The sequence below is a fragment of the Collimonas sp. GW821-FHT07E08 genome (genome assembly GCF_059418905.1).
The window spans coordinates 1-114,257 of record NZ_JBWKQR010000014.1; the positions used below are offsets into that span (position 1 = coordinate 1).

A 114,257-nucleotide genomic window follows, 5' to 3' on the forward strand; every position below is an offset into this window, starting at 1 on the left:
GGCGACAGCAGTTTCCAATGGGCTGGCGGCTTGAGCGTGCTGCAGGCCTACGCGGCGTGGCAGCATGCGTTCAGCGATGGCAGCCTGGATTTCGGGGCGGCGTATGTGGGAGCGCCGGCGGCGCGTTTCACGGTACAGGGGATCGGTCTGGCGCGCAGTACGGGCTGGGCCGGTCTGGGCTTGAGTACGGCGGTCGATAGCCGCTGGGGCTGGTACTTGAACTACGATGCGCAGCTGGGCAACGGCGGCTTGCGCAACAGTGTGCTGGCGCTGGGGCTGCGCTTCAGGCTTGATTGATCCGGGTATTCCTGAGCTGCGGTTGTCATTGGCGGATATCTTGAAGGGCTCTTTATCCGCCGCCGACAACAGCCTGGCGTCAAATCCGCATTGCCTTACATTTCGTTGCCGGCCGGCGCATCGGCGTGCGCAGGTGCAGGCGTTTCTGCTTCCACTGCAGGGCTGGTTTTCATGATGCGCTTCTTGCCCATCAGGCCCAGGTCCGCACCGGTGATGCCGTATTCCTGCATCTTGGTTTTGATTTCGGTAATGACGTCAGCAATTTCGGCCTGACGCAGTTCTTCCGCCTGTTTCCTCAATTGTTCGATTTGTGCTTGCAGCTCTTTGTATGTCGTCATTTCTGTTGCTTTCTTTCGGCGTTTGGGACGCGCAAGTATACCGTAACCACGCAATGCGATGGAATGATACAGCTTGTTGCAAAGATTACCGATTTGTAGTTACCCTCTACATTGCACAACCTATATTGAATACAGGAAGGCAGTTTGTGCCGTCGTGCTGGCGGCATGGGAAGTGAAGGTGTTGCGATGAAAAAGCTGACGGTTTTATGGTTTGCGGCAGCCGCGCTGATGCTAGGCGCGGCCAGCGGTTCGTTGCTTGCGCAAAACAATGGATTCCACGGACAGGGCGGTTTTCACGGCAATGGCAACGGCATGAACCATGGCGGCGGACACCAGGCTCGCCACGGTTTTCACCGGTTCCACGATTTCCATGGACGGGGCCGGATCATCATAGGCGGTCCTTTCTTCTGGCCGCCGGTTTATCGCGATCCGTTCTTTTATCCAGATGCGGCGCCGCTGATGTATGTGCAGCCTGATGCCAACTACAGTTACTACTGCAACGATCCCGTCGGATATTATCCTGATGTGCAGGCTTGCCCGACTGGCTGGTTGCGGGTCGCTCCCGACGATGCGCCATATTGATCCGATCGCAAGCCGCGTAAAAAATGCCGCTCCCTCGAGCGGCATTTTTCATGTGCGTCCGCATGGTAGCCATGCCGCGGCAAATTTTCATCTGGCATCTTGCTGCGGAATGGCAGGGCGCGTACCATGAAGCAAAAAATCATTCGACTTTCTATCCCGGAGAAATGCATGTCTATTCATATGATTGAAGCGGTTCGTTTTAATGTCGCCGGCGACCGGGTCGAAGAAGTGCGCTGGGGACGGGCCAAGCCCAAGGATGACGGTTCGATCGGATGGGAGCACAAGACCTCGGAGCAGGATGTCAGCCTGGTGGTCGACGCCCTGCATTTCGGCGACGAGGTGGCGACGGCGTTTTCAATCGACGGAAAAATCGTGCGCGGTCCCAACATTGCGCTGGTGATCTACGAGCACGGGATTGAAGGCATCGGCATCGCCGGCCAGGATGCGCCCGGCCGCACGCTGGCCGATTTGCCGCGGTTCTGACAAGGCGCGCTGCAAATCCGCCTGGTCAGGTTAAAAATTGCTGGAGGATGTCGGGCCGCGCGCCGCATCGGTGCGGATCGGGGCACTGTTGGCATCGCTGCCATGGGTTTCGCGCCATTCCTGGCGATGCCGCTCGATCTCGGCCCATTGCTCGACGCGCCGCTTTTCCCATTCATTGCGTTCGCGCCAGACCGGCGCCACGATCATGGCGGCCGGCGGCTGGAACAGCTGCGCCGGATGCAGTTCCGCGCCATATAAGGCCGGCGGCGCGTAAAAGGGCGCGGTCCCGCCAATCCCGATACCGGCATCGGCGATGGCCCGATTCGGCATTCCCGCAGCCAGGCCCGCCAGCACCAGCACGAATAATATTTTTCCCATATCGCCCCCCTGATTCGCCGCTTCAAACCCAATAGCGCAATCCCTTCAGGACTTCATTCTAGGAAACAAATCGCCGCGAAGCCAATGGAGATTCGCTGCATATCGGGCTTTTTCTGACATCTTTCGCGGAGCGCTGCACGAAGTAGTTGCTGGTGGTAATGTTTGTGTCTTGATGGCACTGCAGTTACCGGCATAAATTAGTAACGGACAAGATTTTTCCATATGAAAAATCATGAAAAATTTTGCGCCAATGAATTTCTAACGGAGGTACCGAATGCAATCCCAGGCCGAAAAAGCCCGCATATTCCAGCAGCTTCACGCACGCGACGGTGCTTTCATCATTCCCAATCCATGGGATATCGGCAGCGCCAGGCTGCTGGCCCTGTTTGGATTTGAAGCCTTGGCGAGCACCAGCGCGGGATTTGCCTTTTCGCGCGGGCAGCTGGATGGCGGCATAGGACGCCAGCAGATGATGGCGCATTTGACCGAGCTGGCCGCCGCTACCGACCTGCCGCTCAGCGCTGACCTGGAAAATGGTTTCGGCGAGGCGCCGGCGACGGTCGCCGAGACCATCAGGCTGGCTGCGGCCACCGGCATCGTCGGCGGCTCTATCGAAGACGCCAGCGGCAATCGCGACGATCCGATTTACGCCCTGGAACTGGCCGCAGACCGCGTGCGTGCAGCGGCCGAAGCGGCGCGCGGCCTCGATTTTCCATTTACGCTGACTGCGCGGGCTGAAAATTACCTGGCCGGCCGGGCCGACCTGAAAGACACGATCAAGCGGCTCCAGGCTTACCAGGCCGCCGGCGCCGACGTGCTGTATGCGCCGGGCCTGAAAAGCCGGGAAGATATCGCGGCGGTGGTGAGTTCGCTGGACAAGCCGGTGAACGTGGTGATGGGGCTGCAGGGCGTGCAGCTCAGCTTGCAGGAACTGGGCGCTATCGGCGTCAAGCGGGTCAGCGTCGGCGGTTCCCTGGCGCGCGCCGCATTGGGAGCGTTCATACGCGCAGCGGAAGAGATGCGCGAGCATGGCACGTTTACCTACGGCGAAGAGGCGGTGACTACGCGGCGCATCAGTGAAATGCTGCAGGCAGCCGGCAAACTTTGAGCAGCGGAAGCTGGTAATAAGTTATATGCTGGTTAGTGTAAGATCCTTGCTTTTCCGTGCTGAAGAATTGCCGCTCACCATGAAAGTCTACAATCTAGCTTGTGACCAGAATCATCGTTTTGAGGGCTGGTTTGCCTCGGAGGAGGATTTTGTTTCGCAATCCGCGGCGCAGCAGATCGTCTGCCCGGTATGCGATAGCTTCAAGGTCGGCAAGCTGCCGTCAGCCCCGCATCTGAATTTGTCCGCGGCCAGGTCCAATGCGTCCCGGCCTGGCGCGGCCCGTCAGGACCCTGCCGGCGCAGGAGACCAACGCCTGGGTTCGCCGGCAATGGCGCAATTCCAGCAGCGGCTGCAGGATATGGCGCGCCACGTCATTGAAAATACAGAGGATGTCGGTGAAGGTTTTACCGAAGAGGCGCGCCGGATCCATTACAAGGAAGTCGCCGAGCATGGCATCCGGGGCGTGGCCTCGCCGCAGCAGTGCCAGGAGCTGGCGGAAGAAGGCATCGAGGTTTTTCAGCTGCCGCTGCCAATCCCGCACAAGCAGACGCTGCAGTAAGGCGCTTGCGGCGCCGGCAGCTTAGCCGCTGCGGTCGCGCAGGATCCGCGTGACGCCGCGGATGCGGCGCACATTGCGCATCAGCCGGGCCAGGTGCACCCGGTCTTCGACCTGGATGGTGAAGATCAGCTGGGTCATCAGCTGGTCCTTGTCGTCATCCATGTTGACGTAGATGATGTTGGCGTCGGAATCGCCGATTTCGGCGGCAACCCGGGCCAGGATGCCTTTGTCGTTATGCACCAGCACCTTGATGCGGCAGTCGAAACGGCGGTTCAGGTCTTCGCCCCACAGCACTTCGATCCAGCGGTCCGGATCCTTGTTGCGCTGGCGCTTGGCGATATTGCAGTCTTCGGCATGCACCACCAGGCCCTGGTCGCGCTTGAGCTGGCCGGTGATGTGGTCGCCCGGAATCGGCTGGCAGCATGGCGACAGCTGCACCGATACGCCTTCGCTGCCGTAGATCACTACCGGATCCATCTTGGCCGGAGCGGCGACGCCTTCCATGTCGAGCAACGGCGTCACCAAGGGTTCGTTTTCCAGCAAGCCCATGATATGGCGCGCCACCAGGGTCGCCATGCGTTTGCCGACGCCGATGTCGGCATAGATTTCATCGAGCGACTTGGCGCTGGATTCATTCAGCAGGCGGTCGACCACGATAGGCGCCAGCACCGGATTCAGGTTGAGCATCGCCAGCGCTTGCGACAATAGCCGCTGGCCGAGCTCTACCGACTCGCTCAGGTTGATGGTGCGCAAGTGATGGCGGATCGCTGAACGCGCCTTGCCGGTGCGCACAAAGCTGAGCCAGTTCGGACTCGGGCGCGAACTGGGCGAGGTAATGATTTCGACGATATCGCCGTTATGCAGTTCGGTGCGCAGCGGCGCCGGTTCGTGGTTGATCTTGGCGGCGATGGTCTGGTCGCCGACATCGGTATGGATGGTGTAGGCGAAATCGAGGGCAGTGGCGCCGCGCGGCAGGGCGATGATTTTCGATTTCGGCGTGAACACGTAAACCGAATCGGGGAACAGGTCGACCTTGACGTGTTCCAGGAACTCGGCCGAATCGCCGGTCTGTTTCTGGATATCGAGCAGCGACTGCAGCCAGGCATGAGTGCGCTGCTGCAAATCGCTCAGGTTGCCTTCTTCATCCTTGTACAGCCAGTGCGCGGCGACGCCCGACTCGGCCACGCGATGCATGTCCTGGGTGCGGATCTGGAATTCCACCGGGGTGCCGTAAGGGCCGATCAGGGTGGTGTGCAGCGACTGGTAGCCGTTCAGCTTGGGAATCGCGATGTAATCCTTGAACTTGCCCGGCATCGGCTTGTATAGCGCATGCAGGGTGCCCAGCGCCAGGTAGCAGTTGGCGAAGGTGTCGACCACGATGCGGAAGCCGTAGACATCCAGCACCTGGGAAAACGACAGGTGCTTGTTGTGCATCTTGCGGTAGATGCCGAACAGGCTTTTTTCGCGGCCGTCTATCTGGGCGTTGATGCCGGTCGCCGCCAGCGTGGTGCTGACCGATTCCAGGATCTTGCTGACCACTTCGCGGCGGTTGCCGCGGGCTGCCTTGACTGCCTTGGCCAAGGTGCGGTGGCGCAGCGGATACAGGTGGGAGAACGCCAGTTCCTGCAGTTCGCGGTAAATATTGTTGAGGCCCAGCCGATGCGCGATCGGGATGTAGACCTCCATGGTCTCGCGCGCGATGCGGCGTTTCTTTTCCGGGATCATCACGCCCAGCGTGCGCATGTTGTGCAGGCGGTCGGCCAGCTTGACCAGGATCACCCGCACGTCGCGCGCCATCGCCAGCAGCATCTTGCGGAAGTTCTCGGCCTGGGCTTCGATCTGGCTCTGGAACTCGATCTTGTCCAGTTTCGACAGGCCATCGACCAAAGTCGCGACCGGCGCGCCGAAACGTTCGATCAGCTCGTCCTTCTTGACGTCCTGGTCTTCCATGACGTCGTGCAGCAGGGCCGCCATGATGGCTTGCGCGTCGAGCTTCCAGTCGGCGCAGATTTCAGCGACGGCGATCGGATGCGAGATATAGGGTTCGCCGGATTTGCGCATCTGCCCCAGATGCATTTCATCCGAAAAGCGATACGCTTCCTTGACCTTCTTCAGCTCGGCTGGAGTCAGGTATTCGGCAAGCTTGGTGGTCAGGTGCGTGATCGAGGCAACGCCGGGTTGAAGCGCGGGCTGGTGATCTGGCAAGGGAGGAGTATTCGCGGGTTTTCTGGCTGAGCGGGGGGATGCCGCCCGTTTTTTAGTGGTTGCGGCTGACGACAGGCTTGAATCTGGAGATGTCAGGTTCATACTGGATAGTTATCAGCCGCATGATGTTAATGGTTAACCAGGTACCTTTTTTAGCATTTCAATACCAATCTTGCCTGCGGCGATTTCGCGCAGTGCTATTACGGTTGGCTTGTCTTTTGCGTCAATCTTGGCAGTGTGGCCTTGCAACAGCTGGCGCGCGCGGTAAGTCGCGGACAGCGTCAACTGAAAACGGTTAGGGATCTGTTTCAAACAATCTTCGATGGTGATGCGGGCCATATATTCTCCGGAAAACGGTGTAGCTTGGTGTTGGCTTGATGCTGGTTGATTTAATGCTAACTTAAGTTGGCGTGTATGCCTAATTGGGCAAACAAAGACGCGTTGCGCACTGCCTGCTGCGAAAAGCGGCAGCGAGTGGCTTTGACTATCGCTGTTAATTCCGACAAAGCAGATGCAAACTCTTGATTAATAATAACATATTCAAACTCGGGGGCGTGCGCGATTTCGCCGCCGGCGGCGAGAATGCGACGCGTAATGACCTGCGGCTCGTCCTGTCCGCGCTTTTTCAGGCGGTCTTCCAGGGCTGCGATCGACGGCGGCAGGATAAAAATGCCGACCGCGTGCGGGAACTGCTTCTTCACCTGCTGCGCGCCTTGCCAGTCGATTTCCAGCAAAACGTCGGTGCCCGACTGCATTTGCTCGGCAATCGCCAGGCGCGAAGTGCCGTAATAATTGGTGTGGACTTCAGCCCATTCCAGGAACTCACCCTGCTTGTGGCGCGCCCGGAAATCTTCGACCGTAGTGAAATGGTATTCGCGGCCGTCCTGCTCGCCCGGGCGCGGCGGGCGCGTGGTGTAGGAGATCGACAGCTTGATGGCTTGTTCTTGCGCCAGCAGGGCGTTGACCAGCGTCGATTTGCCGGCGCCGGAAGGTGCAACCACCATGAACAGGCTGCCAGACATAGGGTGCTCGTCGGGCATGGCCGAACCGGCCAGCAGTTCATTTGGTGAAGCAGGTATAAGTGGTGGTGTCATGACAATAGGATAATGTGCAAGCTGACAAGCATATTTAACATACTTGTATATAAGAGTGACATTGTATCAGCGCGACAATAAGGCTGCAGCCCCGATTTGTATCATTCCTGCATAGCGCCAACGGCAGGTATATTGGCGCTGTGATAACGATGGCGCCGGCCATGGTGTACATTTATGGGTTTTCAAAAAGCGCCGGGCCCCGGCCGTCGCGTTTTGACGATGTACAGATGACAAGGAAGAGCGCCATGGCGATCAAATTGCAGCAAAGCGAGCAGAAGGACCTGGTCGGATCGATCCAGCGCTATTTCAAGGAAAACATGGAAGAGCCCATCGGCGACCTGCAAGCCGGCATGCTGCTCGATTTTTGCCTGCGCGTGATTGGCCCCAGCATCTATAACCAGGCGATTGCCGATGCGCAGGCGCACATGGAGGCGAAAGTCTCCGACCTGGCGATCGAGTGCTACGAAGAGAGCGGCGACTACTGGAAGAAAAAATAAGCCCGGCAACCACTTGCGTCGCCCATGCAAAGCTGACAGCAGCACGGCAGCGAACGTTATAATGCAAACAGCAGCTTGTAACCAGATTCTGATCCTGACCCGCAATTTTAAATAACGCCATCCACGATATGCATTATGTTTCGACCCGCGGCCACGCAGCCGCGCAAAATTTCTCCGAAATCCTGTTAGGCGGCCTGGCCCCGGATGGCGGTCTGTACCTGCCTGAAAAATATCCGCAAGTCACCGGCGCCGAACTGGATCAGTGGCGCAGCCTGTCATACGCTGACCTGGCGTTCGAGGTGTTGAAGAAATTCGCGACCGACGTGCCGCAAGCCGACCTGAAGGCCCTGGCGCACAAGACCTACAGCGCCGAGGTGTACCGCAATGCACGGGCGGGCGAAGACGCCGGCCAGATCACGCCTTTGCGCGTGCTGGAAGAAAAGGACGGCGGCAAGCTGCTGCTGCAAGCACTGTCGAACGGTCCGACGCTGGCCTTCAAGGACATGGCGATGCAGCTGCTGGGCAACCTGTTTGAATATACGCTGGCGAAGAACGACGCCAAGCTGAACATTTTCGGCGCTACTTCCGGCGATACCGGCAGCGCGGCGGAATATGCGATGCGCGGCAAAAAAGGCATACGCGTCTTCATGCTGTCGCCGCACAAGAAGATGAGCGCATTCCAGACCGCGCAGATGTTCAGCCTGCAGGATCCGAACATTTTCAATATCGCGGTCGAAGGCGTATTCGACGATTGCCAGGACATGGTCAAGGCGGTATCCAACGACCACGCCTTCAAAGCCAGCCAGAAAATCGGCACTGTCAATTCGATCAACTGGGCGCGCGTGGTGGCGCAAGTGGTGTATTACTTCCGCGGCTACCTGAGCGCCACGACCAGCAATGACCAGAAAGTATCGTTCACCGTTCCTTCGGGCAATTTCGGCAATATCTGCGCCGGCCATATCGCGCGCATGATGGGCTTGCCGATCGACAAGCTGGTGGCCGCCACCAACGAGAACGACGTGCTCGACGAATTCTTCCGCACCGGCGCCTACCGGGTGCGCAAGCCGGCCGAGACATATCACACCAGCAGCCCCAGCATGGACATCAGCAAGGCGTCCAATTTCGAGCGTTTCATCCACGATCTGCTGGATGGCGACAGCGAGCGCGTGCGCGCCTTGTTCCACAAGGTGGAAACCGCCGGCGGGTTCAGCCTGGCGGGCGGCCCCGGCAGCGATGGCGATGAATTTGCCAAGATCGGCGGTTTCGGCTTCCAGTCCGGCAAGTCGACCCACCAGGACCGGCTGGCCACCATCCGCGATATCGAACAGCGCTACGGCATCACCATCGACACCCACACCGCCGATGGCGTCAAGGTGGCGCGCGAATACCTGGTTCCTGGGGTGCCGATGATCGTGCTGGAAACCGCGTTGCCGGCCAAGTTCAACGAAACCATCCGCGAAGCGCTTGGGCGCGACGCAGAGCGGCCGGCCGGTTTTGAAAACATAGAAGCGCTGCCGCAGCGCTTCGAAGTAATGGCGGCCGACGTGGCGCAGGTGAAGACTTTCATCGCCAGCCACACCGGCTTGTAAGCTTGCCGCGAACAGACATGCAAAAACCCCCGATGTTTTCCGTTGCCGAAGCCCTCGATGTATTGCTGGCGGCGCCGCGGCCGCTGGTCGACGGCGCCGCCACCGAACTGGTCCCGACGCTGTCCGCGAATGGCCGGATACTGGCGGATGCCCAGGTTTCCCGGCTCAACGTGCCGCCGGCGGACAATACGCAAATGGATGGCTATGCGGTACGCGCCGCGGATTGCGCCAGCGGCGCTGCCGGAGGGGCGCGGCTGCCTGTCTCGCAGCGGATTCCCGCCGGCCATGTCGGCGCGCCGCTGCAAGCCGGCACCGCTGCCCGCATCTTTACCGGCGCCATGATTCCAGAAGGCGCCGATGCCGTGGTCATGCAGGAAATGTGCGAGGTTGACGGCGACGCCGTCGTCATCAAGCATGCGCCGGCCGTCGGCGAGTGGGTGCGCCGCGCCGGCGAAGATATCCGCAGCGGCAGCGTGATCCTGTCGGCCGGCACGCGGTTGCGGCCGCAGCATCTCGGCCTGGCGGCTTCGGTCGGGCTGGAAGCATTGCCGGTGCTGCGCAAATTGCGGGTGGCGATGTTTTTCACCGGCGACGAACTGGCCATGCCAGGCCAGCCGCTGAAACCGGGCGCCATCTACAACTCGAACCGCTTCGTATTGCGCGGCCTGCTGGAAAACCTGGGTTGCGAAATCAGCGATTACGGCATCGTCCCCGACAACCGCGAAGCGACCCGCGAGGCGCTGCGCCTTGCGGCGCAAGAGCATGATTTGATCCTGACCTCGGGCGGCGTGTCGGTCGGGGAAGAGGACCACGTCAAGCCGGCGGTGGAAGCGGAAGGGCGTCTGAACATGTGGCAGATCGCCATGAAGCCTGGCAAGCCGCTGGCATTCGGCGAAGTCCGCCGCGCCGCAGGCGGCACGGCTTTCTTTATCGGCTTGCCCGGCAATCCGGTATCCAGTTTTGTCACATTCCTGATCTTCGTGCGGCCATTCATCCTGCGCCAGCAAGGCGTGGCGGCAAGCGGGCTGGCGCCGCAAGCGGTGACCATGCGCGCCGACTTCGACTGGCCCAAGGCCGACCGCCGGCAGGAATTCCTGCGCGCAAAAATCAACGCCGACGGCGGCCTCGACCTGTTCCCGCAGCAAGGTTCGGGCGTGCTGACGTCGACCGTGTGGGGCGACGGCCTGGTCGACAATCCAGCCGGGAATACCATCGCCAAGGGCGATTTGCTGCGCTTTTTGCCGTTTTCCGCTTTTCTGTAAGCGGTCCTTGCAATTGACTGAAAATGAGAATGTAATGAAAATCCAGCTGCGCTTTTTTGCCAGTATCCGCGAGGCGCTCAACTTGTCTCAGGAAACGCTGGAGCTGCCGGCTACGATCGCTACCGTCGGCGAACTGCGCGCTTTCCTGCGCACCCGCGGCGCGCTCTGGGCCGAAGTGCTGGCGGAGGGGCGTTCCTTGCGCATGGCGTTCAACCAGGAGCTGGCGAACGCGGATACCGCCCTGGCCGAAGGCGGCGAAGTGGCATTTTTTCCGCCGGTCACCGGCGGCTGATCCTGGTTTGCTGTTGTCCGTGAGGTCTTGATTATGCCCATCCGTGTTCAGGCTGAGGATTTTGATTTCGCCGCCGAGCTTGCGCAACTGCGGTTGTCCAATCCCAAGATTGGCGCCGTCGTCAGCTTTCTCGGCACCGTGCGCGATCTGAACGACGGCAGCGCCGTCGCCCAGATGGAGCTCGAGCATTACCCAGGCATGACCGAGAAAGCCCTGACGGCCATCGTCGACCAGGCCAAGCAACGCTGGGATATCTTCGACGCCCTGGTGATACACCGCATCGGTCCCTTGCTGCCGCTGGACCAGATCGTACTGGTGGCGGTGAGCTCGGCGCACCGCGGCGATGCCTTCGCGGCCTGCGAATACATCATCGACTACCTGAAAACCGAAGCGCCGTTCTGGAAAAAAGAACACACGGAGCAGGGCGCGCGCTGGGTCGACGCCCGCAGCGCCGACGACGAGGCGCTGGCCAAATGGGAACAGGACGCGCTGCCGTTGCCTATGCGCGAAAGCAAGAAGTGAGCTGGCTGGCGGTTGGCGTCGGCGCTGTCCTCGGCGCCTGGCTGCGCTGGGGCGCAAGCATCTTGCTGGGGGCCTACCGGGACCAATTGCCGCTGGGAACTTTGCTGGTGAACCTGGCGGGCGGCTACATGGCCGGCCTGGCGGTTGCCTTCTTCGAAGCGCATCCCGTGCTGCCGATCGAATGGCGTTTGCTGGTGATTACCGGATTCCTCGGCGGGCTGACGACCTTTTCCACTTTTTCCGCAGAATCGATGGTGCTTCTGCAGCATGGCCAATATGCCTGGTTCCTCGGACATACCGTGTTGCACCTTTGTGGTTCGATTATCTTGTGTATCGCCGGTTTTGCGACTTATCGGGTCCTGTTTTTCTGATTTAAGATGCCTCTTAAAGACAGGATATTAAAAAGAAAATATTCTGCATAAAACGGCTCGGGACTGGAAAGGCTGGCATATGGAGGCTACATCTATGGCTGCTTACCTGCAGGAAGCAATTGTGAAAAGGAAAAAACCGCAAAGGCAGTCATTTGACGGCGGCGATGGCGGTGGCTATGATGAAAATATGGAAACCAGGGTTCTGAAACTTGAAGAATGTGTCAATGACGCGCGCGACCGGCTGGCGCGGATAGAAACGCGCCTGGACCAGACGGCTACCAGCGCCGACATGCACAGGGAGATGACGGACCAGACCTGGCGGCTGGTGACGTTTGTCTGCGGCTTCGGTTCTGCCCTGGTGGCCGTGACCTACTTCATGGCCACGCACATCAGGTAGTCCGGCCTACGGATGTCGCGCCAGCTCTTCCTTGCGAAGAGCTTTTTTATGCCTGGCCAATGCCTAACTTGAAATCAGCAGGTTTGTCCCAATTTTCTACCCATTAGATATTTTGGAGGAACCATGCGTTTCGATAAATTAACCACAAAACTGCAGGAAGCGATTGCAGACGCCCAAAGCCAGGCGGTCGGCAATGATAATCAATACATCGATCCGGTCCATGCGCTGATCGCGCTGCTGAACCAGGACGACGGCAGCGCCACCTCGCTGCTGCAACGGGCCGGCGTCAACGTCGCGGCCCTGGGTAACGGTCTGAAAGCTGCCTTGGAACGCCTGCCCAAGGTAAGCGGCGCCGGCGGCGAAGTGCAGATAGGGCGCGAGCTGCTGGCATTGCTCAACCTGGCGGACAAGGAAGCGCAAAAACGCGGCGACCAGTTCATCGCCAGCGAGATGCTGTTGCTGGCCCTGCTCGACGACAAGTCGGACGCCGGCCGGCTGGCGCGCGAAAACGGCCTCACGCGCAAAGCGCTGGAAGCAGCGATTACTGCGGTGCGCGGCGGCGCCAACGTGGCTTCCCAGGATGGCGAAGGCCAGCGCGAAGCCCTGAAGAAATACACCCTGGACCTGACCGAACGGGCGCGCCTCGGCAAGCTCGATCCGGTGATCGGCCGCGACGATGAAATCCGGCGCGCGATCCAGGTGCTGCAACGGCGCAGCAAGAACAACCCGGTGCTGATCGGCGAACCGGGCGTCGGCAAGACCGCGATCGTCGAAGGCCTGGCGCAACGGATCGTCAACGGCGAAGTGCCTGACAGCCTGAAATCGAAGCGGGTGCTGTCGCTCGACATGGCAGCCTTGCTGGCCGGCGCGAAATTCCGCGGCGAATTCGAGGAGCGCCTGAAAGCGGTGCTGAAGGAAATCGCCCAGGACGAAGGACAAACCATCGTTTTCATCGACGAATTGCACACCATGGTCGGCGCCGGCAAGGCGGAGGGCGCAATGGATGCCGGCAACATGCTGAAACCGGCCCTGGCGCGCGGCGAGCTGCACTGCGTCGGCGCTACCACGCTGGACGAGTACCGCAAATACATCGAGAAAGATGCGGCGCTGGAACGGCGTTTCCAGAAAATCCTGGTCGACGAGCCTAGCGTCGAAGCCACGATTGCAATCCTGCGCGGCCTGCAGGAAAAATACGAAGTCCACCATGGCGTGGAAATTACCGACCCGGCGATCGTCGCGGCGGCGGAGTTGTCGCATCGCTACATCACCGACCGTTTCCTGCCGGACAAGGCGATCGACCTGATCGACGAGGCTGCGGCCAAGATCAAGATTGAAATCGACTCCAAGCCGGAGGTGATGGACAAGCTCGACCGGCGTTTGATCCAGCTCAAGATCGAACGTGAAGCGGTGCGCCGCGAGAAGGATGAAGCTTCGCAAAAACGCTTCGCCCTGATCGAGGAAGAAATCGAGAAACTGTCGCGCGAATACGCCGACCTGGAAGAAATCTGGAAATCGGAGAAAGCCAGCGCCCAGGGCAGCAAGCACCTGAAGGAAGAGATCGAAAAGCTGCGCCTGCAAATCGACGAAGCGACGCGCAACAGCGACTGGCAAAAGGTTTCCGAACTGAAGTACGGCAAGCTCAATGAACTGGAAAAAGCGCTGGAAACCCAATCCAGGCAAGATGCGCTGGCGGCCGCGCACCCCGATCCGAACGGCAAGCCGCAGCTGGTGCGGACCCAGGTCGGCGCCGACGAAATCGCCGAGATCGTCTCGCGCGCTACCGGCATCCCGGTGTCCAAGATGCTGCAGGGCGAGCGCGACAAGCTGGTCAAGATGGAAGACGAATTGCACAAGCGCGTGGTGGGCCAGGACGAGGCGATCGTTGCGGTGTCGGATGCCATCCGCCGTTCGCGCGCCGGGCTGAGCGATCCTGACCGGCCATACGGCTCGTTCATGTTCCTCGGACCGACCGGCGTCGGCAAGACCGAACTGTGCAAGGCCCTGGCCGGTTTCCTGTTCGACAGCACCGATGCCTTGATCCGCATCGACATGAGCGAGTTCATGGAGAAACATTCGGTCGCACGCCTGATCGGCGCGCCGCCCGGTTACGTCGGTTACGAGGAGGGCGGCTACCTGACCGAGCTGGTGCGCCGCAAGCCGTACAGCGTGATCCTGCTGGATGAAATCGAGAAAGCCCACCCGGACGTGTTCAACGTGCTGCTGCAGGTGCTGGACGACGGCCGCATGACCGATGGCCAGGGCCGCACCGTGGATTTCAAGAATACGGTGATCGTGATGACCTCGAACCTGGGTTCGCATCGGATCCAGGCAATGGAGGGCAGCGATCCGGCGGTGGTGAAGATGGAAGTGATGGCTGAAGTCAGGAGCCATTTCCGGCCGGAGTTCATCAACCGTATCGATGAAATCGTGGTGTTCCATGCCCTCGACGAGAAGAACATCGGCGCCATCGCCAAGATCCAGCTGAAGATCCTCGAACAGCGCCTGGCGAAAATGGACATGGGGCTGGTGATTTCAGAAGCCGGGCTGCAAAAGATCGCCGAGGCAGGTTTCGATCCGGTTTATGGCGCACGGCCGTTGAAGCGGGCGATCCAGCAGCAGATCGAGAATCCCCTGTCAAAGTTGATTCTCGAAGGCAAGTTTGGGCCGAAGGACATTATCCACATAAATGTTAACAATGGTGAGATAGTGTTCAAAGTGACAATCTAAGCTCAGATTTTACAGGCGCAAACAGGTAGAATCGCGGCAGGCTTGAACGTGTTGCTTTATGAATTAAAGGTCACATGGCGATGCCGTGTGGCCTTTTTTTAGGTCTATGCTCTTAGTTCGTAGTGCTTGTTTGTAGTTGAGTGTTGTGAATTGTGCATTCGATTGTAGACAACGACGGGAGCAGGCATTTTTGCGGTATGTAAAGTGGCAGGGACATTTTCCCGAAGCCAGGCGCAATTATCGTAATTTCGAGGCAAATTTGAAGCGAACGTCACTGCAGCGCTTATTCATTTTGCCGTTTGCAGCGCTGTTGTTGTGCCTGGCCGTTTCAGTCGGCTGGCTGCTCTACCAAACTGGCCAGGACGCCACCGATGCGTTGTCGCAGAAGGTCCTGGCGGACATGATGGGGGGCATCGACAGCGCAATCAACAGGCAATTATTCGACGCCGGCGCGGCGTTGCGGGTAGTCGCGCCTGATCAGGTTGCCGGCGCCGCCAACAAGAGCCCGACCCCGATCCCGTTCCCGGCCAGCGTCGGCCGGCTGGAAGAGCGCATGTGGATTGCCAGCGGCCTGTTTCCGACAGTCGGCAGCCTGATCAGCTTTACCGGCGTCGACGGCCATTTTGTCGGCATCCGCCGCATCGCCGCCAACGAATTCCGCGTCAGGCTGAGAGGCGCGGGCGAAGGTCCCACCCACTTGTATCGCAGCCGCGGACCAGCAACCGAAAAGATCTTGCTGGAGGCGGAAGAGTATGAACCGCGCGAGCAAAGCTGGTATCTGGACGCCGTCAGCCAGAGAAAAGACATATGGTCGCCAGTGTTCATCGACGCCGTCAGCAGCGAACCGGCGCTGATGCTGGCGCGGCCGGTGTACGACGCCGGGCAGGACGTGCTTGGCGTGGTGGCCAGGGAGCTGTCGCTGCGGCCGTTGCGAGATTACCTGCAGGCGCTGCCGATGGACAAGAACGGAGTCGCTTTCGTGGCGGAGCCGAACGGCGACCTGGTCATCTCTTCCAACAGCGAAGGCGCATTTGCCCCGCGCAACGGCGCCCAGAACCAGCACATCAGGAATAACCTCAAAAATGTCAGCGCGCCTTTCATGCGCCAGAGCTGGCAACTGGTGCAAACCTATTTGCAGCGGCATCGGGAAATGGCGCCGGTTACCGATCCGGTAGCGGCTTCGGCAGCCAGTCCGCCCAAGCCAGGCAAGCTGATCGTCGGCGCATTCCCCAGCAAATACGGACAGATCGAAGTGGCGGCGCAAATCCACCGCGACGCTGCCGGGCTGGAGTGGGTGGCGGTAGTCGCCTTGCCGCGCTCCGATTTCTGGGGAGCGGTCAATTCCAGCGTCTACAAGAGCCTGTACCTGGGCCTGCTGGTGATCTTGCTGGCCTTGCTGTTCGGTTACGCGATCTTGCGCTGGGTCTTGCGCGACATCCGCAAGCTGACGCTGGCCGTGCGCAGCATAGGCAGCGGCCGGCCGTTCGCCAAGCTGAATATCGACCGCCAGGACGAGATCGGCGAACTGGCGCAAAGCTTCCAGGAGATGGAGCGCAACCTGCGCACCGACCGCCTCACCAGCCTGCTCAATCGCGATTCTCTGATCGCACAGATCGAATTCCGCCGGCGCACCGATGTCGAGCCGCACCTGTTCCGCTTTGCCGTGCTGTTCGTCGACCTTGACAAGTTCAAGCAGGTCAATGACCACTACGGCCATGACGAAGGCGACCGGGTCCTGATCGAAGTCGGCCTGCGCCTGCAGAACACCTTGCGCAAGGAAGACGAGGTCGCGCGTTTCGGCGGCGATGAATTCATCGTTTACCTGCCGGGCGTGGCCGACGAAGAATCGGCGCTGGCGATCGCAGAAAAGATCTACGCTGTATTGAACAAGCCGATCCTGATGGCCAACGGCGAACACTGCCAGATCGGCGCGTCCATCGGCGGCGCCCTGTATCCGGCCGACGGCCTCGACCTGGAAACCTTGTTGAAGGTGGCTGACAAGCGGATGTATAGTGTCAAGAAATTCGGCGGCCTGACGTTTTCGTCGGACGACTGATCTTTTTCTGACAGCCACGCGACGGAGATGCAATGACTTTTTCTACCTGCGATTTATGCGACGCCAACGAAGACAAGCTCGGCACCGCCGCCCTGGCGGTCTTGCCGCCGGTGTTCATTTCCTTTGGCTTGCGCCAGGCTTTCTCGGGTCCGGCGCGCACCCTGAAGGTCCATGAAGACAATGTGCTGGTGCGCAGCACGCTGGAAACCGCCGGCGACGGCCAGGTGCTGGTGATCGACGGCGGCGGCAGCCTGCGCTGCGCGCTGGTCGGCGGCAATCTTGGCGTGCTGGCGCAAAAGAACGGCTGGGCCGGCATCATCGTCAACGGCTGCGTGCGCGATTCGGCGGAATTGAATGCCTGCGATATCGGCGTGCGCGCGCTGGCGCTCCATCCGCAACGCAGCGTACGCAAGGGAGTAGGGGAGCGCGACGTCAGCGTCGCCATCGCCGGCGTCACGGTGGCTCCCGGCGCATGGATCTATGCAGACGCCGATGGCGTACTGGTCGCCAGCCAAAAACTCCAATGAGCCTGGCCGCTGGAATGCCTGGCAGCTAATTTCCGGCAATCGCTTCCAATAGCGGACGGCCTGCGCTACCGTCGGTTTTCCAATACCTTTTCATCCTGAACAGACCCATGCCCGGCCGTTAACCGGGCCGGGCGGGCTGTTCGCGCCCATTGTTCCCACTTTCGATCCGATTCCTTCCAGCCAGGCAAAGCCATGAAAGTCATAAGGGTAATCGCAAATGATATTGAGAATGATTCGTGTTTATGATACTTTAGAGCCATCTTATCAGAGCGGAGTGAATTCATGGCGCAAATGCTTGGAGGGGCGAAGTCTTCGGCAGCGGCATCGTTATCGATCTTCAGTTCCAGCGTGTCCTCTCCCGCCGGCCCATTGCTCGACATACTGATCGCGAACCGTCCGCTATACGTCAACGTGGCACGCGGTTTCGTCGGCTGCACCAGCCGTGCGGAAGACGTGGTCCACGATGTTTTCCTCAAGCTGGTCGATCTTCCCGGCCAGGACGCCATACGCCAGCCGATTGCCTATGTGATGCGGATGGTGCGCAATGCCTCGATCGACGCTTGCCGGCGCCAGAATCTCGAAAACATCTACCACGCCGATGAAGACAGCGGCCTCAACATGCCGTCGCAGGAGCCGTCGCCGGAAGCGGCGCTGGTTGTGCGCGACACGCTGCGCCACGTGTATGACGCGCTGGCCCGGCTGCCGGCGCGCAGCCGCGCGGCGTTCGAGATGGTGCGCATGCGCGAAGAAACGCTGCAGAGCACCGCGCGGGCGCTCAATGTTTCGCAGACGCTGGTGCATTTCATGGTGCGGGATGTCGAGAAACACTGCAGCGCCTGCCTGGAGGCATGCGATCGCGGCGCTGCACAGCCGATGTTCCATGCCAGCGCCGCCCGCGATGGTAAAAAAACGCGGGCGCCAATCGTCTTCATAAAGTAGAGGCGGCATTTGGGTGCGCCGAGCGCCATCCGCCACCGTTTCCTGAACGCATTTTGAACGAGGCTTGAACATGACACAGACATTGAATTCCCCCGGCGCTGCCGCCGCAGAGACAGGCGAGGTTATCTATACGGTTGTCATCAACGACGAAGAGCAGTACTCGATCTGGCCGACCTTCCGCGCCGTGCCGGCCGGCTGGCGCGAAGTCGGCGTGAGCGGCCCCAAGGCCGAATGCCTCGCGCATATCGAGTCAGCCTGGACCGACATGCGCCCGGCCAGTTTGCGCCGCCATATGGATGGCGCCGCCTCGAAGGCGCACCTATCGTAATTCAGGTAATCCGGCGCGCCTGGGCGCTGTCCCGGGAACGCTGTTCCTGCAAGAGGATTTCGCATGACTACACTTTCCATGCCGCAGCCCGCGCTCGATGACCTGCGTATCGCGCCGGGCCTGCCTACCGTTGTGGCGCCGAAAGACGGCGCCGATATTTCGCTGGAACAGGCGATGCCGCTATTGCGTACGATTGCCGACGATACCCTGGAACAGGCCGGCGGCTTGCTGTTTACCGGCTTCCGGGTGCCGTCGATCGAGTCGTTCCAGGGTTTTGCCGGTTCGTTCGGCCACCCGCTGATCGGCTACGAATTCGCGTCGACGCCGCGCAGCCAGGTCGAAGGCGCGGTGTATACGTCGACCGAATATCCGCCGCACCGCTCGATTCCGCTGCACAACGAGCAGTCGTATACGCGCGAATGGCCGCTGCGCATCTGGTTCCACTGCGTGCTTGCCGCGGCATCGGGCGGCGCGACGCCGATTGCCGACAGCCGTGCCATCTACCGCGCGCTCGATCCGGCGCTGGTTGCCCGTTTCGCCAGGCGCGAGCTGCTTTACGTGCGCAATTTCGGCCAAGGACTTGACCTGCCGTGGCAGCAGACCTTCGGCTCGGACGATCCGCGCGTGGTCGAGCGCATTTGCGCCGCGCGCGGCATCGATTGCGCATGGCGCGACGGCGACGACGGCGAACTGCTGCTGCGCACCCGCGAACGCTGCCAGGCGGTCGCCAGCCATCCGCGCACCGGCGACATGGTCTGGTTCAACCAGCTCAACCTGTTTCACCTGTCTGCGCTGGATGAGGAAATGCAGGAAGCGCTGGTCGATGCCGTCGGCCTGGAAAACGTGCCGCGCAACGTTTATTACGGCGATGGCGAGCCGATTGAAGCCGAGGCGCTGGCAGAAATCCGCGGCGTGCTGGACCAGCAGCGGATTGTCTTCCCATGGTTGTCCGGCGATGTGCTGATGCTCGATAACATGCTGACCGCCCATGCGCGCGATCCGTTCCAGGGGCCGCGCAAGGTGGTGGTGGCGATGGCGCAAAGTTATAGCGAGCCTAAGGCCGGCGAGCAGAAGGCAGCGTCCTGGTGAAAACGGTTGGAGCGGCGCTGGTGGCGCGCGGATTGACGGTTGGCTATCGCGAACAGGTGGTGCTCGACGGCCTCGACCTGGCGGTCAAGGCCGGCAAGGTAACCGCCTTGTGCGGGCCGAACGGCTGCGGCAAGAGCACGCTGCTGCGCACCCTGGCAGGGCTGCTGCCGATCCGTTCAGGGGAAGTGGAAGTGAACGGCGCACCGCTGGCATCGTACCGCCGGCGCGAGCTCGCCCGGGCGCTGACCATGCTGGCGCAATTCAACCAGATTCCCGCCGGACTGACAGTGCGCGAGCTGGTGGCCTATGGCCGCTATGCCTACGGCGGCTGGCTGCGCGGCTTGACGCGTGCCGACCACGCCGCCATCGGCCAGGCGCTGGCGGCCAGCGGGCTTGCCAGCTACGCGGAGCGCGATGTTGCCGCGCTGTCGGGCGGCGAACGGCAGCGCGCGTGGATTGCCATGGCGCTGGCCCAGCAGGCGCCCATTGTCTTGCTTGACGAACCGACCACCTATCTCGACATACACCATCAGCTGGAAATCCTGCACGAACTGCGCCGCCTCAACCAGGAGCACGGGCTGACCATCGTCTGGGTGCTGCACGACTTGAACCAGGCCGCCGCATTCAGCGATGAAATCGTGCTGATGCGCGCCGGGAAGATCATTGCGCATGGTTCGCCCGACGCCATGCTGGCGCCGCATTATCTGCACGAAACATTCGATGTGGCCATGCTGAAGATCGCCCATCCGCTGACAGGCGCGCCGATGTGCGTGCCGGCTTATGGCGATTCGTCCCCGCCGGCATCGCTGCGCGAAGGCGGCGCCGGCAAGGATCTGGCGGCATGACCGCGTTGGCAGCAGGCAAACCGGCGCCGGCACTGGCCAGCCGCCACGCGCCGATGAAAAGCAGGGCGGGGCTGATCGGCGCGGCGCTCTTGCTGCTGATCGCCGCCGCCGCCGCCGCGCGCCTGGCCCCGGGCGTGCAGCTGTGGCTGGCGGCGTCCGCGCAAGGCGGCGACGCTGCCACGCTCAGCCGCATCCTGCTGTTCGACCTGAGTGCGCCGCGGGTAGCGGCGGCGCTTGTCGCCGGCGGCTGTCTGGGCGTGGCCGGAGCATTGTTCCAGGCGCTCACGCGCAATCCGCTTGCTTCACCCGACCTGCTCGGCATCACCAGCGGCGCCCAGCTAGGCTTGCTGGCGGCGATGATCGTCCCTGCGCTTGCCGGCGCGGCTTCGGTGCCGCTGCTGTTCGGCTGCGGCCTGGCCGCCGCGGCCTGCGTGCTGGCGGCCGCCGGCTGGCGCGCCACGCCGCTGCGGCTGGTGCTGGCAGGCAGTGTCTGCATGCTGCTGTTTTCGGCAATTGCGACCCTGGTGCTGGCGTTTTTCGAGCAAAGCATCGCCGGCGCCGCATTGTGGGCTAGCGGCAGCCTCTATCAACCCGGCGCCGCCGGCCTCCAGCTTGCCATGGCCTGGCTGGTGCTGCCGCTGGTTGCCTTGCCGTTCGTGATCCGTCCGCTCAATCCGTTCGTGCTGGGCGATGACGCTGCTGCCGCCGCCGGCGTCCGGATCGATGCGACGCGGATCGCGGCGATGGTGGTGGCAGTGGGTTTTGCCAGCGTTGCGGTGAGCATTGCCGGGCCGTTGTCGTATGTCGGCCTGATCGCGCCCAACCTGCTGCGCCAGGTGCGCGGCGCAAAAGCATCGAAGCTGGGCGCCCTGGCGCCTTTGTCGGCACTGGTGGGCGGTGCGCTGGTGCTGGTCACCGACAGCGCCGTGCTGGCGCTGGACCTTGACGCCACGCTATCGACAGGGGTGGCGATCGCGCTGGTCGGCACGCCGCTGATGCTGGCCATGATCCGTAGCGGAATCGCCTGGCCGGGCGCAGCCGGAGCGAGTCAGGAGCGGCCGCTGTCCGGCGCTGGAACCCGCGCCGTGCGCGCGCTGACGGCGCTGCCGTGGCCCTTGGTCGCGGCGGGACTGCTGCTGGCAGGCTGCGCGCTGCTGTTTGCCGGCGCCTCGCTGGGTGCGAAGTCGATCAGCCCGGCCGGCTGGATCGCCGCACTGGATGGGCGTGACGAAGTAACCCGGATGCTGCTCGACCTGCGCCTGCCGCGCCTGCTATGCGCACTGCTGGCCGGAGCGCTGCTGGCGGCGAGCGGGGTGCTGATGCAGAGCATCGTGCGCAATCCGCTGGCCGGTCCGGAAGTGCTGGGCGTCACCCAGGGCGCTGGACTGGCTACCTTCATTGCACTGATCATGTGGCCGTTCGCGACCCATTCGACACTTGCCGCCGCCGCGCTCGCGGGCGGCGCCGCCACGCTGTTGCTGACGCTGCTGCTCAACCGCCGTCATCGTTATGCGCCGATGGCGGTGGCGCTGACCGGGCTGGTCCTCGGCACCCTGTGGACCACGCTGTCGCAGTGGCTGATTACGCAGCAAAGCGTGCAGCCGGCGCGTTTCGTCGTCTGGCTGGTGGGCGGCACCTATGGCCGCAGCTGGGGCGAGGTGGCGACGCTGCTGCCCTGGTGCCTGCTGGCGTTGCCGGTGCTGGCGCTGCTGGCCAAGCCGCTTGACCTGTTGTCGCTGGGCGACGACCAGGCGGCGGCCCTTGGCTTGCCGATTGCCGTATTGCGGCCGCTGGTGCTGACCGTGGCGACGCTTGCCGCGTGCGCCGCGGTAGCCGCTGTAGGGCCGGTCAGCTTCATTGGGCTGATGGCGCCGCACCTGGCGGTAATGCTGGGTGCGCGCACGCATCGCACCCGGCTCTGGCTGGCCGCCGCCTGCGGCGCGCTGCTGCTGGTCCTGGCAGATGTCGCAGCCCGTACGCTGCTTGCCCCGCGGGAGATTCCGGCCGGCGTGCTGACCGCAATGATCGGTGCGCCATACCTGCTCATCCTGCTGATTGCCCAGGCCCGGCGCGAGAAACGAGGCGGCCGCTGATGGACATCTTGCAGCGGGCTCCCGCAGCGGGCTTGCCGGCGCATTGCCTGGCCGGGCTTGCGCCTGAATCGATGGCCTCCTATCTTGGACAGGTCTGGCTTGGAACGCCGGATCGAAGCCAAGCGGCTCCTGACAATGACGATGATGGCGCCGAATCCGTTTGCATACCGCTGGCGCAGCTTGGCGCCTATCGCGCGGAGCTGCTGGATGCGATGGTGGTGCACTATGGCGGCGATGCCGAAATCCACGCGCGGGCCCTGCTGTCGCAGTGGAGCAAATATTATTTCTGGCTCGCGGCGCCGGCCGGCATCGCCGCGCTGCTGCTGCGCCGCCCGCTGGACATGTCGCCGGCCCGCACACAGCTGGTGCTGCGCGCAGGCATGCCGGCGGCGCTGTATTTTTCCGCCGACGCATTGCAGCCGCCCGAGAACGACTGCACGCGCTGCCATGCGCCGCTGATCCAGCATCTGCAGGCGGTGATTGAAACACTGGCAGGCATGGCGTGCATCGCGCCGCGCGTGTTGTGGGGCAATGTCGGCAACCTGCTAGATTACTTGGCGGAGCAGTGCACGGCGCTGCCTGGTGCGGCAGAGGAGGTTGCCTGCCTGTTCCAGCCGATGCTGGTCACCGGCGAACCCAATCCGTTGCGTTCGTCGGTGCGCCAGGTCCAGCCGCGGTCGGCCTTGCTGCCGAATCCGTTTCGCGCGCGCCGCGTCTGCTGCATGCGCAATCAAATCCCGGGAGAGACAAATCTGTGTGCAAGCTGTCCATTGCTGTTGACGATGCGCGACGAAGCGCTTGCATTGCAGGAAGCCATCCGTTGAAGAGCCGTGCGCGGCGGCTTTGCGCGATAGCGGCGGCCTGTGCGGCGTTTTGCGGATCCCATGCCGATGCCGCAAGCGCTGGCGGTGCAACGCCGGCTTGCGAGCCGCTTGCCGGCAATCTCGTGGTGTCGCAGTTCCAGCCGGGCATTCCACAGCGGCCGCGGCGCATTGTGGTGCTCGAATACATGTTCGCGGAAGACCTGGCGGCGCTGGGCGTGACGCCGGTCGGCATGGCTGACGCCGCTAATTATGCGGGATGGTTTGACTATGACAAAGAGCGGCTGGCTGCCGTGCCGGACGTCGGTACGCGCCAGGAGCCCGGTTTTGAGGCGATCGCGGCCTTGAAGCCTGACCTGATTCTCGGCGTCGGGCTGCGCCACGCATCGATTTTCGCGGCGCTCAACCGCATCGCTCCCACCGTGTTGTTCCAATACAGCCCTGACCTTGAAAAGAACGGCACGTCGCTGACCCAGCTCGATTGGGCGCGCAAGATCTTCCGCACCATCGCTTGCCTTGCCGGGCGCGAAGATGAAGCCGGCGCTGTCGAAGCCAGACTCGATGCCGGCCTCGCGCGTGACGCGCAGCGCATCGCGCAGGCTGGCCGCAGCGGAGAGCAGGTCGCCTGGCTGCAGGAACTGGGATTGCCTGACCGTTACTGGGCTTTCACCGGCAACAGCATGGCGGGAGGCGTGGCGCGTGCGCTTGGCGTTGAACTGGGATACGCCGCACCGACCCGTGAGGGCACTACTTACGTCACCTCTGAAGATTTGCTCAAGAAGCCGGGCATGGCGGTATTGTTCGTCAGCTCGACCGGCCCTGAGGTAGCGCTCAAGCAGAAACTCGATTCGCCGATCTGGCCCTTTGTGCCGGCACGGCGCGCAGGGCGGGTGGCGCTGGTCGAACGTAACCTGTGGGTGTTTGGCGGGCCGATGTCGGCGCTGCGCCTTGCAGATGCCATGACCGAACAATTGTTGTCGCTGCCGCCGCCGAAGCGTTGACGGCGATACTCCTGTTTCACTGCCCATGATGGATTGAATCCCGTCCCCGCGTCTTGCGGGAACGGGCGTCGTTCAGCCTTCGGTGCCGTTGGCCGCCATCGCCGGCAGCGCGGCTGGCGCGCCATAGGTTTCGCTGATGATGCTGCCGTTGTCCAGTTTCAATACACGATCGGCGAGCGGGAAATAGCGATCGTCGTGGGTAATCACCAGCACGGTCTTGCCGCGTGCGCACAGTTCCGGCAGCAATTGTTCATAGAAAACCGCTTTGAATGCCGGATCCTGGTCCGCTGCCCATTCGTCGAACAGGTAGAACGGCCGGTCCTCCAGGTAGGCCACCACCAGCGCCAGCCGTTTGCGCTGCCCGGTGGACAGCGCGCGGGTCGAGAAGGCGCCGTTGACTACCTGTACCTTGTGATCCAGCGCGAGCTTGGAGACCAGTGCGTTTGCCCGTGCGTCAGCCTGCGCGCGCGAGGGATCGTTCGGATCGATGATGCCAAGCAGGGCGTCGAACAGGTGGAAATCGTTGAAGACCGCGGTGAAGCGTTCCCGGTAGGCCGCGCGCTCCGCCGAGCCGATCGTTTTGCCATCGACTTCGATCACGCCGTCTTCAGGTTCGTACAGTCCGGTCAGTACCTTCGCCAAGGTGGTCTTGCCGCTGCCGTTGCCACCAACCAGGAACACCAGTTCGCCCGGCTTGAAGGTCAGGTTGATCGGGCCGACGCTGAACATCCGTTCGTCGCGCTCATGGAAATAGGAGTGGGTGACATCGCGCAGCACCAGGGTCTTGAACGGTTCATGCGACGCGCTTTCGCTGAGCTGCGGCACGGTGCGCAGGTTGCCGAATTCTTCCATTACCTTCTCGATGCGGTCCAGCGAGACGCGCGCCGCGTTCAGCGTCGGCACGTTGTTGAGCAGGCCGTCGAGGGGCAGCAGCATGAACAGGAAGACGACGATATAGCCGGAGGCGGCGGCTGCGTCGGCGCGCACGCCGAGCGTCGGCCAGAATGCGGCTGCGCCGAGGAACACGTAGAACAGGAACACGATCCAGCCGACGCCGACGGCGTACGAGCTGAACGCGCGCCGGCGGTGGTCGCGCACTTCGCCGATGGCTGCGCCGAGCTGGCCGTCGAGGAACTGGCGTGCGCGCGCCTGGTGCAGCTTCAGTTCTTTGGCGCCGGTAAACAGCGCGCCGAGATAGCCGAACAGCTTGTCTTGCGAACGGCCGGCCGCTTCCAGCGAGGCGATGGCGCGCTTGTCGCCGGTGTGGTAGCCGATCGAGCCGACCACGATCGCGGTCAGCGCCAGCAGGCATACCGGCCATGACAGCCAGGCCAGGTAACCGAGGCAGCCGAAGACGATGGAGCCATGCATGACGATGTTAGGCAGGGCAAAGAACAGCATCGAGACATTGGTGGCGTCGTCGGTCAGCACCGATTGCACGGGGGCGGCGCCGATCCGTTCGACATCGCGCAGCTCGGCTGCGGCGACGCGCTTGGCAACGTGTTCGCGCAGCTGCGCCATGGTGTCTTGCGACAGCCGTGCGAACAGCACGCCGGTAATGACCCTGGTAACCAGCGCTATCACTGCGCATAGCCCGAAGCGCAAGGCGAGCGAGCCGTCGGCCGCGCCTGATTCGGACAATGCGCGGTTCAGGGTCGCAACCAGCAGCACGCTGGCAATGCCGTTCAGCACACAGGCAGTGAGCGCAATCGCCAGGGCGCCGCGCGAGCGTTTGAGCAGGGCGATGATCAGGCGCATGGCTGGCTTGGCCTGCGCGCTGGATTCGGTAGGGGGCGGGGAAGCGTAAGGCTGGGTGGCAGCGGTCATCGGCGGTCAGTCGGTTGGGGGTTGAAAAAAATGAATGAAAAGAGGTTCTTACCCCTGATGACGAACGACCGCGGCAAATATTTAGGGCGTTGATGCGCGAGATGAGAAAAACATATTTCCAGGCGAATTAAGTAAAAATTCCGGCGCGTGGTTCGTCAATCTAGCAAAGAGGCCGTACTTGCGGCCAGACCTAGAGGATTTTATGTATCCATGTATGCCTATGACGAGCTTTCCGATTGCATTGCACCACCAGATCCGCGCACAAGCGCGCCTTGACCCCGATGCGCCCGCGCTGGCGTCGTTTTCGCCGCATGCCGTGCGCTTGTCGCGCGGCGAGCTGGATTACCGCGCCTCACGCCTTGCCGCCCGGCTCCGTGCGGCGGGTGTCGCTACCGAGGTGCGGGTCGGCGTGTGCGTCGAACGTTCCTGCGACCTGTTTGTCGCCTTGCTTGCCGTATTGAAGGCCGGCGGCGTGTTCGTCGCGCTCGATCCGCGCCATCCGGCCGCTCGCCTGGACTGGATCGTGCAGGATGCCGGGCTGGCCCATGGCATCGTCGACGATGCCGCCGATGCCGTCATGCGCGCGCGTTTTGCGCAATGTTTCGTTGTCGATAAGCCGATTGCGGACGGCGAGCCTTCGCCTGTCGACGAGGATGTGCTGGTTGATCCGCGGGCGGCGGCGTACATGATTTACACATCAGGGTCCACCGGCACGCCGAAAGCGGTAGTGGTCGAACACGGACCGCTTGCGGTGCATTGCGATGCGCTGAATGCATCGCTGCCGATCGGGCCGTCAGACCGCCTGCTGCATTTCGCCTCGGTGAACTTCGATGTGTCGATCGAAGCCTGGCTGGCGCCGCTGTCAATCGGCGCCAGCGTCGTGATCAGCGATCCGCCGCCGTTTCCGCCAGAGGCCGCGCGCGCCATGATGGAGCGCGAAGGAGTCACCAACACTACCTTGCCGCCCGCCTACCTGCGCGAATTCGCTGCCGCTTCAAGGCGTTTTGGGGCGCCCTCGGCGCTGCGGGTGCTGCTGTTCGGCGGCGAGGCGATGTCGCAAGATACTTTTGATGAAATCAGGCAGGCATTTCCCGAGATCCGGCTGGTCAACGGCTACGGCCCGACCGAGGCGATCATTTCGCCGATGCTGTGGCCGGTCGATCCCGCCGGCGTGCCGGCCCTGGAGCCGGGCAACGGCTACGCATCGCTGCCGATAGGCTGGCCGATCGGATCGCCGCTTGCACGCACTGCGCGGATCGCCGGCCGGCAGCCAGGCGCGGCCGGCGAACTGCTGCTGGGAGGCGTATGCCTGGCGCGCGGCTATCACGGCCGTCCCGCGCTTACCGCCGAACGCTTCTTGCCTGATCCGGCCGGCCAGCCCGGCGGGCGCATCTACCGCACCGGAGACCTGGCGCGCGAACGCGCCGATGGCGCATTCGACTACCTGGGGCGCATCGACGACCAGGTGCAAGTCCGCGGCGTGCGGGTGGAGCCGGGCGAAATTGCCGCCTGCCTGCTGACCCATCCGGCCGTCAGCGACGCCGCCGTGCTTGCCGAAACCACCGGCGGCCGCACTCAGCTGATTGCTTGCGTGGTTCTGGGCGAGGCGTTGGGCGATGAAACATTGAAAGCGCATCTCGCTGCGCATCTGCCGCCGGCATGGCAGCCGCACCGCTTCGTCCGTCTGGAGCGCCTGCCCTATACGCTCAACGGCAAGCTGGACCGGGCCTCGCTGCGCGACACTGTGGCTGCGCTGCCGCATGCGCCCGGAGCCGATTACCTTGCTCCGGCGACAGCTGTCGAAAGCGGTCTCGCCGAACTCTGGCAACGGCTGCTGAACGATGCTTCGCCTATCGGCCGTTCAGACCGTTTCTTTACGCGCGGCGGCGATTCGCTTGCTGCCATGCAGCTGCAGGCAGCGATCCGAGCCGAATGGCGGGTGAACCCGCGGCTTGACGCGCTATTCGACAATCCCTCGCTTGAAGAACTGGCGCTGTTGATCGAGCGCAGCGAAATTGAAACACAGGTGCGCGCTATTCCAGTGCAAATGTCTCGGGATCGAAACGGCGCGCCCTTTGTTGACCGTCCGGCATCGTTCGCCCAGCAACGTTTCTGGGTGCTGGCGCAGACCCGCGATGCCGGCTCCGCCTATCACATCGCCGTGCAGTGGGAGGTAACCGGCGCCTTGAAGGCCGATCTGCTGCAGCGTGCGCTTGACCACTTGCTGGAACGGCATGAAGCCTGGCGCACCACGCTGGTGGAAAATGACGATGGCATCGTAATGCAGCGCATCCATGCAGTCTTGCCGGTGCAGATAGCAGAAATCGATTTACGCCCATACAGCGCCACGGAACGTGCGGCGAAGGCGGCCGAATTGGCGGAACGCCATGTGGCTGAGGCATTCGACCTGTCGCACGGGCCGCTGGTGCGCGCCACCTTGCTTACGCTGGCCGGCGATTCGCAACGCCTGCTGCTGACCAGCCACCACTCGGTCAGCGACGGCTGGAGCTCGCGTTGTGCGTTCAATGAATTGACGGCGGCCTATGCAGCGTTCGCCAGCGGCCAGGCTGCCGGACTGCCGGTTTTGCCGATCCAGTATGCCGATTACGCCCAATGGCAGCGTGACCTGCTGGCCGCAGGCGAGGGCGAGCGCCAGCTTGGCTATTGGCGCGACGCGCTGCGCGACGCCCCCGCGCCGCTGGCGTTGCCGCTCGACCGTCCACGCCGCGCCGACCGCGACTATCGCGGCGGCCGGGTGGCGCTGCGGCTCTCCGACGAGACTTCCGATGCAGTGCGCGAACTTGCCCGGCGCACTCGCGCTTCGCCGTTTACGGTGCTGCTGGCTGCCTTCGACGCCTGGCTGTACCGCTTGACCGGGGCCAGCGATATCGTTGTCGCCATACCCATCGCGCACCGGCAGCATGCGGAAACCGCGCCGTTGGTCGGTTTGTTCCTGAATACCCTGGCGCTGCGTGCGCGGGTTGCACCGCTGCAGTCGTTTGCTGCCTTGCTGGATGCGGTGCGCGTGACCGCCCTGGATGCGTTTGCATGCCAGGATGTGCCATTCGACCAGGTGCTTGACGCCGTGAAGCCGCCGGTGCGGCGCGGCGACGAGTGGCTGAGAGTCAAGTTTGCCCAGCAGTTCGATCTCGAACTGGCCGCCGACCTGCCGGGTGCGGCCGCGCGCATGTCGCCAGGGCCGGATCTTGCCGCACGTTTCGATTTTGCGCTGGATTTCACCGACGATCCGCGCGGCATCGAACTGGTTGCAGCCTATGCGCTGGACGGCATCGACGCCGGCACGGCGCAAGCCTGGCTCGACAGCTTTGCCGTGCTGGTCGCGGATGCGGTATGCGATCCGACGCGTGCAGTCGCCGAACTGGTTTGCGCCGATAACGCCGACTATCTTGCCGCACGGCGCGGCCGCTCGCTGCCGCGGGAATTCGACAGCGTATTGGCGCTGTTTGCACGGCATGCCAGCGAAACGCCGCATCGGATTGCGCTGGCGGACGCCGACACGCAACTCACTTTCGCCGAACTGGACGATGCTTCGGACCGGATCGCGCTGGCGCTGCAACAGCAAGGAGCAGGCGCCGAGCAACCGGTTGCGGTCTGCATCGAGCGCTCGGTGCACTTCGTCGTGGCGCTGGTCGCCGTGCTGAAGTCGGGCGCGTATGCCGTGCTGCTCGATCCTGCCCAGCCCCAGGAACGGCTGGCGGCAGCGGTCGACGCCTGCCAGGCGCGATGGATCCTGGTTGCCAGCCAGGCAGGCTCTGTGCAGCACATCGGCGCTGCCCAGACACTTGGCCTGGACGCGCTTGCGCAAACGCCGTTGCTCGCCAATCGCGCAGCGCGCCGGCTGCCGCCTGCGCCGGAACAGGCGGCTTACCTGATCTACACCTCCGGTTCGACCGGCACACCCAAGGGCGTCGTGGTTTCCCACCGGGCGCTGGCCGATTATGTGCAAGGGATGCTGGATGAACTGGCGTTCAGCGCCGATGCATCGATGGCGATGGTGTCGACGGTGGCGGCGGACCTCGGCCATACGACACTGTTCGGTGCCTTGTGCTCGGGCCGTACGCTGCACCTTCTGCCGCGGGAATGTGCCTTCGACCCGGACCGGTTCGCGCATGAAATGCGCACGCGCAAGGTCGGCGTGCTGAAAATCGTGCCAAGCCATCTGCACGCGCTGCTCGACGCCCAACAGCCGGCCGACGTGCTGCCTGCGCATGCCCTCGTGACGGGCGGCGAAACCTTGCCGTGGGCGCTGGTGGAACGGATCGCGACACTCAAGCCCGGCTGCCGCGTGATCAATCATTACGGCCCGACCGAGGCTACGGTAGGTGCGCTGAGTTGCGATACATCGGCGCCGGCGCAAGCCGGACTGCGCGCTGCAGCGATGCCGGCGCAGGGCGTGCCGCTAGGCCGTCCTTTGCCGAATGCCTATGCCTGCGTGCTCGATGCGAACGGCGCCAGCGTGCCGCCAGGCGCGATCGGTGAACTGTATCTCGGCGGACCGGGCGTCGCCCGTGGTTACCTGGACCGGGCGGCGGCTACCGCCGAACGTTTTGTCCCGCATCCATTTGCCCCAGGTGAGCGCATCTACCGCACCGGCGACCGCGTGCGGCTGCGCGCCGACCGGCGCCTGGATTTCCTCGGCCGCCAGGATGACCAGGTCAAAATCCGCGGCTACCGGGTCGAACCCGGCGAAGTCAGCGCCTTGCTGCGCACCCTGGAAGGAGTGGCGCAAGCCGAAACACTGGCAGTCGAGCACGAAGGGCGCATGCGGCTGGCGTCGTTTGCAACGCCGCGCGCTGGAACCAGGTTGAACGAAACGTCATTGCGCGAAATGCTGTCCCTGCGCTTGCCAGATTACATGGTGCCCGCCGTGCTGCTCGCACTTGACGTATTGCCTGTCACAGCCAACGGCAAGGTTGACCGTCAAGCGTTGCGGGTGCTGGCCGCCGCGCCGGCGCCGTCCGTGGCGGCCAGCGATGCGCCGCGCGGCGAGATCGAAGAAACGCTGGCGGCAGTCTGGAAAGATGTACTGAAAGCCGAGCGGGTAGGTCGCGAAGACAATTTCTTTGAACTGGGCGGGGATTCGATCCTGGTGCTGCAGGTGATCGCCAGGTCGCGCAAACGCGGCGTGCGCTTTACGCCGAAACAGCTGTTCGACGGTCCGACAATTGCGCAGCTTGGCCAGGCGGCAACGGCCATCGAGGTTGCAACAACAGCTCCGCAAGCGAAGCCCGGCGCGCCCAAGCGTGAGGGCAGCCTGGTGCTGACGCCTGCGCAACTGCGGTTTTTTGCACTCGATATTCCACGGCGCGGCCATTGGAACCAGTCAATCAGGCTGGACCCGCAAGAGCCGTTAGATCTCGATGCATTTGCCCGCGCGTTCGAAGCGTTACTCAAACATCACGACATCTTCAAGCAGCGTTTTACACGGAACGGTGCGCAAGGTGAGTGGCAGATCAGGCAGGCGCCGCAGGCATTTGATGCCTTGCCGCTGGCCGCCGGCGCCGCGCGGGATGAAAGCGATGCACTGGCGCAGTTCGACGCCCTCCAGTGCACGCTGGACCTGGCGCACGGCCCGATCGCTTGCGCCTTTGCAGCGGCCTTGCCGGACGGCAGTACGCAACTCTATTTCGCGATCCATCACGCCATCGTCGACGGCGTATCGTGGCGCGTATTGCTTGACGACCTGGATGCCGCCTACCGTGCAGCGCGCGAACGGCGCAGCGCGCGTCTCTCGGCCGCGGGCGCCAGCGCTCAGGAATGGGCTGCCAGGCTGGCGCTTGCCGCCGCCGATGCTTTGTTCCTGGACGAAGTGCCGTACTGGGCGTCGCTTGCCGCACCTCACCAGGACCTGGCGCTTGACCACCCGCAGGCAGTAGCCGACAACGCTAGCGCAGGTGTCGTGATGCAAGTGCTGGACGCCGAACTGACACGGGTTGCGCTGACTGACGCCAACGCCGCCTACCGTACGCAAATGATCGAAGTGCTGATCGCGGCGCTGGCGCAGGCGCTCTGCACCCACACCGGGCAAACCTCCTGCCGGCTGGAGCTGGAAGGACACGGCCGCGAAGCGTTGTTCGACGACATCGACGCCAGCCGCACCGTCGGTTGGCTGACCAGCCATTACCCGGTGGCGCTGGCGGTCGAAAACACGCCTGCCGCAACGCTCAGCGCGGTCAAGGATACGCTGCGGGCCGTGCCGCACAAAGGACTCGGCTTCGGCGTCCTGAGCCATTACGGCGACGCTGCCGCACGCGCTAAACTGGCGTCTGTACCGCGTCCGCGCGTGACGTTCAACTATCTCGGCCAGTTCGATGCGCCGCGCGATGCTGCGCTGGTGCCGCGTTTCGGCGGCGCAGGCTGCGAACGCGATCCGGCCGGCCCGCTCGGTAATGCGCTGGCGATCCACGCCTATATCGATGCCGACGGCCCGCGCACATTGAAGGTACATTGGGTCTATGGCAAGACCCAGTTTGAACGCGCCACGATCGAAGCCCTGGCGCAGCGTTTCGAGGCAGCGCTGGCCGGACTGACTGCCGCCTGCGCCGCGCGCCTGGCGCAACGCGGCGGCAGCGCCACTCCCGGCGACTATCCGCTGGCGCGCACGGCAGGCCTGACACAGGATGTGCTGGAGCGGCTGCCGTTCGATTTGCGCACGGTCGAGGACATGTATCCCTTGTCGCCGATGCAACAGGGCATCTTGTTCCATTCCCTGTTCGCACCTGAACAGTCGACCTACGTGAACCAGCTGGTTGCCACATTGACGGCGCCGGACGTGGCGCGTTTGCGCACAGCTTTCGAAGCGTCAGTTGCACGCCACGACATCTTGCGCACCGGCTTCACTCCCAGCGAAGCGGTGCCGATGCAGATTGTGCATCGCCAGGCACAGATGCCGGTTCAAATCCTCGATTGGCGCGAGCGCGGCGAAAACGCCCGGCCGGGGTTCGACGACTGGCTCGCGCAGGACCGGGCTAGCAGCTTCGACCTGGCCGCGCCGCCCTTGATGCGGGTTGCGCTGATCCGCATGACGGACGACGAATGGCGGCTGGTCTGGACGCGCCACCATCTGCTGCTGGACGGCTGGAGCACGGCGCGCTTCTTTGCCGACGTGCTGCGCGATTACATCGAACCGCCGCGTCCTCAGCTGTTTGCCGCGTCTGGCAAGACCCGTTACCGCGACTTCATTGCCTGGCTTGGCGCGCGTGATATCGAGCTGGAGCGCAGGTTCTGGCAACAGCGCCTGGCCCGCCTTGACGAGCCGACGCGGGTTGCCGAGCGAGAAGCGGAAGCCGGACGTACAGCCGAACATCGCACCTGGCGCGCAACATTCGCTGCCGATGCGACGGCGCGCATGGCTGAAACCGCGCGCAACCTGAAAGTAACGCTGAATACGCTGGTGCAGGGCGCATGGGCGCTTGCGTTGCAGCGCATGACCAACCAGCCGGCGGTGGCGTTCGGCGCGACGGTGGCGGGCCGGCCCGATGCACTGCCTGACGCCGACACCGTGCTTGGCTTGTTCATCAACACCTTGCCAGTCATCACCGTGCCTGCGCCGCAACGCTCGGCGGCGGCATGGCTGCACGAACTGCAGGGCGATAACGCTGCCGCGGCAGAGCATGCGCATACGCCGCTGTACGAAATCCAGCAATGGGCCGGACAGGGTGGGGCATTGTTCGATACGCTGGTCGTATTCGAAAACTATCCGGTCGATGAAGCATGGCAGGGGCGCGACGAACGAGCCCTCAAGATGCATGGCCTGCGCAACATCGAAGCGACCGATTTTGCCTTGACGCTGGTCATCGAGGCAGGAACGACGCTGACTATCGATTACGGCTACGATGCCGCGCGCATCGGTGAAGCGCGCGTGGTTTCCCTGCATCGCGCGTTTGCAGCGGCCGTCAACGCCATTGTCGCCAATCCGCAGGCAGCGCTCGGTTCGATTGCAGTCACGACCGATGACGACCTGGTGGCGCTGGCGCGCCATAACGCCACGGCGCAGGCCTGGCCCGATGCGCAGCAAATCGCGCTGCACCGCCAGTTTGAACGTGCCGCCGTTGCAACGCCGGAAGCGGTCGCGCTCGAGTTCGTCGATGCGCAAGGCCGCCGGCAGCAGATGTGCTACGGCGAACTCGATCAGCACGCCGGCCGTGTCGCCGCATCGCTGCTGGATGCCGGCGTCCTTCCAGATAGCGCCGTTGCCCTCTGCCTGGAGCGTTCTTTCGACATGGTAGTGGCGCTGATCGGGGTATTGAAGGCCGGTGCGGCTTACCTGCCGATAGATCCGGATTATCCGCCTGAACGCATCGCCTATCTGCTCAGCGATGCGCAACCGGCAGTGGTGATCACGCAAGATCATCTGCGAGAGCGCGTCACGGCCGCTGTTTTGCATGCCGAGGTGCGCATCCTTACTGTCGATGAACTGATGCAAACTTCCACAGCCTTGCATCAGCCTGCGGATCTTAGCCTTGACCAGCTGGCCTACCTGATCTACACCTCCGGTTCGACCGGCAAACCGAAAGGAGCCGGCAACACCCACCGCGCGTTGGCGAACCGGATTGCGTGGATGCAATCGGCATATCAACTGCGGCCTGACGACGTCGTTTTGCACAAGACACCGTTTGGCTTCGATGTATCGGTCTGGGAATTCGTCTGGCCGCTGGCGGTCGGCGCCAAGCTGGCGATCGCGGCGCCTGGCGATCACCGCGATCCGGCACGGCTGGTGGCGGCGATAGAAGCGCACCGGGTGACGACACTGCATTTCGTGCCGTCGATGCTGGCGGTTTTCCTTGGCTATCTCGACGATTTCAACGCAGCCGCACGCTGCCAGAGCATCGAGCGCATAGTCGCCAGCGGCGAGGCGCTGGCGCCGGAACTGGTGGCGCGCGTCGCGCAGCTGTTGCCGCACACCCGGCTCTACAACCTCTATGGCCCGACCGAGGCCGCCATCGATGTCTCGCACTGGACCTGTGACGCGGACGACAGCCGGACCGCTTCGGTGCCGATCGGCCATCCTATCGCCAACCTTCAGCTGCATGTGCTGGACATGGCTTTGCATCCGGTGCCGGCAGGCGCCGCAGGCGAACTGTACCTGGGCGGCGCCGGTCTGGCGCGCGGCTATCTTGGCCGCTCCGGACTCACGGCTGAACGCTTCGTGCCGGATCCGTTCGCGGCTGGAGCGCGCCTGTACCGCACGGGTGACCTGGCGCGCCGCCGGGCTGACGGTGCGCTTGACTATCTTGGCCGCATCGATACTCAGGTAAAACTGCGCGGCCAGCGCATCGAACTCGGCGAAATCGAAGCCTTGCTGCGGACCGCTGCGGGTGTGCACGACGCCGTGGTGATCGTATGCAACGAGCAGCTGATCGGATACCTCGCGCGCGGCGCCGGCAGCACGCTCGACCAGGGTGCGCTGTTCGACTTGCTGCATGCGCAGCTGCCTGCATACATGGTGCCGGCCCAATTGATTGCGCTGGATGTGCTGCCTGTCACACCGAACGGAAAATGCGACCGCAACGCGCTGCCTGCGCCGGTGCGCCAGGACAAGCCGGCAGCCGCCTTGCGGACCGGTACCGAGCGCGAACTGGCCGCTATCTGGCAACGGGTGCTGCACCTCGACGCCATCGACCGCGATGATGACTTCTTCATGCTCGGCGGCCATTCGCTGCTAGCGACGCAGGCCAATGCCCAGGCCAACCTGCATTGGACGCTGGTGCTGCCGCTGCGGACATTGTTCGATGAACGCACGCTGGCGCGCTGCGCGGCTGCGATCGATCTGGCGCTGGCCGAGCGGGAGGCCAGGCTGGGGCCGGATACCGCCAGCGCGATCGATGCGCTGCTGGGCGAACTGGAAATGGAAACCGACTGATGACTATTGTGAAACCTGACCTGCTTTCCCTTGCCGCCCGTTTTGCCCAGTTGCCGGATGCGCAGCGCAAGCTGTTTCTGCAAAAGCTGGCTGCGGCAGGCATCGATTTCCGGCTGCTGCCGATTCCGCCGCGCACCGAGCGCACGGCAAGCGTGCCGGCCTCGTTTGCGCAGATGCGCCTGTGGCTGCATGCGCGGATGATCGACGAACCAGCGGCCTATCATATTACCGAGCGGCTGCAGCTTGACGGTGCGCTCGATGCCCATGCCTTGCGGCTGTCATGCGATGCATTGATCGCGCGCCATGAAGCCTTGCGCACCACTTTCAGCGAAAGCGCAGACGGTGTGCAACAGACAGTGCATGCGCCGGCGCGCTGCCCGTGGCACAGCATCGACCTGAGCAATGTCGCCGCGTCCGAGCGTATTGCGCGTGCAGAGGAAATTGCGCGCAAGGATGAGGCCGAGCCGTTCGATCTAACGCATGGGCCGCTGATGCGCGCCTGCCTGATACGCCTGGACGGGAACACGCATTGGCTGGCGATTACGCTGCATCACATCGTATCGGACGGCTGGTCGGTCGACGTCATGCTGGCCGAACTGGGGTCGTTTTACCGTTCATATGCGATGAAAGAGACGGTTTCGCTGGCGCCGCTGCCGATCCAGTACGCCGACTACGCCTTATGGCAGCGCCGCTGGCTTGACGCTGGCGAACGCGAATCCCAGCTGGCGTTCTGGCGCGGGCAACTGAATGACAGCGTACTGATACTGCCAGGCGCCGTACCTCGTCCGGCGCAACGCAGCGCGCGCGGGGCGCGCCACCTGTTCCGGATCGATGCCCGGCTGGCGCAGCAAGTGCGCGCCCTGGCCAATGCACAGCGGGCGACGCCGTTCGCGGTGCTGCTGGCGGCGCTGAATGCATTGCTGGCCCGCGCCTCCGGCGAATCGCAGATCCAGGTCGGGGTGCCTGCCGCCAACCGCGAGCGCGGTGAAACCGCCGGACTGATTGGTTTTTTTGTCAATACGCTGGCGCTTGCCACGCGGATTGGCGTCACGCAGCCGTTCGCGGCGCTGGTGGAGCAGGTCCAGCGTGGCTTGATCGACGCGCAATCGCATCAGGATGTGCCGTTTGAGCAGGTGGTCGAAGCACTGGGCGTGGTGCGCAGCGCCAGCCATAACCCGCTGTTCCAGGTAATGGCCGCCTACGGCGCACGCAGGCATTTGCCATCGCTTGCCGACGTATCCATCATCATGCTGCCCTCCGGCTCGCCATTCGCCAAATTCGACCTGACGCTGGGTTTCGAGGAAAGCGACGACGGCGGCATTGACGCCGGCTTCACTTATGCGCTCGACCTGTTCGATGCCGATGCCATCGAGCGGCTGGCGGAACGTTTTGTCACATTGCTGGCGAGCGCGGTTGCCGCGCCTGCAACGATGGTCTGCGATTTGCAATGGCTGCCGCCAGCCGAGCGCGCCCAGCTGGACGCCTGGAATTGCCAGCAAGCGGATCAGCCGGCCGCCTTCAAGGCGGTGCATGAACATATCGCCGAGCATGCACGCGCCCGGCCGGACGCGCGCGGCGTCGCCGACATGGATCGTTCGCTGACGCGCGGCGAAGTCGACGGGCGCGCGGTGCGGCTGGCGCAGCGTCTGGTTGCCGCCGGCGTCAGTGCCGAGATGCGGGTTGGCGTTGCACTTAGCCGCTCGGTGGACTTGCTGGTTGGCCTGATTGCGGTGCTGAAGTCGGGCGGCGCTTTTGTGCCGCTTGATCCAGCCCATCCCCGGGAACGGCTGGCGCAGATCCTTGACGATGCGCAGATTACGCATGTCATTACCGAAGATCAAAGCCTGGCGGCGCTGCCGGTGTCGGATTCCCTGCGCATCTGGCGGATTGACGGCGACGACAGCGGCACGGATGTCGCAGGAATTGCGCCGGCAGCGCTGCCGGTCGTCGCGCCGACGCAGGCCGCTTATGTGATCTATACCTCTGGCTCGACCGGAAAGCCGAAAGGCGTGGTAGTCGACCATGGTTCTTTCGCCCGTCATTGCGCGGCAATCGCCGAGCGCTACGGCGCTGGCGAAGACGATGTGTTCCTGCTATTCCAGTCAGTCAATTTCGACGGTGCGCACGAAGGCTGGTTTTCCCAATACATGTCGGGCGCAGCCGTGGCGGTGACCGCCGATACGCTCTGGCCGCCGGCGCTGACCTGCAAGATGATGGTGCGCGAGGGCGTCACCATGACCTATGTGCCGCCCGGCTGCGCCACGCAGCTGGCCGAATGGGCGCTGGCGCACGGCGCTCCGCCTGCCTTGCGGTCGCTGACGGTAGGCGGCGAAGCGACATCGCGCGAAGCGTTTGCGCTGATGCGCCGGGCATTCCCGAAAGTACGCATCGTCAATGGCTACGGTCCGACCGAAACCGTCATCACGCCGATGCTGTGGATGTTCCAGCCGCACGATGATGCCGCCAGCCTGGCGGACAGCGCTTACCTGCCGATCGGCACCCTGGTCGGCGCGCGCACCGCGCATGTGCTGGATGCGCGGCTGAATCCCTTGCCGGTGGGCGTGATCGGCGAACTGTTCCTGGGCGGAGAAGGCGTAGGCGTGGCGCGCGGTTACCTGGACCGGCCCGCGCTCACCGCCGAGCGTTTTGTGCCGGATCCGTTCGGAGCGCCTGGTGCGCGGCTCTACAGCACGGGCGACCTGGTCAAGCGGCGCGCTGACGGCGTATTCGATTTCATCGGCCGCGTCGATCACCAGGTGAAGCTGCGCGGCCTGCGCATCGAACTGGGTGAAATCGAAGCGCAGCTGGCGGCGCATGAGGATGTGCGCGAAGCGGTGGCAATCGTGCACGGCAAGGGCGCCCAGGCGGCGCTGGTCGCGTATGTCGAATTGAGCGACGAGGCGCGCCGGCGCCCATTGCAGGCCGATGCGGCTGAACTGGACGCCCATCTGCGCCATACGCTGCCCGATTACATGGTGCCGGCGCATATCATCGCGCTGGATGCCTTGCCGCGCAATGCCAACAGCAAGGTCGACCGCGCTGCGTTGCCGGAACCAAAGCGGGTAGAGCGCGTGTACGAATCGCCTACGGCCGGCGTCGAAACGGCATTGGCGCAGATATGGCGCGAGGTGCTGGGCGCCGAACGGGTCGGCCGCGCCGATCATTTCTTCGAGCTGGGCGGCCACTCGCTGGCGGCGGTGCGGGTGGCGACCCGGGTGGCCGAACGGCTAGCGTACGATGTGCCGGTGCGCGCGCTGTTTGAAGCGCCGGGCCTGGCGCAATATGCGCAGCGCGTGCTGGCTTCGGCCCGCACGGAACCGATGTTTGAAGCTGAATCCGATGTGGCGGAAGCAGCTGGCATCCCCGATGCCAATGGCGTGCTGCCGTTGTCAGCTGCGCAGCTTGGCCTGTGGTTCTTGTGGCGTACCCAGCCGGAGAATGCCGCTTACAACATTCCGGTTGCATTGCGCCTGCGCGGTCCGCTCGATGCCGAAGCTTTGCGCGAGGCTTTCTCCTTGGCGGCTGCGCGCCATCCCGCTCTGCGCACCAGATTGGTCGAGCGGGCAGGCAGCCTGCCGGGCCAGTACATCGACCAGCACTGGCAGGCCGCGTTGCCGGTAATCGATCTGAGCGGTGAAGTCTCGGCGATGGCAAGCGCCGTCGCGCTGACCGACGAAGACGCGCTCACGCCATTCAATCTGCTTGGCGCCGGACCGTTGTGGCGGGCAAGGCTGCTGCGCCTGGCCGATGACGACCATGTGCTGTCGCTGGCAGTCCATCACATCGTGTCGGATGGACAGTCGATCGAGCTGTGGTTCGACGATATCCGCACCACCTATGTGGCGCTGGTTTCCGGTTCCGCGCCGGTGCGTGCCACCCCAGCGCCATTGCCGGCGACGCCGGTGCTGCCGGCGACGGCGCCGCGGGCACGCCTGGCGTTCTGGCGCAGCGTCCTGGGCGATGTGCCGGCCAGCGTCTTGCCGCCGCCTTCATCGGGGCGGCCCAGCGAGCCGCGCTGGGCGGCAAGCCGGATTGCCTTCGCGCTGGATGACGCCCTGGTCCAGCGTGCGCGCGCAATGGCGCTGGAAACCCATGCCACCTTGCCCATGCTGCTGCATGCGGCGCTGAATGTGGCGTTCTACCGTGCAACCGGCGCGGCGGACCAGCCGGTCGGCGTGCTGGCGTCGACGCGCGAATTGTCGGGCGACGCCGCCAGCCTCGCGCTTGGACTGTTCATCAATGCGGTAGTGGTGCGCACCCGCCTTGCCGGCAAGGATTCTCCCGCCACGGTCCTGGCTGCGGTGCGCGACAGCGCGCTTGCCGCTTATGTCCATGCCGATACGCCATTCTCCGATGTGGTCGCCGCATTGCGCTTGCCGCGCCCGGCGATCGGCAATCCCTTGTTCCAGGTGATGTTCAACTACATGCGTCCGGCCAGCGCCGCCGGGCACGATTGGGCCGGCCTTGCGCTCAGCGAATTCAACGATGTCAGGCACCGCGTGGTGTTCGAATTGGAGCTGGATATCGTCGAACATTCGGATGGCCGCGTGACCGGAGCGTTCTCGTATGCCAACGAACTGGTTGATGGCCGATTTGTCGAGGCGCTGGCGACGGATTACCTGGAGGTCGTACGCCAGTTCGTCGATGCGCCGCATGCGGCGCTTGGCACGGTCCAGCCTCGCTTCACCGATGTCACGCCGCAGGATCTGGCGACGGTAAATACAGCTGAAATTGACGAGTTGCAGGCAGAAGCGAGCCATTTTTCAGAGGCGCTGCAAGGAGTCTGGGACGGCTTGTTCGATGGCGACGCGCCATCGCGTGACGCCAATCTGTTCGAAGCCGGCGCCACTTCCTTCGATATCGTGCGCTTCGTCGACGCGGCGCGGGCCGCCGGTTACATGCTGGCGATCGTCGAAGTGTTCGCTGCACCGTATTTCTCGGTTCTGGGCAGGCGCCTGGCCGCGCAGTCTCCGATTGCGATGGCGGTGCGCGATGCCGGCTGAAGCCGGATTTGCCGCCTGTACCGCGATCGTCCAGGAATTTTTTTCAATCGTCACGCCTGGCGTGACGGGTAAAACTGATAAGGAACATAGACATGCAACGAGATAGCGTTTTTGACCTGATTGGCGTCGGCTTCGGGCCGTCCAACCTTGCGCTTGCCGTGCGCCTTGCCGAAGAGGCGGGAGCATCGCACCTGAACCATTGTTTTGTCGAGCGGCAGCCCGAATTCGGCTGGCACCGCGGCATGCTGCTGGACGATTGCCGGATGCAGATTTCCTTCCTCAAGGACCTGGTCACCTTGCGCGATCCGAAAAGCCGCTTCACGTTCATCAACTACCTGTTCGAGCGCGGCCGCCTGCCGGATTTCGTCAACCTGAAGAGTTTTTATCCGACCCGGGTCGAATTCCATGATTACCTGAACTGGGTTGCCCAGGCTTTCGACGAGCGCGTGCATTACGGCGAAACCGTGGTCGGGATCGAGCCGGTGGCCGCGGCAGGCAACAGCGGCCAGGTCGATGCATTGCGGGTTTTCTCGCGCGACGAAGCCGACCGCGAATGGCAGCGCGTGACGCATGCACTGTCGGTCGGGATCGGCGGCTCGGCGCGGATTCCGGAAATGTTTACCGCGCTCGGCCCGCACAACGTGATTCATACCTCGAATTACCTGACCTCCATCGACCGTGTGGTCGGCGTCCCGCAAAGCGGACCGCAGAACTGCCCTCGTAAGCGGATCGCGGTGGTCGGCGCAGGGCAGAGCGCGGCTGAAGTGTTTGTCGACCTGACGCGCCGTTACCCCGGCGTCGACGTCAGCATGGTGATACGTTCCAGCGCGCTGAAGCCGGCCGACGACAGTCCGTTCGTCAACGAAATTTTCAGCCCGGCATACACCGACATTGTCTATGCGCAGGCCAAGGATGTGCGGCGCTCGCTGATCGATCGTTTCCGCGACACCAACTATGCGGTGGTCGACCGTTCTCTCATCGAGCAGATCTACGAAATGCTGTACCTGCAGAATGTCGCCGCCGAGCCCCGTCATCGCTTGCTGGCGAATACGGCGATCGAAGCAGCGGTGCGCAGCAGCAACGGCCAGGTCGAGCTGACCTTGCGCGACCGCCTGAGCGGCCATGCCTGCGCCGAGCGGTTCGATGCGCTGGTGCTGGCAACCGGCTATGGCCGCGCCAACCACCTTGGATTGCTGGACGGGCTGGCGCCGTATCTGGGCGACGCCCTGGCGCAGGGCAACGTCAGGCGCGACTACCAGCTCGCCACGCCGGCGCACTTCAAGCCGCGCATCTACCTGCAAGGCTGCTGCGAAGACAGCCATGGCTTGTCCGACACGCTGCTGTCGGTGCTGGCGCTGCGCTCGGATGAAATCACCGCCTCGCTGGTGCAGGGGGAAAAGCAGGAGCGGACGTTCAGTCCGGTAGTGGATCAACAGAAAAACGGAGTGGGCGGCGGCCGCATAGCTTCCGCCCTTTGATGAAGAAAGCGGGTTTTCAATACAAACCGCATTGCAATCGGGAGTAGTAGAAGATGGAATGGATAACAGGTACGCGTCGGCGTGCAATCGTCGTTGCCGTGAGTGTGCTGTTCGAGGCAACCGCAGCTGGTCATGCACACGCGCAGCAGGCGGCGCAGCCGGCAAGCGACGCACAAAAAAACGGCAAGGCGGCAGACAGCACGCTGCCGGTCATCAACGTCAGCGCCGGTGCGGACGATGACGGCACCGTAGGGCTGGTGGCGCGGCGCAGCGCCAGCGGTACAAAAACGGATACGCCGCTCAACGAGATTCCGCAGACGATCAACGTCGTCACCGCGGCGCAGATCGAGCAGACCGGCGCGGCCAGCATCAACGATGCGCTGCGCTATATTCCGGGCTTTTCGTCGTACGGGTCGGAAGTGCGTTCCGACTGGTATTCGGTATTGCGCGGCTTTACGCCCAGCGTGTTCGTCAACGGCCTGCAAGTGCCAAGTACGCTGAACCTGGCGAGCTGGCGCGTCGATCCTTACATGATCGACAGCATCAGCGTGCTGCGCGGCCCGACTTCGGTGCTGTACGGCCAGGGCGATCCCGGCGCTATCGTCGATGTCCAGAGCAAGCTGGCCAATGGCGAGCGGATCCGCGAACTGCAGGTGCAGCTGGGCGACTACGCCAGGAAACAGGTTTCTGTCGATATCGGCGACAAGATAGACAAGGACGGCACGCTGTCGTACCGTTTCGTCGGCACCGGCCGCGACGGCAATTCGCTGACCGGCCCGCATGCCGAGCAGCGGGTCGCTTTCGCACCGTCGATCAGGTGGCAGCCGGACGCCAGCACCTCGCTTACCGCGTCCTTGACCTATCTGCAGGACTGGGGCGACGCCTCCAACAACTTCCTGCCGGCGCAAGGCACCATCCTGCCCAATCCGAACGGCAAGATTTCCGAAAACCTGTACACCGGCGATCCGACTTTCTCGCACTACCGCAAGAAACAGTGGTCGGCCGGCTATCAGTTCGAGCACAAGTTCGATCCGGTCTGGACCTTCCGCCAGAATACGCGCCTGATGCACCTGTCGCTCGACCAGGGCCAGGTATTCGGCGGCGGCCTGGATCCGGCCGATCCATCCCAGCAAACGCTGTTGCGCTATGCCGGCCTGTACCAGCTCAACTACAGCCGTTTCGACATCGACAACCAGGCGCAAGCCAAATTCAACAGCGGCCCGTTTGAACATACGGTATTGGTCGGTGCAGAATATAACCGCCAGAGCACGACCGACAGCGAATGGATGACGACCGGGACCAGCCTGAACATGTACAACCCGGTATACGTTCCGATCACCAACGATATGCTGACCGGCCCCGATTCTTTCCCGCGCACTTATACCAAGACCACGCTGAACATGTTCGGCCTGTATGCGCAGGACCAGGTCAAATGGCGGCGCTGGGCGCTGACGTTCGGCGGACGGCAGGACTGGAGCAACACCAGGCAGAACGATATCGCCGGCGGCACCAGCTTCCAGCAGGACGACCATGCATTCTCCGGCCGGGTCGGGCTGGTTTACCTGGGCGATTACGGTTTGTCGCCGTACGTCAGCTATTCGACCTCGTTCAATCCGATCATCGGCGTCAAGCTGGCCAACGGCGGCCTGGCCGCCCCGAGCAAGAGCCGGCAGATCGAGGCAGGCTTGCGCTGGCAGCCGGCCGGCAAGAACCTGATGCTCAACGGCGCGCTGTACCAGATCTACCAGACCAACGTGCAGACGCCGGATCCTGCCGATCCGACCGGAAGCTTGTCGGTGCAGAGCGGCGAAGTGCGGTCGCGTGGCGTCGAGTTCAGCGCGGTTGGCAATCTGTCGCGTGAGTTTTCTATCATTTCCGCTTATGTCTACCAGGATGTAAAAGTCACCAAGGCCAACGATTCGTCGCTGGGCAAGTGGCCGGTGGATATCCCGCGGCCGCGCCAGATGGCGTCGCTGTGGGGTGACTGGACCTGGCGTACGGGCGCGCTGGCCGGCTTCGGCGCGGGTGCCGGCATCCGCTACCAGAGCGGCAGTGCCGGAGCTTCCGATAATTCGCTGTATGTGCCGAGCTACACGGTGTTTGACGCCGGCATCCACTACGACTTGCCCAACTGGCGCCTGGCGCTGAATGCGACCAACCTGTTCAATCGCACCTATGTCAGCGGCTGCCAATCGGCGAACACTTGCTTCTACGGTAACCAGCGCACGCTGGTCGCCAGCGCCAGGTACAACTGGTAAGGCGCAGCTTTAAGCAACGCGTGGAATAGGGCCGACCCCCGGGCCGTGAGGTGCGGGGCATGGCGCCGATCATCAATTTGTCCGAATGGATAAGACATTTATGCCAAAGAAAAAACTCGTTTATATCTGGTCCCTGAGAAATGCCGCCGCCGACAAGGCCGGGCAGGACGTCGCGTACAAGGATGGTGCGCGCTACATGAAGTCGGTGCTTGAATACCTGGTCGAGGCGCTCAACCAGACTGAGCTGGGGAATATGTATTCTCTCGAAAAAGTCATCTACGACGACGATGCGGATTCGGCCGTCGATCGCGAGAAACTGAAAGAGTACGGGTTCTCTTACGAACCGGGCAAGCGCTGGTTTTACCCGCCAGGGCTGAGCGTGCAGGGGCGGCCTCTGAACGATTTGCTGCTGGCGATTCCGTCGGCGTACCGGCGGCTTGGGATGAATGCGCCGGAGCGGCCGGCAGGCAAAAGCGCGTTCGAAAAGAAGCTGCTCGACACGCTGGTCGAGCTGCAGGCCGATATCGTCGTATTGGACGGTTTGCTGATTATCCTGGACGAACTGGTGCGGCCGGGCAGCCGCTTCGAGCGCAAGATCGTCAATATCCATCCCGGCGTTACGCGCGCGGATTCGCCGTACGAGCGGCGCGGCGCCTATGCAACGCTGGATGCATTGCATGGTGCGCGCGGCAGGAAGGTGGTCGACTGGCAAACCATGGAAACGGTGCAGGTGAAGCCGCTGTACATGACCGGCGCCTCTTTCCATTACGTGGATAACGGCATCGATTCGGGTGAAGTGATCCACGACGTGCTGAAAACCGAAATCGACAAGGAAGACACGATCCTGGAGCTGCGCTGGAACAATTTCAACCGCAGCCTGTTTCCTGCGCTGCATGAAGGTCTCGTCAAGATCTACCGCTGACAAAAATAACGGCCATGCACGACAAGTCGCATGGCCGCTATAGAGAGTTACCGTCGCGGGTTACTGCGCGGTCAGCTCTTTTTCGCCTGGTCGCGGATCGGCAGGTTGCGGATGCGTTTGCCGGTGGCCGCGAAAATGGCGTTGCACAAGGCCGGGGCGATGGGCGGTGTACCTGGTTCGCCGACGCCGCCCAGCGGCATATCGTACTTGTGCGGCACCATGTGGACCCGCAGGTCGCGCGGAGCGCTGAAGGCGCGCAGCACTTCGTACTCATGGAAGTTGCCTTGCTCCGCGCTGCCGTTCTTGAAGGTGATTTCCCCGGTCAGCGCCAGGCTCAGGCCCATGATGCAGGCGCCCTCGACTTGCGAGCGGATCCGGTCCGGCGTGATCTGCGGGCCGCAATCGATCGCCATGTCGACGCGCGGAATGCTGATCGTGCCGTCGTCGGCGACCACCACCTCGATCACCGCCGCCACATAAGACATGAAGCTGTACGCAACGGCCAGGCCCAGGCCATGGCCCTTGGGCACCTTGCGGCCCCAGCCTGCTTCCTTGGTCGCCAGTTCCACCACCGCCCGCATGCGGCCGGTATCGAGCGGATACAAGACCGGCGATTCACCGTAGTTGGTGGTGTCGGACATCTCTTGCGGATTGACCTGGCGCGCCGGGCCGATCAGCTCCAGCAGGAATTCCCGATGGTCGCGCTTGGCCGCGGCAGCCAGTTCCGCCACGAACGACTGCACCGCAAATGCGTGCGGGATGTTGTAGACCGAACGGAACCAGCCGATCCGCGTATGCGCTTCGACTTCCGGCGCTTCAATGCGGATGTTGGGAATCACGAACGGGATATTGATCGCGCCCATGCCCAGTTCACCCGGCTGTTCGCCCTTGGCGCCGGCGACAAAGGTCGAGGCGATGGTCGGCGCCGCGGTGCGGTGCAGCCAGGCTTGCGGCTTGCCTTTGGCGTCCAGCGTGCTTTCCAGGTGTTCCAGCGAGACGGTATGGAAGTAATCGTGGCGCAAATCGTCTTCGCGGGTCCAGGTCACTTTCACCGGCGCGCCGTCCATGGCCTGCGACAGCAACGCTGCTTCTGCCGCGAAGTCAGGCTTGGATTTGCGGCCGAAACCGCCGCCCAGCAAAGTGACGTTGACTTTGACGTCGTCGGTCTTCCAGCCGAGGCGGCCGGCCACGGTGTCGCGCGTGGCTTGCGGATCCTGCACGCAAGCCCAGACTTCGCATTTGCCGTTGGCGGTGCGGGCGGTGGCGGCCGGCGGTTCCATGGTGGCGTGGGCCAGGTGCGGGATATAGTATTCGGCTTCGATGCGCTTGCCGGCCTGGCCCAGGACCGCCATGGCGTCGCCATTGTTGCGCACCACCTTGGCCGGCTTGCGCGCGGCTTCTTGCAGGGTGGCCTTGAACGCAGTCGAGTCATAAGCTGCGTGCGGACCGTTGTCCCAGGTGATTTTCAACGCTTCGCGGCCCTTGATCGCGGCCCAGGTGTTGCGTGCAATCACGGCGATGCCGCCGAGCGGATTGAACTTGGCCGGCGGCGGGCTGCCCTTGAGTTCGATGACTTTCACCACGCCCGGGATTTTCAAGGCTTCGGCCGGATCGAAGCTGGCCACTTTGCCGCCGTACACCGGCGGCCGCGCGACCACCGCATACAGCATGCCTTCCAGGCGGGTATCGATGCCGTACTGGGTGTTGCCGGTGACGATGTTGCGGAAATCGACGCTGCCGAAAGCATCCTTGCCGATGTAACGGAATTGCGACGGATCTTTCAGCGGCGCCTGCGTCGGCACCTTCAGCTTGGCGGCGTCGACCGCCAGTTCGCCGTAACCGAGCTTGCGGTTGCTCTTGGTGTGCAGCACTTCGTGGTTCTTGGTGGTGATTTCGGTTGCCGGCACGTTCCAGCGCGCGGCGGCGGCGGAGACCAGCATCAGGCGCGCAGTGGCGCCGACCTGGCGCATCGGCGTGAAGAAATGGCGCATGCTGCGCGAGCCGTCGGTGTTCTGGTTGCCGTAGCGGCTTTCGTCGGCGTTGGCTTGCACCACGCGCACCCGGCCCCAGTCGGCGTCGAGTTCGTCGGCCACCACCAGCGGCAGGCTGGTGCGGATGCCCTGGCCCATTTCGGAGCGGTGGGCAATGATGGTGACGACGCCGTCGGCGCCTATCGATACAAAAACCAGGGGATCGTTGACGGTGCCGCCAGGCATGTTGGCGCCGCCGTATTTTTTTGCCGGCGCAGCGGCATCGGCCGCCATCACCAGCCCGTTCACGCCTACCGTCAGCGCCAGCCCGGTGAAGGCGCCGACTCCCTTGAGCCAGGTGCGGCGGCTTACGGAAGCGACTTCGGTGTTAGCGCTATCTTTAGCGAAATCGAAAGCGGCGCTCATTTTGCGACCCCTTTGTCAGCGACCTGCTTGATCGCCGCGCGGATGCGAGTGTAGGTGCCGCAGCGGCAGATATTGCCGCTCATGGCGTCGTCGATTTCCTTGTCGGTCGGCTTCGGCGTGGTTTTCAGCAGGGCGGTGGCCGACATGATCTGGCCGGCCTGGCAGTAACCGCATTGCGGCACGCCCAGCGCGATCCATGCTTCCTGCACGGCATGGCCGACCTTGTCGTCGGCGATGGCTTCGATGGTGGTGACTTTTTTGCCGGCGGCGGCGCTGATCGGCGTGATGCAAGAGCGGATCGGGGCGCCGTCCAGGTGCACCGTGCAGGCGCCGCACAGGGCCATGCCGCAGCCGAATTTGGTGCCGGTCATGCCGATATGGTCACGCAGGGTCCACAGCAGCGGGGTGTCTTCCGGTAAGTCGATCTCGTGCTGCTTGCCGTTGATGTTCAGGCTTGTCATGGTGGGTTCTACCTTTCCAGCTTGGGGTTGATAACCTATTGATGGATAAATCGGGAGCAGTATAGTCGAATTGGCAATGCCTTGAATCCTTGCTATCAATTGACGTGATAAACCGCGCCTGGGCATTGTAGACCTAACTGAAATTCTTTGATTGAGCGCAACTGTTTCGGGGATAATTGGCAGATTGCAATTTTGGTGATGGAGTTCCGATGTCCGATTTGTTGAATAGAGCTGGCCGCATTCCCGACAATGTCTCGCTGCCCGAGCTGACGCTGCGAGGCATCATCCTTGGCGCCCTGATTACGGTCGTGTTCACGGCTTCCAACGTGTACCTGGGCTTGAAAGTCGGCCTGACTTTTTCTTCCGCCATCCCGGCCGCCGTGATTTCCATGGCCGTGCTGCGCATGTTCAAGAGCGCCAATATCCTTGAAAACAATATGGTCCAGACCCAGGCTTCGGCCGCGGGCACGCTGTCTTCCATCATCTTCATCCTGCCTGGCCTGGTGATGATCGGTTACTGGCAGGGTTTCCCGTACTGGCAGACCCTGGCGATCTGCGCCGCCGGCGGCATGCTGGGCGTGATGTTCACGATCCCGCTGCGGCACGCGATGGTGGTGCAAAGCGACCTGCCTTACCCGGAAGGCGTGGCGGCGGCTGAAATCCTGCGCGTCGGCAGCGCCGAAGTCGAAATCGACGGCGCCGCCGGCAAGGCCGGGACAAAGGCTGAAACCGGCATCGTCGACATCATGGCCGGCGGTTTCACCGCCGCTGCCGTGACCTTGTTCTCATCCGGCTTCCGGGTGCTGGGCGAAGGCATCAACCTGTGGTTCGCGGCAGGTCCGGCAGTGGTGCGCCTGTCCGCCGGCTTTTCGCTGGCCTTGCTGGGCGCGGGCTACCTGATCGGCATCGTGGCCGGCATCGCCATGCTGATCGGCTTGCTGATCGCCTGGGGCGTGGCCGTGCCGGTGCTGACCTCGATGCACAGCATCCCCGACGGCGTGACGCTGGCCAAATATGCGACCGGCCTGTGGAGCAAGGATGTGCGCTTCATCGGCGCCGGCACCATCGGCGTAGCCGCGGTATGGACCCTGATCACCTTGTTCAAGCCGATGCTGGAAGGCGTCAAGACCTCGTTCCAGGCTCTGCGCGGCGGCAAGGGACGCATCAACATCCCGCGCACCGAACAGGACCTGGCGCCGAGCTGGATCATCGGCATCACGCTGGCGCTGGTGGCCATCCTGGTAGCGACTTTCGCCAGCTTCCTGAGCGCCGCGCCTTTGTCGGCCGGCATGGTGTGGGGGCTGGTCGCCTATAGCGTGCTGTTTGCCGTGATCTTCGGTTTCCTGATCGCCGCTGCCTGCGGTTACATGGCAGGGCTGATCGGTTCTTCCGCCAGCCCGATTTCCGGCGTCGGCATCGTCGCCGTGGTGCTGGTGTCGCTGCTGATCCTGCTGGTCGGCAGCGGCGACGGCCTGCTGGCGACCGAGAGCGGCAACAAGCTTGGCATCGCGCTGGCGATCTTCACCACCTCGGCGGTGATCGCGGTGGCCACCATCTCCAACGATAACCTGCAGGATTTGAAAACCGGCTGGCTGGTCGGCGCCACGCCTTGGCGCCAGCAGGTGGCCTTGCTGATCGGCTGCGTGGTAGGCGCCGTGGTGATTCCGCCGGTGCTGGAGCTGCTGTATAACGCCTACGGTTTTGCCGGCGCCATGCCGCGCGCCGAGATGGATGTGACGCACGCCTTGTCGGCGCCGCAGGCAACCTTGATGACGGCCATCGCGACCGGGATTTTCACCCATCAGCTGAACTGGGACATGATACTGATCGGCCTCGGACTGGGCGTCGTGCTGGTGACGATCGACGAAGTGCTGCGCCGCCGCGGCGGCGTGGCGCGTTTGCCGGTGCTGGCGGTAGGCATCGGCATCTACCTGCCGCCGACGGTCGCTTCGACGCTGGTGCTGGGCACCTTGCTGGCCTGGGTGATAGAACGCATCCTGAAAAAGCGCGCGCAGAAGGCGGGCCTGCCGTATGAACAGTTTGCCGAAGCGCCAAACCGGCGCGGCGTGCTGCTGGCGTCCGGCCTGATCGTCGGCGAAAGCCTGGTGGGCGTGCTGCTGGCGGCCATCATCGGTTTTACCGGCAACGATTCGCCGCTGGCGCTGGTTGGCGCTTCCTTTGAAAACACCGCGCAATGGCTGGGGTTGATCGTGTTTGCGGTAGTAGCCTGGGTCTTCTCGCGGCGCGTGCTGACGGCGCGCCAGCAATAGGCGCTCGCCGGCTGCCGTGCAGCCGTCAAAAAAAATGGACCGGGCTGATTACCCGGTCCATTTTATTTTGCGAACTTGTTTCCAGCCGTGCCGGCCGGCTACTCGTGGTGCAGCGCGATTCCGAACTGTTCCGCCAGCGCGGCGCGGCCTTCCGGCGTGATGCCGACCACGCGCGAATGCTTGCTCCTGGTCAGCCAGCCCAGTTCCACCATGCGCTTCGCCAATGTCGCGCCGAGGGCGCCGGCCAGGTGGTCGCGCCGTTCGCTCCAGTCGAGGCAGGGGTAGGCGAACTGGCGCCGGCTCTTCTGCAATTGACGGGTATCGATGCCGAAGTCTTCGAACCAGGTTTCGCCTTGTTCCGATAACGAAAAAGTGCCGTCGCCGGCATGCAGCAAGCCGCGTTCAAGCAGGACCTCGGTCAGCCTGGTTCCCAGTTTCCCTGCCAGGTGGTCGTAGCAGAAGCGCGCGGTGCAGATGGCGTCGTTGCCGTTCGCGGGACCGATGCGTTTGCGCTTCGGGGCGAACACCATCAGGGATTCGATCAGGCGCGCCACTTCCGGCGAGGCCAGCCGAAAATATTTGTGGCGGCCTTGCGTGGTCATGTCGAGCAGTTTGTCTTCCAGCAGCTGGCGCAAGTGCGCGGTCGCGGTGGCAGGCTTGATTTCCGTGCCGTACGCCAGTTCCTTGGCGGTCAGGGCGCGTCCTTCCATCAGCAGCGCCAGCATCTGGATGCGGGTCGGGTCGCCGATGGTGCGGGCCAGCCGGCTGAGGTCGGGTTCATCGTTCATAGTTTGATGGTAACCGTACTGTTGTTGTGTGACAAGCGGGCGCAACAAGCCCAGAATTGAGCCTTGATCACTCAGGCAACGGAGCTGCTGCAATGACATCTCACCAACTGGCGCAAGCGCCGGCCACACCTGTTGCGAAAGCGGGCATGCCTGCTGCGGGCTGGACCATTGCTGCCAGCAGTTTCGCTTTTATCATCGTCCAGCTCGATATCACCATCGTCAACGTGGCGCTGCCGCAGATCGGCGCTGACCTGGGGGCGCGCGTTTCGGCTTTGCAATGGGTGGTGGATGCCTACACCCTCGGTTTTGCCGTGTTCCTGCTGTCGGCCGGCGCCCTGGGCGATAAATTCGGCTCCAAGCGTTTGTTCCTGGCTGGATTCCTGTTGTTCGCCCTGGCTTCGACCGCCTGCGGGCTGGCGCCGAATGCCGCTTTCCTGAACGTCGCGCGCGCCGTCCAGGGCATAGGCGCGGCGCTGCTGGTGCCCAGTTCGCTGGCGATCCTGAACCGTGCCTGCGCCCACGATAAAAAACTGCTCGCCAAGGCGATCGGGCTCTGGACTGCAGCGGGCGGCGTCTCGATTGCCGCCGGCCCGGTGCTGGGCGGCCTGCTGCTGGCGACCGCGGGATGGCGCAGCATCTTCTGGGTAAATATCCCGATCTGCATCCTGGGGTTTTTGCTGACCTTGCGCGTGGTGCCGGCCATGGCAAGCAAGCTGCATGTGCATTCCTTCGATTTCCTGGGACAGGTGCTGGCGATTGTCGCGCTGACCGGGCTGGTTGGCGCGGTGATCGAACTGCATCCGCTGGGGCTGGAGCATCCGCTGGTATTGTCCGGATTCTGCGTGGCCCTGGTCGCGGGCGCTGCTTTCATCATGGTGGAAAAGAAAGTGCCGCATCCGATGCTGCCGCTGAACTTCTTTCGCCAGGCCAGTTTTACTGCGGCCGTCCTGTTCGGCGTGCTGGTGAACTTCTCATACTACGGCGTGATCTTCGTGATCAGCTTTTACCTGCAGAAAGTGCAGGGCTACAACTCGCTGCAGGCGGGACTGGCGTTCTTGCCTTTGACCGGGACCTTCATATTCTCCAACCTGGCCAGCGGCTGGCTGATCGGCCGCGCCGGCATACGGCTGCCGATGGTGCTCGGCGGCCTGGTGGGCGCCTTGGGCTATGGTTTGCTCGGCACTATCGGCATCGCCAGCCACGCCAGTTTCCTGCAGATGCTGCCGGGTTTCATACTGATCCCGGCCGGCATGGGGCTGGCGGTGCCGGCCATGACGACCTCGATATTGTCGAGCGTGGAAAAGAACCGGGCGGGGACGGCGTCGGCGGTGCTCAATACTGCCAGGCAGGTCGGCGGCGCGGTTGGGGTGGCGGTATTCGGGGCTTTGGTCAGCGACGGTTTTGGCGGGGGCATGGTCGGCGGCGTCAGGATCGCCATGTGGACGGCGACGGTGCTGTTATTGGCGGCTGCGGGGCTGGGTTACCTGGTGCGGCCGGTTGCAACGCAATGACCCGATACGCCGCGATGCGTTACACGTACGATGCCTGGCGAGGACAGCAACCGGATTGCCTCGACTGCGCAGTCAGACGGATCGCAGGGGCATTTAACTATGTTTTGGCGGATGGCGGCTAAGGCAGCCACAATTTGACTCATTCTTGAATGCAATATTTGAAGAATCATTAAATAGAAAATAATTCATCGATGCTATATTGGAAAGCTGATATGTTTCGCCATAAAAAATATTGAGGGATAAGTCATGGGATTAAATGCAAACGCGTGGAAATCGTCGCTAGGTTTAGGTGTCCAGCAATCCTGTCGATTGGAGGAAAGGTTGCGATTCAACTCAGCAGCGGTTATTCCTGGTGACATTGCCTCGGTGAAGGCGCGCCTGTGAGCACGACAGGCCCGGCAGGCTGGCCGGAAGACTTTCCGTTCCGGCCGCATCTGCGCTTCTGTACGCTGGGCAACGAGAACGTGACGGAGGTTATGGAGAGCTTTCGCATTGCGTGCGAGCAGCTGGGATACTCAACCAGCATCGAAGCCGCACCCAGCGTAGACAACGCCGACATCAACCTTTTCTTTTTCGCGATGGGTCTTGGCTTGCCTCCCGATGCGGAGCTGCCGCTCAACGCCATCGTGGTCAATTTTGAGCCTGGCCTGCCTGAACTGTTGGCAGAAATGCCCGGCTATCGCCACTTGCTCCAGCGTGCATGGGTCTGGGAGTACAGCCTTGATAATCTGAAGCATCACCAAGCTCTTGGGATACTCAGGTCTGACTACGTACCCCTGACTTTTGAGCCGATGGCGACACCCATCGCATCCGAAGACCAAGTGCTGAGCGACGACCGGCAGGACATCGATGTCATCTTCTTCGGTGAAACCATGCCCCGCCGGCTTTCCATTTTGAGCGAGCTAGAGTCGCACGGGCTTCGGGTAGTCTATCCGATAGGAAAGGCCTGGACGCCTGCGCAGCGCGATGCCTTGCTGCCGCGTGCAAAGCTCGCCTTAAACATGCGCAAGGCCGATCACACAAGCATTGCTGAATTGCCGCGCCTGTCCATCCTGTTGCGCAACCGCAAAGCTGTCGTGTCAGAGCTTTATCCGCATTCTGAGATACCGCCGGTGCTGCGCGACGCCGTCGACGGCTGCTCGTACAACGAACTCGTCGAGCGAGTGCATGCGCTGCTGGCCGATGCTCCGCGGCGGCGCATGCTCGAGAAGGCCGGCCCTCTCGCGCTGCTTGGCTTGACGCCACAGAAAGAGATTTTGGCTGGCGCAATGCAGCGTTATGTTGCGGCAGTCCGTCAGCGCCTGTAGCGCAAACCGTCTGCAGACGCATGAGGCGCCGAGCCGAAGGTTGCTCGCCATCAAACGCAAAAGGTTCGCTGGCAAGCAAAGCTGGTCAAGCTCGATCCGCTTGAGCGGGCAGCGATCATGGCGTGCTTGCGCAAGCTAGAGACGGTCGAGTAGGGTGATCTCATGTTCCGGTATCGTTGCTGTCGTTCGTTAAACTAAACTAAACCATTCCATGATCGTCATCAGTCTATTAAGCAATACAACATCGGCGAGCTTTGCCAACCATCGCTGGTACTGCGAACAGCATGGCTATCGTCACGTGGTGATTGACACCTCCTGCATTCCGGCTAACAGGCAGCATCAAGCCATATTGAAATATCAGGTTTTGCTTCGTACGCTACGCGAAGCTGAACCGGAAGCGCTAGTGGCGTTGTTAAGTGAAGACAGCGCGATAGTGCGCCCCCATCCGTTGCCTGAATTGATGGAAGGCCGCAGCTATCTGCTGGTTGTGACCGATGGGCAGCTTCCGCAAGCCGACGTGACTATTTGGCGCAATACCGGCGAGGTTCGTGAGATGGTTTCGCAGATCACGAATGCCTGCAAATTTGGCGCCGGCTTTGAAAGCGAAGCTCAAGTATTGGGAAGATGGCCTTCGGTGCATTTCAGTTCGCAGATAGGCAACTGCCTGCCTGCGATGATCAGTAAAGTCGACGCCGATCCGGCTTGGGCGAGAATCCCCACATTTTCTTTAAGCTTTGACGATCCACTGACAAATGCCGCCGGTAAAGGCATTTCTCCACGCTTTCGAGAAACGTTGATCGAACATGTCAACGCCAATTTGATGGAGGGGAAACCGCTGTTGTCTCCCTCTATCCAATCCGATACCGAGGCTCCTGAGGCGCACAGTACTTATAATCCGGGCTCGTCCATCGCATTGGTCATGCTTTACACTCCGAACATTTCTATCTATGGAGAAATTGCTGAACGAAACCTGAGGCGTTACTGCGATCGTCACAACTACACTCTGCATATCCATCGTTCGGTCCCGGCAGAATTACAGCTTGCCGCAAGCGGAAACTGGGTCAAGCCTTGGTTGCTCAATACGTATATTTCTTCCCACGAGTGGGTATTCTGGATTGATGCAGATGTGCTGGTGACTGACCAGGGTCGCAAACTTGAGCCCTTGCTGTCACAGCGTGAAAGGGTGCTTGCGCAGGATGTGAGCTGGAATATGAATTCCGGCATCATGGGATTTCGCAACACCCCTGAAAATGCGGCATTGTTAACGGGGCTCATGGATGACATCCGGGCGGTGGCGGACAAATCGTCTGTATATGCCAGTCAAGGCGACCAGTACTTTTTCATCCAGGCTTTGCTAAGGGCCGGCATGCTGAACGATCCGGACATGCTGGACATAACGACCATCAATACCCCTTGGTTCATGAAACAGCCGGATACTTTTATGACCCATTATTTCCATATGTGGCCCCAAATTCGAGCGATGATGATGGAGCGAGACGATATGTCTTGCGCTTAGCGATCTGGTTCGCGCGCCTATAAGTACCGGCTCGCTTAGCAAAGCATGCCGCGAGCCGGTGCTTCTACCACAAATTATTTTTTGTGCTCAACGCGGTGATGCTTCTTCACCATCTTGCCGTGATGTTTCACGGGTTCTTGCTTGTAGGTTTCAACCTTGCGGTCATTGCGTGCATCAGGATGGCCGGCCAGCGGGTCGCCGGAGTTCTGGGCTTGTGCGAACGGAGTCAATGCGAGGAGGAGAGCGGCGATACCAAATAGCTTTTTCATATTTATTCCTTCCGTTGATAGGGTTTTACAATCCGCATCTGCAGCGGGATGTCTTATAAACGCCGTGGGGGATATTCGGTTGACAACGGCGATATTATCGGATGGTAACTTCGTGTAACATCGGCAAGATGCCTTGACCACGGAGCCTTGAATGAAAAAACGCCAGTTTCTGTCGACCGCCGGCCTTTCGCTTGCCGGCGCCTTGGGAATATCCGCAGCGCCAGCTTACGCGATTGCTGCCGCAAAGAATACAGCGCCAGCCGTGCTGACGATAACCGGCGCCATCGAACGCAGCAACCGCGGGCCGGTCGATCCGGTGATCGACCAGATGATGCACAAGCAGAACGTGCAGTTCGCCAGCGCATTTACCTTCGACCTGGCCGCGCTGGCCAAGCTGCCGGCAGTGACCATCAACCCGACCCTCGAATACGACAGCAAGCCGCACCAAATGCGCGGCCCGCGCCTGGCCGATGTGCTGGACATGCTGGGCGCCAGCAAGGCGCCGGAGACGCAGATCGTGTTTCATTCGGTCGACGGCTACATGCCGCAGCTGAGTTTCGCCCAGCTCAGGAAATATGGCTACATCCTGGCGACGCATATCGACGGCAAGCCGATGGGAATCGGCGGTTTCGGGCCTGCCTTCGCGATCTACGATGCCGACCGCATCGCTGAACAGGCGCAAAAACCGTTGGACCAGCGCTTCGCCCTCTGTCCCTGGGGCCTGTATTGCATCGAGGTGGTTGCGGGCAAGTAAAGCAAGGACCTCAGGCAAAGGCCCCAGCCTTATTCGCTGCCGAACAGTTCGCCTTGCAAGACGGCCGATTCATTGGCCGCCTCTTCTTTTCGCGTAAGCGCGCTGGCCCGCACGCCTAGCAACCTGAGGCGCCTGTCCAAGGCGACGCGGCGCAGGCATTCCCCCGCCGCCTGCCGGATCGCGATTGCGTCGTCGGTCGCGGCGGACAACGTCAAGTCGCGGGTGACGATGCGAAAATCCGAGAAGCGCAATTTGATTCCCACCGTGCGAGTGACATAACCTTTCCTTTGCAGGTCGCCGGCCAGCCGCACGCACAGGTCGGTGAAGATCGGCGTGAGGGTGTCGCGGTCCAGCTTGGCGTGCAGGTCCCGTTCGAACGTGGTTTCGCGGCTGATCGACTTGGTTTCCGAGCTGGTGGCGACCGGGCGGTCGTCCAGGCCGTTGGAAGTGCGCATCAGCCATTCGCTGTAGGTGCGGCCGAAATTATCCTGGAGCACGGCGGGGTCGGTTGCCGCCAGTTCGCCGATGGTATTGATGCCGAGCGCGGTCAGCTTTTCAGCCGCCTTGGGGCCGATGCCGTTGACTTTCCTTGCCGCCAGCGGCCAGATGCGCGATGGGATATCGGCTTCGGTAATCACGGTCAGGCCGTTCGGCTTTTCCAGTTCAGAGCTGATCTTGGCCAGCAGCTTGTTGGGAGCGATGCCGATTGAACACGACAATCCGGTTGCCTGGCGCACGGCATCCTTGATGCGTTGCGCCAGCACGCGCATGTCGTCCGGGTGCTGGCTCAGGTCGATATAGATTTCATCGATGCCGCGATCCTCTATCAGCGGCGCGATCTCGGCCACGGCGGCCTTGAACAGCCGCGAGTAATGACGGTAAGACTCGAAATCGGTCGGCAGCAGGATCGCCTCCGGCGCCAGCTTGGCGGCTTTCATCATGCCCATTGCGGAAAACACGCCCAAGGCGCGTGCTTCGTAGGTGGAGGTGGTGACGACGCCGCGGCCGACATAATCGCGCAGCCTGTGATAACGCAGCTGCCCGTCTTCCCCCGGCTCGGGCTTGTGCCTGGAGCCGCCGCCGATCACTACCGCCCTGCCGCGCAGTTCGGGGTAGCGCAGCAGCTCCACCGACGCGTAGAAAGCGTCCATATCCAGGTGCGCAATACGACGAATGGGCGAGGACATGAAATCAATGTGTTTGAATGCTTAATACGGCCATAGCATACCATTACTGTATATAAAAACAGTGTTTTAGGTAAATTTTTTCAAACAAATTTTACTTGTCTTTAACGCAGGTCAGAGTCATGAACGTCGATCCATGGATTGAGAATTGCCGCGCCGGTCGCCTGAAAGTCAATGACGTTGCGTGTTACGACCGTCATGCCGTGAACCAGGGCGGTCGCAGCAATCAGCCCGTCACGAACCGGCCGCGGGTCCGGGACATGCAACCGCGCGCTGCGCAGGGCGACAGCGGTGTCGACGACCAGGATGCGGCCTGAGAAGGCCGGCAGAACATGGCTGCTCATCCAGGCCCGGAATTTGGCGCCCTGCGAAGGGGCGCGGCGTTCCGCGAGCAATATGCCGATTTCCAGTTCCTGGATAGTGATCGCAGATAGGTACAAGTCAGACGCATCCACGCTGTCGGCCCAATCGGTAACGCATTTATCGGCTTTCCCGAGACGGATTTTCCGTAGCTCGGATACGACATTGGTATCGAGGATATACATCAGGAAAGATCCGCTGCCTGTGCCAGGTCGTCCAGGCGAGGAATTTCAAGTTCTATGGCTTCGATTCCAGGCATAGCCAGCAAATCCGCGATCTTGGTCCTGCCGCCGCTGATTCTCTTGTATTCATCGAACGTCAGCAACACGTGCGCCGGCCGGCCGCGATCCGTGATGAATACCGGACCGGCTTCTGCGGCCTTTTTTGCCTTGCTGGCATCCTGGTTGAACTGACGGCTTGAGAGGGTTGTGATAGTCATCTTGGCAGCCCACAATGATTTGTAATGTAGATATGTTACTACAAATATAGGGCTATGCAAAAATATGTAGACACATCTCTACAATTTGTTGGTTTTACAATACAGGGCTGAACAAACGGGCGACATGGATCAGCACCCGGTACAGGTAATGCAGCCGCTCGTAGTCGGCTGCATCGATTTCAAGCGCCTGCTCAAAATCGGTCTTCAGCATCTGTTCGACCTCGCCGGCGAATGCCGGATCGATATTCAAGGCGGTGATCTCGAAGTTGAGCCGCAGCGAACGGTTATCCAGGTTCATGCTGCCGACCGCCGCCGTGTCGTCGTCGATCAGCAGCACTTTCTGGTGGATGAACCCGGGCTGGTAGCGGAACACGCGGATGCCGGCGCGCACCGACTCGTGCGCGTACAAGGTCGATGCCAGGAACACGGTGCGGTGATCGGCGATGGCCGGGATCAGGATGCGCACGTCGACGCCGCGGAATACCGCCAGCTGCAGGGCGGCGTTGACGGCGGAGTCCGGCACCAGGTAAGGCGTGGTCAGCCACAGCCGGCGGCGGGCGGCGTGTATCGCCTGGACGAAGAACAGCGAACAGGTTTCCTGGGCGTCGGCCGGACCGGTGGCGGCGATCAGGCTGGTGGCCTTGCCGTCGCCGGCGCGCGGCGGCAGCAAGGCAAGCGGTTCGCCGTTGATCCAGTGCCAGTTTTCGTCGAAGGCCAGCTGCAGGTCGGCTACCGCCGGGCCCTGCAACTCCATGTGGGTGTCGCGCCACGGCGCCAGCGGCGGTTTGAGGCCAAGGTATTCGTCGCCGACATTGAGGCCGCCGACAAAACCGCGCCAGCCGTCCACCACGACCACCTTGCGATGGTTGCGGAAGTTGAGCTGGAAGCGGTTGCGCCAGCGCCGGGTGGCGAAGCGGTGGATCTGGACGCCGCCGGCGCGCAGGATCGCATCGTAGGTTGCCGGCAGGTCGTGGCTGCCGACGCCGTCATACAGCACGTGGACGCGGACCCCGGCGGCGGCGCGCTCCAGCAGCGCCGCTTGCAGCCGGCGCCCGAGTTCGTCGTCGTGGATGATGAAAAATTGCACCAGCACATAATGTTCGGCGCCGGCGATGGCTTCGAAGATGGCGTCGAAACTGGCCCTGCCGTTCACCAGCAAGCGCAGGCGGTGGCCGCTCAGGAACGGCACCCCCAGCATTTTGCTGATGGCCTGGTAGCGCTGGGCGCCGGCATGCGGCGGGTATTGTTCAGACAGGGCCCGCCGGGCCGGATCGTCCAGCTGGCGCAGGCGCGCCTGGCGCGAGTGATGCAGCTCGACATAACCGGTGAAACGCTTGCTGCCCAGGAACAGGTAAGGCAGCAGGGTGAAGTAGGGCAGCAGCACCAGCCCGAATACCCAGGCCACCGCGCCTTGCGGCGTGCGGGTGTGCATCAAGGCGTGGATGGCGGCGACGACGCCGGCCGCATGCAGCAGCAGGACGACGGTGGAAGCCAGGGCAAACGGCAAATACGGCATTCAGGCAGCTCCGAATCTCTTGCAAGCTTGCATCTTAGCCAATAACCGGAGCGGCCCGCTTATTTTTTTGCCTGCAATGCAATCCGCACCGCCAGGCCGGCCAGCACCGTACCCATCAGCCAGCGCTGGATCAGCAGCCAGCTGGGCCGGCTGCCCAGCACGCCGGCGATCGAACCGGCCGCCAGCGTCACCATCGAGTTGACGGTGATGCTGACCACGATCTGGATCATGCCCAGCACCAGCGACTGCACCAGGATGCTGGCGCCGTTCGGATCGATGAACTGCGGCAGCAGCGCCAGGTAAAGCAAGGCGACCTTGGGGTTGAGCAGGTTGGTGAACAAGCCCATCAGGAACAGCTTGCGGTTGCTGTCGGCGGGCAGGTCGCGCACCGCGAACGGCGAGCGCCCGCCCGGTTTTACCGCTTGCCAGGCCAGGTACAGCAGATAGGCGGCGCCGCCGAAGCGCAGCAGGTCGTAGGCCAGCGGCACGGCAAACAGCAGGGCGGTGATGCCGAACGCCGCGCACAGCATGTAAAACACAAAGCCGGTAGCGACGCCGGCCAGCGATACGAAACCGGCCTTGGGGCCTTGGCAGATCGAGCGCGAGATCAGGTAGATCATGTTGGGCCCGGGCGTGAGCACCATGCCGAAAGCCACCAGCGCAAAACCCAGCAATAAATTAAGATTCGGCATACATGTTTCCAGAAGATTGGCAGGAGGCTGGCTCGGGGCCAGCTTGCGTATTTTGAGCTAAAACTTGCCGCTTCGCATGGGTATTTCCAGGCAGGGCGGTTTTTAAAAAAAGGAAGCAACAGATGAAGCTGTTACGAGTAGGCCCGAAAGGCCAGGAAAAGCCGGCCATGCTGGATGCCGGCGGCAAGCTGCGCGATTTGTCCGGCGTGATCGCGGATATCACGCCGCAGCAGCTGACGCCCGCCGGGCTGGCAAAGCTGCGCGGACTCGATCCGGCCAGCCTGCCGGAAATTGCCGCGCCAGGCCGCATCGGCACGCCGTTCACGGGCGTGGGGAAATTCATGTGCGTGGGCCTGAACTACAGCGACCACGCCGCCGAATCCGGTTTGCCGGTGCCGCCGGAACCGGTGCTGTTCAATAAATGGAGCAGCTGTATCAGCGGTCCCGACGATGCCATCGTGATGCCGAAAAATTCGGTCAAGACCGACTGGGAAGTCGAACTGGGCGTGGTGATCGGCAGCAAGGCGCGCTATGTCGCGCTGGACCAGGCGCTGTCGCATGTCGCCGGTTATTGCGTGATCAACGATGTCTCCGAGCGCGAATACCAGATCGAACGCAGCGGCACCTGGGACAAGGGCAAGGGCTGCGACACCTTCGGTCCGGTCGGACCATGGCTGGTCACCGCCGACGAAGTGGCCGATCCGCAAAACCTGTCGATGTGGCTGGAAGTCAACGGCAAGCGCTTCCAGGACGGCAGCACCAAGACCATGATCTTCAATGTCGCTTTCCTGGTCCATTACATCAGCCAGTTCGCCACCCTGTACCCGGGCGATATCATTTCCACCGGCACGCCGCCCGGCGTCGGCATGGGGCAAAAACCGCCGCTGTATCTCAAGCCTGGCGACGTGGTGCGGCTCGGCATCGATGGGCTGGGCGAGCAGCAGCAGACCGTGTACGCCTGGGATGAGAGTTTGCTCGACTGATTTGATTTGTGCTTGGCAGGCACAAGTGTTGTTCTGATTTCCTGGATTGTTATCTCTGCCGGAATAAATAATAATAAATTTACATTCCGGCAGTCAATGTTTGACGCGATTGACGCCAACATACCGAGGCAAACCATGAAATCAGAGAACATCAGCCATCTGCTGACCCGGGCGCATACCCATGACGTTGTCTACCTGGCTGAAGACCAGACCATCTCGATCCAGAAAGCCTTGAAACAGGGCGAAAGAATCAAGTGCCTGAGCGGCTTGCTGTGGATCACCGCCGAGAGTTTCAAAGGCGACATTTTCCTGAATGAAAACAAGGATGTTGAAATGCACGGCGCCAGGCGCATCGTGATCACCGCGCTGAAGCCTTCCAGTTTCACCTACGAGCAAGCGACAGAGTAGTCGATAGCGTAATATTTGGCATTGCTCGCCGTTCCGGGCGAGTGTCTTGGTCTGCCCATGGCCGCGGAGAATGCCAATGTCTTTTGATGTCGACCTGTTTGTAATCGGCGCCGGTTCCGGCGGCGTGCGCGCCGCGCGTTTTTCGGCTGGTTTCGGCGCCCGCGTGGCGGTGGCGGAAAGCCGCTACCTGGGCGGCACCTGCGTCAACGTCGGCTGCGTGCCGAAAAAATTCCTGGTGTACGGCGCTCATTTCAGCGAAGACTTCGAACAAGCCTCCAGTTTCGGCTGGACTGCCGGCAAGCCGCAGTTCGACTGGAGCACGCTGATCGCCAACAAGAACCGCGAGATCCACCGGCTCAACGAAGTCTACCGCGGCTTGCTGCTCAACAGCGGCGTCGCCCTGCATGAAGGCCACGCCAGGCTGCTGGACAAGCATACGGTCGAGATCAACGGCCAGCGCATCAGCGCCGCCAACATCTTGGTCGCCACCGGCAGCTGGCCGCAAGTGCCGGACATCCCCGGCAAGGAATTCGCCACCACCTCCAACGAAGCCTTCTTCCTCAAGCAATTGCCGCGTCGCGTGCTGGTGGTCGGCGGCGGCTATATCGCCGTCGAATTCGCTTCGATTTTCCATGGCCTGGGCGCGCAGACCAGCTTGCTGTACCGGGGCGACCTGTTCTTGCGCGGTTTCGACCATGGCGTGCGCCAGCACCTGAACGACGAGTTCAAGAAGAAGGGCGTCGACCTGCAGTTCAAGGCCGATATCGCCAGCATCGCCAAACAGGCCGACGGCAGCCTGAAGGCGACCTTGAAAGACGGCCGCGTGCTTGACACAGACTGCGTGTTCTACGCCACCGGCCGGCGGCCGATGCTGGACAACCTCGGCCTGGAGCATGTCGATGTGGCGCTGGACGCCAAAGGGTTCATCAAGGTCGACCAGGAATACCGCAGCTCGGAACCCAGCATCCTGGCCTTGGGCGACGTCATCGGCAAGGTGCAGCTGACGCCGGTGGCGCTGGCCGAAGGCATGGCCGTCGCGCGGCGCCTGTTCCGGCCCGAGGAATATCGTCCGGTAGACTACCGGCTGATTCCGACGGCGGTGTTCAGCCTGCCCAATATCGGCACGGTCGGACTGACGGAAGAGCAGGCGCAGGACGCCGGCCACAAGCTGAAAGTCTTCGAGACGAAATTCCGGCCGATGAAATTGAGCCTGGGCGACTACCATGAAAAAACCATGATGAAGCTGATCGTCGACGCCGCCAGCGACCAGGTGCTCGGCTGCCACATGGTGGGACCGGACGCCGGTGAAATCATCCAGGGAATCGCCGTCGCCTTGCGCGCCGGCGCCACCAAGCGCGTGTTCGACGACACGATCGGCATCCACCCGACCTCGGCCGAAGAGTTCGTCACGCTGCGGACGCCGCGCCCGGATTGAGAGTTTCATGGCAAAAGATGGCGCTCTGCTGCTAACATGGCACGCTGCGAACCAACATCAATAAGCCATGAACGAAGATCAAAAACCGGAATTGACAGAAGAAGACGAGACCGTCGGTTTCACGCGCCGCCGCTTTCTCGGCAGCGTGGTTGCCGTCGGCGCCAGCCTGGCGTTGTCGGACTGCGCCAGCGACGGCGGCCAGCAGGTCGCCGATGCGGCGCAGGAAAAACTGCTGGACCAGAAGCTGCAATCGGCGGTCAAGCATGTAGTGGTGATCTACGCCGAGAACCGCAGTTTCAATAACCTGTACGGCAATTTCCCCGGCGTGCAAAAACCATTGTCGCAAGCGATGCAGGCCCGCCACACGCAGCTGGACCGCGACGGCAAGACGCCGCTGGCGCAGCTGCCCAAGATCTGGGGCGGCTTGGTGCCGCAGGCGCAGGAAGTCGGCGGCCAGCGCTACATGATCGCGGAAAACCAGATCAGCGGCTTGCCCAATGCGCCGTTCAAGCTGAGCGACCAGCACGGCAAGCCGTTGCCGCAGGGAGTGATCACGCGCGACCTGTGGCACAAGTTTTACCAGAACCAGATGCAGATCAACGGCGGCAAGAACGACCAGTTCGTGGCGTGGGCCGATTCCGGCGCCCTGACCATGGGCCACTACGGCGAAACCGCCAGCAAGCTGCGCCTGTGGAAGCTGGCCGAGCAATACACCTTGTGCGACAATTTTTTCATGTCGGCTTTCGGCGGTTCTTACCTCAACCATATCTTCCTGGTTTCCGGGCAGACGCCTTTCTATCCCGATGTCCACAATAGTCCGGCGCGCCACAACGTGGCGACCGTGGAAGGGGACGATCCGAAGGGAACCCGCCTGAAGCTGGACGACAAGAATCCGGCTTCGGCCATCGACGGTCCGCCCAAATTCCTGCGCGACCGCGCCATCACGCCGGACGGCTACGCGGTCAACACCATGGCGCCGCCGTACCAGCCCAGTTTCGTGAAACCGGCCAAGGACGGCGATGCGGCCTACGCCGATGCCGGCGATCCGATGGTGCTGCCGCCGCAGACCTATGCCACCATCGGCGACCGCCTGTCGGAAAAGGGCGTCAGCTGGGCCTGGTATGCCGGCGCCTGGCAGGCCGCGCTGGAGGGCAAGGCGAACGACGATGCGGTGCCGAATTTCCAGTACCATCACCAGCCGTTCAATTATTTCAAGAGTTTTGCTCCCGGCACGGCGCTGCGCGAAACCCATTTGAAAGACGCCGGGCTGGGCGACGATCCCGCCACCAACAAATTCCTGGCGGAGATCGATGCCGGCCGGTTGCCTGCGGTGAGTTTTTATAAACCGCAGGGCAACCTGAACCTGCACGCGGGTTATGCCGATGTCGAATCGGGCGACCGCCACATCGCCAACGTCATCGCCCATCTGCAGCGCGGGCCGCAATGGCAGAACATGGTGGTGATCGTCACCCATGATGAAAACGGCGGCTGGTGGGACCATGTGGCGCCGCCCAGGGGCGATCGCTGGGGACCGGGTTCGCGGATTCCTGCGACCGTCATTTCGCCGCATGCAAAAAAGGGGTTTGTCGACCATACCGTGTACGACACCACCTCCATCATGCGTTTCATTACCCGCCTGCACGGCTTGCGCAAGCTGGACGCATTGGTGGCGCGCGACCAGGCGTTCCGGGAAAACCGCCAGGCGCCGCTGGGCGACCTGACCAATACCCTGGACCTGGCATAGGCCGTCCGCCTTGAACAAGCAGGCTGGAAAAGCGTCGGCAAAGCCGAGGAAGCGCTCGGTTAAAAGCCCGTCCTCGGCGCCGGGCGATGTGCTTTAATTGGTGCATACAAATGCTCTTGTCAAAGGCCAGCCATGAACACAATGACAACGCCAGCCGGCGCCGATTTTGCCCAGGTCCGGCAGGAGATCCGGCGCGTATTCGATGCCCAGGGGACAACCGCCCTGCGCCTGCGCCAATCGGGCAAGGCCGAGCGCCTGCAGAAAATCAGGAAACTGAAGAGCGCGCTGCTGGCGCACAAGGATGAAGTGATTGCCGCCGGTTTTGCCGATTTCGGCAAGCCTGCCGCCGAAGTGGAACTGAGTGAAATCCTGCCGGTGATCGCCGAAGCCAACGACGCCATCCGCAAGCTGGGGCGCTGGATGAAGCCCAGGAAAGTCTGGCCGTCGCGCATGATGGTCGGCACTTCGGCTTATACCCAATACGAACCCAAGGGACGCGTGCTGATCGTGGCGCCCTGGAATTATCCGGTGAACCTGAGCCTGGGGCCGCTGGTGTCGGCGCTGGCTGCCGGCAATACGGTGATCCTCAAACCGTCGGAAATGACGCCGCATGCGTCAGCCGTCATCGGCAAGATCATCCGTGAAGTATTCAGCGAGGATGAGGTGGCGCTGTTCGAGGGCGATGCGCCGGTCGCCCAGGCTCTGCTGGAGCTGCCTTTCGACCATATTTTCTTCACCGGTTCGCCGGCCGTCGGCAAGATCGTCATGGCGGCGGCAGCCAGGCACCTGACCAGCGTCACGCTGGAGCTGGGCGGCAAATCGCCCACCATCGTCGACGAGACGGCCGACTTGCAAGCCGCTGCGCAAAATATCCTGTGGGCCAAGTTCACCAACAATGGCCAGACCTGCATCGCGCCCGATCACATTTACGTGCACGCCAGCGTCAAGGACGCTTTCCTCGAACACTGCGTGGCGGCGCTGGAGAGCGCCTATGGCAAGGGAGCCGAGCAGGCCGGCAGCAGCAGCCTGGCGCGCATCGTCAACCAGCGCCATACCGCGCGCGTCAAGACCCTGCTGGATGACGCCACTGCGCGCGGCGCGCGGGTCATCACCGGCGGTGCGGTTGACGAAGCCCAGCGCTATATTGCGCCGACATTGCTGGACGGGATCCCGGACGACGCCAAGATCATGGGCGAGGAAATCTTCGGGCCGCTGTTGCCGGTGATTGGCTATGCGCAGCTGGATACGGTGATTGCTCGCATCAACGCCGAACCCAAGCCTCTGGCGCTCTATGTGTGGAGCCGCAAGCAAGCCAACATCGCCAAGGTGATGCAGCAGACGACCTCGGGCGGCGCCTGCATCAACCATTGCGTGGTGCAGTTTTTGCACGGCAACCTGCCGTTCGGCGGCGTCAACAATTCCGGCATCGGCAGCGCCCACGGCCACCACGGTTTCCTGGCGTTTTCGCATGAGCGGGCGGTGGTGCGCAACCGCATCATGCTGGCCAAGATGTTCTATCCGCCCTATACCGGCTTGACGCGCAAGCTGGTTGCGCTGTTCATCAAGACGGTCTGAACTTAAGCGAAATCGGTAGCCGCGACGAACAGCGCAAGCAGCGCTTCCAGCCCCTGCAGGTCTTCCGGGCGGAAGCGATTCAGCGTGGGGCTGTCGATATCGAGCACGCCGTATAGCTGTCCATTTTTCATCACCGGGATCACGATTTCCGAGTTCGATGCGGCGTCGCAGGCAATGTGGCCGGCAAACGCATGCACGTCCGGCACCAGGATGGCGCGCCGCTCCGCGGCGGCGGTGCCGCACACGCCTTTGCCGAACGCAATCCGGGCGCAGGCGACCTTGCCTTGGAACGGTCCGATCAGCAATTCCTCGCCACCTGCCTTCCTGGCCGGCTTGACCCAATAAAAGCCGGCCCAGTTGAGGTCGGCCAGCGACTGGTAGATGAATGCGGAAAATTGCGCGGCGTTGGCCGTCAGGTCGCGTTCGTCTTCCAGCAGGCTTGCGGCCTGGCGCGCCAGCGAGGCGTAGTCGACATCAATTTCGGCTGTCAGCGGGGTGAACATGGTTATCCCTAAAAAAATTTGATTGGTTCGGTAGATGCTGCCGGCGGCGGCGTTATTTGGAAGCCACGGAGGCCGCGCGCGCGAAGCGCTGCAGGATAGGCTCTGTAGCGGCAGGGCCCGGGCCCATGACATGGTCTTTTTCGCTGATCCTTTTGCCTGTCGTACCGTCGATCAGCACCGGATCGGCGCTTTTGCCGGTGGCGGTGTCGAGCAACACGACGCTTGCGCCTTCAGGAGCGAAATGCTGGTTGCCCCAGGCCATCAGCGCCAGCAGCACTGGACGGAAATCGCGGCCGCGCTGGGTCAGGCGGTATTCATGGCGCGGCGGCTTTTCGCAATAAAGATGGCGTTCCAGCAAACCTTCCTCGACCAGCGCATTGAGGCGGCGCGTCAGCATGTTGGGGGCGATGTCCAGGTGCTTCTGGAATTCGTCGAAACGGGTCAGGCCATAGAAGGCGTCGCGCAGGATCAGGATGCTCCACCATTCGCCGACACGTTCCAGGCTGCGCGCGATGGGGCATTGCATGTTGCCGAAACTTTTGCGTTGCATGATGGATATCCTCTCAGCGTTTTCAAGACTTTCAATATGATAGCAACTATGGCCCTATCCGGGGACAAATCCTCAGGCGCAGGCAATGGCTTGCAACTGCGCCTGCGGCAAAACATCTGCCATGGGCATATCAGCGTTGCAGCGGCGCCAGGTAGATGCCGGTCGCCAGGCCCTGCTTGACGGTGCGCGTGATATCGTCCGCCAGCACTTCCTCCAGGCCGGCTTCCAGTCCGGCCAGGGCCTGCACCGCGACTTCTTGTGCGCTTACCTTGGGCAGGTCGAAGCCGTGGGTCATGTCGGTATCCATGAAACCGACGTGCAGGCCGACAACCTGGGTGCCTTGTGCGCGCACCGAAGTGCGCAAGCCGTTGGTGAAACCCCAGGCGGCAGACTTGGAGGCGCCGTACAGGGACAGTTCCGGCGAGTTGACCCAGCTTGCCACCGACAGGATGTTGATGATGGCGCCGCCCTTGTTATTGGCGAGGACCGGGGTGAATGCCTGGCTCATGCGTACCGTGCCGAAGAAATTGGCTTCGAAAATCTCGCGCGCGGTATCGATCGCGGCCGGATCGAGATAACTGAACACCCTGGCGATGCCGGCGTTGTTGATCAGCAACGTCACATCCTTGCATTGGGCGGCTGCGGCGGCCACTTCTTCGGCATTGGTGACATCCAGCTTGACGGCAACCACGCCAGGCAGCTTGATGCTGGCCGGATCGCGCACGCCGGCGTAAACCTTGCTGGCGCCGCGGGCCAGCAGTTCGTGGACGAGGGCCAGTCCGAGGCCGCGGTTGGCGCCGGTGACGAAAGCGACGGAGTCTTTGATTTTCATGATGTGTTTCCTTTGGTTCGGTTGGAGAGGGACAGCAAAGTCAGGTCAATGGGCATCGGCCGACGGCGCCTTGGGCGGCGCGACCTTGCGCATCAGGGGCACCATCGCGGTGGCGACAATGAAGCAAGCCATGATGGCCAGGAAGGTGTCGGAAAAAGTCAGCGTCAGCGCTTCCCGGTAAGTCAGGTTCCACAGCTGCCGCAGCGCCCCGGCCTCGCCCAGCGTGCCGGCGGCGCCTTGCAGCAGCGCACTGGTGGCATCGTTGCTGCGGGTCAGGTGTTCGGCCAGCCGGAAGAAATGCAGGTTGGTGCGATCGTTGAGGATGGTGGCGCAGACCGCGATGCCGATGGCGCCGCCCAGGTTGCGCATCAGGTTGAACAAGCCGGACGCCAGCCGCAGCCGTTCCATCGCCAGCCCGCCCAGCGTCAGCGTGACGATAGGCGGCACCGCGAACTGCTGTCCCATGCCGCGCAACGCTTGCGGCAGCATCAGTTCGGCGCCGCTCCAGTCATGGGTGATCGGCGAGAACTGCCACATCGACAGCGTAAAGCAGGCCAGCCCGAACATCATCAGCCAGCGCAAATCGACCCGGTTGGCGAAGAAGGAATACACCGGGATCGACAGGATCTGGAATACGCCGGTAGAGAACACCGCCATGCCGATCTGCATGGCGCTGTAGCCGCGCACCCGTCCCAGGAATACGGGCGTCAGGTAGATGGTGGCGAAGATGCCGACGCCGGTAATGAACGAGAAGAAGCAGCCGAGCGCGAAATTGCGGTCCTTGAGCGCGCGCAGGTCGACCACCGGAAACCGGTAGCTGAGGCTGCGCCAGACGAACAGTACGCTGGAGACTGCGGCAATCCAGGCAGTGGCGGTGATCACCGGGTCGCCCAGCCAGTCCAGCCGCGGGCCTTCTTCCAGCGTGTATTCCAGGCAGCCGAGGAACAGCGCCATCAGCGCCATGCCGAGGTAGTCGGCGTTGCGCAGCAGCGACCAGTCGGCGCGGTCGATCTTGACCAGGATCGGCACGGCGACGGTAACGAAGATGCCCGGCGCCAGGTTGATGAAGAACAGCCAGTGCCAGGAATAGTTGTCGGTGATCCAGCCGCCGACGGAAGGGCCGAGCGTCGGCGCCAGCGAGGCGATGGCGCCGATGGTGGCGGCCGCGATCACGCGCTGCGGGCCGGCGAAGAAGGCGAACGCGGTAGTGAACACCAGCGGGATCATCGAGCCGCCGAGGAAACCTTGCAGGGCCCGGAACAGGATCATGCTCTGGATATTCCACGCCATGCCGCACAGCAGGCTGGTGAGGGTAAAACCGGCAGCCGAGATGGCGAACAGCCAGCGGGTCGACATCACGCGCGACATCCAGCCGGACAGCGGGATCACGATAATCTCGGCAATCAGGTAGCTGGTCTGGACCCAGACCGTTTCATCCGCGCCGGCCGACAAGCCGCCGCCGATCTCGCGCAGCGAGGCCGAAACGATCTGGATATCGATCAGCGCGATGAACATGCCGACGCACATGGAAGCGAAGGCCAACACCTTGGCCACGGTGCTCATGTCGGCCGGCAGGATAAGCTGCAATGGCGCGCGGGCAGCCGAGGCGTTCATTACTGCAGGCTCCGGGTGCTGCGCGCATCGACTTCGGCCTGCACCGACAAGCCCGGCCGCAGCACGCCCAGTACGCTGTCGGCGTCATCGAGCACGATGCGCACCGGCACGCGCTGCACGATCTTGGTGAAATTGCCGGTGGCGTTCTCCGGCGGCAGGACGCTGAACTGGGCGCCGGTGGCCGGCGCCATGCTGGCGACGTGGCCGTGGAAGCGGCGGCCCGGCAGCACGTCAGCTTCGATGGTGGCGGGCAGCCCGGGGTGCATCCGCGCCAGCTGGCTTTCCTTGAAATTGGCGTCGATCCACAGTCCGCGCGCCGGCACGATAGACATCATGTGGCTGCCGGCCGCGGCATAAGCGCCGTTGCGTGCATAGCGGTTGCCGATGGTGCCGTCGATCGGCGCCCGCAACTCGGTATAGCCGAGGTTGAGCCTGGCGATATCGCGTTCGGCAACCGCTTGCGCCAGCGCGGCCGCGGCCTGCTGGCGGCGCGTGGCGATCACGCCCAGTTCGCGTTCCGCCGCGGTTTGCACGGCTTGCGCTTTCTGGCCGTTGGCCAGCGCCTGCTGGTAATCGGCGTTGGCCCGTTGCGCGCTTTGCACCGAGACCGCAGCCTTGGCCGACAGGTTCTGGTAACGCTGTTCATCGTCGCGCGAGCGCAGTGTCTCGGCGGAACTGGCGGTCACGCCGGCCTTGGTTTGCGCGATCACTGCCTGCTGCAGGCTGCGGGTCGCATCCAGGTTGGCCAGCAAGGCCTGCTGCGCGGCAACCGCGCCTTCGGCTTTTTCCAGCGCTGCCTTGTAGTCGCGGTCATCGAGCTTTACCAGCAGGTCTCCGGCATGGACCGCCTGGTTGTCGGTCACCGCCGCCGAGACGATATAACCCGGCACCTTCGGGCTGATCACGGTGATGTCGCCGCCGACATACGCGTCGTCGGTGTTTTCCATGTAGCGCCCGTTGTTCCACCAATGCCAGCCGTAGGCGGCGGCGCCGATGCCGACGACGATGGCAAGCCCGGTGGCTATCCGTATCTTGCCGCCGAGTTTTTTTCGTTTTGGCGGCACGACGGGCGCGCCCGTGTCAGTTGCCGAATCAGTCATGGCTGCTGCTCCTTATCTATATATGCCTATTGGCGAAATTTAAAAAACAACTTGCTTTCATAATGAAAGTCACTTTACACTAGTGACTATCGTAATGCAAGTTACTAAAAATTCTTTTTTAAATTCTTCTTTAAACAGCAGGGCAAAAGGAAACCACCATGAAAACCAGCAAGGCCGTAATGCCGGCAGCCCGCCTGTCGCGTGCGCCGAACGCGCTGCTCGGCGCAGCAATCTTGCTGGCGCTGGCCGCCTGCGCCGCCGGTCCCGACTATGCCGGGCCGGCCTCGACCATGCCGGAGGCGTTTCATCATGCAGGGCCGGCCGCGGCCAGCGAGCCGCTCGTCCTGGATGCCTGGTGGACACATTTCAACGATCCGGCGCTGACGCGGATTATCGAGCAGGTGCTGGCGCAGAACCTGGACCTGGCCGCCGCGCTGGCTCGGGTCGAACAGGCGCGCGCCCTTGCGCACCTGTCGAGCGCGGCGCTGCTGCCGGTCGGCAGCGTGAGTGCGCAGGTCGCCAAAGAGCGCCAGTCGCTGCAAAGCGAGCTGGGCGAACTGGCCAGCCACCAGCCCGGTTACCGCCGTAACGCCACCTTGTATAGCGACGGTCTTGGCGCCAGCTGGGAAATCGACCTGGCCGGCGGACTGCGCCGCGGCGCCGAGGCTGCCAGCGCCGAAGCGCAGGCGGCCGAGGCCGACCGGCTGGGCGTGCGCGTATCGGTCGCGGCCGAAGCCGCCGATGCCTATTTCAGGGTGCGCGGCGCCCAAACCCGCATCGCCCTTGCGGCGGACCAGATCAAGGCCGACAGCGATTTGCTGGAGCTGGTCGACTTGCGGCTGAAGGAGGGCATGTCGACCCAGCGCGAGCAAGCCCAGGCCGAAGCGCGCCTGGCCCAGGTCAGGGCCACCATCCCGCCGCTGCGGGCGGAACGCGAGGTCCAGCTGAATCGGCTCGATGTACTGATGGGCGCCCAGCCCGGCACCTACGCCGCGGAACTGGCAGGACACGCCGCTGAAGCGTCCATCCCGGCGCTGGCGGTAACCCTGAAACCGGAAGACCTGCTGCGCCGCCGGCCCGATGTGATTGCCGCCGAACGGCGCCTGGCGGCATCGAATGCGCGCATCGGCGTGGCGATTGCCGAGTACTATCCGAAATTTTCATTGTCGGCGCTGCTAGGCTTTGAAAGCTTGAGCAGCGCGACCCCGTCGTCCGCCAGTTTCCAGCCGCTGGCATTGGTCGGCTTGCGCTGGCGCTTGTTCGACTTCGGCCGGGTCGATGCCGAAGTCGCGCGCGCCAAAGGCGTCAACGCGGAAGCGCTGGCGGGTTACCGGCAATCCATGCTGCGGGCGACCGAAGATGTGGAGAACGCATTGGTGATGCAGACCGAGCTCGACGCTGAACGCCGGGAATTGATCCGTGAAGTCGATGCCAACGTGCGGGCGCGGGATTCTTCGGAGGACGCTTACAAGGGCGGCGCCACCAGCCTGGCGGAAGTGCTGGAGCAAGACCGGCAGCTGCTGGCCGCGCGCGACCAGCTGGCGCGCGCGCAAACCGGCAGCGGCCGTGCCGTGGTGGCGACGTTTCGCGCCTTGGGCGGCGGCTGGTAGCAGCTAAGCAATCACAAGCTTTGTATTGAATTCAGGCATTGCGCTGGAATTTCAGGAAATCGTCGACGATAGGCACGATCGCCAGGCACATCAAGGTAGCGGCCAGCACCGCGGTGGCGATGAAGCCGATATGCTTGAAGCCCAGTGCGCCGACCAGGCCACCGCTGAAAAACAGCATGACCAGGGTGGTTAGCAGCCGCAATTTGGCGCGGTCGGCGATGACGTCCGGCTGCTCGCTGCCAGGCTCCAGCCGGTTCCAGTAAACCAGCTTGCCGAGTTCGATGCCGATGTCGGTGACCATGCCGGTGACGTGGGTGGTGCGGATCTCGGCTTTGGAAATCTTGGTGATGATGGCGTTTTGCAAACCCATGATGGCGCACAGGAGTATCACTGTCATCGGCACGAACAGCCATTTATGTCCCTCCAGGTTGCCGCCCAGCAGGCCAAACACCAGCAGCAAGCCCGCTTCCAGCATCAAAGGCAGCGCAAATTCCGCATGCAGGTCTTGCCGCCGTCCCCAGTTGATGAGCAGGGCGGACGTCATGGCGCCGAACAGGAACGACAGCAGGCATGCCAGGCCAGCCAGCATCAGCCCCAGCGAACCGAGTGCAAGATTGTCCGCCATCGACGAAACGATGCCGGACATGTGGGAAGTGTATTGCCCGACCGCGAGGAAGCCGCCGGCATTGATCGCGCCGGCGATGAAGGACAGGAAAAACGCCAGGTGGCGGTTTGCTTGCTGGCTGCGTTCCTTGCCAGTCAGTTTTCTCAAATACGGAATCGGCATCGATGACAATCGCTTGGTCTGGACAGCATGATATTACGCTGCCGGAAGCCGATTGTGCAGGCAGGGCCAGCTATCGGACAAGAGTCGGGCTAGAAGCGGGCAGGATGCGTGCAAAGGTTAAAGATTGTTATTTCATCGACATCTGGTCAACTGCGGGGCCGCGCCTTCCGTTCTTGCTGGAAACCCTCAATCCTTCCGACATTGGCGCGCCTGACATGAAAACCTTTTTCTATTTCTATCGTTATTACCGGCAAAGCGGCTACAGCATGATTCCGGCGATGAAGCGGGCCTGCCGTTCGCGCAGCCGCCAATTCTAGCTGGCCCGCCGGTTTCGGCGCATTCCAGGTGCATGGCATTAAAACAATAGCTTACTGGAAGCGGCGGTTTGGAAGTATGCTAGAAGCATGGAAATCGAATTAAAACTGCTACTGGAGCCGCGGGACGTCGCAAGCTTTCGCCGCCATCCCCTGTTAAAACATTACGCCACCGGCAAACCCCGGTCGCAGCAGCTGACCAGCATCTACTTCGACACGCCCGACCTCTACCTGCAGCGCAGCCACACCGCGCTGCGGGTGCGCAAGGCAGGGTCGCGTTGGATCCAGACTTGCAAGAGCGGCGGCCAGGCGGCGGCCGGTTTGCATCAACGCCCTGAATGGGAGTCTGAGGTCGGCGGCGCGGCGCCTGACTTGCACACGCTGCGCGGACTGCTGGAGCCCGGTTCGGCTGTGGCTGCATTGCTGGCGGCGCCAAGCCTCGCCAATCGTCTGCTGCCGATATTCACCACACAATTCAAACGCACGATCTGGCTGCTGCGCTCGCAGGCCGGAGACGAAGTCGAGCTGGCCCTGGACCAGGGCGAAATCCTGCATGGCGGCAAGCGCATTCCGATCAGCGAAATCGAACTGGAGCTCAAGGCCGGCAACGCGGCGAGCCTGTTTGAACTGGCGCTGGCCTTGCAGCAGACGCTGCCGCTGCGCGCCGCCAACGCCAGCAAGGCCGAGCGCGGTTATGCCATGCATGCGCCGCACGCGCCCGCGGTGGTCAAGGCCAAGCCGATCGAGCTGGCGTCCGGCTTGACGCTGGAGCAGGGATTCCAGGCCCTGCTCGGCAATTGCCTGGCGCAGATGCAAGGCAATGAAGATGGCGTGGTGCATGGCGCCGATCCGGAAAGCCTGCACCAGATGCGGGTCGGATTGCGGCGTTTGCGCGCCTTGCTGAGTTTGTTTAAAAAGGTCATCCCGGCGCCGCCGGAAATAGCGGAACGGCTTGGCTGGCTGGCGGCCACGCTGGGGCCTGCCCGCGATTGGGAGGTGCTGGCCGTGGCGACGCTGGACGAAGCGGCAAAGCGTTGTCCTGACAAGCGGCAGCTGGACAGTTTGCGGCAGCTCACCTTCAGCGAAGCCGGCAGGCGTCGCCAGGCGGTCGCGACGGCGGTGACTTCGCGCCCTTATACGCGCCTGCTGTTATTGCTGGGCAGCTGGATAGAAGGGCGGCGCTGGCGCGAAGAACTGGATGCAGGGCAGGTGGCCGCGCTGTCTGCGCCCCTGGAAAAATTCGCGGTCAGGAAACTCGCCGGGCTGCAGAAAAAATTGCTGAAGCGAGGCAACCGCATCAAGCGGCAGGACGCTGCCAGGCGCCACCGGGTAAGGATCGCGGCCAAGAAGGCACGCTACGCCACCGAATTCTTTGAGTCGTATTTTCCGGCCAGGCACACCCATGCCTACCTGGCGGCGCTCGGCGACTTGCAAGATGGCTTGGGCGCGGACAACGACCGCAGCGTCGCTGCCCAGCTGCTGCAGCAGCTGGCAGAGCTGCATCCCGAACTGGCCGGATCCTGCGGCGTGGCGGTCAGCCTGCTGGCTTCCGGCGGCAAACACAGGCCAGAAATCAGCCGCTTGTGGCGAAGATTCGCCGGATTGAAGCCGCCGGTGCGGGGACATTCATCCTGATGGCTTGGTCCTCAGGCGCATTTGGTGCAAAATACGCTCGCCGGGCTCTTCCTGTAACACCGTGGATGAAGGTGAGCGCGGCAAGGAACACCGGAGTCAATCATGACCTATGAAGAATACCTGGATGAAGTCACCACCTTGCTGGTGGAGCTGTACGACGTGAAAGAGAAGGCCGCGATCAAGTATGTGATGAACGCGCAAGCCGAGGATTTTTTTACCCTGCACGACGACGATCCCGTCATGCGCACGCTGGAGCGCGCGCGCGAAGACGCCAAGACGATCTACGAACAGCGCAACAAGCCGCGGCCTGAACTGTATCGCAAATGAACCAGGGGTAAGACGGTTACAATGGCCGTCCGCAATTTTTATGTCTCCGGACCTCATACATGACTGAATCAATCCGCCTTGCAAAACATCTCGCCGAACTGGTTTCCTGCTCCCGCCGCGAAGCGGAACAATATATCGAGGGCGGCTGGGTCAAGGTCGATGGCAAAGTGGTGGAAGAACCTGGCTTGCGCATCGGTGCGCGGCAGCAGGTAGAACTGGCCGCGGACGCAACGCTTGAACCGCAAGACCCGGTCACCATCCTGTTCCACAAGCCGGCCGGCCTCGACCTGTTCGCCGGCCCGGCGCTGAGCGAGCTGGCGGCGCAGCTGATCGTGCCGGACAAGCGCGCCGCCGACGACCGCGCCGAACTGCGTTTCCTGAAACGCCACCTGGCCAACCTGAACCTGATCGAACCGCTGGAGACGCTGGCCAGCGGCTTGCTGGTGTTTACCCAGGACTGGCGGGTAACCCGCAAGCTGGTGGACGATGCCGCCAAGATCGAACATGAATACATAGTCGAAGTCGCCGGCGACATCATTCCCGACGGGCTGAAATTGCTGAACCACGGCTTGAGTTTCAACCGCAAGCCGCTGCCGCCGATCAAGGTCAGCTGGCAAAACGAAAAACGCCTGCGTTTCGCCCTCAAGGCGCCGCCGCGCGGCCTGGTCGTGCACATGTGCGAACAGGTCGGGCTGCAGGTGGTGGCCAGCAAGCGCATCCGTATCGGCCGCCTGCCGATGGCCGGCCTGGCGGTCGGCGAATGGCGTTATCTGCTGGGTTACGAACGCTTCTGAGGTTTTTTGACGTTTATGCCTGCGGACTGGCGCCTTGGCAAGCAGCCGCGGGATTCGCCTTGAATGCCGTGATATTGGCGGCAATGCCATTGGCCACATCCGCAACGGTGCGCTGCACCCCAAGCACCAAGCCATCTATCCCCGGAGTGACTGCGGCCGCCACGTTGAGCTGGCAGGCGCTGCTGCGGCCGTTGTCGGAACGGCTGACGGTCCAGCCGTAAGTGGCTTGCACCTTGTCGCCGGGCACGGCGTCAAATTCGCGCAGCTCGACCGCAATCCGGTACACCGGCTGGTCCGTCGGCCGGCCGCTGCGGCTGACGTCGATTGCGCCCAGGCGATTGGCGATGCCGCTGGCCAGCGCATCCCGCAATTCATTGTTGAAGGGCGACGACCAGCGCTCCTGCTCCAGGATGTCGACCCGGGTGCTGGAAGCGCTGCCGGCGCTGCGCACCACCAGTTGCGGGCGCGCCAGGCGTTCCGGCAGGGAGACCGGCGCGACGTCGATGTACAGCCTGGAATTCTGGATGGCCGGCGCCGCCGCTGCCGGCGCCGCCAGCGTGTAAAAGTGGGTAGGAGCGGAAGCGCAGCCAGCCAGCAGTAGCGCGGCAGCGATGCCGCAGATGCGTGTCGATGTGGTGGATGTCATCATTTCTTTTCCTCTTGCTTGCCGCGGATCAGGGCTTCCGGATGGCGTTCCAGGTAGTCGGTCAGGATCCGCACCGACGCTGCCGAGCGCGTCAGTTCCTGCAGGGTCGCGCGGATATCCTGCTGCAGCGGCGCATTGTCGGACAGGGTGCGGTTGGCGTTGTCCAGCGTGACCCGCACGTCCTTCATGGCGGCGGTGATTTCCGGCGCTACGTCGTTGTTCAGGCTCTTGGTCAGCTGTTCGGCATTGAGCAGGGTACGGTTCAGGGTGCCCAGGGTTTTCTGCAGGTCGGCGGCGATCTGGTCGAACGGCACCTTGCTGAGTTTCTTGGCGATCTCGGCGATCTGCGACTGGATTTCATCCAGGCTGTTGGGGATGGTCGGCAGCTCGATGATGGCGCTCGATGTATCGATGGTGGCCGGCGCCGCCTTCGGGAAAAAGTCGAGTGCGATATACAGCTGGCCGGTCAGCAGGTTGCCGGTGCGCAGCTGCGCCCGCAGGCCGCGGCTGACCATATACTGCAGGCGCTGCTTGGCGGTGTAGCTCGAGTGTTTTTCATCCTCGGCATAACGGCGTCCCAGCCGCTCGGGATAGACCTGCACCACTACCGGCATGCTGAATTCGCGGCGCTTGGCATCGTACTCTATGCCTATCGATTTGACCTCGCCCAGCACCACGCCGCGGAAATCGACGGTAGTGCCTGGCGTCAGGCCGCGCAGCGACTGGTTGAAATACATCACCACGGTTTCCGACGGGCCGTCCGGTTCCTTCAGGGCGGCTTCTTCGTCTGAGGCCAGGTTGAAGGTGGTGTTTTCCTTGGCTGTGGTGCCGAGCTGGTCGTCCGGCGCCTGGAAGGCTATGCCGCCCAGCACCACGGTCGCCAGCGATTGCGTGCGCAGCTTGAAGCCGCTGGCGTTGATCTGCATGTCGAAGCCGCTGGCGTGCCAGAAACGGGTGTTGACGCCGATGAACTTGTCGTAAGGCGCATCGATGAAAATGCGCAAGGTCACGCCCTTGCCGTCGGCGTCCAGGTCGAATGCCGCCAGCTGGCCGACCTTGATGCGGCGGTAGTAGACCGGCGAGCCGATGTCCAGCGAACCGATGTCGGCGGCGTGCAGCATGTATTGCTTGCCGGAGGCGTCGAGCCTGACGATAGGCTGCACTTCGAGCCCGGTGAATTCGTCTTTCGTTTCCTTGGAGGTGCCGGCGTCGGCGCCGATGTAGGCGCCCGACAGCAAGGTGCTCAGGCCGGAGACGCCGGAAGCCGCTACCCGCGGCCGCACTACCCAGAAACGGGTGTCGGCGGCGGTAAAGCTTGCGGCTTCCTTCGACAGCTGGACGTTGGCCAGCACGTGCGAACGGTCCTTGCTCAGGGTGATGGTTTGCACCAGGCCGATATCGACATCCTTGTACTTGACCTTGGTTTTTCCGGCTTCCAGGCCCTCCGCGGTGCGGAAGGTGATGGTGATCGACGGCCCGCGTTCGACCAGGATCTTGACCACCAGCGTCAAGCCGACTACCGCGGCGACGATCGGGATCAGCCAGATCAGCGACGGCAGCCAGTCGCGCTTGCGGCTCAGCTTGGGCTCGGGCAAAGGGGGCAGGGCGCCGTCCCGGGTGTTTTCATCGCTCATCTTGTGCTTTCATCCTCTGGTTCTCATCCATCTCTTGATCGCTGCTGTCCCCGCTGTTGTCCCAATTTAGGCGCGGATCGAAGCTGAGCGCCGCCAGCATGGTCAGCACCACCACCGAGGCAAACGCCAGCACGCCGAAGCCGGCGGTGATCTTGGCGAACCCTTCGATTTGCACCAGGCCCGCCAGCAGCGACACCACGAATACATCCAGCATCGACCAGCGGCCGATGATTTCCACCAGCCGGTACAATTTGGCGCGTTGCAGGCGGCGCCAGCGGCTGCGCTTCTGCGCGGTCCAGGTCAGCAGGATCAGGGACGCCAGCTTGAACAGCGGCACCAGGAAACTGGCGATGAAAATGATCGCCGCCAGCTCCCAGGCGCCGGATACCCAGAAATAGATCACGCCGCTCATGATCGTATCCTCTTGCACGCCGAGCAAGGTCTTGGTGATCATCACCGGCATCAGGTTGGCCGGGATGTACATGATGCAGGCAGCGATCAGGAACGCCCAGCTGCGGCGGATGCTGTCCGGCTTGCGCAGGTGCAGCGCGGTGCCGCACAGCCCGCAATGCTCGTGTTCGCGCACCTCTTGCCAGACGGTGCCGCAATGATGGCAGGACATCATGCCAAGGCCGGCGGCGGTGCGCACCGCCAGGTCTTCGCCTTCGGCGGGAATGGCAGTATTCGCGGTGGCGGCGCCGGTACTCATGCAATCTCTTCCTGGTTGCGTTCGGCATAGGCCATCTGCCAGAAATGCCGGGGGTTGAAAGACACCACCGCGGTCAGCAGCACTGTCAGCACGCCGAACGCCCACAGGGCCACGCCCGGGATCACGGTCGCCATGTTCGATAATTTCACTACCGCCACCAGCACGCCGAGCAGGAACACTTCCACCATGCCCCACGGCCGCAAACTTTGCATGGCCCTTACCAGCCAGCTGAAACCGGGCGGGCGGCGCTGCGGGTTACGCTGACTACGCAGCGACACCAGCAGGTAAAACAGGAACAGCAGCTGCAGCAGCGGAAACAGGATGGTGGTGGCCAGCACCAGCAGGGCCACCAGCGACATGCCTTCGGTGGTCAGCGACAGCACGGCGCCGAACAGGGTGGTGCGGCTGCTCAAACCTTGCAGCTCGATCTCGACGATGGGAAAGCTGTTGGCGATCACGAACATGATCAGGCTGGCCACCGTCAGCGGCAGGATGCGCTCGCGCTGGCGGCCGGCGTCACGCTCCAGTTCGGTGCCGCAGCGCGGGCAGTGCGCAATCTCTCCACGGCGCAGCTGCACCTTGCGATACAGGGCATCGCATCCTTCGCAGGCAATCAGGTCGGGGACTTCGCGCATGAAGTATTAAAAAAATTCAACAGGTAAGATTCTAACAATAATATGCGCCGCCACCGACAGATAGTTGAAATCGCATGCTTGCCTAGGCAAGCATGCCGGCCGCGGCGCCGCCCGCATGCCGGTTGACACTCCTGCCATATTCACATAGTGTGGCCGGGCGGCGGACCCTTCAAGCCGGCGCACTGTTACCTTGTGTAATGGAACGCCTCCGCGGGGTTACCCCGCGGGATATTTTTGGCTGGGCAATGCAACGCATGAGCGGCCCTGCACCACGGTGCAGGCTCGGCTCACGCATGACGGGACTGGTTGAAGGCTCTCCGCCGCCTCGCTTACCTTGACCGGATGACTCCACAAACCTACGTCGCCTTGGCTCTTGCCGACACCTTCCTCGCACGCGAAGCGAGCGTTGAGGCCATGCAGCTAAGCGCAAGACGGGCGCTTGGGAAGAAATGGCGCTGGATACCTTCATTGTGCCGGGCAGTATACAAACAGCTCGGCGACCAGCTGCATCGCCATGGCCGCACCGAACTGGCCGCGCTGATCCTGGCGCACGAAGGCTTTGCCGCTGCATGGCTGGATGGCGAGCCGCCGCAGATCAGGCATTTTTGCCTGGACCTGCCTCTGCCGGCCGGCAAGCCGGCATGGGCATCGATGCTGCCGCTGCCGGCGCTAGCCACCACTGCCGACCTGGCGCAGTGGCTCAAAGCAGGGCCGTCCGAGCTGGACTGGTTCGCCGACAAATGGCGCAACAGTCCGCCACAGGCAGCGGCCCTGCAGCACTACCACCATCGCTGGATAGAAAAGCGGAGCGGCGGGCTGCGCCTGCTCGAAATTCCCAAGCCGCGCCTGCGGACCATGCAAGGCCAGATACTGCGCGGCCTGCTCGACCTGGTGCCGCTGCACCCGGCGGCGCATGGTTTCCGGCGCGGCCACTCCTGCGTGACGCATGCGGCGCGCCATGCCGGCAAGCGGGTAGTGATACGCATGGACTTGAAGAATTTTTTCACCAGCATCCCGGCGGCGCGGATCCATGCGCTATTTACCGGGCTGGGTTACCCGTCCAGGGTAGCCGGCGTCCTGTCCCGCCTTTGCACGCACCGGACGCCGGGCAGCGTGCTGAATCATCAAGATCCGGCAAGCGCCGGCGCATTGTCCTGGCAGGAACGGCAGGTTTTCCGCCAGCGCCATCTGCCGCAAGGTTCGCCGTGCTCGCCGGCGCTTGCCAATTTGTGCGCTTACCGGCTGGATCTGCGGCTGCAGGCCCTGGCTGCCTCGCTCAACGCCGGTTACAGCCGCTACGCCGACGACCTGGCGTTTTCCGGCGACGGCGAACTGGAACGGGCGATGGACCGTTTCCATGTGCAAGTGGCGGCGATCGCATTGGAAGAGGGATTTTCGGTAAACACCAGGAAAACCCGGATGATGCGCAGCGGCGTCAGGCAGCAGCTAACCGGCATCGTGGTCAACCGCCACCCCAATATCCCGCGCCAGGAATTCGACAACTTGAAGGCCGCGCTGACAAACTGCATCCGCCACGGGCCGGCATCGCAAAACCAGGACGGCCGGGACAATCATCGCCAATTCCTGGCCGGCAGGATCGCCTATGTACAGATGGTCAACCCGCAGCGCGGCAAGCGGCTGCAGCAGCTGTTTGACAAAATCGCATGGCCTGACGGTTAAGCCGTCAACTGTCGCTTCGGCTGCTTTACGGTCCCACGCCAACATTCCATTGTTATCTTATTAATTTCGCCGCTGGCAAGATACAGTTGCAGGAGCGTCATACGTGTTTTTTCGAATGCTCGTAAAATGGATGGCTAGTAATCGATATGTTATGTAACGTTAAAACCGAAATGCATGTTATCGGCATGCCATTTATGCAATGCCATGCCTTTTATTCACCATGAATCCATCTGATGAGCACCACTAATAACAAAAGCAGCCTGGCCGCCGCCGTAACCGACCAAAAACTGGAGTATGTGACGTCTTGCGCGCTGCCCACGCCTTGGGCAACCTTCCAGCTGCATGCCTTTATCGAACACTCCACCGGCAAAGAACACCTGGCCCTGACCCTGGGCGAAGTCAACGACGGCGCGCCGGTCCTGGCGCGCGTCCATTCCGAATGCCTCACCGGCGACGCCTTGTTCAGCCAGCGCTGCGATTGCGGCGCGCAGCTGGAAGGGGCGCTGCAAAAGATTGCCGCCGAAGGGCGCGGCGCCATCTTGTATTTGCGCCAGGAAGGGCGCGGCATCGGCCTGATCAACAAGCTGCGCGCCTACCATATCCAGGACGGCGGCGCGGACACGGTGGAAGCCAACCAGCAGCTGGGGTTTGCCGCCGACCTGCGCGATTACAGCTTATGCGAAACCATGCTGGAGCACCTGGATATCACGGCCTTGCGGCTGATGACCAACAATCCGCGCAAGGTGGCGGCGTTGCAGAAAATCGGCATTACCGTGGTCGAGCGGATTCCGCTGATCCTCAACCGCAATCCGTTCAATACCCGTTACCTTGACACCAAGGCGGCGAAACTGGGCCACCTGCTGCCGATTGACGGCCTGGAGCACGACCTGGACGAAAACGAGCTGTAGCCGAGCTGCAAGCAAACGCTGCCAACGATGGCATGGCCGGAACTGCCGCGGTTCCGGCCAAGCCGGGTTTCAGTGCTTGCCGGTTCCCACATGCTTGGCGTTCACCACCGCATCGGTGACGTTGGCCGGCGCTTCTGCGTAGTGCTTGAATTCCATCGTATAAGTGGCGCGTCCCTGGGTCAGTGAGCGCAGGGTGGTGGAGTAGCCGAACATTTCCGCCAGCGGCACTTCCGCCCGCACGATCTTGCCGACCCCGCCAGGAATGTCGTCCATGCTCTGGATCATGCCGCGCCGCGACGACAGGTCGCCGATCACGTCGCCCATCTTTTCCTCGGGCGTCTCGACTTCCACCGCCATCATCGGTTCCAGCAAGGCCGGGCTGGCTTTGCGGCAGCCATCCTTGAACGCCATCGAAGCCGCCATGCGATAGGCGTTTTCATTGGAATCGACATCGTGCGAAGAGCCAAAGAACAATGTGACCTTGACGTCGACCACCGGATAACCGGCCAGCACCCCGGTAGCCAGGGTCTCGCGCACGCCTTTTTCCACTGCGGGAATGTATTCGCGCGGCACCGTGCCGCCCTTGATGGCGTCGACGAATTCAAAACCCTTGCCTGGCGCCTGCGGTTCGATTTTCAGCACCACATGGCCGTACTGGCCGCGCCCGCCGGACTGCTTGATGAACTTGCCTTCGCTCGATTCGCACACCTTGCGGATGGTTTCGCGGAAAGCCACTTGCGGTTTGCCGACCGTCGCCTCGACGCCGAATTCGCGCCGCATGCGCTCCACCAGCACTTCCAGGTGCAGCTCGCCCATGCCGGAAATGATGGTCTGGCCCGATTCCTCGTCGGTCTTGACGCGGAATGACGGATCTTCTTCGGCCAGGCGGCTGAGCGCTACTCCCATCTTTTCCTGGTCGGCCTTGGTCTTGGGTTCCACCGCCTGCGAGATCACAGTGTCCGGGAACACCATTTTTTCCAGAGTGATGATGCTGCCCGGATCGCACAGGGTATCGCCGGTGCTGGCTTCCTTGAGGCCGACCGCGGCGGCGATGTCGCCTGCGTACACTTCGCTGATCTCGGTGCGATGGTTGGCGTGCATTTGCAGCACCCGGCCGATCCTTTCCTTCTTGCCTTTGTTCGGGTTGAACACCACGTCGCCCGACACCAGCACGCCCGAATAGACCCGGAAATAGCTCAGGTGGCCGACAAACGGATCGGTCATGATCTTGAAGGTGAGGGCCGAGAACTTTTCGTCGTCGGCGGCGCGCCGTTCTACCACCAGGTCGTCCTGGTCGTGGCCTTGCACCGGCGGGATGTCGGTCGGCGCCGGCAGGTAATCGATAACGGCGTCCAGCAACGCTTGCACGCCGCGGTTCTTGAAGGCGCTGCCGCACAGCATCGGCACGATCTCGCCGGCGATGGTGCGCTGGCGCAGGGCGGCCTTGATTTCCTCTTCGCTGATGTCGGCGCCGTCCAGGTATTTTTTCATCATGGCGTCGCTGGCGTCGGCCGCCGCTTCAATCATGCGGCCGCGCCACTCCTGGGCGCTGGCTTGCAGCTCGGCTGGAATCTCGATGTACTCGAACTTGACGCCCTGGGTGGCGTCGTCCCACATGATGGCCTTCATCTTGACCAGGTCGACCACCCCGTGGAAATTGTCTTCCGCGCCGACCGGGATCTGCACCAGCACCGGATTGCCCTTGAGGCGGTCGCGGATCTGCTGGTGGACGCGGAAGAAGTCGGCGCCGACCCGGTCCATCTTGTTGACGAACGCCAGGCGCGGCACGGTGTACTTGTTGGCCTGGCGCCAGACGGTTTCGGACTGCGGCTGGACGCCGCCGACGGCGTCGTAGACCATGCAGGCGCCGTCCAGCACCCGCATCGAGCGCTCCACTTCAATCGTGAAGTCGACATGGCCCGGGGTATCGATGATGTTGATCCGGTGCATGGGGTAATTGCCGGCCATGCCTTGCCAGAAGCAGGTGGTGGCGGCGGAGGTGATCGTGATGCCGCGTTCCTGCTCCTGTTCCATCCAGTCCATGGTGGCGGTGCCGTCGTGCACTTCGCCGATCTTGTGGCTGACGCCGGAATAGAACAGGATGCGCTCGGTAGTGGTGGTCTTGCCGGCGTCGATATGCGCGCTGATGCCTATGTTGCGATAGAGCTCAATGGGGGTTTTACGAGTCATGACGATTTCCTCTGGGAGAAATTATGATGATCAGAATTCTTTTGCAGATACCGTGACGTGTGAGCTTACTCGTTTTTTCGATTGTCAGTTGCGGACGGGTGCAAGAGTTCGCTGCAAGACCTGGTCGGAAGACCCCGTTTTTCCCCTCGCAATGGTATGCTTGGCGGCTTAACGGTAAGTGATTCCATCCACCCAAATAGATCATTCCAGCCAGCCTCCCATGAACTCCCGAACCTTTTCCCAGAATACTTCCGCGCCGCGCATCCAGCAGCTGCGCGCCGCCATGCAGCGCAACAATGTCGACGCCTGCCTGATTCCGTCGGCCGATCCGCATTTGTCCGAGTACCTGCCGGGACGCTGGAAGGGCAGGGAATGGCTGTCAGGCTTCACCGGTTCGGTCGCCAATTTGATCATTACCGCCGATTTCGCCGGCTTGTGGGCCGACAGCCGCTACTGGTCGCAGGCGGAAGCGGAGCTGGCGGGCACCGAGATCGTGCTGATGAAAACGCCGACGGGCAACAGCTTGCTGCATCTCGACTGGCTGGCGGCCAATCTGCCAGCCGGCAAAACGCTGGCAGTCGACGGCGCGGTGCTGGGACTGGCTACCGCGCGTGCGCTGGAACAGGCGCTGGCCAAAGGCGGCAGCAACCTGCGTACCGACCTCGATGTCTTGGGCGAGATCTGGAGCGAGCGGCCCGGCTTGCCGATGGCCGAGGTGTACCAGCACCAGGCGTCGCATGCGCCGTTGTCGCGCGCGGCCAAGCTGGAGCAGCTGCGCCAGGCCATGCAGCAGCACGGTGCGCAATGGCACTTCATCTCGACCCTGGACGACATCGCCTACCTGTTCAATTTGCGCGGCGCCGACGTCAATTACAACCCGGTATTCCTGGCCCACGCATTGGTCGGACCCGGACAAGCCACGCTGTTCGTCGCCGACGGCAAAGTCCCGCCGGCCCTGCGCGACCTGCTCAGCCAGGATGGCGTCGCACTGGCGCCTTACGCCGAAGCGGCTGCATCGTTGGCGGCCTTGCCGGCCGCCGCCACGCTGCTGCTTGATCCGCGCCGCGTCACGCTCGGATTGCGGCAAGCGGTGCCGGCCGCGGTCAACGTGGCAGAGGCAGTCAACCCGACCACCTTTGCCAAGTCGCGCAAAAGCGCCGGCGAGGTAGCGCATGTGCGCGCCGCCATGGAGCAGGACGGCGCGGCGCTGTGCGAGTTCTTTGCCTGGCTGGAGCAGGCATTGGGCAAGGAAACCGTCACCGAACTGATGGTCGATACCCATATCACCGCTGCACGGGCGCGCCGGCCGGGTTTTGTCAGCCCCAGCTTCGCTACCATCGCCGGCTTCAACGCCAACGGCGCCATGCCGCACTACAAGGCCAGCGCCGAATCGCACGCCACCATCGGCGGCGACGGTTTGCTGCTGATCGACTCGGGCGGCCAGTATGTGGGCGGCACCACCGATATCACGCGCATGGTGCCGGTCGGCCAGCCGTCGGCAGCGCAGAAGCGCGATTGCACGCTGGTGCTGAAAGGTGTGATTGCCCTGTCGTCAGCGCAGTTTCCGCGCTCCATCAAATCGCCTTTGCTGGATGCGATTGCGCGTGCGCCGATCTGGGCCGCCGGCATCGACTATGGCCACGGCACCGGCCACGGCGTCGGCTACTTCCTGAATGTGCATGAAGGTCCGCAAGTCATCTCCGGCAATGCTGCACCCGATGCGCACACGGCGATGGAGCCGGGCATGATCACCTCGATCGAGCCGGGCATCTACCGGCCCGGCCAATGGGGCGTGCGGATCGAGAACCTGGTGCTGAACCAGCCGGCGGCAGCCAGCGAATTCGGCGAGTACCTGCGCTTCGAGACGCTCACCCTGTGTCCGATCGATACGCGCTGCCTCGACGCCAGCCTGTTGCGCAGCGACGAGATCGACTGGCTCAATGCCTATCACGCCGAGGTGAGGGCGCGCCTGTCGCCGCATGTGCGGGGCGACGCCAAACAATGGCTGGAGACCCGGACCCAGGCGCTCTAAAGCCATCAAGCAATCAGTAATGCGGCGGGCGTTCGTTGGCGGCCTGGCCCGCATTGCTGTTGTCGGCGGCATCCTTGATCCGCCGCGCTAGTGCGGTGCACAATGCTTCCAGCTGGTCTATTTTCAGCTGCTGCCGGTAGACCAGCTTGTTCAGCTCGTCCAGCATGTCGTCCTGGCGGGCAAGCTTGATTTCGATATCGACCATGCGCTCTTCGTGGTTCATATTGCAGGTTCCTTTATTTTTGCAGCGCAGATGGTAGCCCAATAGCGCGGTCCGCATGGGCGGATATCCGCAACAAATGCCGCGGCAATTGCGGATATCCGCACGGCGGGCTCCGACGCTCTGCCTTTTCTCTGGAATTATCTCCAGTAAATCAGATACTTAGCTTTTTTTCCCGGGCTGGCACGATGTCTGCAATGGTTTGGATAAAAAACCAATCCCATAGGAGACAAAAATGCCTGCCAAGAGAATCTTGCCTTGCTGCAATAGCGTGGCCATCGTCGATTCAAGTTTGCCGTAACCCTAGCCGTTATTCCCCTTTGCCTGTTGTGCCTTCCAGATGGCATGATGTAGCTTGCGCGCAAGTTGCATATGTAGCGGACTGTCAGGATTGCACAAAAACATTAAAACCAGGAGACAACCATGTCCACACTTCATCCGTCCGACCATGCCGCCGCCGCGGACTCCCGGAAGCGTATCTTCGCCATTGTCGGCGCCTCGTCCGGCAACCTGGTCGAGTGGTTTGACTTTTACATCTATTCGTTTTGCGCAATCTATTTTGCGCCAAAGTTTTTCCCTAGCGGCAACGCAACTTCGCAATTAGCCAACACCGCCGCCATCTTTGCAGTCGGATTCCTGATGCGCCCCATCGGCGGCTGGCTGTTCGGCCGCATCGCCGACAAACACGGCCGGCGCACCGCCATGATGATCTCGGTGCTGATGATGTGCGGCGGTTCGCTGATGATTGCCTGCCTGCCGACCTTCGAGACCATCGGCATCGCCGCGCCGCTGCTGCTGTTGCTGGCGCGCCTGTTCCAGGGGTTGTCGGTGGGCGGCGAATACGGCACCAGCGCCACTTACATGAGCGAAGTCGCGCTGGAAGGCCGGCGCGGGTTTTTTGCCTCGTTCCAGTACGTGACCCTGATCGGCGGCCAATTGCTGGCGGTGCTGGCGCTGGTGATCTTGCAGCAGGTACTGACCACTGAACAGCTGCACGCCTGGGGCTGGCGCATTCCGTTCGTGCTGGGCGCGATAGCAGCGCTGGTTGCTCTTTACCTGCGTAAATCGCTGAGCGAAACCTCGACCGCTGAAACACGTAAAAACAAGGATGCCGGCACCTTGGCGGGCCTGATGAAACACAAGACGGCGTTCCTGACGGTGGTTGGCTTCACTGCCGGCGGCTCGCTGATTTTCTACACCTTTACTACCTACATGCAGAAGTACCTGGTGAATACCGCCGGCATGAGCGCGAAAACCGCCAGCACCGTGATGACCGCGGCGCTGCTGGTCTACATGCTGATGCAGCCGCTGTTTGGCGCGCTTTCCGACAGGATCGGCCGCCGCACTTCGATGCTCTGGTTCGGCGCGCTGGCGACCGTGGCGACCGTGCCGATCCTGCATGCGCTCAAAGATGTCAGCAATCCTTACGCGGCGTTCGGTTTTGTGATCCTGGCGCTGGCGATCGTCAGTTTCTATACCTCGATCAGCGGACTGATCAAGGCGGAAATGTTCCCGCCGGAAGTACGCGCGCTGGGTGTCGGTTTGTCTTATGCCGTGGGCAACGCGATCTTCGGCGGTTCGGCTGAGCTGGTTGCGCTGGAGCTGAAAAAGGCCGGCATGGAGTCGACTTTCTACTGGTATGTGTCGGGCATGTGCGCGCTGGCTTTCATCGTCGCTTACAAGATGCGCGATCCAAGCAAGGAAGGTTATCTCAAGGACGTTCCGCTTGAGATCCGGCCACACGCGCCTGGCGGCGCGCCGGCTGGATCGCGTTAAAGCCATGCAGGCGGCGCGGTCGCCTGCTTTTTTCCGATTCAGGCGGCTGCCATGACAAATCTGCTGGTGAAGGCGAGGGCCAACAAGCCGCTGCTCTGGACTGCGCTGGCGCTTGCCGGCGCGCTTGCCGTGGCGCTGACCACCTACGTCATGGCAGCCAGGAAAGCCGGCAGCGACATCGGCGAAGCCAGCGAGCGGCAACTGCAAATCGTCGCGCTCGACCTGGAATCGGTGCTGCAGAAATTCGAGACGCTGCCTTTTGCCCTCGGCTTCCAGTCGGATGTGCTGCAGGCGCTGGCCCATCCCGAGGACCAGCTCAACATCCAGCGCCTGAACCAGACATTGCAGCTGATCCAGCGGCAATCGAAGGTGGTGGCGATCTATGTGCTGGACCGCAAGGGCTTGACGCTGGCCTCCAGCAACTGGGATACGCCTACCAGCTTTGTCGGCCGGGACTTCGGTTTCCGTCCGTATTTCCGCGATGCGATGAAAGGCAATGCCGGGCGTTTCTACGGCATCGGCAACGCCACCAACGTGCCGGGCTATTTTATCGCCCAGCCGATCTACGCCAGCGCCGCCGCCCATGGCGAAAACGCCGCGCTGGGGGTGATGGCGGTCAAGATCGACCTGACCGAATTCGAGCACACCTGGCGCAGCAGCGAAGATCCGATCACGCTGGTCGACAGCAGCGGCGTGGTGTTCCTGAGTAATCGCCCGGACTGGAAATATCACAGCCTGTATCCGCTCAACGGAGCCGTGCAGCAAGACCTCACCGGCACGCATCAGTACGCCGACCGGCCGATTACGCCGGTCAGCTCTTTGCCGAAGCAGCAGAGCGCGGAATTCGGCCAGCACGTCACGCGCAGCGTCGGCCGCCTGGGCTGGCAACTGATGCTGTTCCCGTCGCAGGCACGGATCGCCCGCATCGCCATGCTGTGGACCATGGCGGCGCTGCTGCTGCTGGCGATTGCGGGAATTTCCCTGTGGGCCCTGTACCAGCGCCGGCGCCGCCTGGAAGAGCGGCTGGTGTCGGCCGAATACCTGGACCGGACCATCGCCCAGAGGACGCAGGAATTGATGGTGGCGAACCAGACGCTGGCAGCCAAGTACGCCAAGCTGCAGGAAACGGAGCATCTGTTGCGTTCGACCCAGAACAAGCTGATCCAGGCCGGCAAGCTGGCCATGCTGGGACAGATGGCGGCCGGCATCGCCCACGAGCTGAACCAGCCGCTGGCGGCGATCCGGGCGTTTGCGGATAACGCCATGACCTTCCTGACCCGCGGCCAGGGTGACAAGGCCAGCGAAAACCTGGGGCATATCAGCAATGCCAGCGCCCGCATGGGCAAGATCGTCGGCCAGCTCAACGGCTTTTCCCGGAAAAGCCACGAAGCGGTCGCCGCCATCGATTTGCCGAAATCGATCGAGGCGGCGGCATTGCTGCTGCATAACGAGTTCCAGACCCACGGCGCCAAGCTGGAGATCGAGATCCGGCGCACGGCCCAGGTGGTCGGCGACTCGGTGCGCACCGAGCAGGTGCTGATCAACCTGTTGCGCAACGCCTTGGACGCAGTGGATAATGCCGAGCAAAAAACCGTGTCCCTGGTGCTGGATTGCGAGGCGGGCGAAGCGGTGATCCGCATCCGCGATTCCGGTCCGGGCATTCCGGCGCAGGTCGCCTTGCATCTGTTCGAGCCGTTTTTCACCACCAAGCCGTCCGGCAAGGGATTGGGCCTGGGCCTGGCCATTTCATCGTCCATCGTGCAGGCGATGAACGGCCGGCTGACGGCAAACAACCACAGCGGCGGCGGCGCCGAATTCGTGCTGCGGATCCCGTTGCTGGAAACGGTCGAGACTTGATGGAGGTGAGGGTGGCAACGCTGGAAGCAGTATTGATCGAGGATGAACAGGCAGTGCGGGAAGCGATCAGCCAAACGCTGGAGCTGGGCGGTTTTACCGTGCATGCCTGCGGCAGCGTGGAACAGGCGCAGCCCTGGCTGAATCCGGGCTTTGCCGGCGTGATTGTCACCGACGTGCGTTTGCCGGGCCGCTCCGGCCTGGAGCTGTTGACCCAGGTGGTGACGCTGGATCCCGACCTGCCGGTGATCGTGGTGACCGGCCATGGCGACGTCAGCATGGCGGTAGACGCCATGCGCGCCGGCGCCTACGATTTCATCGAAAAGCCGTTTGCCGCCGAACGCCTGATGGAGACCGCCAACCGGGCGCAGGAAAAGCGCAGCCTGATCCTCGAGAACCGGCGCCTGAAAGCGGCCTGGGCGGCGCATCCCGACATGCCGAGCCTGATCGGGCAATCGGCCGCGATCGAAAAAGTCCGCACCATGATCCGCAGCGTCGGGCCGACCATGGTCGATATCCTGGTCAACGGCCAGACCGGCAGCGGCAAGGAAGTGGTGGCGCGCCAGCTGCATGTGGCCAGCGGCCGCCAAGGACCGTTTGTCGCCATCAATTGCGGCGCGCTGCCGGAAGCGGTATTCGAAAGCGAAATTTTCGGACACGAGGCGGGGGCGTTCACCAGCGCCCAGAAACGGCGCATCGGCAAACTCGAATACGCCAAGGGCGGCACCGTGTTCCTGGACGAAATCGAAAGCATGCCGCTGGCCTTGCAGGTGAAACTGCTGCGCGTGCTGCAGGAGCGGAAACTGGAGCGGCTTGGCGGCAACGAGCCGATCGCCATCGATTGCCGCATCATCGCCGCCAGCAAGGCCAACCTGCTGCAGATGAGCGCGCAAGGCAGTTTTCGCGAAGACCTGTATTACCGCATCGGCGTGGTCAGCATCGACCTGCCGCGCCTCAATGAGCGGCGCGAGGACATTCCGCTGCTGCTGGCGCACTTCATCCAGGGCGCGGCGATCCGCTATCAGCGTCCGTTGCCGCAATGGACGCTGGCGCAGATGGCGCAATGGCAAACCCGCGACTGGCCCGGCAACGTGCGCGAGCTGCGCAATTTTGCCGACCGGCTGGTGCTGGGCGTGGCGGAGGGCGTGGCCGATCTGGCGCTCCAGGACGGCGGCGACCTGCCCAGCGGCATATCGTTGCCGCAGCAGATGGATGCCTACGAGCGCATGTTGATCACCGAGACGCTGAACGCCAGCGGCGGCAACGTCGCCATCGCTGCCGACCGCCTGGGCCTGCCCAAGAAAACCCTGTATGACAAGATCAAGAAATACCAGTTGGCGATGGGAAAGGTGCAGGATCGCAATGAATGATGCTTTTTAGGCAACCAATTTGTTGCGATTGGGAAATGTTACAAGATATTATTATGCTGGACAAGCGCGTTTGAATCTCTATCATTGGCATCTTTTTTAACATGGATGTAACAATGAGCGTTTCACCGCTGCCACCAAGCTCATCGAAAGCACCAGAACGTAATTCCAATTTCCAATTCGGCTTTATCGACCTGCTCAAGGTTATTGCGGCACAACTGATTGTCTTGCACCACCTGGCGTTCTACGGGCCGATGGCAGACCATGTCCGTCCTGTCGCGCCGGGCCTGATCGATTGGCTGGACACCTACGCCCGCATCGCGGTCCAGGTATTCCTGGTGGTCGGCGGATTCCTCGCGGCCAAGTCCTTGTCGCCGCATGGCACTTCCACCGTCGCCGACCCGCTGCGGGTCTTGTGGCGGCGCTACATGAAGCTGGTGCCGCCGTTCCTGGCCGCGACCGTGCTGGCGATAGGCGCTTCCGCCTGGGCCGCGCTGTGGATGACGCATTACTCCATCTCCGCCATGCCGACGGCCATGCAACTGGCCGCCCATGCATTATTGCTGCATTCCATATTGGGTTATGAATCGATTTCGGCCGGCGCCTGGTACGTCGCCATCGATTTCCAGCTGTACGCCATGCTCACCATGCTGCTGTGGCTGACCGGCGGCCTCGCCAGGCGGCGCGCGATGCCATGGCTGGCGCCGCTGCTGGTGGTGGCCGGCGTCAGCGCCTCCCTGTTCTATTTCAACCGCGATGCTGCCTGGGACGCCTGGGCGCCGTATTTCTTCGGCAGCTACGGCCTGGGCGTGATCGCCTGGTGGGCGCGCGACCTGGGCCGGCGGCCGGCGGTGGTGGCGTTGCTGCTGGCGGCGATACTGGTGCCGACCTTGTACGCACTGACGATCGATTTCCGCAGCCGCATCGCGCTCGCCTTGCTGGTAGCCTGCGCACTGGTGCTGGCGAGCCGGCGCGGCGTGCTGCTGTCGCGCCAGCGCTTTGCCTGGATACGCTCGTTCGGCCGGATTTCGTACGCGATCTTCCTGGTGCATTTCCCGGTCTGCCTGGTCGTCAACGCGGCGTTCGCCAAGTTCGTGCCGGCGCGGCCGCTGCTGCAGGCGGGCGGCATGGTGCTGGCCTGGGCCGCCAGCCTTGCCGCCGGCGCGCTTTTCTATCGCTGGGTAGAGATCCCGCTCAGCCGCCTGTCAAGCCGCGCACCAGAACAGGGTTCGCCGCTGCGGGTTCCGGTCGCGGCCTGAACCGCGGCATCGGCGCTTACTGCGCGTCTTCCGTTTCCAGCATGGCGTCGGCGGGCTGAATCTCGGCGCGCTGGCGACGCTGGCGCCGGAAATGCAGGAAAGCCAGCACCAGCGCCGCCAGCTGCAGCACCGCGCAAAAATAGAACGGTGCGCCAATTCGCCAGTCGCCTTTGGGCAAATGCGACACCACCCCCAGCAACGGCGCGCCGATCACCGGCGCGATCACTGCCATCAGGCTGTTGAGCGAGCTGACGGCGCCCAGGGTCTGGCCCTGGCTGTGCGAATCGACCGCGCCGGAAATGATGCTCTGGATCGACGCATTCACCGTGGCGCCGAATATATTGGCGAAAATCACCGCATACATCATCCATGACTGGCTGGCGGCTCCCCACAAGAGGTAGGCGGCAGTGGAGGAGACCAGCCCGATCACCGCCAGCCGCTGCGGGCTGAAGCGTTTCAGCAACGGTCCCAGCAAGACCCCTTGCACGATCACCGACATGATGCCGACGGCCGCCAGCGACTGGCCGTTTTCCAGCGGTCCCCAGCCGAACTTGAACGTGGTGTACAGCACCCAGGTCGTGAACAGCATGAACTGCGCCAGGCCGTTGCAGGCGATCACCGCCACCAGCGGGCCGACCGCTTTCAGGCGCGACAAGGCTTGCAGCGACGACAGCGGATTGGCCGCCCGCCAGCCGAATGCGCGGCGCCGCTCAGGCGGCAGCGATTCGGGCAGCACGAAATAACCGTACATCAGGTTCAGCAATGCCAGGCTGCCGGCCACGATGAACGGCAGGCGCAGATTGACAGCGCCCAGCAAACCGCCCATCACCGGCCCGACGATGAAGCCGACGCCGAACATCGCGCCGATCATGCCAAAGCGCTTGGCGCGCTGCTCCGGCGGCGTGATGTCGGCCACGTAGGCATTGCAGACCGCGGCATTGGATTGCATGGCGCCGCCCGCCAGGCGCACCACGATCAGCATCCACAGCGCCGTTGAAAACGCCGTCGCGAAAAAATTCAGCGCCAGCCCGCAAAATCCCAGCAGCAGCACCGGCCGCCGGCCGTAGCGGTCAGACAGGGCGCCAAGGATCGGCGAACCGAAAAAATTGGCGATGCCGAAAGCAAAGGCCACCGCGCCATACCAGAATGCCTGGTCGGCCTGCGAACCGGTGAATTTGCCGACCAGCACCGGCAGCACCGGGATGATCAGGCCGATCGAAATCATGTCGATCAATACGGTCAGCATGATGAAGGGCATGGCTGCGGTGCGGCCTGGGTTCTGCGCAGGAGGTTTGAGGTTTGTCACGCGTTGCTGCTCCGGTAGGTACGACTTGGCGATAATCGCAAAAAGCGATTGGGACGACTTGCATTCTAACGGAACGCCAGGCGTGGCCTAGCAGAGCCGGAAGAATTGTTGCACGACTTGAGGATATTCAAGCTGGATACACATTCTGCGTTGAAATTGAACGATCTGGGCGTGTATCGGATGGAATCTGTCTGATAGAACAGCATCTCTCCACATCTGCTTCCAAAAACAGAAATATCCAGCCTGAATATCAGTAATTCACTCCACTACGACTGAAGGAACATTCGAGCAACCGTTGCGCGAAATCAGTAGCAGCCTTCCATTTTAAGGTCCAGAATCAATTCGTCCCTTGGCCCATCTGCCTGGATGTTCAGGCTGGTCCGTTGGACATTTATTGTCGATAAAAAGGAAGGCGTATGGCTAAAGTAACGGGTTTATCCGGAAATGAAATTTTTTGCCTGGCTTTAAAGAATTACTCGGCGGGTGAAATCGTCGTCGGCAACAGCGTCAATTCGATGGGTTTCCTTGGCGGGATCGGCGCGGGCCTGAAAAACATGCTGGGCGGCGAGATCACGCAAGTGACCGCGGCGATCCATGAAGGCCGCGCGAATGCATTTGAACGCATGCGCAAGGAGGCCGCGCAGCACGGCGCTTCGGGCGTGGCGGGGGTGTCCAGCGAACTGCGGTCGTTCAGCGGCAGCACGGAGTTCCTGTTTGTCGGTTCATGCGTCCATGCGCGCGATGCGTCCAGCCGTTTCTTCACCACGGCCGGCGATGCGCAGGAACTGTATTGCCATATGGACGCCGGTTATGAGCCGATCCAGCATGCGTTCGGCAATATCGCTTATTCGATGGGCGTCGGCGGCGGCATCATGGGGTCGCTGAAGACCCTGGTGCGCGGTGAAATCTCCGAGTACAGCAATATCTTCAACACCACCCGCCACAAGGCGCTGGAGCGGCTGGTGAGCCAGGCCAAGGCTGACGGCGCCAACGCCGTGGTCGGCATCCGCACCACCATCCTGCCGTGGATGGGGACGCATGAGATGCTGATGGCCGGCACGGCGTCGCGGCACAGCGCGCTTCCGGCCAGCGCGGACAGCACGCCGGTCACCAGCGATCTTACTGGCGAAGAGTTGTGGGCAATGACCAGCCTCGGCTACGCGCCGGTCAAGCTGCTGATGTCGACGTCGATCTACTCGCTGGGCGTGGTGGGCGGCTTCATGGCTGCGTTCAAGTCTTTCACCAAAGGCGAGATCAGCGACCTGACCACGCTGATCCATGACGCGCGCGAAATTGCCATCGCGCGCCTGAAAGATGAAGCCGATGAGCTCGGGGCCGAGGAAGTGGTCGGGGTGAAGACCTATATCGCGGAAATCGGCAGCGGGCTGGTCGAATTCATGGCGATCGGCACCGCCGTCAAGAAAATGCCGGGTTTTGCGGTCAAGAGCGCCGGGCTGCCGGCGCAGGCGATCAGCCGCGACAAAGACACCTGGATGGATGGCGATTTCGGTTTTTCGCTGGACCGCAACGGGGGTTCCTGAGTTACCCAATTCCAGAAAGCAGTAAAAAATGATCTTGCCGTGGATCCCCTATGGCAGGACGGCTGGCGCGATGCTGCGCCGGCAGGGAAGAACAGTCGTACAACAATAAAGAAAGAAACGATATGTCTAATCTATTATCAAGCCTGGGATGGTTTCCCACGGCCCTTGTCATCCTGGTTGCAGTTGCTTTTGCGCTTGCCGTGTTTTTTTCGGTATCGGGCATCGTCCGATACATTCCAAACGACCGCATCGGCGTCGTCGAGAAGTTGTGGAGCTCGAGCGGATCGGTCAAGGCCGGCCTGCTGGCCTTGCATGGCGAGGCAGGGCTTCAGCCTGAGCTGAGGCGCGGCGGTTTTCATTTCTTTGCGCCGTTCCAGTTCCGCGTCCATATCCATCCCATGGTTTCCGTCACGCAGGGCAAGATCGGCTATGTTTTTGCGCGCGACGGCATCGACCTGCCTGCCGGGCAGACGCTGGCCGACAATGCCAAGGTCGAGGATTTCCGCGACGTGCGCTCCTTCCTCCAAGGCGGCGGCCAGAAGGGGCCGCAACGCAAGATACTGCGCGAAGGCACGCATATCATCAATCCGGCCCTGTTTGTCGTGATGACGGAAGAGGCTACCTATTCGCTGTCGCTGGACGCCAAGGAAAAGGCGTACTACGAGCAGATGCGCGGCGTGCTGGATGAACGCAGCGGCTTTACGCCGGTGGTGCTCAAGGAAGTGGCCGGCACCCACGATTCGGACCAGCTGGCCATCGTGACGGTGCAGGACGGTCCTGGGCTGCCGAAAGACGAATTGCTGGCGCCGGATGTCGGCGACAGCCACAACTCGTTCCAGGAGCCGGAAAAATTCCTGGCAGCGAACGGCCTGCGCGGCCGCCAGGAGCGGGTGCTGGTGGAGGGCACTTATTACATCAACCGCCTGTTTGCGACGGTCGAGCTGATCAAGAAGACCATCATTCCGGTCGGTTATGTGGGCGTGGTGGTGTCGTACACCGGCCGCAAAGGCTCCGATCTGTCGGGCAAGGAATACAGCCATGGCGAGCTGGTCGAGAGCGGCTGCCGCGGTGTCTGGCGCGATCCGCTCATGCCCGGCAAATATGCGTTCAACACCTACGCCGGCAAGATCGAGCTGGTGCCCACCACCAACTTCGTCCTGATGTGGAAATCCGGCGAGAGCGGTTCCAGCTTCGACAACAACCTGCGTGAAATCACCCTGATCACCAAGGATGCCTTCGAGCCGCAATTGCCGTTGTCGGTGGTGGTGCACATCGATTACCGCAAGGCGCCGATGGTGGTGCAGCGCTTCGGCAACGTGGCGCAACTGGTGGAGCAGACGCTGGATCCGATGGTGTCTTCGTACTTCAAGAATGTCTCGCAGACCAAGACCTTCATTGAACTGATCCAGTCGCGCAGCGAGTTGCAGACCAATGCGTCGGCCGACATGAAGGAACGTTTCCAGGCTTATTCGCTGGAATTCCAGGAAGTGCTGATCGGCACGCCCAAACCGCAGCCCGGCGATACCAAGATCGAAAACATCATGGCGCAGCTGCGCGACCGCCAGATTGCGCGGGAACAGGTCGAAACTTTTGCGCAAAAGCAGATTGCCGCCGACAAGGAGCGCGAGCTCAACGAGGCTGAGCAGCGCGCCGCCAAGCAGAAGGAGCTGACCGGATCGCTGGTGGATATCTCGATCAAGGAAAACCAAGGTTCGGCCAACGTCAAAGCGGCGGAAAAGAAGCGCCAGGAGATCGAGGCGCTGGCGCATGCGGAAAAATTCAAGCAGGAAATGGAAGGCTCCGGCCGTGCCTCGGCGATCAAGTCGGTAGGTGAAGCGGAAGCCTCGGCGATCAAGGCCAAGTCCGAAGCGTTGCAAGGAGAGGGCGCTGACAAGCAGCTGATGCAGACGGTGATGCTGCGCCTGGCTGAAGCGTTCGAGACCTCGAAAGTGCCTTTGGTGCCGCAGATCCAGATGGGCGGCGGCGGTGACACCAATGCGTTCAATACCTTGCTGTCGCTGATGGGATCGCTCAAGGCTGGCGAGCTGGCGCAGTCGCTGAAACACAATGAGGCGCCGCGCGCATGATTGCATGACCGGCGGTGGTAATTGCCGGAGAAATCTGAAAATATTGTATTAAATCAATCGGATAAATTACATTATTAATGTAATTTATCCTTTTTTTATTAAATCTCGATCTGGATATCTGTCCTTGTAATTAATTAATGCATTGATTAATATTGGTGCATGACCAGACCAGCACCAGCGCGCGGCCGTCCGTTGGCGTCGGACCAGGATTCGCGCGAAAAACTGCTCGATACCGCCACCTTGCTGTTTTCATCGCAGGGAGTCGCGGCGACTACGGTGGCGGCGATTGCACGCCAGGCCGGGGTGACGCCCGCCATGGTGCATTACTACTTCAAGAACCGCGACCAGCTGATCGACGCCGTGGTCGACGAGCGGGTCTGCCTGTTCGTCAACAGCATCTGGGATCCGGTCACCGGCGACGAGCCGCCCGGACAGATGATCATGGGCATCGTCGAACGCATTATCGCCGCCACCGAAACCATGTCGTGGATACCCGCCTTGTGGGTGCGCGAGGTCCTGAGCGACGGCGGCGAACTGCGGGAGCGCATGGTGCAGCGGGTGCCGCTGGCCAAGCTGGCCGCGTTCGCTGGAAACGTTGGCCGCGGCCAGCAGGCGGGCGCCATCAATCCGGGGCTGGAGCCGGCCCTGATCTTTATCTCGGTGCTGGGCCTGACCATGCTGCCGCTGGCGATGGCGCGCAACCTGAAGAACGGGCCAGTGCTGCCGCCGCCCTTGAATAAGGTAGCGCTGCTGGACAAGGATGGCTTGAAGCGGCATGTCACCGCGCTGCTGCTGCACGGGCTGGCGCTGCCGGCTGTTCCGGGTCCCGCTCCGCTTATTGACGAATAGCAGAGGAAAAATCCCATGTCGCTCAGCCTTGCCAAACGTTTCCTGCGGTTTTCGACTCTTGCGCTTGCGGCCCTGGGCTGCCTGGCCTTGGCGGCATGTACGCCGAATGACGACAACGATTGGCAGGGATACGTGGAAGGCGAGTATGTCTATGTCGCCTCGTCGCAGGCAGGCCGCCTCGATCGCCTGTCAGTCCAGCGCGGGCAGCTGGCGGCGTCGGGCGCGCCGCTGTTCATGCTGGAATCGGGCGACGAGATCGCCGCCCAGCGCCAGGCCCGGCGCCAGCTGGACGCGGCCGAGGCGCAGCTGGCCGACATCAAGAGCGGCAAGCGGCCGCAGGAACAGGAAGTAACGCGCGCGCAGCTGGCCCAGGCCCAGGCTGCCGCCAGCAAGGCTGCGCTCCAGCTCAGCCGCGACCAGGTCCAGTTCCAGGCCGGCGGCATCGCCAAACAGCAACTCGACGATTCGCGCGCCGCGGCGCAGACTGCCGCCGCCCAGGTCAGGCAATGGCAAAGCCAATTGGCGGTGGATCGCCTGCCCAGCCGCGAGGCGCAAGTGCGGGCGCAGCAGGCCCAGGTCGCGGCGGCGCAGGCGGTGCTGGAGCAGGCCGACTGGAAGCTGGCGCAAAAAACGGTCACTGCCACCCGCAGCGGACTGGTGTTCGACACCATGTACCGCGAAGGCGAATGGGTGGCGGCCGGCAATCCGGTGCTGCGCATGCTGCCGCCCGAGAATGTGAAGATCCGCTTTTTCGTGCCCGAAACCGTGCTGGGACGGCTCAAGGTGAACCAGGCCGTGTCCCTCGGCTGCGACGGCTGCCAGCCCAACGTAGCGGCGCACATCTCGTATATCTCGACCGAATCCGAATATAACCCGCCCATCATCTACAGCAACCAGTCGCGCGCCAAGCTGGTCTACATGATCGAAGCGCGGCCGGCGCCGGCCGACGCCCTCAAGCTGCATCCGGGGCAGCCGCTGGAAGTGAGGCTGCCATGACGGCGGCCGGCAGCGCCAACGGCGACCTGGTGGTCGATGTCGACCGCATCAACAAGCATTTCGGCAGCAAGCACGTGGTGAAAGACCTCTCGCTGCAGGTGCGGCGCGGCGAGATATTCGGCTTCCTGGGGCCGAACGGCAGCGGCAAGACCACGTCGATCCGCATGATGTGCGGTTTGCTGACGCCCGATTCCGGCCACGGCACCTGCATGGGTTTCGACATCATCAAGCAAAGCGGCGAGATCAAGCGCCGGGTCGGCTACATGACGCAGAAGTTCTCGTACTGGGACGACCTCAGCATCCGCGAAAACCTGGATTTTGTCGCCCGCATCTATGAAATGAAGAACCGCAAGGAAGTGGTCGAGCAGAGCCTGGAGAAACTGGGACTGGCCAGCCGCGCCAAACAGCTGGCCGGCTCCCTGTCCGGCGGCTGGAAACAGAGGCTGGCGCTGGCTGCCAGCATGCTGCACCAGCCGGAACTGCTGCTGCTGGACGAACCGACCGCCGGCGTCGATCCGGCCGCGCGCCGCGATTTCTGGGAAGAACTGCACAGGCTGGCGGCGGAGGGCATCAGCGTGCTGGTCAGCACGCATTACATGGACGAAGCCGAACGCTGCCACAAGCTGGCTTACCTGGCGTACGGCCAGCTGCTGGTGCAAGGCACGGCCGCCGAAGTCGTCGCCGGGCAGGGCTTGGCGACCTGGGCGATCTACAACAGCCGCAACGGCGATATCCACGACAACCAGCTGGTCGGCCTGTCGCAGCAGCTGCACGGCCAGCCCGGCGTGGACCAGCTGGTGGTGTTCGGCACGTCCTTGCACGTGTGCGGCAAGGATGCAGCGCTGCTGGAGAAAACCTTGCGCCGCATGACTGAGGGACAGGGCCTGCGCATGGAGCCGATCGACACCAGCCTGGAAGACGTTTTCATCTACATGATGAACCGCTCGGCCGACAATTTCGGGGAGCAGCCATGAGCGGGTTTGCCGGTTTTTCGTTCTCACGATGGTGGAGCATCGTGCTCAAGGAGTTCCTGCAACTGATGCGCGACCGCGTCACGGTGCGCATGATCACGGTGATCCCGGTCATGCAGATGGTGCTGTTCGGCTTCGCCATCAACAGCGATCCAAAACACATGCCGACCGCGGTCGTCAGCGCCGACCACAGCGAATTCACGCGCACCTTCGTCGCCGCCATGAAAGCGTCGGATTATTTCGACATCGTCGCCGAGCTGCCGAACGAGGCTGCCGCCCGCACCGCCCTGGCGCAAGGGAAAGTGCTGTTCGTCCTGAATATCCCGGCCAACTTTACCCGCAGCCTGCTGCGCGGCGAACGGCCGGCGCTGCTGGTGGAGGCCGACGCCACCGACCCGACCGCTACCGGCATGGCGCTGGCAGCCTTGCCGCAACTGGTGCAATCGGTCGCCCACAAGGACTTGAAGGGCGCGCTGGCCAGGTTCAGCGGCGGCGCGCCGGCATTCGATGTGCAGGTACAGCGCCTGTATAACCCGGAAGGCGTGACCCAGTACAACGTCGTGCCGGGATTGATGGGCGTCATCCTGTCGATGACGATGGTGATGATGACCGGCTTGTCGATGACCCGCGAACGCGAGCGCGGCACCATGGAAAACCTGCTGGCGACGCCAGTGTCGCCGGTGGAAGTCATGACCGGCAAGATCATGCCTTACATCGCCATCGGCCTGATCCAGGCCAGCATCATCCTGCTCGGCGCGCGTTTCATGTTCCATGTGCCGTTTGCCGGCAGCGTGCTGGCGATCTACCTGGCGGCGCTGCTGTTCATTGCCGCCAGCCTGACGGTCGGCATCACCTTGTCGTCGATCGCGCAAAACCAGCTGCAGGCCATGCAGCTGACCATGTTCTACTTTTTACCGAACATCCTGCTGTCAGGCTTCATGTTCCCGTTCCAGGGCATGCCGAAATGGGCGCAGTTCATCGGCAACCTGCTGCCGCTGACTTATTTCAACCGCCTGATACGCGGCATCCTGCTCAAGGGCAACGGCTGGATCGACCTCTGGCCCAATGTCTGGCCGCTGATGCTGTTTACCCTGGTCGTGATGGGCATCGCGCTGCGCTTTTACCGGCGCACGCTGGATTGAGGAATATCGGGATGAATCCAATCTTGAATTATCCGCAGCGCAACTCCTGGTTGTGCCTGGGCGCGGCCGGCTTGCTGGCGGCATGCGCGGTGGGGCCGGATTTCCAGGCGCCGCCGGCGCCTGCCGTGCAGCAATACACGGCGGGCGCGCAACCGCTGGCGACCGTCTCCAGCACCGGAGCCGGCGGCGCCGCCCAGCATTTCGACGCCGGCATGGATATTCCGGCGCAATGGTGGACCTTGTTCCATTCGCCGCAGCTGGATGCGCTGGTGCGCGAGGCGTTGGCCAACAGTCCTTCGATGGCGCAGGCAAAAGCCGTCTTGCGCCAGGCCAGCGAAAACCTGGGCAGCCAGGTCGGCGCTAGCCGTTACCCCAAGGTCGACCTGCAGCTGGGCGGGGTGCGCCAGCAGATCGATACCGCCGCGCTCGGCCTTCCCAATGTGCCGCAGGCAGGACCGTTTACGCTGTACAACGCTGCTCTCGAGGTCTCCTACACGGTCGACGCCTTTGGCGCCAATGCCCGCATGCTGGAAGGCTTGCAGGCACAGGTGGATAACCAGGCCGCCGAGCTGCAGGCAGTGCAGCTGACGCTGGCCGGCAATGTGGTGACGGCCGCGATCCGCCAGGCATCGCTGCAGGTCCAGCTCGCGAGCACCGGACGGATGCTGCAGCTGCAGCGCCAGCAGCTCGCCATCATGCAGCAGCGCCTTGCCGCCGGCGGCATCGCCGAGCGCGACCTCAAGAACCAGCGCACGCTGGTAGCGCAAAGCGAGGCGGCGTTGCCGGCGCTGCAGCAACAGCTAGCGCAGGTAAGCCACCAGCTCGCGGTCTACCTGGGGCGGGCGCCGGCCCAGGCCGGCATGCAGCCGCTTGCGCTGGACAGCCTGACGCTGCCGGACAGGCTGCCGCTGAGCCTGCCGTCGACGCTGGCGCGCCAGCGTCCCGATATCCGCGCCGCCGAAGCGACGCTGCACCAGGCCAGCGCCCAGGTTGGCGTGGCCAGCGCCAACCTTTATCCGCAACTGACCTTGTCCGGCAGCGTGGGAGCGGAGCAGGGACGTATCGCCGACCTGGCCGATAGCCTCAACGTCTGGAATATCGGCCTCAAGCTGATGCAGCCGCTATTCCATGGCGGCGAGCTGCGCGCCAAAAAACGCGCCGCGGTTGCGGCCTACGATGCGGCGGCGGCGGGTTACCAGCAGACTGTGCTGCAGGCTTTGCAGCAGGTAGCGGACGGCTTGCGCGCATTGGAGAACGATGCCGAGGTTTTGCAGGCGAGGACAAAAGCCGCGGAGAATGCGCAAGACAGCCTGGCGATCGCCTCGCGCCAGTACCAGGCAGGCGGCGTCAGCCACCTCAGTTTGCTGGATGCAGAACGCCAGGGTTTGCAAACCGAGCTGGACCGGACTGTCGCGCAGGCCGCGCGTTATGCCGACACGGCCGCCTTGCTGCAAGCCCTGGGCGGCGGCTGGTGGAACCCCGAGCCGTCCGCTGCCCGGTAAACGCCTACCAGGCCTGGCCCGTCTCATCTCCTCGCGATAGATGCGACTTGAAGCGGTCTGCCGCAAAGTCGACAAACGCAGTGACCTTGGCGGACAGGTTGAGCCGCTCGGGATAGACGGCAAAGATGTCGGACGGCGGCAGCGCCCAGTCGCCAAGCACCTGGCGCAGGCGTCCTGAACGGAGATACGGCGCAACGTCCCACTCGGAACGCAGCAATATGCCATGTCCCGCCAGCGCCCAGTCCAGCGCGATCTCGCCGTCGTTGGTGCTGAGCGTGCCGCGCACCTTGACGGTTTCGTGCCGCTTGCCCTTGCTCAGCTGCCAGCTGCCGTAGGCGGCGTCGTTTTCCCTCAGCACGATGCACGCGTGCTGCTGCAGCTCGCGCGGCCCGCTGGGAGCGGCATGCTGCTTCAGGTAGGCTGGCGCTGCGCACAACAGGCGCCGGTTGGAAGCGATCTTGCGGGCAATGATGCGCGCATCCGGCATCTCGCCGATGCGGATGCCGATATCGAAAGCCTGGTCCGCCAGGTTCAATGGCCGGTCCGACAGCTGCAGCTGGACTTCCACTTCCGGATAACGCTTGCTGAATGCCGACACGGCCGGCCCGATATGCTTGCGGCCGAAGCCGAAGCTGGCGTTGATGCGCAACAGTCCCTTGGGCACGGCGCGGCTGTTGCTGACCGTGCGTTCCAGCGCTTCGATGTCGGCCAGTATGCGGCTGCCGTCCGCCAGGTAAATTTCCCCTTCATGGGTGACGCTCATGGTCCGGGTGGTGCGGTTCAGCAGGCGCACGCCCAGCCGCTGCTCGAGGTTCGCCAGCCGTTTGGTGACCGCGGGCGGGGTGACGCCGAGTTCGCGCGCCAGCGCCGCGAGGCTGCCTGCCTTGACCAGGATGGCGAAAAAAGCGAGATCCGAGAGTGTGTTCATTATTAAATTAAAGGAAATAATAGAGTTAATTTCAATTAATTATAAATCCATGGGCTAGCTATACAATCCCTCTAACGACAGGACAGTGGAGGGCGGCAAATGTTTTCTGGATTCGAGCACGGCATGGCCGAGGTCAACGGCACCCGGATCAAGTACCGGCGCGGCGGCAGCGGCCCCGCGCTGCTGTTGCTGCATGGGCATCCGCAAACCCATGTGATCTGGCACAAGGTGGCCGAGCGCCTGGCCGAACGCTTCACCGTGGTTGCCGCCGACCTGCGCGGCTATGGCGACAGCGGCAAGCCGGCCGGACTGGCGGACCACGGCAATTACTCCAAGCGCACCATGGGGCAAGACCAGCTCGACCTGATGGCGCAGCTGGGTTATCCGCAGTTCCTGCTGATGGGCCATGACCGCGGCGGCCGGGTGGCTTACCGCATGGCGCTCGACCATCCGCATGCCGTCAGCAAACTGGTGCTGCTGGATATCGCACCGACCCTGGCCATGTATGAACAGACCACGATGGCTTTCGCCACCGCCTATTACCACTGGTTCTTCCTGATCCGGCCGGCGCCGTTCCCGGAAATGCTGATCGGCGCCCATCCGGAAGAGTATCTGAAACACACGATAGGCGGCCGCAGCGCCGGCCTGGCGCCGTTCACGCCAGAAGCCTATGCCGAATACCTGCGCTGCCTCAGCGACCCGGCCGCCATCCACGGCATTTGCGAGGACTATCGCGCCAGCGCCAGCATCGACCTCGAGCACGAGCGCCATGACCTGGCGCAGGGCCGCAAGATACAGTGCCAGACGCTGGTGCTGTGGGGTGCGCAAGGCGTGATCGAGAAATGTTTCCAGCCCTTGCAAGAGTGGCGGCGGCTGGCCGGCAAGCTGAGCGGCAAAGCCCTGGCTTGCGGCCACTACATTCCAGAAGAAGCGCCCGACGCCTTGCTGGCCGAAGTCCTGCCGTTCTTCAGCGCCTGAGCGGCCGAGGTAACCCCATGCACGGCAATATCCCGCAGCGTACGCTGTACAGGAAACTGGTGGATTCGCACACTGTCGCCCAGCTCGACGAGCAGCATGTACTGCTGTATGCGGACCTGCATATCATGAACGAGTACACCAGCCCGCAGGCATTCAGCAGCCTGCGCGAGAAAAACCGCAAGGTGCTGCGCCCGCGGCAGCAGCTGGCCGTGGTGTCGCATATCATTCCGACCCATCCGGTCAGCGTCGCCGAGCGCGCGATCGTCGATCCGCCGTCGGCGCTGCAGGCCAGCAACCTGAAGCGCAATTGCCGCGACTTCGGCATCAGGCTGTTCGACACCAACCACGAAGAGCAAGGCATCGAACACATCATCGCTCCCGAACACGGCTGGATCCGGCCTGGCATGGTGGTGCTGTGCGGCGACAGCCACACCACCACCTATGGCGCCCTGGGTGCGCTCGGCTTCGGCGTCGGCACTTCCGAGGTGGAGCATATCCTGGCGACGCAAACCCTGGTTTACCGGCTAGCGCGAGACATGCGCATCAAGGTCGAGGGAGCGCTGCCTGCCGGCACTTCCGTCAAGGACCTGGTCTTGCAGATCATCGCCCGCATCGGCGCCCAGGGCGCACGCGGCTATGCGGTGGAATTTTCAGGATCGACGATTGCGGCGTTGTCGGCAGAAGCGCGCATGACTTTGTGCAACATGGCAGTCGAAGCCGGCGCCAGGGCGGCCTTGATCCGGCCTGACCAGACCACCTTCGACTACGTCAGGGCGAAAGCAGCCGGCCTTGGCGAGCAGGAATTCAGGCAGGCGCTGGCGGACTGGGAGCAGCTGCATTCCGACGCCGATGCCGCCTTCGATATCGAACATGCATTCTCGGCATCGGAAGTGGCGCCGTTCGTGACCTGGGGCACCAGTCCCGACCAGGCGGTGGCAGTCACGGCGCCGATACCCGATCCGGCGGCGGCAGCCGACGCCCATGCCGGCGCCGCCATCTCGCTGGCGCTGCAATACATGGGGTTGGCCGCCGGCGAGACCATGCTTGGTTTGCCGGTCGACCGCGTCTTCATCGGATCGTGCACCAATGGCCGCATCGAGGATTTGCGCAGCGCCGCGGCGATAGCGCGTGGCCGCCATGTCGCGCCGACGGTCAGGGCAATGGTGGTGCCGGGTTCGGGCGCGGTGCGGCGCCAGGCGGAGCAGGAAGGCCTGGCCAGGATTTTTATCGACGCCGGGTTTGAATGGCGCCAGCCGGGATGTTCGATGTGCCTGGCGATGAACGACGACGTCCTGGCGCCTGGCGAGCGCTGCGCTTCCACCACCAACCGCAATTTCGAAGGCCGCCAGGGCCGCGGCGGGCGCACCCACCTGATGAGCCCGGCGATGGCGGCCGCCGCCGCAATCACCGGACGCATCAGCGATGTCCGCACACTGGAGAACCGGCATGCATGACAAGACAAACATAACAGGCGTCGCGGCGCCGCTGCTGATCGACAACCTGGATACCGACCAGATCATGCCCAAGCAGTTCTTGCGCACCATCACCAAGGAAGGATTGGACAAGGGCGTGCTGTTTGACTTGCGGTTCCATCCCGATGGCAGCCCCAGGCCGGATTTTGTGCTCAACCACGCCGCGTACGCGCATGCCAATATCCTGCTCGGCGGCCCCAATTTCGGTTGCGGCTCGAGCCGCGAGCATGCGGTGTGGGGTTTGCAGCAGCTGGGCATCGAGGCGGTGCTTGCCTCCAGTTTCGGTGAGATATTTTTCAGCAACGCCTTGAACAATCGTTTGCTGCTGGTGGTGCTGGAAGCGGACCAGATCGGCTTGCTGCTGCAGGACCAGGCGAACGACAAGCACCTGGCCATCGACCTGGAAAGGATGGAAGTCCGCAGCGCCTCGCATGTGTTCGGTTTTGCGCTTGGCGAGCGCCACAAAAAGATGATTGTCGAAGGGCTCGATATGGTGGGAGCGACTTTGCAGCTGTTGCCGCGCATAGAAATGTTCGAGCAGCGGCACTACGCCGCTGCTCCCTGGGGACGCGTGTTGCCGCCCGCATAACTTGCGCCGGAATCCAGGTTTTTGGCATGGCCGGCGCACTCGCCGCAATTTGGCTACACTGTCAGGCCAAAAGCAACCAGGCGCCAGACATGCAAAGCACATACCAGAACCAGCAATGGTTTTACGTCAAGCGTCCCGACGGGCGCGTCAGCAACGAACACTATGAATTGCGTGCAACCGAACTGGACGGGAATCTCTCGGCCAATGAAGTGATCCTGCGCGCCAGGATCGTCAGCGTCGATCCTTATATCCGCATCCAGCAGCATGAACGCAACACCTATGACGTGCCGCATCCGCTGGGCATCGTCCAGCGCGCCGGCGTGGTGGGCGAAGTGGTGGCGTCGGCCAGCCCGCTGTTCAAGGCCGGCGACTGGGTGTCGGCGTACAGCGGCTGGCAGCTGTATGCACGCTGCCACCACAGCGAACTCACCAAGCTTGATCCCGCCGCGGCGCCGGTTTCCACCGCGCTGGGCGTGCTCGGCATGCCGGGGCGGACCGCCTGGTTCGGCCTGACCGAAGCAGGCCGGCCGCGGCCCGGCGATACCTTGCTGGTGTCCGGCGCTGCCGGCGCGGTCGGTTCGCTGGTGGCGCAGTTCGGCAAACGCGCCGGCTGCCGCGTGATCGGGATTGCCGGCGGGCCCGGGAAATGCAAATTCCTTACCGAAACGCTGAAGCTTGACGGCGCGGTCGACTACCGTGCCCATGCCACGCCGGCGGCGCTGAGCGCGGCTATCCAGTCCGCTACCGGCGGCGTCGATATCTATTTTGACAATGTCGGCGGCGCTATCACCGACGCCGTCATCCCGCTGATCAAGCGGCGCGCACGCATCATCATTTGCGGCGCCATCAGCCAGTATGACGGCGGCCTCGACACGCCCGACCTCGGCCCGCGCTTCCTGCAGCACATGCTGTTCCAGCGCGCCACCATCCAGGGCATCCTGGCCCGCGACTTTACCCACCGCATGGATGAAATGCTGGCGATCGTGGCGCCGTGGGTGAAAAGCGGCGAGATTGTATTCCAGGAAACCTATGTCGACGGTTTCGCGCAGTTGCCGGAGGCGCTCAACAGCCTGTTCGAGGGCAAGAATATCGGCAAGCTGCTGGTGCGGGTTTGAGCTGGCGGCCGAGGAAATTCCCGTGAAGCGGCCGCGCTGATTTACAATTGGATTGCAGCAATCTTCATGGGGGAAATATGCTGGTGGTCACTACAGAAAACATCTCGGGTTACCGGGTCAAGGAAGTCAAAGGCCAGGTGTTCGGGCTGGTGGTGCGCAGCCGCGGCCTGGCGGGCAACATCATGGCTGGGCTGCGCTCGCTGGTCGGCGGCGAAATCACCGAATATACGCAGCTGCTTGAGGAGGCGCGCCGCCATGCAGTCGACCGCATGGTCAAGAACGCCCATCGCATGGGCGGCAACGCAGTGGTGATGATGCGCTTCGATTCATCGGAAATGGGACAGACCATGAGCGAGATCGTGGCATATGGCACGGCGGTGGTGGTCGAGCCGGTTGCGGCCTGACCATGTTGCGTCTGCTGCTGCTTGGTTTTGCGGTGCTGCTGGGACTGGCCGGCCTGGTCGGCGTCATTGCCGGCGCCGACGGCGCCTGGCCGTTCGCCTTTTGGGGCTTGCTGCTGGCGGCGGCAGTATTGCTGGAACGCTGGCGCTATGCGCACGCGCCCAAACCGGACGACGGCCCTTGGCAGGAAACCGGGGAGCGTTTTGTCGATCCGGAATCGGGCCGGGTGATGAGCGTATGGTACAGCCCGGACAGCGGCGAGCGGCGTTACGTCCCCGTCAGCGAAAACGACAGCCGGCTCCCTTGACATTGCAGGTAATCAGGATATGACACAAATTTCAGGTCCGGCATTTAAGCTGGTGGAAGAAATCGACGCATTGCAACTGGCGCAGGAGGGCGGCTTCGGCGAACGGACCCGGCCCTTGCTGGTGAAGGGCGCGCTGCGCAACTGGCCGGCGCAGGAAAACTGGTCTTTTGAAAAGATGGCGCAGCTGCGCAACAAGGACGGCTCGGAGCCGACCCGGAAATTCCAGAACGGCCTGGTCGAACAGGGCGAAACGCAGGAGCGTCCGCTGCTGCCGATTGCGCCGTACCTGCGTGAACTTGCCGCGCTGGCCACGGTGCCGGTCAGCGACGAAGCCGGCCTGCTGCCGAACCGTCGGCGCCTGCAGTTGCAGCCGGGCGAGGAGTTCCACCTCAACTGGGCGCACATGCAATCGTTCACCCCGCATCGGAACTACCTGGCGCAATGGAGCATCCTGGAGGATTTCCCGCAGCTGCGCAGCGATTTCGATATCCGCAGCCTGTGGCCGGGCTGGCGCTGGACCTGGGAGTCGGTATTCATGGGGCCGGCCAACACCCACACGGGACTGCACCGCGATGTGCCCAACAACTGGTTTTGCCAGGCGCGCGGGATCAAGGAATTTGTCATGTTCCCGCCGTCGGAAGAAGCGTTCATGCGGCCCTCGAAAAAATACGACTGGGGCGCCACCCTGAGCTCGATCAACATCGCGCATTTCGACAAGAACCCGGAACAGCTGCGCGAGCTGGAACAGGCCAAAGGCTTGTACGCGCGGGTGGAGCAGGGCGACGCCTTGTTCATACCGAAACGGACCTGGCACGCGGTCGTGTCGCTGGCGCCGTCGATCAGCCTGGCGGTATTCGGCCTGACCGCCAAGGAAATCCTGCTGAGCGGCGTGCCGACGGCGACCAAGGACCTGCTGCACAACATGCACCTGTACCGCTGGGGGCATTGCATCTGCCACAAGCATATCGCCTAGCTGACGCCGCTCGCAATGGACTGCCGGCGCGGCATGAACCATTCCCTGCCTGATGCGGCATATTTACCGAAATGGCGGTCGCGTATCAGCGGGAGAGTTTTGCCCGCAGTTGCTCAAGGCGGATATACATTGCCTGCGCCGGCTGAAGATATGCAGGCGCGCAAGATTCTTTTTTTTCTTCTGCAAATCCCTGTTCCGGATATTTTGCATGAAAGCGCGAACGCACTGCCATTTCCGCAATTTCTGCCTCATCCAGGGCCATGCCCGCAAACCTGGCCAGGCGGCGCACGATGTCGATGCCGCCTTGCCGGTAGTCCAGCAGGATTGAGTCATCGTCATTTTCGGCGATGAGCAAGAATTGCGAGTAATAATATTCCAGCACCTTGGCGATATAGCGGTCGCCATCGTAACTTGTCGATTCCGCGCGTGACATGCCGAACAGTTCCGGTTCAAGCAGCCCCGGTACGGCCTGCATGCCGCGCCGCTTTTGATGTGAAAAAACCACTTCGTCCGGGCTGCGGTACAGCAGTACGAACGGAACCCCTGGGTAAAGCCTTCTCAGCGTGCCGGCAAAAAAGACATGCCAGCTGTCGAGCTTGATGAACAAATGCTTTTCCTGCCCGAACCTGCGCCGGCCCAGCAAAGCAATGCTGGCTTTCAGCGCAGCTTCCGCCGCAGAAGAATCCTCCTGCCTGCCGGACGCGCGCAGCAGTTCATCGATCAGAGGCACTTCAGACAGGGTGATATTTTTTTCGCTCAATCCAAGCAGTTGCGAGACCAGGGTTGAGCCGCAGCGCGAAACGTGGAAAATAAATGCGCTTGGCGCGACCACGTCGGCCGCGGCTGATGCGCATGCAGTCAGGTATTCCAGGGAGCTGATGCTGGCAAAGCGCCGGTTGATTGGGGCGCCGGCTTTGCAGCGTAAAATCGTGTCGGAGAAAAACGGCTCGGAAATGCGCTTGCCCGCCAGGTCGAGCCACAGGCAACGCCATTGCTGTTCTTGCCGCAGCAGCTTGTAGGGTATCCATTCCTCGGCCGCGACAGCCGCATCGGCTTGCCGTATCTCTTGCTGTATTGCGCTATTCATCGCTATCCGCCTCGGCTTCCAGCTGCTTGATCAAGCGTTCCGCGGCCTCGCTTTTCATCGTGGACAGGCGCGCGATCACCATGGCGCGGGTTGCGCTGTCAAGCCTGCGGCTGCGCGCCTCTGCCTCGAAATCGTAGCCGGCCTGGCGGAATAGCTGATCCGACCAGTCATTCCTTTTGCAGTCCAGGATCAGGTTGGTGCGCGCGCTGTCCCCGCAATTCTCGACACTGTGAGGCAGGCTGAAATCGGCATACCAGCACTCGCCTGCGCGCATGTCCAAGGCCTGTCCGCCAAGCAGGAATCGCACTTGCCTGCTGGTCTCGATCGGGATGTGGACGCGAAAGACATCAAACTGATATCCGGTATGCAGGTCCCGATGTTCCTTGATGAGCGCGCCGGGCGCCAGGCGCAGCAGCCTGGCCGACTCTATTTCGCATTCGAAGGCGTCGAAGATGCCGGCGATGTAGGGGCAAAGGCCGAGCAAAGGCGTATCCAGGCAGGTGGCGCTGCCTGGGTGGGAGTAAATATCGTCCGCCTTGCCGGATGCCGAGCGCAGCGCCAGGCCCGACCATAGGCCGGCATAGTCTTCGGTATGGAAATGCGGCGGCCATTCCATGGCTTCGCAAGCGCGCAAATCCTTCAGCAGCGCGTCAGGATCAAACAGCAGCGGCAACTTGAAGCATCGGTTCATTCGGCTACCTTCAATCCAATTGATATGTCGATTGCAGCGCTTCTCCGCTTGGCGGCGGCGCGGGTAAAATCTTGCGCCGGAGTACTTTATTTGAGGCAACTCCAGCCGTCAAGGCGGCTTCTGTTATAAGCTTGCTCCAGCAATGGATGTACGCCGTAGTGACGGCCACCGTAGTGACGGCCACCGTAATGACGGCCACGGTATTTACTTCAATTCCTCAGAAAATTCAGCATGCTCACTTCTTCCTCTGCCATGCCGGCCGGCATTTCGCTGCGGCCTGCCGCCGCCGGCGACCAGCCCTTCCTGGCAACCCTGTATCGTTCCGCCCGTCCGGATCTGCAGTTGATCGACGGCGAACCCGAATTCATCGAAACGGTGGTCGCCCAGCAATATGCCGTACATGCGCAGGGCACCGGAGAAGAGTATCCAAACGCCATGCATTTCGTCATCGAGAAAACCCAGGCTGCCGTCGGTGCCTTGGTGGTGGATTTCGGCCACAACGAAGTGCGCGTGATTTACCTTGCGTTCGTTACCGCCGCCCGCGGCTTCGGCTACGGCAAGGCAGTCCTGCGCGGCGTGCTGCAAGCCGCCGGCAATGTACAGTGCCCGGTTACGGTGGTGGTCTGGCACAACAATCCCGGCGCCAAGCGCATCTACCTGGAACTGGGATTCCAGGTGGAAGAATCGCAATTGATGGCCGACCGCATGGTGTGGTATCCGCGCCAGCCTTGACCCCCCTTAGCTGAACACCACCTGGAAATAGGCGCCGGCCGGATCGCGTCCGAGCGGCGCCAGGCGCGATACGTAAACGCCTTCCAGGCGCTGGCGTTGCGGCAAATCGATCGTACACGGGCCTTCCAGAAAATCGGTGGCTTGCTGTGCAGTCAGCGTGACGATGAACGGCAGGCGCTGCTGTTCCGGCGCATACGGGTTGCGGTATTGCGCTTTCACATTCACGCTGTCGAC

Annotated in this window: 95 protein-coding genes and 1 pseudogene (1 of these 96 running past the window's edge); 64 read left to right on the top strand and 32 right to left on the bottom strand. The window is 62.5% G+C overall.

The window, feature by feature from the left end; all coding sequences use genetic code 11:
• Window positions 1-297: autotransporter domain-containing protein (locus AC07RZ_RS18150; RefSeq protein WP_494668991.1), on the top strand; the 297-nt coding region annotated here is incomplete at its 5' end.
• A gap of 95 nt (window positions 298-392) precedes the next feature.
• Here AC07RZ_RS18150 and AC07RZ_RS18155 read toward each other — a convergent pair.
• Window positions 393-635: an H-NS histone family protein gene (locus AC07RZ_RS18155; RefSeq protein WP_494668992.1), complete on the bottom strand. Its 243-nt coding sequence runs from the start codon at window positions 633-635 to the stop codon at window positions 393-395.
• Window positions 636-821: 186 nt separating this feature from the next.
• On the opposite strand from AC07RZ_RS18155, the gene AC07RZ_RS18160 reads away from it, so the two are divergent.
• Window positions 822-1,217 (top strand): hypothetical protein, encoded by a 396-nt coding sequence (locus AC07RZ_RS18160; RefSeq protein WP_494668993.1) that lies wholly within the window; start codon window positions 822-824, stop codon window positions 1,215-1,217.
• Window positions 1,218-1,385: 168 nt separating this feature from the next.
• Window positions 1,386-1,700, top strand: coding sequence for a hypothetical protein (locus AC07RZ_RS18165; protein ID WP_254785140.1), 315 nt, complete (start codon window positions 1,386-1,388; stop codon window positions 1,698-1,700).
• A gap of 30 nt (window positions 1,701-1,730) precedes the next feature.
• On the opposite strand, the gene AC07RZ_RS18170 is transcribed toward AC07RZ_RS18165, so the two are convergent.
• Entirely contained in the window at window positions 1,731-2,078 is a 348-nt protein-coding gene (locus AC07RZ_RS18170) for a hypothetical protein (protein ID WP_494668994.1), read from the bottom strand.
• A gap of 274 nt (window positions 2,079-2,352) precedes the next feature.
• Between AC07RZ_RS18170 and AC07RZ_RS18175 the strand changes: the two genes are divergently transcribed.
• Complete coding sequence (locus AC07RZ_RS18175) at window positions 2,353-3,186, top strand: isocitrate lyase/PEP mutase family protein (protein WP_494668995.1); 834 nt, start codon at window positions 2,353-2,355, stop codon at window positions 3,184-3,186.
• A gap of 79 nt (window positions 3,187-3,265) precedes the next feature.
• Window positions 3,266-3,745: a DUF1178 family protein gene (locus AC07RZ_RS18180; protein WP_494669080.1), complete on the top strand. Its 480-nt coding sequence runs from the start codon at window positions 3,266-3,268 to the stop codon at window positions 3,743-3,745.
• Window positions 3,746-3,766: 21 nt separating this feature from the next.
• Here AC07RZ_RS18180 and AC07RZ_RS18185 read toward each other — a convergent pair whose 3' ends face one another.
• The 3 genes from AC07RZ_RS18185 to gmk are packed head-to-tail and all read right to left on the bottom strand — an operon-like array spanning window position 3,767 to window position 6,990.
• Window positions 3,767-6,052, bottom strand: coding sequence for a RelA/SpoT family protein (locus AC07RZ_RS18185; protein WP_144737324.1), 2,286 nt, complete (start codon window positions 6,050-6,052; stop codon window positions 3,767-3,769).
• 33 nt (window positions 6,053-6,085) lie between these two features.
• On the bottom strand, window positions 6,086-6,289 hold the full coding sequence (gene rpoZ / locus AC07RZ_RS18190; RefSeq protein ID WP_092351791.1) for a DNA-directed RNA polymerase subunit omega: 204 nt from the start codon (window positions 6,287-6,289) through the stop codon (window positions 6,086-6,088).
• A gap of 56 nt (window positions 6,290-6,345) precedes the next feature.
• Entirely contained in the window at window positions 6,346-6,990 is a 645-nt protein-coding gene (gene gmk / locus AC07RZ_RS18195) for a guanylate kinase (RefSeq protein WP_014006294.1), read from the bottom strand.
• A 299-nt stretch (window positions 6,991-7,289) separates the two neighbouring features.
• Here gmk and AC07RZ_RS18200 point away from each other — a divergent pair, with 299 nt between their 5' ends.
• The 17 genes from AC07RZ_RS18200 (at window position 7,290) to AC07RZ_RS18280 (ending at window position 24,400) form a co-directional block, all read left to right on the top strand.
• Window positions 7,290-7,541 (top strand): DUF2164 domain-containing protein, encoded by a 252-nt coding sequence (locus AC07RZ_RS18200; RefSeq protein WP_144737326.1) that lies wholly within the window; start codon window positions 7,290-7,292, stop codon window positions 7,539-7,541.
• Between the two features lie 128 nt (window positions 7,542-7,669).
• On the top strand, window positions 7,670-9,130 hold the full coding sequence (gene thrC / locus AC07RZ_RS18205) for a threonine synthase (protein WP_494668996.1): 1,461 nt from the start codon (window positions 7,670-7,672) through the stop codon (window positions 9,128-9,130).
• A 17-nt stretch (window positions 9,131-9,147) separates the two neighbouring features.
• Window positions 9,148-10,392, top strand: a complete 1,245-nt coding sequence (locus AC07RZ_RS18210; RefSeq protein WP_494668997.1) for a molybdopterin molybdotransferase MoeA — start codon at window positions 9,148-9,150, stop codon at window positions 10,390-10,392.
• A 34-nt stretch (window positions 10,393-10,426) separates the two neighbouring features.
• Window positions 10,427-10,684, top strand: coding sequence for a molybdopterin converting factor subunit 1 (moaD, locus tag AC07RZ_RS18215; protein WP_092399319.1), 258 nt, complete (start codon window positions 10,427-10,429; stop codon window positions 10,682-10,684).
• Between the two features lie 33 nt (window positions 10,685-10,717).
• The gene (locus AC07RZ_RS18220) at window positions 10,718-11,206 is read left to right on the top strand and encodes a molybdenum cofactor biosynthesis protein MoaE (protein WP_092399317.1); all 489 of its coding nucleotides are present in this window, start codon (window positions 10,718-10,720) and stop codon (window positions 11,204-11,206) included.
• Window positions 11,203-11,577: a fluoride efflux transporter CrcB gene (crcB, locus tag AC07RZ_RS18225; RefSeq protein WP_494668998.1), complete on the top strand. Its 375-nt coding sequence runs from the start codon at window positions 11,203-11,205 to the stop codon at window positions 11,575-11,577. Before AC07RZ_RS18220 ends, crcB begins: the two co-directional genes overlap by 4 nt.
• 94 nt (window positions 11,578-11,671) lie before the next feature.
• Complete coding sequence (locus AC07RZ_RS18230) at window positions 11,672-11,974, top strand: hypothetical protein (protein WP_494668999.1); 303 nt, start codon at window positions 11,672-11,674, stop codon at window positions 11,972-11,974.
• Between the two features lie 123 nt (window positions 11,975-12,097).
• Window positions 12,098-14,701, top strand: a complete 2,604-nt coding sequence (gene clpB, locus AC07RZ_RS18235) for an ATP-dependent chaperone ClpB (RefSeq protein ID WP_494669000.1) — start codon at window positions 12,098-12,100, stop codon at window positions 14,699-14,701.
• Between the two features lie 259 nt (window positions 14,702-14,960).
• The gene (locus tag AC07RZ_RS18240) at window positions 14,961-16,757 is read left to right on the top strand and encodes a diguanylate cyclase (protein WP_494669001.1); all 1,797 of its coding nucleotides are present in this window, start codon (window positions 14,961-14,963) and stop codon (window positions 16,755-16,757) included.
• Window positions 16,758-16,789: 32 nt separating this feature from the next.
• Window positions 16,790-17,284 carry a ribonuclease E activity regulator RraA gene (gene rraA, locus AC07RZ_RS18245; protein ID WP_144737338.1) on the top strand — a complete coding sequence of 165 codons (495 nt, stop codon included), beginning with the start codon at window positions 16,790-16,792 and terminating at the stop codon, window positions 17,282-17,284.
• A 291-nt stretch (window positions 17,285-17,575) separates the two neighbouring features.
• On the top strand, window positions 17,576-18,223 hold the full coding sequence (locus AC07RZ_RS18250) for an RNA polymerase factor sigma-70 (protein ID WP_494669081.1): 648 nt from the start codon (window positions 17,576-17,578) through the stop codon (window positions 18,221-18,223).
• Between the two features lie 70 nt (window positions 18,224-18,293).
• Window positions 18,294-18,551, top strand: a complete 258-nt coding sequence (locus AC07RZ_RS18255; RefSeq protein WP_494669002.1) for an MbtH family protein — start codon at window positions 18,294-18,296, stop codon at window positions 18,549-18,551.
• Between the two features lie 63 nt (window positions 18,552-18,614).
• Window positions 18,615-19,640, top strand: coding sequence for a TauD/TfdA family dioxygenase (locus AC07RZ_RS18260; protein ID WP_494669003.1), 1,026 nt, complete (start codon window positions 18,615-18,617; stop codon window positions 19,638-19,640).
• Window positions 19,634-20,485 (top strand): ABC transporter ATP-binding protein, encoded by an 852-nt coding sequence (locus tag AC07RZ_RS18265; RefSeq protein ID WP_494669082.1) that lies wholly within the window; start codon window positions 19,634-19,636, stop codon window positions 20,483-20,485. The genes AC07RZ_RS18260 and AC07RZ_RS18265 overlap by 7 nt, the downstream gene beginning before the upstream one ends.
• On the top strand, window positions 20,482-22,578 hold the full coding sequence (gene fhuB / locus AC07RZ_RS18270) for a Fe(3+)-hydroxamate ABC transporter permease FhuB (RefSeq protein WP_494669004.1): 2,097 nt from the start codon (window positions 20,482-20,484) through the stop codon (window positions 22,576-22,578). The genes AC07RZ_RS18265 and fhuB overlap by 4 nt, the downstream gene beginning before the upstream one ends.
• On the top strand, window positions 22,578-23,402 hold the full coding sequence (gene fhuF, locus AC07RZ_RS18275) for a siderophore-iron reductase FhuF (RefSeq protein WP_494669005.1): 825 nt from the start codon (window positions 22,578-22,580) through the stop codon (window positions 23,400-23,402). Before fhuB ends, fhuF begins: the two co-directional genes overlap by 1 nt.
• Window positions 23,399-24,400, top strand: coding sequence for an ABC transporter substrate-binding protein (locus AC07RZ_RS18280; RefSeq protein WP_494669006.1), 1,002 nt, complete (start codon window positions 23,399-23,401; stop codon window positions 24,398-24,400). The genes fhuF and AC07RZ_RS18280 overlap by 4 nt, the downstream gene beginning before the upstream one ends.
• A gap of 72 nt (window positions 24,401-24,472) precedes the next feature.
• Here AC07RZ_RS18280 and AC07RZ_RS18285 read toward each other — a convergent pair whose 3' ends face one another.
• Window positions 24,473-26,227 (bottom strand): cyclic peptide export ABC transporter, encoded by a 1,755-nt coding sequence (locus AC07RZ_RS18285; RefSeq protein WP_494669007.1) that lies wholly within the window; start codon window positions 26,225-26,227, stop codon window positions 24,473-24,475.
• Window positions 26,228-26,447: 220 nt separating this feature from the next.
• On the opposite strand from AC07RZ_RS18285, the gene AC07RZ_RS18290 reads away from it, so the two are divergent.
• The 5 genes from AC07RZ_RS18290 to AC07RZ_RS18310 all read left to right on the top strand — a co-directional run bounded on the left by AC07RZ_RS18290 (window position 26,448) and on the right by AC07RZ_RS18310 (window position 45,771).
• On the top strand, window positions 26,448-36,110 hold the full coding sequence (locus AC07RZ_RS18290; RefSeq protein WP_494669008.1) for an amino acid adenylation domain-containing protein: 9,663 nt from the start codon (window positions 26,448-26,450) through the stop codon (window positions 36,108-36,110).
• 5 nt (window positions 36,111-36,115) lie between these two features.
• Window positions 36,116-41,113 carry an amino acid adenylation domain-containing protein gene (locus AC07RZ_RS18295; protein ID WP_494669083.1) on the top strand — a complete coding sequence of 1,666 codons (4,998 nt, stop codon included), beginning with the start codon at window positions 36,116-36,118 and terminating at the stop codon, window positions 41,111-41,113.
• A gap of 92 nt (window positions 41,114-41,205) precedes the next feature.
• On the top strand, window positions 41,206-42,591 hold the full coding sequence (locus tag AC07RZ_RS18300; RefSeq protein ID WP_494669009.1) for a lysine N(6)-hydroxylase/L-ornithine N(5)-oxygenase family protein: 1,386 nt from the start codon (window positions 41,206-41,208) through the stop codon (window positions 42,589-42,591).
• A gap of 53 nt (window positions 42,592-42,644) precedes the next feature.
• Window positions 42,645-44,849 (top strand): TonB-dependent siderophore receptor, encoded by a 2,205-nt coding sequence (locus AC07RZ_RS18305; protein WP_494669010.1) that lies wholly within the window; start codon window positions 42,645-42,647, stop codon window positions 44,847-44,849.
• A 100-nt stretch (window positions 44,850-44,949) separates the two neighbouring features.
• Window positions 44,950-45,771 carry a formyltransferase family protein gene (locus tag AC07RZ_RS18310; RefSeq protein WP_494669011.1) on the top strand — a complete coding sequence of 274 codons (822 nt, stop codon included), beginning with the start codon at window positions 44,950-44,952 and terminating at the stop codon, window positions 45,769-45,771.
• A gap of 71 nt (window positions 45,772-45,842) precedes the next feature.
• Here the strand turns inward: AC07RZ_RS18310 and AC07RZ_RS18315 are convergent, their stop codons facing one another.
• Complete coding sequence (locus tag AC07RZ_RS18315) at window positions 45,843-48,167, bottom strand: xanthine dehydrogenase family protein molybdopterin-binding subunit (protein ID WP_494669012.1); 2,325 nt, start codon at window positions 48,165-48,167, stop codon at window positions 45,843-45,845.
• On the bottom strand, window positions 48,164-48,628 hold the full coding sequence (locus AC07RZ_RS18320; RefSeq protein WP_494669013.1) for a (2Fe-2S)-binding protein: 465 nt from the start codon (window positions 48,626-48,628) through the stop codon (window positions 48,164-48,166). The genes AC07RZ_RS18315 and AC07RZ_RS18320 overlap by 4 nt, the downstream gene beginning before the upstream one ends.
• Before the next feature lie 209 nt (window positions 48,629-48,837).
• Here AC07RZ_RS18320 and AC07RZ_RS18325 point away from each other — a divergent pair, with 209 nt between their 5' ends.
• Window positions 48,838-50,898: an OPT family oligopeptide transporter gene (locus AC07RZ_RS18325; RefSeq protein WP_494669014.1), complete on the top strand. Its 2,061-nt coding sequence runs from the start codon at window positions 48,838-48,840 to the stop codon at window positions 50,896-50,898.
• 98 nt (window positions 50,899-50,996) lie between these two features.
• On the opposite strand, the gene AC07RZ_RS18330 is transcribed toward AC07RZ_RS18325, so the two are convergent.
• On the bottom strand, window positions 50,997-51,686 hold the full coding sequence (locus AC07RZ_RS18330; protein ID WP_494669015.1) for an ArsR/SmtB family transcription factor: 690 nt from the start codon (window positions 51,684-51,686) through the stop codon (window positions 50,997-50,999).
• Between the two features lie 92 nt (window positions 51,687-51,778).
• Here AC07RZ_RS18330 and AC07RZ_RS18335 point away from each other — a divergent pair, with 92 nt between their 5' ends.
• From AC07RZ_RS18335 to AC07RZ_RS18345, 3 genes are all read left to right on the top strand, one after another.
• Window positions 51,779-53,197, top strand: a complete 1,419-nt coding sequence (locus AC07RZ_RS18335) for an MFS transporter (RefSeq protein ID WP_494669016.1) — start codon at window positions 51,779-51,781, stop codon at window positions 53,195-53,197.
• A 380-nt stretch (window positions 53,198-53,577) separates the two neighbouring features.
• Window positions 53,578-54,504 (top strand): CgeB family protein, encoded by a 927-nt coding sequence (locus tag AC07RZ_RS18340; protein WP_494669017.1) that lies wholly within the window; start codon window positions 53,578-53,580, stop codon window positions 54,502-54,504.
• 211 nt (window positions 54,505-54,715) lie between these two features.
• Window positions 54,716-56,020, top strand: coding sequence for a glycosyltransferase family protein (locus AC07RZ_RS18345; RefSeq protein ID WP_494669018.1), 1,305 nt, complete (start codon window positions 54,716-54,718; stop codon window positions 56,018-56,020).
• A 74-nt stretch (window positions 56,021-56,094) separates the two neighbouring features.
• Here AC07RZ_RS18345 and AC07RZ_RS18350 read toward each other — a convergent pair whose 3' ends face one another.
• Window positions 56,095-56,289 (bottom strand): hypothetical protein, encoded by a 195-nt coding sequence (locus AC07RZ_RS18350; protein WP_120235722.1) that lies wholly within the window; start codon window positions 56,287-56,289, stop codon window positions 56,095-56,097.
• Between the two features lie 151 nt (window positions 56,290-56,440).
• Between AC07RZ_RS18350 and AC07RZ_RS18355 the strand changes: the two genes are divergently transcribed.
• Entirely contained in the window at window positions 56,441-57,043 is a 603-nt protein-coding gene (locus AC07RZ_RS18355; RefSeq protein WP_494669019.1) for a putative pterin-binding protein, read from the top strand.
• Window positions 57,044-57,072: 29 nt separating this feature from the next.
• Here AC07RZ_RS18355 and dinB read toward each other — a convergent pair whose 3' ends face one another.
• The 5 genes from dinB to AC07RZ_RS18380 form a co-directional block, all read right to left on the bottom strand.
• On the bottom strand, window positions 57,073-58,230 hold the full coding sequence (gene dinB / locus AC07RZ_RS18360) for a DNA polymerase IV (RefSeq protein ID WP_494669020.1): 1,158 nt from the start codon (window positions 58,228-58,230) through the stop codon (window positions 57,073-57,075).
• Between the two features lie 101 nt (window positions 58,231-58,331).
• Window positions 58,332-58,775, bottom strand: a complete 444-nt coding sequence (locus tag AC07RZ_RS18365) for a type II toxin-antitoxin system VapC family toxin (protein ID WP_494669084.1) — start codon at window positions 58,773-58,775, stop codon at window positions 58,332-58,334.
• On the bottom strand, window positions 58,772-59,026 hold the full coding sequence (locus tag AC07RZ_RS18370) for a type II toxin-antitoxin system prevent-host-death family antitoxin (protein WP_092398766.1): 255 nt from the start codon (window positions 59,024-59,026) through the stop codon (window positions 58,772-58,774). The genes AC07RZ_RS18365 and AC07RZ_RS18370 overlap by 4 nt, the downstream gene beginning before the upstream one ends.
• A 94-nt stretch (window positions 59,027-59,120) precedes the next feature.
• On the bottom strand, window positions 59,121-60,542 hold the full coding sequence (gene cls / locus AC07RZ_RS18375) for a cardiolipin synthase (RefSeq protein WP_494669021.1): 1,422 nt from the start codon (window positions 60,540-60,542) through the stop codon (window positions 59,121-59,123).
• Between the two features lie 59 nt (window positions 60,543-60,601).
• Complete coding sequence (locus AC07RZ_RS18380) at window positions 60,602-61,234, bottom strand: LysE family translocator (protein ID WP_494669022.1); 633 nt, start codon at window positions 61,232-61,234, stop codon at window positions 60,602-60,604.
• A gap of 122 nt (window positions 61,235-61,356) precedes the next feature.
• Between AC07RZ_RS18380 and AC07RZ_RS18385 the strand changes: the two genes are divergently transcribed.
• From AC07RZ_RS18385 to AC07RZ_RS18405, 5 genes are all read left to right on the top strand, one after another.
• Window positions 61,357-62,217, top strand: coding sequence for a fumarylacetoacetate hydrolase family protein (locus AC07RZ_RS18385; RefSeq protein ID WP_494669023.1), 861 nt, complete (start codon window positions 61,357-61,359; stop codon window positions 62,215-62,217).
• 135 nt (window positions 62,218-62,352) lie between these two features.
• The gene (locus tag AC07RZ_RS18390; RefSeq protein WP_494669024.1) at window positions 62,353-62,625 is read left to right on the top strand and encodes a DUF2917 domain-containing protein; all 273 of its coding nucleotides are present in this window, start codon (window positions 62,353-62,355) and stop codon (window positions 62,623-62,625) included.
• Between the two features lie 76 nt (window positions 62,626-62,701).
• Entirely contained in the window at window positions 62,702-64,060 is a 1,359-nt protein-coding gene (gene gorA / locus AC07RZ_RS18395; RefSeq protein WP_494669025.1) for a glutathione-disulfide reductase, read from the top strand.
• Between the two features lie 67 nt (window positions 64,061-64,127).
• Entirely contained in the window at window positions 64,128-65,804 is a 1,677-nt protein-coding gene (locus AC07RZ_RS18400) for an acid phosphatase (RefSeq protein ID WP_494669026.1), read from the top strand.
• Between the two features lie 132 nt (window positions 65,805-65,936).
• The gene (locus AC07RZ_RS18405; RefSeq protein WP_494669027.1) at window positions 65,937-67,379 is read left to right on the top strand and encodes an aldehyde dehydrogenase family protein; all 1,443 of its coding nucleotides are present in this window, start codon (window positions 65,937-65,939) and stop codon (window positions 67,377-67,379) included.
• 2 nt (window positions 67,380-67,381) lie between these two features.
• On the opposite strand, the gene AC07RZ_RS18410 is transcribed toward AC07RZ_RS18405, so the two are convergent.
• The 5 genes from AC07RZ_RS18410 to AC07RZ_RS18430 form a co-directional block, all read right to left on the bottom strand.
• The gene (locus AC07RZ_RS18410) at window positions 67,382-67,882 is read right to left on the bottom strand and encodes a GAF domain-containing protein (RefSeq protein ID WP_494669028.1); all 501 of its coding nucleotides are present in this window, start codon (window positions 67,880-67,882) and stop codon (window positions 67,382-67,384) included.
• A 52-nt stretch (window positions 67,883-67,934) separates the two neighbouring features.
• The gene (locus AC07RZ_RS18415) at window positions 67,935-68,432 is read right to left on the bottom strand and encodes a winged helix-turn-helix transcriptional regulator (protein WP_494669029.1); all 498 of its coding nucleotides are present in this window, start codon (window positions 68,430-68,432) and stop codon (window positions 67,935-67,937) included.
• Between the two features lie 130 nt (window positions 68,433-68,562).
• The gene (locus AC07RZ_RS18420) at window positions 68,563-69,264 is read right to left on the bottom strand and encodes an SDR family oxidoreductase (RefSeq protein WP_494669030.1); all 702 of its coding nucleotides are present in this window, start codon (window positions 69,262-69,264) and stop codon (window positions 68,563-68,565) included.
• Between the two features lie 45 nt (window positions 69,265-69,309).
• The gene (locus tag AC07RZ_RS18425) at window positions 69,310-70,878 is read right to left on the bottom strand and encodes a DHA2 family efflux MFS transporter permease subunit (protein WP_494669031.1); all 1,569 of its coding nucleotides are present in this window, start codon (window positions 70,876-70,878) and stop codon (window positions 69,310-69,312) included.
• On the bottom strand, window positions 70,878-71,978 hold the full coding sequence (locus AC07RZ_RS18430) for an HlyD family secretion protein (protein WP_494669032.1): 1,101 nt from the start codon (window positions 71,976-71,978) through the stop codon (window positions 70,878-70,880). Before AC07RZ_RS18430 ends, AC07RZ_RS18425 begins: the two co-directional genes overlap by 1 nt.
• Window positions 71,979-72,136: 158 nt before the next feature.
• Here AC07RZ_RS18430 and AC07RZ_RS18435 point away from each other — a divergent pair, with 158 nt between their 5' ends.
• On the top strand, window positions 72,137-73,588 hold the full coding sequence (locus AC07RZ_RS18435) for an efflux transporter outer membrane subunit (RefSeq protein ID WP_494669033.1): 1,452 nt from the start codon (window positions 72,137-72,139) through the stop codon (window positions 73,586-73,588).
• Between the two features lie 58 nt (window positions 73,589-73,646).
• Here the strand turns inward: AC07RZ_RS18435 and AC07RZ_RS18440 are convergent.
• Window positions 73,647-74,375: pseudogene (locus tag AC07RZ_RS18440) on the bottom strand (YoaK family protein); the annotation flags it as partial.
• 2 nt (window positions 74,376-74,377) lie between these two features.
• Between AC07RZ_RS18440 and AC07RZ_RS18445 the strand changes: the two are divergent.
• The 4 genes from AC07RZ_RS18445 (at window position 74,378) to AC07RZ_RS18460 (ending at window position 77,445) form a co-directional block, all read left to right on the top strand.
• Window positions 74,378-74,692, top strand: coding sequence for a hypothetical protein (locus AC07RZ_RS18445; RefSeq protein WP_494669034.1), 315 nt, complete (start codon window positions 74,378-74,380; stop codon window positions 74,690-74,692).
• A gap of 87 nt (window positions 74,693-74,779) precedes the next feature.
• Window positions 74,780-76,324: a CYTH and CHAD domain-containing protein gene (locus AC07RZ_RS18450; RefSeq protein WP_494669035.1), complete on the top strand. Its 1,545-nt coding sequence runs from the start codon at window positions 74,780-74,782 to the stop codon at window positions 76,322-76,324.
• Window positions 76,325-76,426: 102 nt separating this feature from the next.
• Complete coding sequence (locus AC07RZ_RS18455; protein WP_092398740.1) at window positions 76,427-76,651, top strand: hypothetical protein; 225 nt, start codon at window positions 76,427-76,429, stop codon at window positions 76,649-76,651.
• Window positions 76,652-76,710: 59 nt separating this feature from the next.
• Window positions 76,711-77,445 carry an rRNA pseudouridine synthase gene (locus AC07RZ_RS18460; protein WP_494669036.1) on the top strand — a complete coding sequence of 245 codons (735 nt, stop codon included), beginning with the start codon at window positions 76,711-76,713 and terminating at the stop codon, window positions 77,443-77,445.
• 13 nt (window positions 77,446-77,458) lie between these two features.
• Here AC07RZ_RS18460 and AC07RZ_RS18465 read toward each other — a convergent pair whose 3' ends face one another.
• From AC07RZ_RS18465 to AC07RZ_RS18480, 4 genes are read right to left on the bottom strand one after another with little or no spacing between them, the layout of a single operon-like run.
• Entirely contained in the window at window positions 77,459-78,094 is a 636-nt protein-coding gene (locus tag AC07RZ_RS18465) for a PqiC family protein (RefSeq protein WP_494669037.1), read from the bottom strand.
• Window positions 78,091-79,725, bottom strand: coding sequence for a PqiB family protein (locus tag AC07RZ_RS18470; RefSeq protein ID WP_494669038.1), 1,635 nt, complete (start codon window positions 79,723-79,725; stop codon window positions 78,091-78,093). The genes AC07RZ_RS18465 and AC07RZ_RS18470 overlap by 4 nt, the downstream gene beginning before the upstream one ends.
• Window positions 79,715-80,434 carry a paraquat-inducible protein A gene (locus AC07RZ_RS18475; RefSeq protein ID WP_494669039.1) on the bottom strand — a complete coding sequence of 240 codons (720 nt, stop codon included), beginning with the start codon at window positions 80,432-80,434 and terminating at the stop codon, window positions 79,715-79,717. Before AC07RZ_RS18475 ends, AC07RZ_RS18470 begins: the two co-directional genes overlap by 11 nt.
• On the bottom strand, window positions 80,431-81,069 hold the full coding sequence (locus tag AC07RZ_RS18480) for a paraquat-inducible protein A (protein ID WP_494669040.1): 639 nt from the start codon (window positions 81,067-81,069) through the stop codon (window positions 80,431-80,433). Before AC07RZ_RS18480 ends, AC07RZ_RS18475 begins: the two co-directional genes overlap by 4 nt.
• Window positions 81,070-81,411: 342 nt before the next feature.
• Between AC07RZ_RS18480 and AC07RZ_RS18485 the strand changes: the two genes are divergently transcribed.
• Together AC07RZ_RS18485 and ribA are read left to right on the top strand one after the other, a co-directional pair.
• Window positions 81,412-82,749, top strand: coding sequence for a reverse transcriptase family protein (locus AC07RZ_RS18485; protein WP_494669041.1), 1,338 nt, complete (start codon window positions 81,412-81,414; stop codon window positions 82,747-82,749).
• Window positions 82,750-82,982: 233 nt separating this feature from the next.
• Window positions 82,983-83,657: a GTP cyclohydrolase II gene (gene ribA, locus AC07RZ_RS18490; RefSeq protein ID WP_342829639.1), complete on the top strand. Its 675-nt coding sequence runs from the start codon at window positions 82,983-82,985 to the stop codon at window positions 83,655-83,657.
• A gap of 69 nt (window positions 83,658-83,726) precedes the next feature.
• Here ribA and fusA read toward each other — a convergent pair whose 3' ends face one another.
• A complete protein-coding gene (gene fusA / locus AC07RZ_RS18495) occupies window positions 83,727-85,847 on the bottom strand; it encodes an elongation factor G (protein ID WP_144737432.1) in 2,121 nt (706 codons plus the stop codon).
• A gap of 220 nt (window positions 85,848-86,067) precedes the next feature.
• Between fusA and AC07RZ_RS18500 the strand changes: the two genes are divergently transcribed.
• Window positions 86,068-87,879 carry an aminopeptidase P family protein gene (locus AC07RZ_RS18500; RefSeq protein ID WP_494669042.1) on the top strand — a complete coding sequence of 604 codons (1,812 nt, stop codon included), beginning with the start codon at window positions 86,068-86,070 and terminating at the stop codon, window positions 87,877-87,879.
• Window positions 87,880-87,892: 13 nt separating this feature from the next.
• Here the strand turns inward: AC07RZ_RS18500 and AC07RZ_RS18505 are convergent, their stop codons facing one another.
• Entirely contained in the window at window positions 87,893-88,102 is a 210-nt protein-coding gene (locus AC07RZ_RS18505) for a SlyX family protein (RefSeq protein WP_494669043.1), read from the bottom strand.
• 420 nt (window positions 88,103-88,522) lie between these two features.
• Here AC07RZ_RS18505 and AC07RZ_RS18510 point away from each other — a divergent pair, with 420 nt between their 5' ends.
• The 4 genes from AC07RZ_RS18510 (at window position 88,523) to AC07RZ_RS18525 (ending at window position 94,355) form a co-directional block, all read left to right on the top strand.
• On the top strand, window positions 88,523-89,875 hold the full coding sequence (locus AC07RZ_RS18510) for an MFS family transporter (RefSeq protein ID WP_494669044.1): 1,353 nt from the start codon (window positions 88,523-88,525) through the stop codon (window positions 89,873-89,875).
• 51 nt (window positions 89,876-89,926) lie between these two features.
• Window positions 89,927-91,732 carry a sensor histidine kinase gene (locus AC07RZ_RS18515; protein ID WP_494669045.1) on the top strand — a complete coding sequence of 602 codons (1,806 nt, stop codon included), beginning with the start codon at window positions 89,927-89,929 and terminating at the stop codon, window positions 91,730-91,732.
• Window positions 91,732-93,099 (top strand): sigma-54-dependent transcriptional regulator, encoded by a 1,368-nt coding sequence (locus AC07RZ_RS18520; protein WP_494669085.1) that lies wholly within the window; start codon window positions 91,732-91,734, stop codon window positions 93,097-93,099. Before AC07RZ_RS18515 ends, AC07RZ_RS18520 begins: the two co-directional genes overlap by 1 nt.
• Before the next feature lie 113 nt (window positions 93,100-93,212).
• Window positions 93,213-94,355 (top strand): acyltransferase family protein, encoded by a 1,143-nt coding sequence (locus tag AC07RZ_RS18525; protein ID WP_494669046.1) that lies wholly within the window; start codon window positions 93,213-93,215, stop codon window positions 94,353-94,355.
• A 16-nt stretch (window positions 94,356-94,371) separates the two neighbouring features.
• On the opposite strand, the gene AC07RZ_RS18530 is transcribed toward AC07RZ_RS18525, so the two are convergent.
• Complete coding sequence (locus AC07RZ_RS18530) at window positions 94,372-95,697, bottom strand: TCR/Tet family MFS transporter (RefSeq protein ID WP_494669086.1); 1,326 nt, start codon at window positions 95,695-95,697, stop codon at window positions 94,372-94,374.
• A 380-nt stretch (window positions 95,698-96,077) separates the two neighbouring features.
• Between AC07RZ_RS18530 and AC07RZ_RS18535 the strand changes: the two genes are divergently transcribed.
• The 7 genes from AC07RZ_RS18535 (at window position 96,078) to AC07RZ_RS18565 (ending at window position 104,749) form a co-directional block, all read left to right on the top strand.
• Complete coding sequence (locus AC07RZ_RS18535; RefSeq protein ID WP_494669047.1) at window positions 96,078-97,202, top strand: heavy metal-binding domain-containing protein; 1,125 nt, start codon at window positions 96,078-96,080, stop codon at window positions 97,200-97,202.
• Between the two features lie 122 nt (window positions 97,203-97,324).
• Window positions 97,325-99,289, top strand: a complete 1,965-nt coding sequence (locus AC07RZ_RS18540; protein ID WP_494669048.1) for an SPFH domain-containing protein — start codon at window positions 97,325-97,327, stop codon at window positions 99,287-99,289.
• A gap of 159 nt (window positions 99,290-99,448) precedes the next feature.
• Complete coding sequence (locus AC07RZ_RS18545; RefSeq protein ID WP_494669049.1) at window positions 99,449-100,138, top strand: TetR/AcrR family transcriptional regulator; 690 nt, start codon at window positions 99,449-99,451, stop codon at window positions 100,136-100,138.
• 15 nt (window positions 100,139-100,153) lie between these two features.
• The gene (locus AC07RZ_RS18550; protein ID WP_494669050.1) at window positions 100,154-101,134 is read left to right on the top strand and encodes an HlyD family secretion protein; all 981 of its coding nucleotides are present in this window, start codon (window positions 100,154-100,156) and stop codon (window positions 101,132-101,134) included.
• Window positions 101,131-102,108, top strand: a complete 978-nt coding sequence (locus tag AC07RZ_RS18555; protein WP_494669051.1) for an ABC transporter ATP-binding protein — start codon at window positions 101,131-101,133, stop codon at window positions 102,106-102,108. The genes AC07RZ_RS18550 and AC07RZ_RS18555 overlap by 4 nt, the downstream gene beginning before the upstream one ends.
• Entirely contained in the window at window positions 102,105-103,247 is a 1,143-nt protein-coding gene (locus AC07RZ_RS18560) for an ABC transporter permease (RefSeq protein ID WP_494669052.1), read from the top strand. Before AC07RZ_RS18555 ends, AC07RZ_RS18560 begins: the two co-directional genes overlap by 4 nt.
• A gap of 11 nt (window positions 103,248-103,258) precedes the next feature.
• Window positions 103,259-104,749, top strand: coding sequence for an efflux transporter outer membrane subunit (locus tag AC07RZ_RS18565; RefSeq protein WP_494669053.1), 1,491 nt, complete (start codon window positions 103,259-103,261; stop codon window positions 104,747-104,749).
• 4 nt (window positions 104,750-104,753) lie between these two features.
• On the opposite strand, the gene AC07RZ_RS18570 is transcribed toward AC07RZ_RS18565, so the two are convergent.
• Window positions 104,754-105,677: a LysR family transcriptional regulator gene (locus AC07RZ_RS18570; protein WP_494669054.1), complete on the bottom strand. Its 924-nt coding sequence runs from the start codon at window positions 105,675-105,677 to the stop codon at window positions 104,754-104,756.
• Between the two features lie 99 nt (window positions 105,678-105,776).
• On the opposite strand from AC07RZ_RS18570, the gene AC07RZ_RS18575 reads away from it, so the two are divergent.
• The 7 genes from AC07RZ_RS18575 (at window position 105,777) to AC07RZ_RS18605 (ending at window position 111,513) form a co-directional block, all read left to right on the top strand.
• Entirely contained in the window at window positions 105,777-106,655 is an 879-nt protein-coding gene (locus AC07RZ_RS18575; RefSeq protein WP_494669055.1) for an alpha/beta fold hydrolase, read from the top strand.
• A gap of 17 nt (window positions 106,656-106,672) precedes the next feature.
• Complete coding sequence (gene leuC / locus AC07RZ_RS18580; protein WP_494669056.1) at window positions 106,673-108,109, top strand: 3-isopropylmalate dehydratase large subunit; 1,437 nt, start codon at window positions 106,673-106,675, stop codon at window positions 108,107-108,109.
• A complete protein-coding gene (gene leuD / locus AC07RZ_RS18585) occupies window positions 108,102-108,716 on the top strand; it encodes a 3-isopropylmalate dehydratase small subunit (protein ID WP_494669057.1) in 615 nt (204 codons plus the stop codon). The genes leuC and leuD overlap by 8 nt, the downstream gene beginning before the upstream one ends.
• An 89-nt stretch (window positions 108,717-108,805) precedes the next feature.
• Window positions 108,806-109,831: an NADP-dependent oxidoreductase gene (locus tag AC07RZ_RS18590; RefSeq protein ID WP_494669058.1), complete on the top strand. Its 1,026-nt coding sequence runs from the start codon at window positions 108,806-108,808 to the stop codon at window positions 109,829-109,831.
• Window positions 109,832-109,908: 77 nt separating this feature from the next.
• Entirely contained in the window at window positions 109,909-110,235 is a 327-nt protein-coding gene (locus AC07RZ_RS18595; RefSeq protein ID WP_144737471.1) for a YbjQ family protein, read from the top strand.
• Between the two features lie 2 nt (window positions 110,236-110,237).
• On the top strand, window positions 110,238-110,540 hold the full coding sequence (locus AC07RZ_RS18600) for a hypothetical protein (protein WP_144737473.1): 303 nt from the start codon (window positions 110,238-110,240) through the stop codon (window positions 110,538-110,540).
• A gap of 19 nt (window positions 110,541-110,559) precedes the next feature.
• Complete coding sequence (locus AC07RZ_RS18605) at window positions 110,560-111,513, top strand: cupin-like domain-containing protein (RefSeq protein WP_494669059.1); 954 nt, start codon at window positions 110,560-110,562, stop codon at window positions 111,511-111,513.
• Window positions 111,514-111,598: 85 nt separating this feature from the next.
• On the opposite strand, the gene AC07RZ_RS18610 is transcribed toward AC07RZ_RS18605, so the two are convergent.
• On the bottom strand, window positions 111,599-112,600 hold the full coding sequence (locus AC07RZ_RS18610; RefSeq protein ID WP_494669060.1) for a sulfotransferase family protein: 1,002 nt from the start codon (window positions 112,598-112,600) through the stop codon (window positions 111,599-111,601).
• A complete protein-coding gene (locus AC07RZ_RS18615) occupies window positions 112,593-113,291 on the bottom strand; it encodes an aspartyl/asparaginyl beta-hydroxylase domain-containing protein (RefSeq protein WP_494669061.1) in 699 nt (232 codons plus the stop codon). The genes AC07RZ_RS18610 and AC07RZ_RS18615 overlap by 8 nt, the downstream gene beginning before the upstream one ends.
• A gap of 231 nt (window positions 113,292-113,522) precedes the next feature.
• On the opposite strand from AC07RZ_RS18615, the gene AC07RZ_RS18620 reads away from it, so the two are divergent.
• A complete protein-coding gene (locus tag AC07RZ_RS18620; RefSeq protein ID WP_144737481.1) occupies window positions 113,523-114,023 on the top strand; it encodes a GNAT family N-acetyltransferase in 501 nt (166 codons plus the stop codon).
• A gap of 6 nt (window positions 114,024-114,029) precedes the next feature.
• On the opposite strand, the gene AC07RZ_RS18625 is transcribed toward AC07RZ_RS18620, so the two are convergent.
• Window positions 114,030-114,257: the 3' portion of a DUF6916 family protein gene (locus AC07RZ_RS18625; RefSeq protein WP_494669062.1), read on the bottom strand. 93 nt of this gene lie beyond the right edge of the window; only the last 228 of its 321 coding nucleotides appear in the window; its start codon lies off the right edge, out of view — the gene reads right to left on this strand; it ends in the stop codon at window positions 114,030-114,032.

What these genes read in the sequence shown, in the direction of transcription:
- AC07RZ_RS18260 (WP_494669003.1), top strand. Translation starts at nt 18,615, where the DNA reads ATGACTACACTTTCCATGCCGCAGCCCGCGCTCGATGACCTGCGTATC.
- AC07RZ_RS18420 (WP_494669030.1), bottom strand. Translation starts at nt 69,264, where the DNA reads ATGAAAATCAAAGACTCCGTCGCTTTCGTCACCGGCGCCAACCGCGGC.
- cls (WP_494669021.1), bottom strand. Translation starts at nt 60,542, where the DNA reads ATGCCGTATTTGCCGTTTGCCCTGGCTTCCACCGTCGTCCTGCTGCTG.
- AC07RZ_RS18620 (WP_144737481.1), top strand. Translation starts at nt 113,523, where the DNA reads ATGCTCACTTCTTCCTCTGCCATGCCGGCCGGCATTTCGCTGCGGCCT.
- gorA (WP_494669025.1), top strand. Translation starts at nt 62,702, where the DNA reads ATGTCTTTTGATGTCGACCTGTTTGTAATCGGCGCCGGTTCCGGCGGC.
- AC07RZ_RS18185 (WP_144737324.1), bottom strand. Translation starts at nt 6,052, where the DNA reads ATGAACCTGACATCTCCAGATTCAAGCCTGTCGTCAGCCGCAACCACT.
- moaD (WP_092399319.1), top strand. Translation starts at nt 10,427, where the DNA reads ATGAAAATCCAGCTGCGCTTTTTTGCCAGTATCCGCGAGGCGCTCAAC.
- AC07RZ_RS18560 (WP_494669052.1), top strand. Translation starts at nt 102,105, where the DNA reads ATGAGCGGGTTTGCCGGTTTTTCGTTCTCACGATGGTGGAGCATCGTG.
- AC07RZ_RS18210 (WP_494668997.1), top strand. Translation starts at nt 9,148, where the DNA reads ATGCAAAAACCCCCGATGTTTTCCGTTGCCGAAGCCCTCGATGTATTG.
- AC07RZ_RS18370 (WP_092398766.1), bottom strand. Translation starts at nt 59,026, where the DNA reads ATGACTATCACAACCCTCTCAAGCCGTCAGTTCAACCAGGATGCCAGC.
- AC07RZ_RS18435 (WP_494669033.1), top strand. Translation starts at nt 72,137, where the DNA reads ATGAAAACCAGCAAGGCCGTAATGCCGGCAGCCCGCCTGTCGCGTGCG.
- AC07RZ_RS18545 (WP_494669049.1), top strand. Translation starts at nt 99,449, where the DNA reads ATGACCAGACCAGCACCAGCGCGCGGCCGTCCGTTGGCGTCGGACCAG.
- AC07RZ_RS18350 (WP_120235722.1), bottom strand. Translation starts at nt 56,289, where the DNA reads ATGAAAAAGCTATTTGGTATCGCCGCTCTCCTCCTCGCATTGACTCCG.
- AC07RZ_RS18480 (WP_494669040.1), bottom strand. Translation starts at nt 81,069, where the DNA reads ATGCGCGAAGTCCCCGACCTGATTGCCTGCGAAGGATGCGATGCCCTG.
- AC07RZ_RS18415 (WP_494669029.1), bottom strand. Translation starts at nt 68,432, where the DNA reads ATGCAACGCAAAAGTTTCGGCAACATGCAATGCCCCATCGCGCGCAGC.
- AC07RZ_RS18390 (WP_494669024.1), top strand. Translation starts at nt 62,353, where the DNA reads ATGAAATCAGAGAACATCAGCCATCTGCTGACCCGGGCGCATACCCAT.
- AC07RZ_RS18250 (WP_494669081.1), top strand. Translation starts at nt 17,576, where the DNA reads ATGCTTGGAGGGGCGAAGTCTTCGGCAGCGGCATCGTTATCGATCTTC.
- AC07RZ_RS18175 (WP_494668995.1), top strand. Translation starts at nt 2,353, where the DNA reads ATGCAATCCCAGGCCGAAAAAGCCCGCATATTCCAGCAGCTTCACGCA.
- AC07RZ_RS18450 (WP_494669035.1), top strand. Translation starts at nt 74,780, where the DNA reads ATGGAAATCGAATTAAAACTGCTACTGGAGCCGCGGGACGTCGCAAGC.
- AC07RZ_RS18380 (WP_494669022.1), bottom strand. Translation starts at nt 61,234, where the DNA reads ATGCCGAATCTTAATTTATTGCTGGGTTTTGCGCTGGTGGCTTTCGGC.
- AC07RZ_RS18345 (WP_494669018.1), top strand. Translation starts at nt 54,716, where the DNA reads ATGATCGTCATCAGTCTATTAAGCAATACAACATCGGCGAGCTTTGCC.
- AC07RZ_RS18500 (WP_494669042.1), top strand. Translation starts at nt 86,068, where the DNA reads ATGAACTCCCGAACCTTTTCCCAGAATACTTCCGCGCCGCGCATCCAG.
- AC07RZ_RS18155 (WP_494668992.1), bottom strand. Translation starts at nt 635, where the DNA reads ATGACGACATACAAAGAGCTGCAAGCACAAATCGAACAATTGAGGAAA.
- AC07RZ_RS18180 (WP_494669080.1), top strand. Translation starts at nt 3,266, where the DNA reads ATGAAAGTCTACAATCTAGCTTGTGACCAGAATCATCGTTTTGAGGGC.
- AC07RZ_RS18535 (WP_494669047.1), top strand. Translation starts at nt 96,078, where the DNA reads ATGGCTAAAGTAACGGGTTTATCCGGAAATGAAATTTTTTGCCTGGCT.
- AC07RZ_RS18540 (WP_494669048.1), top strand. Translation starts at nt 97,325, where the DNA reads ATGTCTAATCTATTATCAAGCCTGGGATGGTTTCCCACGGCCCTTGTC.
- AC07RZ_RS18475 (WP_494669039.1), bottom strand. Translation starts at nt 80,434, where the DNA reads ATGAGTACCGGCGCCGCCACCGCGAATACTGCCATTCCCGCCGAAGGC.
- AC07RZ_RS18355 (WP_494669019.1), top strand. Translation starts at nt 56,441, where the DNA reads ATGAAAAAACGCCAGTTTCTGTCGACCGCCGGCCTTTCGCTTGCCGGC.
- AC07RZ_RS18400 (WP_494669026.1), top strand. Translation starts at nt 64,128, where the DNA reads ATGAACGAAGATCAAAAACCGGAATTGACAGAAGAAGACGAGACCGTC.
- leuD (WP_494669057.1), top strand. Translation starts at nt 108,102, where the DNA reads ATGCATGACAAGACAAACATAACAGGCGTCGCGGCGCCGCTGCTGATC.
- fusA (WP_144737432.1), bottom strand. Translation starts at nt 85,847, where the DNA reads ATGACTCGTAAAACCCCCATTGAGCTCTATCGCAACATAGGCATCAGC.
- AC07RZ_RS18485 (WP_494669041.1), top strand. Translation starts at nt 81,412, where the DNA reads ATGACTCCACAAACCTACGTCGCCTTGGCTCTTGCCGACACCTTCCTC.
- clpB (WP_494669000.1), top strand. Translation starts at nt 12,098, where the DNA reads ATGCGTTTCGATAAATTAACCACAAAACTGCAGGAAGCGATTGCAGAC.
- AC07RZ_RS18335 (WP_494669016.1), top strand. Translation starts at nt 51,779, where the DNA reads ATGACATCTCACCAACTGGCGCAAGCGCCGGCCACACCTGTTGCGAAA.
- AC07RZ_RS18600 (WP_144737473.1), top strand. Translation starts at nt 110,238, where the DNA reads ATGTTGCGTCTGCTGCTGCTTGGTTTTGCGGTGCTGCTGGGACTGGCC.
- AC07RZ_RS18575 (WP_494669055.1), top strand. Translation starts at nt 105,777, where the DNA reads ATGTTTTCTGGATTCGAGCACGGCATGGCCGAGGTCAACGGCACCCGG.
- AC07RZ_RS18310 (WP_494669011.1), top strand. Translation starts at nt 44,950, where the DNA reads ATGCCAAAGAAAAAACTCGTTTATATCTGGTCCCTGAGAAATGCCGCC.
- AC07RZ_RS18290 (WP_494669008.1), top strand. Translation starts at nt 26,448, where the DNA reads ATGACGAGCTTTCCGATTGCATTGCACCACCAGATCCGCGCACAAGCG.
- AC07RZ_RS18285 (WP_494669007.1), bottom strand. Translation starts at nt 26,227, where the DNA reads ATGACCGCTGCCACCCAGCCTTACGCTTCCCCGCCCCCTACCGAATCC.
- AC07RZ_RS18445 (WP_494669034.1), top strand. Translation starts at nt 74,378, where the DNA reads ATGACAATCGCTTGGTCTGGACAGCATGATATTACGCTGCCGGAAGCC.
- AC07RZ_RS18470 (WP_494669038.1), bottom strand. Translation starts at nt 79,725, where the DNA reads ATGAGCGATGAAAACACCCGGGACGGCGCCCTGCCCCCTTTGCCCGAG.
- AC07RZ_RS18305 (WP_494669010.1), top strand. Translation starts at nt 42,645, where the DNA reads ATGGAATGGATAACAGGTACGCGTCGGCGTGCAATCGTCGTTGCCGTG.
- AC07RZ_RS18460 (WP_494669036.1), top strand. Translation starts at nt 76,711, where the DNA reads ATGACTGAATCAATCCGCCTTGCAAAACATCTCGCCGAACTGGTTTCC.
- AC07RZ_RS18465 (WP_494669037.1), bottom strand. Translation starts at nt 78,094, where the DNA reads ATGATGACATCCACCACATCGACACGCATCTGCGGCATCGCTGCCGCG.
- AC07RZ_RS18525 (WP_494669046.1), top strand. Translation starts at nt 93,213, where the DNA reads ATGAGCGTTTCACCGCTGCCACCAAGCTCATCGAAAGCACCAGAACGT.
- AC07RZ_RS18590 (WP_494669058.1), top strand. Translation starts at nt 108,806, where the DNA reads ATGCAAAGCACATACCAGAACCAGCAATGGTTTTACGTCAAGCGTCCC.
- AC07RZ_RS18160 (WP_494668993.1), top strand. Translation starts at nt 822, where the DNA reads ATGAAAAAGCTGACGGTTTTATGGTTTGCGGCAGCCGCGCTGATGCTA.
- AC07RZ_RS18325 (WP_494669014.1), top strand. Translation starts at nt 48,838, where the DNA reads ATGTCCGATTTGTTGAATAGAGCTGGCCGCATTCCCGACAATGTCTCG.
- AC07RZ_RS18605 (WP_494669059.1), top strand. Translation starts at nt 110,560, where the DNA reads ATGACACAAATTTCAGGTCCGGCATTTAAGCTGGTGGAAGAAATCGAC.
- AC07RZ_RS18425 (WP_494669031.1), bottom strand. Translation starts at nt 70,878, where the DNA reads ATGAACGCCTCGGCTGCCCGCGCGCCATTGCAGCTTATCCTGCCGGCC.
- leuC (WP_494669056.1), top strand. Translation starts at nt 106,673, where the DNA reads ATGCACGGCAATATCCCGCAGCGTACGCTGTACAGGAAACTGGTGGAT.
- AC07RZ_RS18300 (WP_494669009.1), top strand. Translation starts at nt 41,206, where the DNA reads ATGCAACGAGATAGCGTTTTTGACCTGATTGGCGTCGGCTTCGGGCCG.
- AC07RZ_RS18230 (WP_494668999.1), top strand. Translation starts at nt 11,672, where the DNA reads ATGGCTGCTTACCTGCAGGAAGCAATTGTGAAAAGGAAAAAACCGCAA.
- AC07RZ_RS18430 (WP_494669032.1), bottom strand. Translation starts at nt 71,978, where the DNA reads ATGACTGATTCGGCAACTGACACGGGCGCGCCCGTCGTGCCGCCAAAA.
- AC07RZ_RS18520 (WP_494669085.1), top strand. Translation starts at nt 91,732, where the DNA reads ATGGAGGTGAGGGTGGCAACGCTGGAAGCAGTATTGATCGAGGATGAA.
- AC07RZ_RS18615 (WP_494669061.1), bottom strand. Translation starts at nt 113,291, where the DNA reads ATGAACCGATGCTTCAAGTTGCCGCTGCTGTTTGATCCTGACGCGCTG.
- AC07RZ_RS18405 (WP_494669027.1), top strand. Translation starts at nt 65,937, where the DNA reads ATGAACACAATGACAACGCCAGCCGGCGCCGATTTTGCCCAGGTCCGG.
- fhuF (WP_494669005.1), top strand. Translation starts at nt 22,578, where the DNA reads ATGGACATCTTGCAGCGGGCTCCCGCAGCGGGCTTGCCGGCGCATTGC.
- AC07RZ_RS18220 (WP_092399317.1), top strand. Translation starts at nt 10,718, where the DNA reads ATGCCCATCCGTGTTCAGGCTGAGGATTTTGATTTCGCCGCCGAGCTT.
- AC07RZ_RS18165 (WP_254785140.1), top strand. Translation starts at nt 1,386, where the DNA reads ATGTCTATTCATATGATTGAAGCGGTTCGTTTTAATGTCGCCGGCGAC.
- rraA (WP_144737338.1), top strand. Translation starts at nt 16,790, where the DNA reads ATGACTTTTTCTACCTGCGATTTATGCGACGCCAACGAAGACAAGCTC.
- ribA (WP_342829639.1), top strand. Translation starts at nt 82,983, where the DNA reads ATGAGCACCACTAATAACAAAAGCAGCCTGGCCGCCGCCGTAACCGAC.
- gmk (WP_014006294.1), bottom strand. Translation starts at nt 6,990, where the DNA reads ATGCCCGACGAGCACCCTATGTCTGGCAGCCTGTTCATGGTGGTTGCA.
- AC07RZ_RS18320 (WP_494669013.1), bottom strand. Translation starts at nt 48,628, where the DNA reads ATGACAAGCCTGAACATCAACGGCAAGCAGCACGAGATCGACTTACCG.
- AC07RZ_RS18315 (WP_494669012.1), bottom strand. Translation starts at nt 48,167, where the DNA reads ATGAGCGCCGCTTTCGATTTCGCTAAAGATAGCGCTAACACCGAAGTC.
- AC07RZ_RS18170 (WP_494668994.1), bottom strand. Translation starts at nt 2,078, where the DNA reads ATGGGAAAAATATTATTCGTGCTGGTGCTGGCGGGCCTGGCTGCGGGA.
- AC07RZ_RS18330 (WP_494669015.1), bottom strand. Translation starts at nt 51,686, where the DNA reads ATGAACGATGAACCCGACCTCAGCCGGCTGGCCCGCACCATCGGCGAC.
- AC07RZ_RS18200 (WP_144737326.1), top strand. Translation starts at nt 7,290, where the DNA reads ATGGCGATCAAATTGCAGCAAAGCGAGCAGAAGGACCTGGTCGGATCG.
- AC07RZ_RS18410 (WP_494669028.1), bottom strand. Translation starts at nt 67,882, where the DNA reads ATGTTCACCCCGCTGACAGCCGAAATTGATGTCGACTACGCCTCGCTG.
- AC07RZ_RS18510 (WP_494669044.1), top strand. Translation starts at nt 88,523, where the DNA reads ATGTCCACACTTCATCCGTCCGACCATGCCGCCGCCGCGGACTCCCGG.
- AC07RZ_RS18565 (WP_494669053.1), top strand. Translation starts at nt 103,259, where the DNA reads ATGAATCCAATCTTGAATTATCCGCAGCGCAACTCCTGGTTGTGCCTG.
- rpoZ (WP_092351791.1), bottom strand. Translation starts at nt 6,289, where the DNA reads ATGGCCCGCATCACCATCGAAGATTGTTTGAAACAGATCCCTAACCGT.
- AC07RZ_RS18255 (WP_494669002.1), top strand. Translation starts at nt 18,294, where the DNA reads ATGACACAGACATTGAATTCCCCCGGCGCTGCCGCCGCAGAGACAGGC.
- AC07RZ_RS18550 (WP_494669050.1), top strand. Translation starts at nt 100,154, where the DNA reads ATGTCGCTCAGCCTTGCCAAACGTTTCCTGCGGTTTTCGACTCTTGCG.
- AC07RZ_RS18610 (WP_494669060.1), bottom strand. Translation starts at nt 112,600, where the DNA reads ATGAATAGCGCAATACAGCAAGAGATACGGCAAGCCGATGCGGCTGTC.
- fhuB (WP_494669004.1), top strand. Translation starts at nt 20,482, where the DNA reads ATGACCGCGTTGGCAGCAGGCAAACCGGCGCCGGCACTGGCCAGCCGC.
- thrC (WP_494668996.1), top strand. Translation starts at nt 7,670, where the DNA reads ATGCATTATGTTTCGACCCGCGGCCACGCAGCCGCGCAAAATTTCTCC.
- AC07RZ_RS18595 (WP_144737471.1), top strand. Translation starts at nt 109,909, where the DNA reads ATGCTGGTGGTCACTACAGAAAACATCTCGGGTTACCGGGTCAAGGAA.
- AC07RZ_RS18570 (WP_494669054.1), bottom strand. Translation starts at nt 105,677, where the DNA reads ATGAACACACTCTCGGATCTCGCTTTTTTCGCCATCCTGGTCAAGGCA.
- AC07RZ_RS18515 (WP_494669045.1), top strand. Translation starts at nt 89,927, where the DNA reads ATGACAAATCTGCTGGTGAAGGCGAGGGCCAACAAGCCGCTGCTCTGG.
- AC07RZ_RS18455 (WP_092398740.1), top strand. Translation starts at nt 76,427, where the DNA reads ATGACCTATGAAGAATACCTGGATGAAGTCACCACCTTGCTGGTGGAG.
- AC07RZ_RS18385 (WP_494669023.1), top strand. Translation starts at nt 61,357, where the DNA reads ATGAAGCTGTTACGAGTAGGCCCGAAAGGCCAGGAAAAGCCGGCCATG.
- AC07RZ_RS18555 (WP_494669051.1), top strand. Translation starts at nt 101,131, where the DNA reads ATGACGGCGGCCGGCAGCGCCAACGGCGACCTGGTGGTCGATGTCGAC.
- AC07RZ_RS18505 (WP_494669043.1), bottom strand. Translation starts at nt 88,102, where the DNA reads ATGAACCACGAAGAGCGCATGGTCGATATCGAAATCAAGCTTGCCCGC.
- dinB (WP_494669020.1), bottom strand. Translation starts at nt 58,230, where the DNA reads ATGTCCTCGCCCATTCGTCGTATTGCGCACCTGGATATGGACGCTTTC.